Source organism: Pseudomonas sp. R-28-1W-6 (genome assembly GCF_009799925.1).
GTDB lineage: Bacteria > Pseudomonadota > Gammaproteobacteria > Pseudomonadales > Pseudomonadaceae > Aquipseudomonas.
Window position 1 is genome coordinate 1 of sequence record NZ_WELK01000003.1, and the last position, 111,694, is coordinate 111,694.

Below are 111,694 nucleotides of genomic sequence, written 5' to 3' on the forward strand. Positions count from 1 at the left end.
GGCCGCGCATTCTACAGCAGCCTTTCTTTCTGTCAACCAGTTTCGAAGAATTTTTTGTTTCCTCTCAACCGCTTGCGCTTCCGATCTGCTTTACGCTTCACATCAGCGGGAGGCGAATTCTACAGCGTTCAAACCAGCTGTCAACCACCTCTTTCTAGCCTCTTCAGCTCTTTCGAACCGAGACACCGACAGGATCAAACCACCACCCCGCCAGCCCGCCGCATTCTACTCGAATCCGCCACCGTCGCAACCTTTATTTTCCTCTAACTCTTTGTTTAACAAGGAGTTTTCAGATCAGGCTGCGCCGGAAGAGGTGCGGATTATAGGCCTGCAAAACTTGCCGTCAACACTTTATTGCACAGCCTTCGTCAATCCCGCCAAACGGCCCGATAAGCGCCCCGCCAGGGCCGGCAGACGCAACAACAACAGCACAACACCAATGACCGCATAGAGCAGCCATTCACCAATATCCGAGCGCACGACCCACAGCATATGCAGCAAGGCCAGGCCCAGAATGAAATAGACGAGCCTATGCAGCTGTCGCCAGCGCTTTCCCAGCCGCCGAATGCTGTACTGATTGGACGTCAGCGCCAAGGCAAGCAGCCCGGTAAAGGCCATAACACCGACAATGATGTAAGGGCGCTCATGCAGATCATCGAGCAACTGACCGAAATCCAGCCCGAGCAGAAACAACAGGTAGCCACAGACATGCAGCAGCACATAGCTGAAGCACCACAACCCTAGCTGCCGGCGCACCGCAATCCAGCCACCCCAGCCCGTCAGGCGACGCAGCGGCGTCATCGACAGCGTCAGCAACAGGAGAATCAACGCCCCCAGCCCGAGCCGATCAACCAGCACCTTGCCTGGATCGGCCCCCAGCGACTGCGTCACCCCCTGATAGAGCCACAGCAGCAAGGGACATAGCATCGTGACAAACACCACCAACCGCCAGTATCGATAGCGCATCAATAGTACTTCCGCAGGTCGAGACCACTGTAGAGCGCAGCAACCTCGTCATAGCCGTTGAATAGCCGAGTCGAAATCACGTTAGGACTGAACAGGCTGCCCGGCAGGCGGCGTTCATTGGCCTGACTCCAGCGCGGGTGATCGACGCCCGGATTGACGTTGGCATAGAAGCCGTACTCGTCAGGCGCCAGGCTCTCCCAGGTGGTTTTTGGGCGCTCCTCGAGCAAGCTGATACGCACAATCGACTTGATACTCTTGAAGCCATACTTCCACGGCACGACCAGGCGCAGCGGCGCGCCATTCTGATTCGGTAGCACACGCCCATAGAGCCCCACCGCCAGGATAACCAACGGATGCATGGCCTCATCCAGGCGCAAGCCTTCGATATATGGCCAGTCGATCAGAGAAAAACCGGAACGCACCCCCGCCATCTGCTCGGGCGCAACCTTGGTTTCGAAGCGCACGTATTTGGCCGGCCCCGTCGGTTCGGCCAACTTGAGCAGCGCGGACAGAGGGAAGCCCAACCAGGGGATCACCATCGACCAGCCTTCGACACAGCGCAGCCGATAGATGCGCTCCTCCAGTTGATGCGGTTTGACCAGGTCTTCCAGAGACACCAATCCCGGCCTGGCAACTGCCCCGTCGACCATCACCGCCCACGGCTCCACGTCGAACTGGTCGGCATAACGCGCGGGATCACCCTTGCTGGTACCGAACTCATAGAAGTTGTTGTAGTGGGTGACGTCCTTGAACGGGGTCAATGCCTCTTCCCCGGGCGTTACCGCTCCCCAGCGCACGGCGGCAAGCTTGTCGGTGAACCAGGCGGGAGCTGCGGCGGGCTCGACATCGGCATAGCGCTGGCTTTCGGCCCGCAGCGGCAAAGCCCCCATAGCCGCCAGACCACCGGCAGCAGTCATGAACGCACGGCGTGACAGATAGACGGCTTCCGGAGTGATATCGGATTCGCGCGCAGCGGATGCGGGAAGACTTTTGATCAGCATGATGGCTCCGCGGTTAAGGACGGCTGATGCGCCAATAGACCACGGAGCCGGCAGGAAATTACATCACTGTGCCGCTTTACGGCGACGCAGTTGCAGCAAGTATTGCACCGGACCGGAGGCGGCATAGGCCACGAAGATCAGCAGCAGGATGCGCGGTGGATCGCTGAAGACCACGGCAAACACCAGCACCACGACCAGAATGGCCACGAAAGGCACGCGCCCCTTGAGATCAAGGTCCTTGAAGCTGTGATACTTGATATTGCTGACCATCAGGGTACCGGCAGCCGCCACCAGCAAGGCGACCACAAAGGCCATGTTCGAGCCCTTGATGCCGAAGTCACTGAACGCCCATACCGTGCCAGCCACCAAGGCCGCCGCGGCTGGGCTGGCCAGACCGATGAAGAAGCGCTTGTCGGCCTTGCCGACCATGGTATTGAAACGCGCCAGACGCAGCGCCGCGCCGGCGACATAGATGAAGGCCACCATCCAGCCGACCTTGCCCAGGCTGCCCAGCGCCCACTCGAAGGCGACCAGCGCTGGCGCCACGCCGAAGGCGACCATGTCCGACAGCGAATCGTATTCGGCGCCGAACGCGCTCTGGGTATTGGTCAGGCGCGCCACGCGACCATCCAGACCATCGAGCACCATGGCTACGAAGATGGCGATGGCGGCATGATCGAACTGCCCGTTCATGCCATTGACGATGGCGTAGAACCCGGAAAACAGTGCGGCGGTGGTGAACAGGTTGGGCAGCAGATAGATGCCGCGGTGGCGAACCTTGCGGCCTTCGGCGTCCTGCCCTTCTTCCACATGTTCATCGATGGGCAGGAGGCTCTCCTCTTCGGGGGCCTTGCCGGATTCCTCGGGACGTTCGTTCATGAACAATACCTTGCAACGGTTTGATTGGACTTCGACCGGAGCCGGCGAGCTAGGTTCGCCGGCGCCCTGCAAACGAATGGGCTTTATACCAGAAGCCCGCAACGAGCATAAAAAAACGCGGCCGTAGCCGCGTCTTTTAGAACGTCAGAAAGCCTTAGTTCTTGGCCTTGTCGACGATCTTGTTGGCAGCGATCCACGGCATCATGGCACGCAGCTTCTCGCCAACCACTTCGATGCCGTGAGCGGCATTGTTGCGGCGGTAAGCGGTCATCGAAGCGTAGTTCGAAGCGCCTTCCTGGATGAACATCTTCGCGTATTCGCCGTTCTGGATGCGCTTCAGAGCGTTGCGCATGGCCTGGCGGGATTCGGCGTTGATGACTTCCGGTCCGGTGACATATTCACCGTATTCGGCGTTGTTGGAGATCGAGTAGTTCATGTTGGCGATGCCGCCTTCGAACATCAGGTCGACGATCAGCTTCAGCTCGTGCAGGCACTCGAAGTAGGCCATTTCCGGCGCGTAGCCGGCTTCAACCAGGGTATCGAAACCGGCCTTGACCAGCTCGACGCAACCGCCGCAGAGAACGGCTTGCTCGCCGAACAGGTCGGTTTCGGTCTCGTCCTTGAAGGTGGTTTCGATGATGCCGGTACGGCCGCCACCGACGCCAGCGGCGTAGGACAGGGCGACGTTCTTGGCGTTGCCGGAAGCGTCCTGGTAGATGGCGATCAGGTCAGGGATGCCGCCGCCCTTGACGAACTCGGAACGCACGGTGTGGCCCGGAGCCTTCGGCGCGATCATGATCACGTCGAGGTCGGCACGCGGCACAACCTGGTTGTAGTGGATGGCGAAGCCATGGGAGAAGGCCAGGGTCGCGCCTTTCTTGATGTTCGGCTCGACTTCGTTCTTGTACAGCTGGGACTGGAACTCGTCCGGGGTCAGGATCATGACCAGGTCGGCGCCGGCAACGGCAGCAGGCACGTCAGCCACTTTCAGACCGTGAGCCTCGGCCTTGGCACGGGTAGCCGAACCTGGACGCAGGCCGACGGTCACGTCGACGCCGGAGTCTTTCAGGTTGCACGCCTGGGCGTGGCCCTGGGAGCCGTAGCCGATGATGGCGACTTTCTTGCCCTGGATGATCGAGAGGTCACAGTCTTTGTCGTAAAACACTTTCATGGGAATTCCCCTATTTTCTGGCCTCGTGGGCCGTTCGCTAAAGAGTTAGATGCTGAGTACTTTGTCGCCACGGGCAATGCCGGTGACGCCGCTGCGTACGGTTTCCAGGATCGACGCGGTGCCGATGGCCTGGATGAAGCTGTCCAGCTTGTCGCTGGTGCCGGTCAGCTGAATGGTGTAGACGCTGCTGGTCACGTCGACGATCTGCCCGCGGAAGATGTCGGTGGTGCGTTTGACCTCGGCGCGCTGGGCGCCAGTGGCCTTGACCTTGACCAGCATCAGCTCGCGTTCGATGTGCGCGCTTTCCGACAGGTTCACCAGCTTGACCACTTCGATCAGCTTGTTGAGGTTCTTGGTGATCTGCTCGATCACATCGTCGTGACCCACGGTGGTCAGCGTCAGACGCGACAGGGTCGGGTCTTCGGTCGGCGCCACGGTCAGGCTTTCGATGTTGTAGTTGCGCTGGGAGAACAGGCCAACCACGCGCGACAGGGCGCCCGGTTCGTTTTCCAGCAACAGGGAGATGATATGGCGCATGTTCAGGTCCGCTCCGTCTTGCTCAGCCACATGTCACGCATGGCACCGCCGCGAATCTGCATCGGGTACACGTGCTCGCTGGTGTCCACGGCGATGTCGAGGAATACCAGGCGGTTCTTCATGGCGAAGGCTTCTTCCATCTTCGGCTTGAGGTCTTTCAGGTCGGTGATGCGCATGCCCACGTGACCATAGGCCTCGGCCAGCTTGACGAAGTCAGGCAGCGATTCCATGTAAGAGTGCGAGTAACGGCTGCTGTACTGCATGTCCTGCCACTGGCGAACCATGCCGAGGGCACCGTTGTTCAGGTTGATGATCTTCACCGGCAGGTCGTACTGCAGGCAGGTCGACAGCTCCTGGATGTTCATCTGGATGCTGCCCTCGCCGGTGACGCAGGCCACGTCGGCCTCCGGGAAGTTCAGCTTGACGCCCATCGCCGCCGGGAAGCCGAAACCCATGGTGCCCAGGCCGCCGGAGTTGATCCAGCGGTTCGGCTTGTTGAAGCGGTAGTACTGCGCGGCGAACATCTGGTGCTGGCCGACGTCTGAGGTGATGTAGGCGTCGCCGCGGGTCACTTCGCTCAGGGTCTCGATCACGGTCTGCGGCTTGATGATGCTGCCGTCGCCCTCGTTGTAGGGGAACAGGCGGCCGCTGCCGCGCCACTCGTCGATCTGCTTCCACCAGTTGGCGACGGTTTCCTTGTTCGGGGTTTCGCCGATTTCCTTGAGGATGGCGACCATCTCGGTCAGCACGCTGTCCACCGGACCGACGATCGGGATGTCGGCCTTGATGGTCTTGGAGATCGAGGCCGGGTCGATGTCGATGTGGATGATCTTGGCGTTCGGGCAGAACTTGGCGCCGGTCTCGCCGTTGATCACCCGGTCATCGAAACGCGCACCGACCGCCAGGATCACATCGGCGTGGTGCATGGCCAGGTTGGCGGTGTAGCTGCCGTGCATGCCGAGCATGCCGACGAACTGGCGATCGCTGCCAGGGAAGGCACCAAGGCCCATCAGGGTATTGGTCACCGGAATGTTGAGCATCTTGGCCAGCTCGGTGAGCGGCTCGGAAGCGCCACCCATGATCACGCCGCCGCCGGAGTAGAGCACCGGGCGCTTGGCCGCCAGGAGCATCTCGGCCGCCTTGCGGATCTGCCCGGAGTGACCGCGGGTAGCCGGGCTGTAGGAACGCAGCTTGACCTTCTTCGGGTAGTTGTATTCGAACTTCTGCGACGGATCGCCCATGTCCTTGGGAATATCCACCACCACCGGACCGGGACGACCGGACTGGGCGAGATAGAAGGCCTTCTTGATCACTTCGGGGATTTCCGAAGGATGCTTGATGATGAAGCTGTGCTTCACGATCGGGCGGGAAATACCGACCATGTCGGTTTCCTGGAAGGCATCGGTACCGACCACGGTGCTGGGCACCTGACCGGAAATGATGACCATCGGAATCGAGTCCATGTAGGCGGTGGCGATGCCGGTGATGGCATTGGTCGCGCCTGGGCCGGAGGTCACCAGCACCACGCCGGGCTTGCCGGTGGCGCGGGCATAGCCGTCGGCCATGTGGGTAGCGGCCTGCTCGTGACGAACCAGGATATGGGTCACTTCCGGCTCTTTGAACAGGGCATCGTAGATGTGCAGGAGGGCACCGCCCGGGTACCCATAGATGTACTTCACGCCTTCGTCACGCAGCGAGCGGACGACCATTTCAGCGCCGGATAAAAGCTCCACGTTGTTTACCTCTAGAACGCCAGATTACCACCCGTCAACGAGTGGTCCTTGAAGTAGGTCTTACAGGTCAGCAAACGGGCGGCGACTGTGGTCGCGGATACTACGAGGTCTGCTTGACGTGTAACGGAACGGCCCAATCTTGCGGGGCCCCTCCTTCCCAGCGCGAGGTAACGCGTTGCGGGTGTAACGGGGGTCGGCACGGGTAGCGCCTTTTTTCGCTGAGCTGGAGGACACTTGCGGCGGACTCCACTACAGCGAGCTTGGGATTGTTCTGATTCGTGCACGCTAAGTCAAGTTATCGCGCACGGAAACTTCGTCTGATAGCTGTGATGCGGCGCAGGATGACGTTTGCCGGGTTTTGGTTATAGTAGCCACCAGGTTCCGCAGCCAATAAAAGGACACAACATGCGTCGCATGATTCTCACGGGCAGCCTGCTGCTCGCCCTGAGCGCTACTGCCACGGCCGGCCAGATCTACAAATGGGTGGACGCCCAGGGCAATACGCACTTTGGCGCGCAGCCACCCGAGGGCCAGGCGGCTGCCGAGGTGAACCCCAATATCACCCAACCCAAGATTGTTCCACCGGCCGCCACACCCAAACTGGAAGAGCCCCAGGCAGATGCCAAGCAGGAAGCGCTTGATCAGGAAGCCAGGCAGGCTGTGGCCAAGCACCAAAAAGAGCTGGATGCTTACTGCGAGCAGATTCGCAAAGACCTCGCCCAGATGAAGGCGAACCCACGCGTACGGGTCAAGGTCGGCGATGAAGTCCGTCGCATAACCGAAGAAGAGCGCCAGGACCGCATGAGCAAGAGCGAAACGGCCATCAAGGAAAACTGCCAGTAACCCCGGACACTGCTGAGGCGCCCTCAGGCGCCTCCAATCAACTGATCGAACTCCCCGAGTACCACCAGCAAGGCCTGCACTTCAGCCTCCCGCCCGCGATAGACCTCTTCTGCCATGAAGCGGATACCCGACGCCCGCGGCAACGGCCCGGCCGACTCGACCAGCGCCTTCATCCGCAGCAGGAACACCCACTGCAGCCACGCCTCGAACGGCAGGGTATCCACGCAGAAAGGCTGCTGACTGGCCAGCGCCTCGTCTGAAGGCGGCATCGTCATCCACCAGCCGAGCGCGCGCAGTTCGCGCTCGATCAGCAGCAACTGCTGGGCTATCGCCGGCAAACGCGCATCCATCACAGGTTGACCTTGGCCCGCTCGCGCGCCTGGGCGGCACCTGCCGGGTCGCCCTGGCGCTCACGCGCCTGGGCAATCAGGTTCCACAGGCCGGCCTGCAGTGCCGGACGGCCACCGGCCAGGGTCAGGCCGCGGCGGGCGAACTGCTCGGCCTGGGCCGCATCGCCCTGGGCCAAGCGCACCTCGGCCAGGCGATAAAGCACCTGCGGCTCGCGCGGCGCAATGCGCTGGGCGCGCTCCAGGCTGGAGGCGGCACCATTCAGATCGCCACTGCTCTGCTGCTGCTGGGCAGTGGTCAGCAGTGCCAGCACCGGCCCATCGAGCTGCTCGTCCGCAGTCAGACTGCCGCCGGAGGGAATGCCGCTGGGCATGCTCGGCGCAGCGGGCTGGTAGCTGCCCGCCGAGGAGAGCGGCCCCGTGCTGAGCGGTGCCGAACTGATGCTGGAAGGCATGGAACTGCTGCCGTCCGGATAGGTCTGCAGCGGCGCCGAAGAAACCCCACCCGGCACCATGACCACCACACCGGAGTCCTGCGGCAGGCTCTGCGCCTGCGCCGCCGCAGTGGCCGGCTGGTAATCGCCCGCCCCCTGCTCATCCGCCTGCAACGAACCACTGGCATCGACTACCGGGATCGAACCCCGCTGCACCGTGGTACAACCGCTCAACACCGTCGAGGCTACAACCGCGCACAACCACCACTTGCTCATTCGTTTCCTCACTCTGGGCGGACTCAGTCGAGCCAGCCGCGTACCCAATCCATTACCGCCTCATCCGGCGCCATGCCACAGGCTGCGCCCGGGGCCGGCTCGCTGCCGCGAATATACGGCATCTGTACCGCATTCGGACAACCCGGTGCCGAGCCCTGTCCGCTGCCGGCATCCACCCAGGCCAGGGTGACATTGTCCGGCTGCGGCATATCCAGCGGCAGCGGGTCGGCCTTGGCCATCAGCCCGGTCCACACCTGCAGCGCACCTGTGGCACCGGTCAGCGGCGTCTTGCCGTTGTCGTCACGCCCGAGCCACACCACCGCCAGCAAATCCTGGCTGAAACCGGCGAACCAGCTGTCACGCGAGTCGTTGCTGGTACCGGTCTTGCCGGCCAGGGTCAGCGACGACGGCAGCTGGCTGTATACCGAGCGCCCGGTGCCCTCGCGCATCACCCGTTGCATGGCGTTCTGGGTGAGGTAGATGGCACCGGCATCGAAGCGCTGCTGAATCTGGAAGGGATAGCGCTTGAGCGGTTCGCCTTCGGCCGTCAGCACGCTGCGAATGCCGCGCAACGGCGTATTGAAGCCGCCATTGGCCAGGGTCTGGTACATGGTCGCCACTTCCATCGGACTCAGCGCCCCCGCGCCCAGCAGCATCGACGGGTAGGCCGGCCACTCGCGATCCACGCCCAGGCGCTCAAGGGTTTTGAGTACATTCGGCACGCCCAGTTCCAGACCGAGCTTGGCGGTCGACAGGTTGTAGGAGTTGGCCAGCCCCTGGTACAGATAGATGGTGCCATGGGCCTTGTGATCGTAGTTCTGCGGGCGCCAGACCTGGCCGTCCTGGCCCTTCACCGAGAACGGCTCGTCGGCCAGCCAGCTGGTCAGGGTGTACTGGCTGGGCCGCTCCAATGCCGTCAGATAGACCGCCGGCTTGATCAGCGAGCCGATCGGCCGCACGGCATCCAGGGCCCGGTTGAAGCCGGCGAAACGCGGCTGGCGGCTGCCGAGCATGGCCTGGATCTCGCCATTCTCCGGATTGGTCACCACCATCGCCGCCTCGACCTCGTCCACCCCCTTGCGTCCACCCAGGCGCTTGAGGGTCTCGCTCAGTGCCGCCTCGGACTTGAGCTGCAGGATCGGGTCGAAGCTGGTGAAGATGCGCAACCCCTCCTCGGTCAGGTCCTCGTCGCGGTAATCCTCGCGCAGCTGGCGCTTGACCAGGTCGAGGAAGGCCGGGAACGAACTGTCGGCCAGGCTGCCACGCTGGGTCACGCCCAGCGGCTGCTGCTTGGCATGGGCCACCTGCTCGGCACTGACCACGCCCTGCTGCTCGAGCAGGTCAAGCACCAGATTGCGTCGCTCCAGGGCGCGTTCGGGGAAGCGCCGCGGGTTGAAATAGGTCGGCCCCTTGACCATGCCGACCAGCAGCGCCACCTGGTGCAGCTTCAGCTCGCCCAACGGCTGGCTGAAGAAGTACTGGCTGGCCAGGCCGAAGCCGTGCACCGCGCGCTGGCCGTCCTGGCCGAGGAACACCTCGTTGAGGTAGGCCTCAAGGATTTCCTTCTTGTCGTAGTGCAGCTCCAGCAGCACCGCCATCATCGCCTCGGTGGCCTTGCGGGTCAGGCTGCGCTCGCTGGTCAGGTAGAAGTTCTTCACCAGCTGCTGGGTCAGGGTGCTGCCGCCCTGGCGCAATTGCCCGGCGGTGGCGTTGATCCAGACGGCGCGGGCGATGCCCTTGGGCGAGACGCCGAAGTGGCCGAAGAAGTCGCGGTCTTCCACCGCCACCAGGGTTTCCACCAGATAGGGTGGCGCCTGCTCCAGCTTGATCAGGATGCGGTCTTCGTGGTGCGCCGGGTACAGGCCGCCGATCAGCAGGGGCTCCATGCGGGCGACATCGAGCTTGCTGCCGTTGCCCTGGTTGAGCCCGGCCACATAGGCGCCGGAGAAGCGCACGCGCAGGCGCTGCGCCGGCTCGGCGCCTTCATAGAACTGGAAGCCGCGGGTATGCAGGTCGACCACGTTGCCGTTGACCACCGCCGCCCCCGGGCCGTCGGCCGCGCTTTCGCGCCGGTAGCCTAGGGCATCCAGCTCGGTGAGGAAATCCTGCTTGGCCAGTTTCTGCCCGACGAACAGCTCCAGCGGCCGCGCGTAAACCTTGGCCGGCACCGTCCAGCGCTTGCCGGAGAACTTCTCCTGCACCACCGCATCCAGGTACACGGCGAAGCCGGCGAGTACCACCAGGCCGACCAATGCGAGTTTGAGAGCCCAGCCAAGCCAGGGACGGGAGGCGCCGGAGCGGCGCTTGGCGCTTTTGCGCGGAGTACGGGAACGAGTCATGGCGCGGCATTATACGCACTTTGCCAAGGCCCAACAGGCGCGCCCCGGCGGTTTGCAGAGCGCCTCACAGCGGCCATAATGCCGCTTCCGAAACACCCGAAAAGCAAGGAATGACCGTGAGCCAAGCCCTGATTGCCGCCCTGCAGAACCCGGCCCTCTACCCCCACCCGGTGGAAGGGTTCCAGGTCATCGAGACGCACATCTCCTGGGTGCTGCTCACTGGCCCCTTCGCCTACAAGATCAAGAAGCCGGTCAACTTCGGCTTCCTCGACTTCACCAGCCTGGACGCCCGCCAACATTTCTGCGGCGAAGAACTGCGCCTCAACCAGCGCCTGACCCAGGGCCTGTACCTGGACGTGCTGCCGATCACCGGCAGCGAGACCGCCCCGCAGCTCGGCGGCGACGGCGCGGTCATCGAATACGCCCTGAAGATGCGCCAGTTCCCGCAGAGTCAGCTGCTCAGCGCCGTGCAGGCGCGCGGCGAACTGAGCGCCGCGCATATCGACGCCCTGGCCAAGCAGATCGCCGATTTCCACGGCCGCACCCCGGCCGTGCCCGCCAGTCACCCGTTGTGCTCGCCCGCCGCGATCATGGCGCCGATGCGGCAGAACTTCGAGCAGATCCGCCCGATGCTCGGCGAAGCCGCCGACCTGCGCCAGGTCGACGCCCTGGAAGCCTGGACCGAGGCCAGCTTCGCCCGCCTGGAACCGCTACTGGCCCAGCGCGCCGGCAACGGCTCGATCCGCGAATGCCACGGCGACATCCACCTGGGCAACGCCACCCTGCTGGATGGCCAGGTGGTGCTGTTCGACTGCATCGAGTTCAACGAACCCTTCCGCCTGATCGACATCGCCTCGGACGCCGCCTTCCTCGCCATGGACCTGGAAGACCGCGGCCTCAAGGGCCTGGCGCGGCGTTTCGTCAGCGCCTGGCTGGAACACAGCGGCGACTACGCGGCGCTGGAGCTGCTCAACTTCTACAAGGCCTACCGCGCCCTGGTGCGAGCCAAGGTCGCCCTGTTCAGCCTGGCGCACCAGAGCGACGCCGAACAGCGCACCGCCACCCTGCGCCAGTACCGCAACTACGCCGACCTGGCGGAAAGCTACAGCGCCATCCCCACGCCGTTCCTGGCCATCACCCACGGCGTCTCGGCCGTCGGCAAGAGCCATGTGGCCATGCGCCTGGTCGAGGCCCTAGGCGCCATCCGCATCCGCTCCGACGTCGAGCGCAAGCGCCTGTTCGGCGACCAGCCGGCCGCTGCCCGGGGTGAACTGCATGCCGGCATCTACAGCGCCGACGCCAGCAGCGCCACCTACCAGCGCCTGCACCAGCTGGCCGAGCAGGCCCTGCATGCCGGTTTCCCGGTGGTGCTCGATGCCGCCTACCTCAAGCACGCCCAGCGCGCCGCCGCCTGGCAGGTCGCCGAACAGAATGGCGATCCCTTCCTGATCCTCGACTGCCAGGCCCCGCAGGCGGTGATCGCCAGCTGGCTGCAGCAGCGCCAGAGCGAGGGCAACGACCCCTCCGATGCCACCCTGGAAGTGATCGAGGCCCAGCAGGCCAGCCGCGAGCCCCTCGACAAGGACGAGCAGGCGCACAGCAAGCGCGTCGACACCCACGACAGCGTCAGCCTGGACAGCCTGGTCGAGGGCATCCGCCAGCGCCTGCCCGGGCTCTGACCGCGCACTCCGGGCAGGCCGGCGCACAGCTTCTATACTGGCGTCGAACCCTGCCCGGAGCGCTCCATGAGCCAACCACGCCAGCTCGATTGCCCGCTGTACCGCCTGATCCACGCGGAACAGGTACGTGACTTCAACGCGCAAAAGCCCAAGGGCAAACCGGTCGACCTCAAGGGCGGCGATTTTCGCGGTATCGACCTGCGTCTGCTGGATGCCGATGGCATCGACTTCTCCGACGCCTACTTCCGCGGCAGCGACCTGCGCGGCCTGGACCTGCGCCAGGCCTGCCTGGAGGGCGCCAGCATCGCCCATGCGCAGATCTCCGGGGCCTACTTCCCGGCCGAGCTGAGCGCCGACGAGATCCTCATGTCGCTCAACTTCGGCACCCGCCTGCGCTATCGCACCCGCTGAGCCCGGCCATGAGCGACCTCGTCCAGCTGTTCGGCGCCCGCGCCGACGCCTACGCCAGCTTCCGCCCGCACTACCCGGCCGTCCTGTTCGACTGGCTGGCCGCCAACAGCCCCGGCCATGAACGTGCACTCGACATCGCCTGCGGCAGCGGCCAGGCCAGCCGCCCGCTGCGCCGCCACTTCCGCCAGGTGCTGGCCTGCGATGGCAGCATCGAGCAGCTGCGCGCCGCCACCGACCTGCACGGCATCGCCTGCTTCGCCGCCAGCGCCGAGGCCCAGCCCCTGGCCGATGCTAGCCTCGATTTGATCGTGGTCGCCCAGGCCCTGCACTGGTTCGCCACCCCGGCCTTCTTCGCCGAAGTGCGGCGCCTGCTCAAACCCGACGGCCTGTTCTGCGCCTGGTGCTACGGCCTGCTGCGCATCGACAGCCAGCTGGATGCCGTGCTCGACGACTTCTACTACCGCACCCTCGGCCCCTACTGGCCGCCCGGGCGGGCCAGCGTCGACGCCGGCTATCGCGATATCCAGGCGCCGTTCCCGCGCCTGCAGCCGCCGCCCTGCGCCATCGAACTGCAGTGGGATCTGCCGCAACTGCTCGGCTACCTCGGCACCTGGTCGGCCGTGCAGCGCCTGCAGCAGGCCAGTGGCCGCGACCCGCTGCTCGCACTGCGCCCGCAGCTGGGAGAAATCTGGGCTGACCCAGGTCAACGGCGTTTTGTCAGCTGGCCGCTACACTTCCTTGCAGGTTTGCCCAATAACACTCATCAGTAGCTGCGCAGCAACGCATGGAGGCGCAATGAACGATGAACTACAACACCTGAAGAACCTCGGTAAGACCTCGGCGCAATGGCTGCATGCCGTCGGCATCCACAGCGCCAGCGACCTGCGCCGCCTCGGCGCGGTGGACGCCTATCGAGCCGTGCGCGCGCGCGGCTTCCGCGCCTCCAAGGTGCTGCTCTACGCCATCGAGGGGGCGCTGCTGGATGTGCACTGGAGCGAGCTGCCGCCCGCGCACAAGGCCGAGCTCAACGGCAAGGTCGACTCCCTCTCGGCAAGCAACAAGAGCTAGCTCACAACCTCCAAGTGCCGCGATTTACCTGGAGTGCGGCAGCATCTATTGTTGCCGGGGCGTGCGTGCCTTATCGTCAGTCCAGCCAGTTCAAGGAATTTGAGTCATGTACCTACTCGGGGAGCAACCGGCCTACGCCGACCAGCTGATCCAACGCCTGCAGAGCATTCCTGCACAGCTGCTCGAAGGCCTGCAGCCCAGCGGCGCGCCCTTGCGCCTCGAACAGGTCGAAGACCTGGCGCAGATTCTGCCCGGCAACCAGCTGTACATCATCAACAACGGCCTGCTGCATGCCCTGGTCGACGAGCGCCCGCTGTTCTATCTGCAAGAAGGCGATCTGGTCGGCCTGCGCCAGGGCCACGACCTGCCGAGTTGCCGCTACAGCAGCGAAGAGCAACTGACCCTGACGCCCTACGCCCGCGCCGACGTGTTCAGCCACATCAACGCCAGCCAACAGCGCCAGGAGCTGCTGATCCAGTACCTGATCGGCCATACTGCCCTGCTTTCCGACGCCCTGGCGCGCCTCAAGCAGCCGGAACTGCGCCCGTCCACCGGCTTCCAGCATTTCGCCGCCGGCGAAGAGCTGATCCACCAGGGCGACGAGGCCGACCACGTCTTCGTCATCATCGAAGGCCACGCCGAAGCCCATGTCGACGGGCAGAAGGTCGGCGACGTGCAGAAGGACGAGATCTTCGGCGCCATGGCCGTGTTCACCCGCGAGAAGCGCAGCGCCACGGTGATCGCCAGCGAGCCCTGCACCGTCATGGTCATCCCCAAGGACCAGTTCCTCAGCCTGATGCAGAGCAACCCGCGTATCGCCCACAGCCTGATCGAGAGCATGGCCCGGCGCATCGACCTGCTGAACAAGGAAGTCACCCAGCTGCGCCTGCAGCGCGAACCGGCCTGAGGCTCTGGGGCGTCAGCCAGAATCCCAGCAACCCCGGCCCTGCGCCGGGGTTTGTTTTTCCGCCCCAGACGGCCAATCGAAAATAATTCTCATAAAGCCGTTGACGTTAAAATGAGAATCGTTATTATTAGCTCAACTGATCGCGAGATCAGCCGGTAAGCTGGGAAGCCAAGCAGTCGGCTATTCAGATTATCTCCTCATCAGGCTAATCACGGTTATTGACCCGGCACTTTGCCGGGTCTTTTTTTGCCCGCGAGAAAGTCGCCATGGCCCGGCATTCCCAGGCCCGCACCTTCGTGCCAGCATGGTGGCAGGCCACTGCCATGGGAACCACCCGCATGCCCAGCGCCCCAGCCACCCTCACGCAGCTGCAAGCCCTGCACGAGCAGGGCTTCGTGCTGCTGCCCGGTATCCTCGCTGGCCGCCAGCTCGCCGAACTGCGCCAGGCCATCGACGCCCTGCGCCCGCAGCACTGGGACTACTCCGGCCTGCTCGACCACTACAAATGCGTGTTCAACCGCGACCCGCTGTGGCTGCCCTACCTCGACCTGCCCGGAGTGATCGACCTGGCCGAGGCGGCGCTCGGCAGCGACTGCCACATCATCGGACAGACCGCCTGGCGCAGCCATCCGGGCTTCATCGGCAGCGAGCTGCACCTCGACTACCTGGTGATGGAGCTGCCGCCCGCCCTGCTCGCCGACCCGCACTTCCAGCTGCCGATGCAGATCTGCACCGCCCAGCTCTACCTTGACGACATCGATGCCGAGCTCTGCCCCACCCGGGTCATCCCCGGCAGCCACCGTGCCGGGCGCCAGCCGGCCCCCGGGGAAAGCACCTGGCAGGGTCGCCCGCTGGAACCGGTGCTGTGCCGGGCCGGCGACGTGCTGTTCCTGCGCAGTGAGCTGTGGCATGCCGGCAGCCGCAACCTCAGCCCCACACGCAGCCGCTACCTGCTGCAGGTCCACTACGGCCGGCGCATGGTCGCCCAGAAGTTCTCGCCCTACCTGGAGTGGCGCTTCAACCCTGAAGTGCTCGCCGCCTGCACGGCGCGGCAGAGGCGCCTGCTGGGCGATCATGTCGAGGCCGAGTACGACTAACGCCTATATTTGCCCTGAACAGCCCCGTGGCCCGGGTCGAACCCTTCAACCGGGCCATCCGCACCCAACCGGCACCTTGGCCCAACAGCGGCCCCGGCGCCGCAGCCCCTGGAGGAAGCATGCCCGGATCAAAACGCTTGGCCATACCCCGCGTGCCGCAGGCCCTGCTCTGCGCCCTGCTCGGCCTGCTGCTGGGCGGCTGCGCCGCACTGCTGCCGCGCGATCCACTGCACATCGACCTGGTCGGCCTGGAGCCGCTGCCCGGCCAGGGCATGGAAATGCGCCTGGCCGTGGTCCTGCGGGTGCAGAACCCCAACGACCAGGCGCTCGACTTCGACGGGGTGGCCCTCGAACTGGACATCAACGACCAGCCACTGGCCAGTGGCGTGAGCGACCAGCGCGGCCAGGTGCCGCGCTTCGGCGAGGCGCTGGTGCGCATACCGGTGAGCATTTCCGCCTTCTCCGCCATGCGCCAGGCCTGGGCCGCCGCCGGTTACCGGCAGGGCCAGGGACTGCCCTACAGCCTGCACGGCAAGCTGGCCGGCGGCCTGTTCGGCGGCGCCCGCTTCAGCGACAACGGCACCCTGGACTGGCCACAACCGCTGCCCGCGCCCTGAGCCCAGCCCGCTGGCCACGCGGGTTCCAGCACTGAGCTCGGCGCCACCCTGATAAAAACCGGCAATTCCTTATACAATATGCGGCTTTTAGTCCCCCCGAACCGAGGATCCGCCGTGAGCACCCTGCCGCCCTGCCCCAAATGCAACTCCGAATACACCTACGAAGACGGCACCCAGCTGGTCTGCCCGGAATGCGCCCATGAATGGTCGGCCGACGGCGCAGTAGAAAGCGTCGGCGAAGGCGACAAGGTGATCAAGGATGCGGTCGGCAACGTGCTGCAGGACGGCGACACCGTCAGCGTGATCAAGGACCTCAAGGTCAAGGGCTCCTCGCTGGTGGTCAAGGTCGGCACCAAGGTCAAGGGCATCCGCCTGTGCGACGGCGACCACGACATCGACTGCAAGATCGACGGCATCGGCGCGATGAAACTGAAGTCGGAATTCGTCAAGAAAGTCTGACCCGTCACAGCCTGGCGACCCGCCCGGGTCGCCACTGCGCAAGTTTCCGGCAGATTGTCTAGCATGAGCCTTGCACGCCCGCCCGGGGCCGTGCCCGGTGCCCGGAGATGGTCATGCGCAACGCCCTCCTCTGCCTGCTTCTCGCCCTCAGCCCGCTGGCCAGCGGCGAACCCTGGCACGTGGTCGGCGACGAGCAGTTCGCCCCCTACAGCTTCCTGGCGGCCGACAGCGACACGCCGCAAGGCCTGGATGTCGAACTGGTCAACGCCGTGCTGGACGAGGCCAAGGTGGCCCACACCCTGCGCCTGTATCCCTGGGAACGGGTCAAGCGCATGCTCGACCGGCGCGAGGTGGAGATGGCCTTCCAGTTCGCCGGCACCCCCGAGCGCATGGCCCAGTACCAACTGGCCGGGCCGATCCGCACCGGTTCCACCGTGTTCATGACCACCCACAAGACCGCGATCCAGGACTGGCAACGGCTGGACGACCTGGCGCCCTACGTGATCGGCCAGGTGCGCGGCTATGCCTACGAATCGACATTCGATCAGGCCGACCTGGCCCGCGACACCAGCGCGCAGAATCCGCGGCAGCTGGTTTCCATGCTGCTGGCCGGACGCATCGACATCATCGTCGGTGACCGCACCCAACTGCTGTATTTCGTGCGTGAGCAGCGCGCCCAGGACAACGTGCGCATCCTGCCGCACGCCCTGGTGCAGATGCCGCGCTACGTGGCGTTCGCCAAGGGCGACCAGGCCAGGGCCAGGCTATTCGGCGACGCCCTGCGCCGCCTGCAAGACAGCGGCCGGCTGCAGGCCATCTATAAACGCTGGGAGTGAAAGGCCGGCGTGCCGACGCGCCCCTGCATGCATCCGGGGCCGCGTGGCAGCTCGTCAGGGTTGTTAGAACCTGTTTACGATCTTTTGGACTAGAGCCAGACAAGGAAAAAACAGCCGAGGAAGCGGAGTTTACGAGCTGTAAATGAGCATGACTCGTTTCACTCGCCCTTCGGGTCGCGCTAAAGCGCGTTAGCGGCAAGCCGCTTTCCGAGGCTGTTTTTAACGCCGTATGGCCGACGATCGTAAACGGGTTCTTAGCGGGCGCCTTGCGCGGCCCGCTGCCGGCAGGCGTGGCCGAAGGCCTGGAAGATCTTCACCGAATCCGGGTTGCTCGCCGCCCGCCATTCCGGGTGCCACTGCACCGCCAGGGTGAACTGCGGCAGTTGCGGCGCGTGGATCGCCTCGATCAGGCCGTCATCGGCATGGGCCAGCGCCTCCAGGCCTTCACCCAGGGTCTTGATCGCCTGCCCGTGCAGGGAGTTGACGCGGATTTCCTCGCTGCCCATCAGCTTGGCCAGCCAGCTGCCCGGCACCAGATGCACGCCGTGGCTTTCGGCGTACTGCACCTCCACCGGGTCATCGGTGTCTTCGCGGTGATCGTCGAAGCCCGGCTCCTCGTAGACCTTCTGGTGCATGTCGCCACCCAGGGCCACGTTGATTTCCTGCATGCCGCGGCAGATGCCGAAGATCGGCAGGCCGCGGGCGATGGCCGCGCGGATCAGCGGCAGGTCGAACAGGTCGCGGTCGCGGTCCTGGGCCTTGCCGGGGGTCAGGTTGTCCTGGCCGTACAGACTCGGGTCGATGTTGCTGCCGGCACCGGTGAGGTACACGCCATCGACCATGTCCAGGTACTGCTCGAGGTCATCGGTGCCGCAGCAGGTCGGTGCCAGCAGCGGCACGCAACCGGACAGTTCGACCAGCGGCACGATGTATTTGTGGGTCATCACCTGGTAGTCATGACCCTTGCGTTCCTGGTTGCCCATGGACATCAGGACGACGGGTTTGCGGGGAGTTTTGGCGGGGCTTGCAGTGTTGTTGTTAGACATACGTCACCTTGGGACGGGCCGGGGCCCGTCATTGCTGTGCAGGTGCGCGGCATAGGCCAGGCGCTACCTGTTTTTGCAGGTTCGGTAACTGTCACGCACAGGGCGAGCGGCTTGGGCAACACCCCTTCCACGGGCCTGTGGTAGAGCCCTGGAACGCCCCGCCAGGGAAAGCTGGCGAGCGCTGGTCGTCTGCCCGAGCCGGCCTGTTGGCAGTCGGAACCTGCTAGCCAGTCTGCCAAAGCCGTAAAATATGTCAAACATGACACACGGATTTATGACGGGTTTGCTTTGCAAAACCGGCCTGCAAGCGCCTGACGGCAAGGACTTGCGCGCGACAAAGAATATTTTTCCGCCGCCCATAGTCCAATATATTTTACGAAGCTTTTCTCACCGCCAACCCGCACTGGCCCGCCCCTTCGCAGCTGCGGCGGGACGTTCATGAACAGCTGGCTCTGCGCCTGACTCCCCCCAGGCGCCGCTAGCGTTCATCCAGCCGCGGCCGAGCAGGCGCCGGCGCGCCACCCGCTTGCCGCAGGCCACCGCGAAGCCCAGGTGGTTGCCCCGCGGGACGGCAGCAGAAGGCCCTGGCGCCCAGTCGCGGGCCCAGCCAGCGGCAGTGCACGACGGTTTTACACAGGCTTTACATTGCCGGAGGAAACTATCGCAGGCTCCGCAGTCGAACGCTGTAACCGGAAACGACCGGTCTCCAGAGGAGTTTCGAACATGCGTGCGCGTCTTCCCCTTATCACCGGCCTGATTGTCAGCCTGGCCCTGCTCGGCCAGGCACCGGCACACGCGGCAGATAGCGGTGATGTGGCCGCCGGCGTGGTGCTAGGGGCAGTGGTCGGCGGCGTCATCGCCAGCCACACCAGACCGGTGCGGGTCTACGAGGCGGAGCCTGTGTACTACTCGCCACCGCCGGTGGCCTACTACCCGCCGCAGCCGGTGTATTACGAGCCGCGCCCGGTCTACTACTCGCCCGGCCCGGTGTATTACGTGCCGCGCCACCACAGGCACGGTCACGGCCATCGCCACCATCACCGCCACCATGACCGTCGCTGGTAAACCCGAGCCCCGCACCCGCGGGGCTTTTTCTTGGCCATGTCCCAATAGGGTACTGCACCGTCATCGCGCTTTAGTGGGCGCGGATTTATCCGCGATAAGCAGGCAACCCGGTGCCGAACCGGATCGCGAATGAATTCGCTCCCAGCAACAGCTAGAGCCACCCGCTCCAAACAATAGCGCTGCGCAGCAACACGTAACGGGGGCATAGCCTTTTTCTTGCACGGGGTTTGCTGCCGAAGCCGCTGGAACGCGGCAGATGTGCGGCGGCGAATCTTCGCCCGGGACGGTGGTCGATATGTTTAACCGGCGCCACCCGGTCGCAGAGGAGGTTCGGTCATGCTTGCGCGTATTCCCCTCATTGCTGTCCTGATCGCCAGCCTGATGCTGCTGGGCCAGCAGCCGGCGCAGGCGTCGGACCGCGATGCCGTGATCGCCGGGGCGGTCGTCGGCGGGCTGATTGGTGGCGCCATCGGTGCCGGCTACCCGGTGGGCGTGTATGCCCCGCCGCCGCACGTGGTGTACTACCCGCCGCAGCCGATCTACTACCCCATGTACTACTCGCCCTACCGGGTGGTGATCAGCCCGTACTATCGCTACCCCTATCACCGCCATCACCACCGCCACCATCGCCACGGCGGCTACCGGGACTACCGCGGCCACCGCTGGTAGACGCCAACCGCTGCATCGGCAGCGCCTATTTCTTATCCTTGGTGACTTCGTGGCCAATCACGCCACCCACCACGGCGCCGGCACCGGTGCACAGCACCCCGCCACACAGGACATTGCCGGCGACTCCACCGACGGCGGCGCCCAGCACGGTGCCTTTCTCCTGATGGCTCATCCCGGAGCAGCCGGCCAACGCCAACGTGGCGAGGAGAATGGCGGTGGAAAACAGTTTGAAGATGCTCATGATCGTTACTCCAGTGCAAAACCTCGGATCCATCCCCAACGCTCGAACCACAACGCACGGGAGGTAGGTTGATTGTTCGCCGGCCGGGAGCCGGCGTCTGTGCGCCGGCGAGCACAGGGCCGGGATCGCGCAGAACCCGGCGGCTAGCGCGACCGGCCACCCCAGCCGCGCGGCGGCGCCGGGGATGGCCAGAACGGGGCGAATCGCAGTAAGGTCGGTACATACCCGCCACAAGGACGAAGCATGGCCCTCAAGCCCACCACCAGCCGCCAGCAGAAGCACCTGGCGGTGCTGATCGACGCCGACAACGCCTCCGCCGCCATCGTCGAAGGGCTGTTCGAGGAAATCGCCAAGTTCGGCATCGCCAGCGTCAAGCGCATCTACGGCGACTGGACCGGCCCGCAACTGGGCGGCTGGAAGAAGGTGCTGCTGGAATATTCGATCCAGCCCATGCAGCAGTTCGCCTACACCACCGGCAAGAACGCCACCGACAGCACGCTGATCATCGACGCCATGGACCTGCTCTACACCCGGCGTTTCGATGGTTTCTGCCTGGTTTCCAGCGACAGCGACTTCACCCGCCTGGCCGCGCGCCTGCGCGAGGAAGGCCTGGAGGTGATCGGCTTCGGCGAGCAGAAGACGCCCAAGCCGTTCGTTTCCGCCTGCGACAAGTTCATCTACACCGAGCTGCTGCGCGACGATGCCGAGCCCGCCGAGGTGGAAGCCCCCGCCAGCGCGCCGGCGGTTGCGCCAGTAACGGCGGCGCCGGGTGGCAAACCTGCCGCGCAGCCTGCACCGGCCAAGGTGAAGCCGCAGAAGGTGCCGGTGGACTTCATTGCCAAGGTGATCGACGACAACTCGGACGAGGATGGCTGGTGCGCCCTGGGCATCCTCGGCACCAATATCAGCAAGCTGCGCTCGGACTTCGACTCGCGGCTGTATGGGCACAAGAAGCTGAGCGATCTGATCAAGGCGCAGAACGCGCGGTTTGAATTGCAGGAGCGGGGGGCTACGGCCACGGGTGGCAAGTCGCTGTATGCGCGTAATCGCAAGTCGGGGAAGTGAGCCGGGGCATGCTCAGGCCTTCTGGCGTTGGCGTCGTGTTTCTTTCTCGGCGCTTTCCTCGGCTTTTGGCTACAGGTTTCGCCTCGCACGGCGAGTCACTTTCTCTTTGCGCGCGCAAAGAGAAAGTAACCAAAGAGAAAGCGCGCCCGGCATCCGGGTTTCGCTGCGCGAAACTCCCCTCGCTCCGGTGCCGCTCCGGGGGCCGGCTTACAAGGGCCATCCCTGGCCCTTTAAGCCTCTCGCCGCATCCCTGCGGCTCGTCCCCCTACGCAACACCTACGCTCGGCCTTCTGACGGGGAGTTTGCGCGCATGAGGGTTTCAAGTTTCAGGCCGCTCGGCGTTGTCGGTATGCCTCGCCGTAGAGCGGGTGCAATCCGCGCAGCCGGCTTACGCGGGTTGCACCCGCCCTACTCCCTCGATGGCTCTGCGATGCTCCCATGGTGGACAAGCAGAGCGTTGTCCACCCTACAAAAAACAAACGCCACCTCAGCAATACCGAACCTGCACCACAAGGTCGGGCCGGGACCGGGTCCCGTCAGGAGGCTGAGTGGAATCGTTGTGTAAGGGGTTGAGCGGCATGGATGCCGCGAGAGCCGCGATGGGCCAGGGATGGCCCTTCGCGGCGGGCCCCTGGAGCAATGATGGAACGAAGGGAGTCTCGCGTAGCGAGACCCGGATGTCGGGTGTGCTTTCTCTTTGGTTACTTTCTCTTTGCACAAGCAAAGAGAAAGTAACTCGCCGGGAAGGCGAAAAGCATGGCGTCAGGATACATAGAATTTCCGTTGGGTTTCGATAGGGGCAAGCGAAGCGTTGTCCACACTACAGACTTCCGGTAATTTAATCCAAACGCAGAATATGACCTCAGGCAAGAAATCCACCCACTGCTTACAGCATATAAATCAAAACCATACAGCCACGCCTAACACCTAGAGAGCTTACCCATATTCCAACAAGGAAATAAAATGCGAAGAGATTTAGCAGACCCTGAGCTTTTCGGAAATGAAGCAGGGGAAGATGAAGACATAGAAATATTGAATAGCTATTTCTTAGAAAAATCAGAATTTGACAGATTTTACTCGAACACAAGGCGAATTGCGTTTGTACGCTCCAGAAAGGGCATGGGCAAGTCAGCACTTTTAAGAAAAACATACTATGTCAGACAATTAGCCAACAGCAACGATCTCGTAGTCTTCGTAAAAGCCTCAGATCTATTTGCCTTGCAAGATGTACCTTCAGGAAACGCAGCAGAATTAATTTACGGCTGGCAGCAAAGGATTTGCTCCAGAATAAATCTTGAGCTTGGCGCCGCCCTAAACTACGGATTCACAGACGACTCAATACTTCTAATTGAAAAAGCAGAACTAACAGGGTTCCGCAGCAGAAACCTGGTAAGCGCCTTGTTCGATAGGTTAAAAATCAAAAGCCTGGGACTAGAGAGAACTCGATTAGAGACCACAGCCTCACAAGCTATAACGGAAAGAGTTATTGAGAACTCAGTTAATGTCTGGGTCTTCATAGATGACATAGACGCCACATTTGTAAATACAGAATCAGAAAGACTAAAAGTCAGCACATTCTTCAGCGCATGTAGAAATCTTATAGGAGCAGTTCAAGGATTACACATAAGAGCGTCTGTCAGAACTGATGTATGGTCGATACTTGCACAGCATGACGAAGCCTTAGACAAGTGCGAGCAGTACATGCTCGATTTAAAGTGGAGTACGGAAGAAACAGGACGAATACTTGAGAACAAAATAAAAAGCTTCTTTATCCGCTATTATCCAGACGATGAGCGATTCCAAAATCTAACTCCAGGAAAGGATGGTAGAGAAATAAGGAGATTAGTTTTCAAAGAGCCGTTCAACTGGGGCGGACGGAGCTTAGACTCATTTAGGCCAATCCATATTTTATCTGCTGGACGGCCGCGCTGGGCAGCCCAACTATGCAAACTTGCAGGGCATGACGCATTCTTAAAGTCCGGAGATAAAATATCAATCGGGCACATACGATCCGTACTACAAGAGTATGGAGGCTTGCGAATAGCAGACCTTTATAAAGAGCACCGCCATCAATGTGCGCGCCTAGTAGAGATAATAGAAAGCTTTAGCGGCGGTCAAAAAATATACACAACCACACAGCTTCTCAGTCACATCGCAGAAAAAATAATAAAGCATGGTGGACTTCCAACAATCGATGGAATCAGTGCAGAAAACGGAGGGCTAACCATTGCACACTTGCTATATAGAATTGGCTTTATTACAGCAAGAAACGAAAACGACTCTACAGGTCTTGGCTTTGTAAGATTCGAAGATAGACCAAACTTATTAACATCAAAAACAAATTTAGATGATGGGCTTGACTGGGAGATACACCCAAGTTACAGATCAATACTAAGCGTCTAACCCCGCAACGTACTTATAAGCAAGAAGGCCCGTCTCTCGACGGGCCTTCTTGCTTCAATCAACCGTCAGCGCAGCACCTTATTCAAGCAACTTCCACTTCCTGCTTCTTCGCCGCCTTACCTTTCTGATACTCCCTCGCCGCCTCATGAAACGCCCCAATCAGCGCGTTGTAATCCGCCTTCTCCCAATAGCGATACTCCGGATGCCACTGCACCCCCACGGCAAACGCCTTGGCGCCGATCACGCTGACCGCCTCGATCTGCCCGTCCTCACACACCGCCTCGACCTGCAGCCCCTCGCCGAGCCGATCAATCCCCTGCCCATGCAGCGAATTGACGCTGATCTCGCGCTCGCCCAGCAGCTTGTGCAGCACCCCGCCCTCGGTCAGGGCGACCTTGTGCATCGGCCCGTAGGCCACATCGTCCGGCACGTCCTTGACCTCGCGGTGATCCAGGCGGCCTTCCACCTCGTGCACTTCACGGTGCAGGGTGCCGCCATACAGCACGTTGAGTTCCTGCACGCCACGGCAGATGCCGAGGAAGGGAATGCCGCGCTCGATGCAGGCGCGCATCAGGCGCAGCACGGTGGCGTCGCGGGGTTGGTCGGCCAGGCCCAGACCGGGGTGGTCGTCGCCGTAGCAGCTGGGGTGCACGTTGGACAGCGAGCCGCCGAACATAATGCCGGAGACGCTGTCGAGCACGGTTTCCATGTCCAGCTCGTCGGCGAAGGCCGGAATCATCAGCGGGAAGGCGTCGAAGCCGGTGACCGCGTGAATGTACTTCTCGCCCACCAGGTGGAACCAGCCGATGTCACGGCTCGTCAGCTGCCAGCGGCACAGCGGGAGACCAATCAGGGGTTTGTTCATTGCAAGGGTGTCCTCTTCTTGTGATGGAAGTGGGCTGCCCTTGGGAGAGCGGGCTTGCCGGCCACGATAACCGTGAACCCGCTCACCCAAGGGGTGCCGTTCCCCGGTTTTGTGCCGGGTCACTGCACCAATGCCGCGCCCGCGCGGCAGGGTTTTACAACTAACGATGGAACGGTGTTGCGCTGCTTGCTCTGGGTAGAAGGGGCCTTGGCCTCGACCGCAGGCAACGCCAGAAGCGTCGCGGCCAAGGCCCCTCCTACAAGAGCATCGCGGCTGAAGCCGCTCCCACATCGAAACGAAACAAAAAAAGGGCCGGTCTTGCGACCAGCCCGGGGTGTTGCTCAGCCGTTGCTCGGGAAGGCGAACTGCGCCGCCTCGTGGCTGGCGCGCTGCGGCCAGCGCTGGGTGATGGTCTTGCGCTTGGTGTAGAAGCGCACGCCGTCCGGGCCGTAGGCGTGCAGGTCGCCGAACAGCGAGCGCTTCCAGCCGCCGAAGCTGTGGTAGGCCACCGGCACCGGCAGCGGCACGTTGACGCCGACCATGCCGACTTCGATCTCGTCGCAGAACAGCCGCGCCGCTTCACCGTCGCGGGTGAAGATGCAGGTGCCGTTGCCGTATTCGTGGTCGTTGATCAGCTGCATGGCTTCTTCCAGGCTGCCGACGCGGACGATGCACAGCACCGGGCCGAAGATCTCTTCCTGGTAGATGCTCATCTCGCGGGTGACGTGGTCGAACAGGCTGCCGCCGAGGAAGAAGCCGGCCTCGCAGCCCGGCACCACCAGGCCGCGGCCATCGACCACCAGGGTGGCGCCCTGGGCGACACCGGCGTCGACGTAGCCCTTGACCTTGTCGCGCGCCGCGCCGGTGACCAGCGGGCCCATGTCGAGGCCGCAGGAGGTGCCGGCACCGACCTTGAGTTCGCGGATTTTCGGGGTCAGCTTGGCCACCAGGGTATCGGCGACCTGATCGCCCACCGCCACCACCACCGAGATGGCCATGCAGCGCTCGCCGCAGGAGCCGTAGGCGGCGCCCATCAGGGCGTTGACGGTGTTGTCGATGTCGGCGTCGGGCAGGACCACGGCGTGGTTCTTCGCGCCGCCCAGGGCCTGCACGCGCTTACCGCGGCGGTTGGCCTCGGTGTAGATGTATTCGGCGATCGGCGTGGAGCCGACGAAGCTGATGGCCTTGACTTCCGGCGCCTCGATCAGCGCGTCCACGGCTTCCTTGTCGCCGTTGATGACGTTGAGCACGCCATTGGGCAGGCCGGCTTCGCAGAGCAGCTGGGCGATGAACAGGGTGGAGCTGGGGTCGCGCTCGGACGGCTTGAGGATGAAGCAGTTGCCGCAGACGATGGCCAGCGGGTACATCCACAGCGGCACCATGGCCGGGAAGTTGAATGGGGTGATGCCGGCGACCACGCCCAGCGGCTGGTGGTCGGACCAGCTGTCGATGTTCGGCCCGGCGTTGCGGTTGTATTCGCCTTTGAGCAGCTCGGGGGCGCCGCAGGCGTACTCGACGTTCTCGATGCCGCGCTGCAGCTCGCCCACGGCGTCTTCCAGGGTCTTGCCGTGCTCCTCGCTGATCATCGCGGCGATCTTGTCCTTGTTGGCTTCCAGCAGCTGCTTGAAGCGGAACATGACCTGGGCGCGCTTGGCCGGCGGGGTGTTGCGCCAGGCCGGGAAGGCGGCCTTGGCGGCGTCGATGGCCAGCTGGATGGTGGCGCGGTCGGCCAGTTCGACCTGGCGCACGGGCTCGCCGATGGACGGGTTGAAGACCTGGGCGGTACGGCCGCTGCGCAGGGTGATTTCGCCATTGATCAGGTGGGCGACGGTGCTCATGGAGTTTCCTCGTTGGTGTTCTGGGTGGCGGCCGCGCCGGGCGCGACCGCCAGGAATCATTTGATTTCGGTTTCGACGAAGACCACTTCGTGGTCGCTGGCGTTGATCACGTTGTGCTCGACCCCGGCCTTGCGGAAGTACGCCTGGCCGGCCACCAGGGGCGCATGCTTGTCGCCCTCCGGGGTTTCCAGCAGCAGGGTGCCGTTGGTCATCGGCACCACCACGTAGTCGTAGCCGTGGCAGTGGGCGCCGGTTTCCGCACCAGGGGCGAAGCGCCACTCGGTGACGATCACCCGCTCGTTGTCCACCTGCACGGTGGCCACTGCCTGCGCACGCTGGCCCATCAGTCGACCTGGGCGAGCACGTCGCCGACCGCGTTGAACAGGCTGTCGAGCTGCTCGGGCTGGGTGTTGAAGGTCGGCCCGAACTGCAGGGTGTCGCCGCCGAAGCGCACGTAGAAACCGGCGTTCCACAGCTTGATGCCGGCCTCGAACGGGCGGATCACGCCGTCGCCGTCACGCGGGGCCAGCTGGATCGCGCCGGCCAGGCCGCAGTTGCGGATGTCGATGACGTGCTTGCTGCCCTTGAGGCCGTGCAGCTTCTCTTCGAACACCGGCGCCAGGGCGGCCGACTGCTCGATCAGGTGCTCGCGCTGCAGCAGCTCCAGGGTCGCCAGGCCGGCGGCGCAGGCCACCGGGTGGCCGGAGTAGGTGTAGCCGTGGCCGAACTCGACCATGTGCTCGGGAATCGCCTGCTGCATGAAGGTGTTGTAGATCTCGCTGGAGGCGATCACCGCGCCCAGCGGGATGGCGCCGTTGGTGACCTGCTTGGCGGTGTTCATGATGTCCGGCACCACGCCGAAGTACTCGGCGCCGGTCCACTTGCCCATGCGGCCGTAGGCGGTGATCACCTCGTCGAAGATCAGCAGGATATTGTGCTGGGTGCAGATCTCGCGCAGGCGCTGCAGGTAGCCGGTGGGCGGCACGATGACGCCGGCGGAACCGGACATCGGCTCGACGATCACCGCGGCGATGTTGGAGGCGTCGTGCAGTTCGATCAGCTTGAGCAGCTCGTTGGCCAGCTCCACGCCGCCGGTGGCGGCCATGCCCTTGGTGAAGGCCAGGTGCGCCTGCAGGGTGTGCGGCAGGTGGTCGGCGTCCATCATCTGGCCGAACATCTTGCGGTTGCCGCCAATCCCGCCGAGGCTGGTGCCGGCGATGTTGACGCCATGGTAGCCACGGGCGCGGCCGATGAACTTGGTCTTGCTCGGCTGGCCCTTCAGGCGCCAGTAGGCCTTGGCCATCTTCACCGCGGTGTCGGCGCACTCGGAGCCGGAGTCGGTGTAGAACACGTGGTCGAGGCCGGCCGGGGTCAGCTCGGTGATTTTCTCGGCCAGCTGGTAGGACAGCGGGTGGCCGTACTGGAAGCCCGGGGCGTAGTCGAGGGTGCCGAGCTGCTTGGCCACGGCCTCCTGGATTTCCTTGCGGTTGTGCCCGGCGCCGCAGGTCCACAGGCCGGACAGGCTGTCGAACACGCGGCGGCCCTTGTCGTCGATGAAGTAGTTGCCGTCGGCACCGACGATCAGGCGCGGGTCGCGCTTGAAGTTGCGGTTGGCGGAAAACGGCATCCAGTGGGCATCCAGCTTGAGCTGGCTGGCCAGGGACGGGGTGGCGGTCTGCGGCATGTTCATCGTGGCTCTCCCGGAGCGGGACCTGTTTGTTGTTGCAGCGAAAGGTGCCACGGGCATAAAGTCACTAAAACACAACTCTTCTTATCCTTAGTTAAGCCAGAGCTAAACAATGAGCGTGCGTCGCCCCGATCCACTGGCCCAGGTCAGCGATTTTGAAATCCGACTGCTGCGCCTGTTCCGCAGCGTGGTCGAGTGCGGCGGCTTCTCCGCCGCGGAAAGCGTGCTGGGCATCGGCCGTTCGGCGATCAGCCAGCAGATGAGCGACCTGGAGCAGCGCCTCGGTTTGCGCCTGTGCCAGCGCGGCCGCGCGGGGTTTGCCCTGACCGAGGAAGGCCGCGAGGTGTACCAGTCGGCCTTGCAGCTGTTCGGCGCGCTGGAGAGCTTTCGCAACGGGGTCAACGGCCTGCACCGCGAGCTGCGCGGCGAGCTGCATATCGGCCTGACCGACAATCTGGTGACGGTGCCGCACATGCGCATCACCCATGCCCTGGCGCGGCTCAAGGAGCGCGGCCCGGACGTGCGCATCCAGATCCGCATGACCCCGCCTTCGGAAGTGGAACAGGGCGTGCTGGACGGCAGCCTGCACGTCGGCGTGGTGCCGCAGAGCGTGGCGCTGTCCGGCCTGGAGTACCAGCCGCTGTATGGCGAGCGCTCGCAGCTGTACTGCGCGGTGGGCCACCCGCTGTTCTATGTGGACGATGCGCAGCTGTCCGACAGCCGCCTGAATGCCCAGGAGGCGATCGCCCCGACCTTCCGCCTGCCGGCGGACATCCAGGCGCGCTACCAGGTGCTCAACTGCACGGCCAGCGCCTCGGACCGCGAAGGCATGGCCTTCCTCATCCTCACCGGGCGCTACATCGGCTACCTGCCCGACCACTACGCCCAGCAGTGGCTGCAGCAGGGCCGCCTGCGCGTGCTCAAGCCGGCTTCGCGCTTCTACGACCTGACCCTGGCCTCGGTGACCCGCAAGGGCCGCCGCCCGCAACTGGTGCTGGAGAGCTTTCTCGAAGCCCTGGCGGAAAGCGGCAACTGACGCACCGCGCGGCGCGACCTGGAACGCCGGTGCCAGCTGGCTTGCGGCGCCCGACCGGTGGGTTCTGAACCTGTCCTGCAAGACGGTTTTCTGGCGCAAACAGGCTAATTTGCCCGGCAATCAGCCCTCTTCGTCTCAATAGCACACGTTTTTGACGCATAAGGGTTGTTTCGCGCCCCGCGCTGGGGTATCTGTTCGCCATCAACCCGTTGATTTGTAGGGAATCCCTCGATGCCCGCTGTGACCTCAGCCGTTACCAGCTCCGCCAAGCCTGCCGGCCGTATCCGTCAGAAGAACGAAAACGCCATCATCGCCGCCGCCGAAGAGCAGTTCGCCCGTCACGGCTACAAAGGCACCAGCATGAACACCATCGCCCAGGCGGTGGGTCTGCCCAAGGCCAACCTGCACTACTACTTCAACAACAAGCTCGGCCTGTACGTGGCGGTGCTGAGCAATATCCTCGACCTGTGGGACGCCACCTTCAGCAACCTGAGCGTGGACGACGACCCGGCCGAAGCGCTGAGCCGCTACATCCGCGCCAAGATCGAGTTCTCGCGCAGCCAGCCGCTAGCCTCGCGCATCTTCGCCATGGAAGTGATCAGCGGCGGCGAGTGCCTGACCGGCCACTTCACCCAGGACTACCGCGACTGGTTCCGCGGCCGCGCGGCGGTGTTCCAGGCCTGGATCGACGCCGGCAAGATGGACCCGATCGACCCGGTGCACCTGATCTTCCTGCTGTGGGGCAGTACCCAGCACTACGCCGACTTCGCCAGCCAGATCTGCCGCCTGACCGGCAAGAGCAGCCTGAAGAAGAGCGACTTCGAGGAAGCCGCAAGCAACCTGGAACGCATCATCCTCAAGGGCTGCGGGCTGACGCCCAAGGCGCGCTGAGGCTTACCCCGCCACTTGCGCCGCCGGGGTGACGGCGGCGCGGGGCCGTGATGCGCGCGGCGTACCCTGGACGGCTTGCCGCGACGCCGGCCTCAACGCTGGCGCCGCTTGCCGGTGATCATCGACAGCGGCAGGTTCTCGCCCAGGCGCAGGCTCTCCACCACGGCCGCCAGCAGGTGCGCGCCGACCAGGGCCATCAGGCCGTTGGCGAAGGCTTCGTGGAGTTCCTCGATCCAGTCCTCGCCCCAGAAGTAGTCGACCTCCTCCATCAGATAGCCGCTCAGGCCGAGGCCGAGCATCGACGCCATCATCAGGATCATCACCAGGCCGCCCAGCGGCGAATGGCCGAGGCGGTGGTGCGGCTGCCCGCCGAGCAGGGCGCGCAGGTGCGCAGCCAGGCGCGCGCGGGTCGGCCAGAAGTCCGCCCAGCGCGCCGCCGGCGAGCCGATGAAACCCCACACCACGCGAATGGCCAGCCAGGCCACGGCGTAATAGCCGAACCAGCGGTGCCAGGCCTCGCCCTCTTCGGTGAAGAAGTAGTTGGCGATGAAGGCACCGGCCATGGACCAGTGGAACAGACGTACCACGGGGTCCCAGAGGCGCAGGGTGGGGTGGCTCATGTCAGTCGATCTCGCTCTTCACCGCCTTGCCGGTGACCGGGTCGAAGTAGATCTCGACCTTCTGCTTGTCCTTGTTCCAGCCGTAGATCTCGTAGCAGTTGCCGCTGGTGACCTTGAACTTCTTGATCTCGTAGCCTTCGGCCTTGAGGTTTTCCTGGAACTTGGCCTCATCCTGCCACTGCGCCTTGTCGGCGGTGGTGCATTGCGGGCCGGCAAAGGCCAGGGGGCTGGCGATGGCCAGGGAGAGCAGGAGCACGTTACGCATGGGGATTGCCTCGGGTGGGTTGGAATCTGCGCACAATCTGCCCGCCCAGGCTTAAAGCAGTCTTAAGATGGCGCCACCGGCGACCACTGGTTCGCCCGCCGGTTCGGCACATGCGGGAGAAACCCCACAGCCGGACGGTTTTCCTGGCCGGCGAAATAGCCGACCATGCGCCCATTGCCAGCCCGACTAAGCTGGAACCTTGTTCCGTCGTTTTGCCCCGCCGTGGAGCCCGCCCATGAAAGCCATCGCCTACTACCAGTCCCTGCCCATCGACCACCCCGAGGCCCTGCAGGATGTGCAGCTGGCCGAGCCGCAGGCGGGCGCCCACGACCTGCTGGTGGAGGTCAAGGCCATCTCGGTCAACCCGGTGGACACCAAGATCCGCCGCAACGTGACGCCGCCCGCCGGCCAGGCCAAGGTGCTCGGCTGGGACGTGGCCGGGGTGGTCCGGGCGGTCGGTGCCGAGGTCAAGCAGTTCCGCCCGGGGGACCGGGTGTTCTACGCCGGCGCCATCGACCGCGCCGGGGCCAACAGCGAGCTGCACGTGGTCGACGAGCGCATCGTCGGGCGCATGCCCGGCTCGCTGGATTTCGCCCGCGCCGCCGCCCTGCCGCTGACCGCCATCACCGCCTGGGAGCTGCTGTTCGAGCGCCTGCAGATCGCCGAGGGCCGCGGCGAGCAGCAGAGCCTGCTGATCGTCGGCGCGGCCGGCGGCGTCGGTTCGGTGCTGGTGCAACTGGCCCGCCGGCTCACCGGCCTGACGGTGATCGGCACCGCCTCGCGCGCCGAGACCCGCGACTGGGTACAGGCGCTCGGCGCCCACCACGTGATCGACCACAGCCTGCCGCTGAGCGAGGAACTGCAGCGCATCGGCATCGGCCAGGTCAGCCACGTCGCCAGCCTGACCCACACCGACCAGCACTTCGAGCAGATCATCGAGGCCCTGCAACCCCAGGGCCGCCTGGCGCTGATCGACGACCCGGCGCAGCTCGACGTGGTCAAGCTCAAGCGCAAGAGCCTGTCGCTGCACTGGGAGTTCATGTACACCCGCTCGCTGTTCCAGACCGCCGACATGATCGAGCAGCATCGCCTGCTCAACCGGGTCAGCCAGCTGATCGACGATGGCGTGCTGCAGACCACCCTGGCCGAGCATTTCGGCCCCATCAACGCGGCCAACCTGCGCCGCGCCCATGCCCTGCTAGAAAGCGGCACGGCACGCGGCAAGATCGTCCTCGAAGGGTTCTGAGGCAGGCAGGGGGCGCGCGGCGGGCGCGCCCCCTATGACAAAGTGCCAGCAGGCCGGGCAGGAGCGGCTAGACTGAAATTCAGCTTCGCCGTCCCAGGCAGTGGCACGGAGCCTCACACACTTTCAGCACTGGGGGTTCAGGATGCAACCCACGGTTTCTCGGCCTTGGCGACTGGCCGGTAGCTACGTTCTATTCAGCGCCCTATGGATCCTGTTCAGTGACTGGTTGCTGCTGTCCCTGAATCTCGAGCAGGCCACCCTGAGTACTGCACAGACCTACAAGGGCCTGGCCTTCGTGGTGGTCAGCAGCCTGCTGATCCTGCTGCTGGCCAAGCGCGACCAGCACACCCAGCGCCACCTGGAACACAGCCTGCGGCGCCATGCCGAGCAGCTGCAGCAGACCCAGCGCGAGGCCGGCCTGGGCAACTGGCGCTACGACGGCCGCTTCCACTGGTCCGCCGAGGCCCTGCGCCTGCTCGAACGCGAGGCCGCGCCCAGTAGCAGCAGCCTGGAGGAGTTGCTCGGCTGGCTCCACCCCGCCGACCGCAACGCCGTGCAGCGCGCCCTGCTCGGCCTGTTCGACGGCAGCGCGCCGCTGCGGGTCAACGCCCGGCTCAATCATCCGAACAACCAGCCGCCGGTGTGGCTGATGCTGCGCGGCAGGCGCGATGCCGCCGGCAAGAGCCAGGGCAGCGTGCAGAACATCAGCTCGCAGAAGCGCGACGAGCAGGCCCTGCGCGAAAGCGAACAGCGCTTCCGCCAGCTGTTCGAGCAGACCCCGCGCATCGCCGTGCAGGGCTACGACCGCCAGCGCCGGGTGATCTTCTGGAACCAGGCCAGCGCCCAGCTGTATGGCTACGACGTGGCCGACGCCATGGGCCGTTGCCTGGAGGAGCTGATCGTGCCGCCGCCGATGCGCGCCCAGGTGGTCAACGACATCAACGCCTGGATGATCGGCGGACCGGCCATCCCGGCCAGCGAGCTGACCCTGCAGCGCCGCGACGGCAGCCCGGTGCACGTGTACTCCAGCCACCTGCTGCTGCGCAACGCGCGCAACCAGCTGGAGATGTACTGCGTCGATATCGACCTGGGACTGCAGAAGAAGGCCCATGACGAGCTGGAAGCCAGCGAGGCGCGCTACCGCGAACTGGTCGAACAGCTGCACGAGGCGATCTTCCTCACCGACAGCTGCGGCCGCCTGACCTTCCTCAACCCGTCCTGGCAGAGCATCACCGGCTACAGCATCGGCGAGAGCCTGGGCCGCCCGCTGCTCGACTTCATCGCAACCGAGCAGCGCGAAGCGCTCGGCCAGCGGATTGCCGCCATCCTCGCGCGCCAGGACAGCGGCTGGCTGGGGGAAACCCGCCTGCTCGAAGCGGACGGCCACACGCGCTGGATCTCCCTGCGCCTGGCCGCCGGCGAGCAGCACGGCCTGGGCCTGCACGGCAGCCTCAGCGACATCCAGGAACGGCGCCAGACCCAGGCCCTGCAGGAGGCGCGCAATGCCGTGCTGGACCGCATGCTGGCGCAGCGGCCGCTGCGGGAAACCCTCAACGACATGGTGCTGCGGCTGGAATCGATCAACCCGGAAATGCTGGTCTCGATCATGCAGCTGGACAAGGGCCGCCTGCGCGTCCTCGCCGCGCCCAGCCTGCCGGGCAGCTACGCCAGCGCCCTGGACAACCTGCCCGCGCAAAGCGGCCTGGGCAGTTGCAGCCACGCCGCCGCCAGCGGCGAACTGACCGTAGTCGAGGACATCGCCAGCCACCCGAACTGGGCCAGCTTCCGCGACCAGGCGGCCCTGGCCGGCGTGCGCGCCTGCTGGTCGCTGCCGTTCAAGAACGATATCGGCGAGGTGCTCGGGGTGTTCGGCATCTACTATCGCCGCGTGGCCCGCCCGGCCCCCGAGGATATCGCCCTGGTCACCGAGTTCACCCGCCTCGCCGGCCTGGCCCTGCGCCAGCACCAGCGCGATGCCGAGCGCCTGCAGAGCGAGCTGCGCTTTCGCGCCACCTTCGAGCAGGCCGCGGTCGGCATCGCCCACCTGGCGCCCGACGGCCACTGGCTGCGGGTCAACCAGCGCCTGTGCCAGATGCTCGGCTACAGCCGCGACGACCTGCTCGAGCTGACCTTTCAGGACATCACCCACCCTGACGACTTGGACAGCGACCTGCAGCAGGTCGAGCGCCTGCTCGCCGGCGACATCGCCCGCTACAGCCTGGAGAAACGCTACCGGCGCCGCGACGGCAGCCTGCTGTGGGCCAACCTGAGCGCCACCCTGGTGCGCCACACCAACGGCGCGCCGCACTACTTCATCTCGGTGGTCGAGGACATCGGCCTGCGCAAGCAGCAGGAGCTGGCCCTGCAACAGGCGGCTACGGTCTTCGAAAGCACCCAGGAGGCGGTGGTCATCGTCGATGCCAGCCGGCGCATCCTCACCAGCAACCCGGCCTTCACCGGCATCACCGGGCTCAGCCCGCAGCAGGCCATCGGCCGGCGCCTGCCGCTGCTGCTGCCCGGCAACAGCGTCGAGCGCACGCGCTACCGCACCCTGTGGCGCAAGGTGCAGGACAGCGGCCACTGGCAGGGCGAACTGAGCAGCCGCCGCGAGGACGGCTCGCCCTTCCCCTTCTGGCTGACCGTCAGCCGGGTGCGCGGCAGCGACCCGCAGCAGGCGCAGTACGTGCTGACCTTCACCGACCTCAGCCAGTACCGCGACAGCCAGGAACGCCTGGCCCACCTGGTGCACTTCGACCCCCTCACCGACCTGCCCAACCGCCTGTTCGCCAACGAGCGCCTCAACCACGCCCTCGAACACGCCCAGCGGCATGCCGAACGGGTGGCCGTGCTGTTCTTCGACCTCGACCACTTCAAGACCATCAACGAAGGCCTCGGCCACAAGATCGGCGATGAGCTGCTGATCGCCGTGGCGCGCCGCCTGCAGCAGCGCCTGCGCAACGAGGACACCCTGGCGCGCCTGAGCAGCGACGAGTTCCTCATCGTCCTGGAAAACCTGCAGCGCCCGGAAGAGGCCGCCAGCATCGCCCGCACCCTGCTCGCCCTGCTGGAGCGGCCGCTGCAGATGAGCAACGGCCGCGAGGTCTACCTGGGCGCCAGCATCGGCATCAGCCTGTACCCGGACGACGGCCTGGCCAGCGACGAGCTGCTGCGCAATGCCGAAGCCGCCCTGCACCAGGCCAAGCAGGAAGGCCGCAACACCTACCGTTTCTACACCCAGGGCCTGACCCACCAGGCGCACAGTCGCCTGGCCCTGGAAAGCCAGCTGCGCCAGGCGCTCAAGCGCAACGAATTCAGCCTGCACTACCAACCGCTGCTGGACAGCACCAGCGGCCGCGCCATCGGCGTGGAGGCGCTGCTGCGCTGGAACAGCGAGCAGGGCATGGTCTCGCCGGCGCGCTTCATCCCCCTGGCCGAGGACACCGGGCTGATCGTGCCGATCGGCACCTGGGTACTGCGCGAGGCCTGCCGGCAGATGCAGTTCTGGCGCCAGCAGGGCCTGGACCTGCAGACCCTGGCGGTCAACCTGTCGCCGCGCCAGTTCCGCCAGGCCGACCTGCTCCAGCAGGTGCGCGAAGCCCTGCACGACAGCGGCCTGCCGCCCGCCTGCCTGGAACTGGAGATCACCGAGGGAGCGCTGATGGACAACGTCGAACAGGCGCGGGAAACCCTGATCGCCCTCAAGGCCCTCGGCCTCAAGCTGGCGGTCGACGACTTCGGCACCGGCTATTCGTCGCTGGCCTATCTGCGGCGCTTTCCGCTGGACAAGCTGAAGATCGACCAGAGCTTCATGCAGGGGGTGCCGGAGGATCAGGCCAACCTGGAGATAGTCGCCACCATCGTCGGCCTGGCACGCAACCTCAAGCTGCGCGTACTGGCCGAGGGCGTGGAGACCCCCGCGCAGCTGCAGGCCCTGCGCCAGCTGGGTTGCGAACAGTGCCAGGGCTACCTGTTCAGCCGTCCGCTGAGTGCCATTCAGCTGGTCAACTGGCTGCGCGGCGACCATCAGTCGGCTGGTTGATCCAGGTCATAAAACACCCGCGGCAAGGTACTAGACTGCACATTCCCCTTCCTGTGGAGGCGTGCAATGAACGTCTTAATTCGCCAGGTCATGACCCCGAACGGCAATCGCTGGCAGGTTTGCATGGATCAACACGGCGTCACCTTTCGCAGCGAGGCAGAAGCCCGCGCATTCGTCACCACCCTGCAAGCACGGCTGCAGGCGCCACACGCCCTGCCTTGGCGAGCTCCAGTTCCAGCGCCACAGATGCAAACCGCCAGTTGATGGCGCAGTGCCTGTTAAACCTGTGCAGCATCTTTTCACCGCCTCGCTGACGGCAACCCCGCGGATCGGATAAACCAAGCGCCAGCGGCGCCCGAGCAGGGTGCGCCGTGCGCACGCCTGCGAGGCGTTGCCCCGGCTGTCAGAACTCCAGAGACAGGCGCCGCGCATGACGCGCCGTCACCACCGCCAGCAGCACGCTCAGCACCGCGCACAGGCAGATGACCATCGCCATCGGCCGCGCCGTGCCGTCATGCAACGCGCCGACCAGGCCGGCCGCCGCGGCCGCCACGCTGAACTGCAGCGAGCCGATCAGCGCCGAGGCACTGCCGGCATGGCTGCCCTGCCCGGCCATGGCGCAGGCCGAGGCGTTGGGCAGGATGCACGACAGGCTGGCGATGCAGATGAACAACGGAATCAGCAGCGGCCACAGCGCCTGTGGCTGCGCCAGGGCAACGCCCAGCAGCGCGACACTCGCCAGCAGGAAGACCCACACCGTGCGCTGCAGCCAGTGGCCGGGGCCGTGGTGGCGCAGCAGCCAGCCATTGAACTGGGCGGTGACGATGAAGCCGGCGGCATTCAGGCCGAACAGCCAGCCATAGTCTTGCGGCGACAGGCCGTAGAGGTCGATGAAGACGAAGGGCGAGCCGGCGATATAGGCGAACATCCCGGCCATGGACACGCCGCCGGTCAGGCCGTGGCCGAGCAACTGCCAGTCGCCCAGCAGGCGCATGTAGCGCATCAACGCCCCGCTCAGCGGCGCGCGCGGGGCGTCGGCCGCGAGGGTTTCCGGCAGCCAGAGCAGCACGGCCAGCAGGCACAGTGCGCTGAACAGCATCAGGCCGTAGAAGATCGACTGCCAGCCGAACCACTCCAGCAGCACGCCGCCGCCCAGGGGCGCGAGGATCGGCGCCACGCCCATGACCAGCATCAGCTTGGAGAAGATCCGCGCCGAGGCCAGCGGATCGCACAGGTCGCGCACCACCGCCCGGGAGATCACCATCCCGGCGCAGCCGCCGAGGGCCTGGACGAAACGCGCGATGATCAGCCCCTCCAGGCTCTGGGTCAGGGCGCAGCCCAGCGAGGCCAGGGTGAACAGCAAGACGCCCGCCAGCAGCGGGCGCCGCCGGCCATAACGATCCGCCAGGGGCCCGTAGATCAGCTGGCCGATGGCAATGCCGGCAAAGTAGGAGGCCAGCGACAGCTGGATCTGCTCGACATCGGTGGCGAAGGCCTGGGCCAGGGCCGGGAAGCTCGGCAGGTAGAAGTCGATGGCCATCGGCCCGAAGGCACTCAGTGCCCCGAGGATCAGTAGAATCGGCAAGTTCACGTCGTACAACCCCTAAAGACGACAACGCCACCCGAAGGTGGCGCTGCCGGCAAGCCCCATCGGACTTAGTGCGGGCTATCGCCGGCCACAACCGGCTTCTTGCCCAGTTTATCCAGCTTGGCGCTGAAGCTCTCGACCCACAGGTAGAACATCGGAATCAGGAAGATCGCCAGCAGGGTCGCGGCGAGCATGCCGCCGATCACCCCGGTACCGATCGAGTGACGACTGGCGGAGCCGGCGCCACTGCTGATGGCCAGCGGCACGCAACCGAGGATGAAGGCCAGCGAGGTCATCACGATCGGGCGGAAGCGCAGCTTGGCTGCTTCCAGCGCCGACTCGAAGATGCCCTTGCCCTGCTCGCGCAGCATCACGGCAAACTCGATGATCAGAATGGCGTTCTTCGCCGCCAGGCCGATCAGGGTGATCAGGCCGACCTGGAAGTACAGGTCGTTCTGAATCCCGCGCAGCCACACCGCGAGGATCGCGCCGAACACCGCGAATGGCACCGCGGTGACCACCGCCAGCGGCAGGCTCCAGCGTTCGTACTGGGCGGCCAGGATGAGAAACACCATGATCAGGCCAAAGACGAAGGCGATGGAGCCCGTGCCCTGGCTGGCCAGTTCCTGGTAGGCCGAGCCAATCCAGCCCACGGTGTAGTCGCTGCCCAGCACCTCGGCCGCCACCTCTTGGATCGCCGCAATCGCCTGCCCGGAGCTGTAGCCTGGCGCCGGCCCACCGAGAATCTTCGCCGCCGGGTAGACGTTGAAGCGGGTGAAGGTTTCCGGACCGAGGATGCGCTCGACCTTGATCAGCGAAGAGAGCGGAATCAGGTCGCCGCTGTTGGAGCGCACATAGACCTGCGACAGGTCCTGCGGCTTGCGGCGGAACTCGGCCTCGGACTGCAGGCTGACCTTCCAGGTACGGCCGAACAGGTTGAAGTCGTTGACGTAGTAGCTGCCGAACGTCGACTGCATGGCGGTGTACACGTCGTTGACCGCCACGCCCAGGGCGCGGGTCTTGGTGCGGTCGAGGTCGACGAAGTACTGCGGCACGTTGGCGGCGAAGGTGGTCTGCATGCCGGCCAGCTCCGGACGCTTGGCCGCCGCGGCGAGGAACTCCTGGACCTTGGCCGCCATCTGCTGGGCCGTGGCACCGGCGCGGTTCTGGATGAACGCCTCGAAACCGCCGGTGGTACTCATGCCGGTGATCGGCGGCGGGTTGAAGGAGGCCATCATGCCGTCCTTCTCCTGCATGCCCATGGCCATGAAGGTCCGGGTCAGGTTGCGCGCATCCAGCTCGGGCGTGGTGCGCTCCTTCCAGTCCTTGAGCGGCACGAAGGTCACCGCGGCGTTGGTGCGGTTACTGTTGGAGAGGATGTCCATGCCGGCGAAGGTCACCACGTCGCGGGTCGCCGGGTGCGCCATCAGCTTCTTGTCGAAGTCGCTGGTCAGCGCATCGGTGCGCGACAGCGAGGCCGCCGGTGGCAGGAAGTAGGCATTGAGCACATAGCCCTGGTCTTCGTCCGGCACCAGCGAGGTCGGCACGCGGGAGAACAGGCCGATGGTCAGGGCGATCATGCCGCCGAACAGCAGCAGGCCGACCAGCGAGCGCTTGAGGAAGAAGGTCACCCCGGCGCCATAGGCCTCGGTCATCCTGTCGAAGGCGCGGTTGAACACGCGGAACGGCGCAATCGGTTCCTTGTGCTCGTCCTTCAGCAGCAGCGCGCAGAGTGCCGGCGACAGGGTCAGGGCGACGATACCGGAGATCACCACCGACACCGCGATGGTGATCGCGAACTGCTTGTACATCTCGCCGCTGAGGCCGCCGAGGAAGCCCACCGGGACGAACACCGCACAGAGCACCAGGACGATGGCGATGATCGGCCCGGTCACCTCCTCCATGGCCTTGATCGCCGCCTCGCGCGCCGACAGCTTCTCGGTGCGCATCACCCGCTCGACGTTCTCGATCACCACGATGGCGTCGTCCACCACGATGCCGATGGCCAGCACCAGGCCGAACAGGGTCAGCAGGTTGATCGAGAAGCCCAGCAGGTACATGCCGGCGAAGGTGCCGACCAGCGACACCGGAATGGCCAGCACCGGGATCAGCGTGGCGCGCCAGTTCTGCAGGAAGATGAAAACCACCAGCACCACCAGGGCCAGGGCCTCGAAGAAGGTGTGGATCACCTCCTCGATGGAGACCTCGACGAACACCGTGGTGTCGTAGGGGATCTTGTATTCGATGCCATCGGGGAAACGCTCGGCCAGCCGCGCCATGGTGTCGCGCACGGCCTGGGCGGTATCCAGGGCGTTGGCGCCCGGCTGCGGGTAGATGCCGAAGGAGGCGTTGCGCTGGCCGTTGAGCGAGGTCACCAGCGAGTAGTCCTGCGCCCCCAGCTCGACCCGGGCGACATCGCCCAGGGTCAGGCTGGCGCCGCTTTCGTCGCTGCGCAGGATGATCTTCTCGAACTCCTTGGCATCGACCAGGCGCCCCTGGGTGGTCACCGTGTAGGTGAACGCCTGGGCCTCGTTGAGCGGCTCCTGGCCAAAGCTGCCGGCGGCGAACTGCGAGTTCTGCTCGCGGATGGCGTTGACCACGTCGGTCGGCGTCAGGCCGTACTGCGCCAGCTTGTCCGGGCGCAGCCAGACGCGCATGGAGTAGTCCTTGGCGCCGAACTGGGTGACGTCACCCACGCCGGGCAGGCGCTTGATCTCGTCGATGACGTTGATCAGCGCGTAGTTGCTGATTTCCAGCGGCGTCTTCGAGCCGTCCGGGGAGAACATCGTCACCATCTGCAGGATGTCCGACGACTTCTTCATCACCGTCACGCCCTGGCGGCGCACTTCCTCCGGCAGTTTGGACAGCGCGGCCTGCACCCGGTTGTTGACGTCGATGGTGGCCTGGTCCGGGTCGCGACCGACCTGGAAGTACACCGAGAGGCTCATGCTGCCGCTGCCGGCCGAAGTCGACAGCTGGTAGATCATGCCTTCCACACCGTTGATCTGCTGCTCCAGCGGTGCCGCCACGGTTTCGGCGATGACCTGGGCACTGGCGCCTGGGTAGTTGGTGGTGACCTGCACCTGTGGCGGCAGGATCTCCGGGTACTGCGCCACCGGCAGGCTTTGCATGGCGGCCAGGCCGGCCAGGGTGATGACGATGGAAACCACCGCGGCGAAGATCGGCCGATCAATGAAGAAACGTGAGATCACGGCAAGGCTCCCTTATGGCTGCTGAGTCGGCAGCGCATCCACGATCTGCACCGGCTGTTTCGGCCGCACGCGAATCAGGCCGTCGACGATGACCCGCTCACCTTCCTTGAGGCCCGAGCGAATTACCCAGCGCCCCTGGTTGATCACGTCGGTATCCACCGGGCGCAGCTGGGCCAGGCCCTGCTCATCGACCACATACACGAAGTTGCCGGCCGGGCTCTGGGCCAGGGCCTTTTCCGGCACGGTGATGGACTTGGGCCGGATCATCCCGGAGATGCGAATGCGCACGAACTGGCCAGGCAGCAGGGCCTGTTCGGCGTTGGGCACGATGGCACGGGCACTGACGGTACCGGTGCCCTTGTCCACCAGGCTGTCGGTGAAGTCGACCTTGCCCTTCTGCGCATACAGGGTGCCATCGCCGAAGATGATCTCGGCGGTCAGCTGGTTGCCCGCCGGCAGGCGCACTTCGCCACTTTGCACCGCCTCGCGCAGACGTGCTGCCTCGCGGTCGGCATAGGCATAGTTGACGTAGATCGGGTCGAGCTGGGTGATCTGGGTCAGCAGGCTGGAATTGGGATCATTGGCGACGATCAGGCTGCCTTCGGACACCGCTTCCTTGCTGGTGATGCCGGAGATCGGCGCTTCCACCGTGGTGTAGTCGAGATCGATCTGCTTGGACTGCACCTCGGCCTTGGCCGCCTCGATATTGGCCTTGCTCTGCTCGAAGTTGGAGATGGCGTTATCCAGCTCGCTTTCGCTGGCAAAGCCCTTTGCCTGGAGTTCGCGAATACGCCGCAGGTCGCGCTCGGTCTGCCGGTAGCGTGCCTGCTCCTGGGCCAGGGCGCCCTTGGCACGGGCCAGGGCGGCCTGATAGGTGCGCGGATCGATGCTGAACAGCACCTGCCCCTGCTTCACCTGGGAGCCTTCCTGATAACTGCGCTGCTGCAGGATGCCGCTGACCTGGGCACGCACCTGCACCTCGCGATAACCGGCGGTACGCCCCGGGTACTCCAGGTAGAAGGCCAGATCTTCCAGCTTGGCTTGCTCGACCAGCACCTGCGCCGGTGGTGGCGTGGCAGCGGTCTGATTGGCTTGGACAGAAGAACAGGTGAAGGCGGCCAGAACGGCCATGACGAAGGGCAAACCACGATCCAGCGGCATACAAGAGGTCTCCTGCCAGCAATCGGTACCGCCCTGAGAACTCGGCACCGAATATTTCAGTATATTTCTTGCTAGCACTGTAGCCGCAAACACCTCGGCACCGCCACCGCGCCCCTCAACTCGGGCAATCCACCGCATAACCCTCCGCGGCGATCAGCGCGGCAATTTCCTGCACACTCAATACGCTGTCGACCCGTACCTGCGCCTTGGCCAGATCGACCTCTACCACGGCAGAGGCATCCTCCGCGCGCAGCACCTGGGTGATGGCCCGCACGCAATGCGCGCAGCTCATGCCTTGAACCTGAAATACCTGCATGTCGCAACTCCTTTATCAAATCAAGCCCTAGTGGCCTGTTTGGCTAATTCAAATACTCAATTTCGGCGCCAGAATTCGCCATACGGCGTTGCCGCTCCTCACCGTAGCCCTGCTACGACTCGTCGCGGCGCCTTGCATGGCAAACCCTGGCACTCGAACTTGAATGCACGGATTAGCCGCACAGGCCACTAGCCTGCAGCTTGCCACCGTGGCAAGGTCAAGCAATGGCAGTCCAGGCCGATACTGACCGATTGAGTCCCCCAGATTTCGCGGAGCCCCCCATGCGCCTGCCCCCCGCCCTTGTGCTGTGTTGCGCCAGCCTGTTCAGTTCCTGGCTTGGCGCCGCCGAGCTGTCGCCGAGCCCCGCTTACTACGGCGTGCTGATCGTGGCCCGCGACCGCCTGGAAATCGCCACCACCTGCGATGTCAGCGTCTACCTGCAGGACCACCTGGCCGCTCGTTTGTATCAGGGCCAGTCGGCGTCCTTCAACCTGCCGCCCGGCGAAGTCGGCATCCGCCTGGGTTACATGGGCGGGCTGGGCTGCGAGCCGAGCTTCGAGCAGATCCGCAGCACCCGCGTGCAGATCCAGGCCGGCGTGGTGCAGCAATACCGCATCGCCCTGGATGGCGGCAGCCTGACCCTGCTGCCGGTGCCCATGCAGTAATCCACCGCTTGACCTTGCCACGGGGTTAAGGTTGATCCTTCAGGCACTCGCCTTCAGGAGATAGCCATGACCAACACCGCCCCCCTGACCCGCTTCGACCTGCCGATCGCCGGCATGACCTGCGCCAGTTGCGCCGGGCGCATCGAGCGAGCCCTCGGCAAACTGCCGGGCGTACACCAAGCCAGCGTCAACCTGGCCATCGAGCGGGCCCAGGTCGAGGCGCCGGCGGGCAGCCTGCCCGGGCTGATCGAGGCGGTGCAGCAGGCCGGCTACTCGGTGCCGGTGCAGACCCTCGAACTGAGCCTGGGCGGCATGACCTGCGCCAGCTGCGCCGCACGCATCGAGCGGGCCCTGGGCAAGGTCGCCGGGGTGCGTGCGGTCAGCGTCAACCTGGCCAGCGAGCGGGCCCGCATCGAACTGCTGCAGGGCACCGCCGTCGCCAGCCTGATTGCCGCGGTGCAAGCCGCCGGCTACTCGGCGCACCCGCTCGACAGCACGCCGCCGGCCGACCCGCAGGTCGCCCTGCGTCGCGAACGCCTGGCCGTGCTGCTGGCCATGCTGCTGGCCGCCCCGCTGGTGGTGCCGATGCTGGCCGAGTGGTTCGGCCTGCACTGGATGCTGCCGGCCTGGGTGCAGTTCGCCCTGGCCACGCCGGTGCAGTTCATCCTCGGCGCGCGCTTCTATGGCGCCGCCTGGAAGGCCGTGCGCGCCGGCAGCGGCAACATGGACCTGCTGGTGGCCCTGGGCACCAGCGCCGGCTACGGCCTGAGCCTGTACCTGTGGGCCACGGCGCAGCACCACGTGCCGCACCTGTATTTCGAGGCTTCGGCGGTGGTCATCGCCCTGGTCCTGCTCGGCAAGTACCTGGAAAGCCGCGCCAAGCGCCAGACCAGCGCGGCCATCCGCGCCCTCGAGGCCCTGCGCCCGGAGCGCGCGGTGCGCCTGCGCGACGAGCGCGAGGAAGAAGTGGCGATCAGCCAGCTGCGCCTGGCCGACCTGGTGGTGGTCAAGCCCGGCGAGCGTTTCCCGGTCGACGGCGAGGTCATCGACGGCCACAGCCAGGCCGACGAGGCGCTGATCAGCGGCGAGAGCCTGCCGGTGAGCAAGGCCCCCGGCGACCGGGTCACCGGCGGCGCGATCAATGGCGAGGGGCGCCTCGTGGTGCGCACCACCGCGCTGGGCGGGGAAACCGTGCTGGCGCGCATCATCCGCCTGGTCGAGGACGCCCAGGCGGCCAAGGCACCGATCCAGAAACTGGTGGACCGGGTCAGCGCGGTGTTCGTCCCGGCGGTGCTGCTGATCGCCGCGCTGACCCTGGCCGGCTGGCTGCTGGCCGGCGCCGGGGTGGAGCAGGCGCTGATCAACGCCGTAGCGGTGCTGGTGATCGCCTGCCCCTGCGCCCTCGGCCTGGCCACCCCGGCGGCGATCATGGCCGGCACCGGCGTGGCGGCGCGCCACGGCATCCTGATCAAGGATGCCGAAGCCCTGGAACTGGCGCACAGGGTCGGCGTGGTGGCCTTCGACAAGACCGGCACCCTCACCTCCGGGCAGCCGCATATCGTCCACCTGGCCGCCGTGGCCGGTGACGAAGACCAACTGCTGCGCCTGGCCGGCGCCCTGCAGCAGGGCAGCGAACACCCGCTGGCGCATGCCGTGCTGCAGGCCGCCAGCGCCCGCCAGCTGCGCTTGCCGAGCGTGAGCGGCAGCCAGGCCCTGAGCGGTCGTGGCACCCAGGGCCGGGTGGAGGACCGCCTGCTGGCCCTGGGCAACCAGCGCCTGCTCGAGGAACTGGGCCTGCACGGCCCGCTGCAGGCGACCGCCGCCGAGTGGGAAGCCGAGGGCCGCACCCTGTCCTGGCTGCTGGAATGCGCGCCGCAACCGCGCGTGCTCGGCCTGCTGGCCTTCGGCGACAGCCTCAAGCCGGGGGCCGGCGAGGCGATCGCCGCCCTGCGCGCCCGCGGCATCCACAGCCACCTGATCAGCGGCGACAACGCCGGCAGCGCCAATGCCGTGGGCCGCGCCCTGGGCATCGACCAGGTGCACGCCCAGGTGCTGCCGGCGGACAAGGCCGCGCATATCGCCGCACTCAAGCAGGGCGGCGCGGTGGTGGCGATGGTCGGCGACGGCATCAACGACGCCCCGGCACTGGCCGCCGCCGATGTCGGCATCGCCATGGGCGGCGGCACCGACGTGGCCATGCACGCGGCCGGCATCACCCTGATGCGCGGCGACCCGCGCCTGGTGCCGGCGGCCCTGGAAATCAGCCGGCGCACCTGGCGCAAGATCCAGCAGAACCTGTTCTGGGCCTTCATCTACAACCTGGTGGGCATTCCGCTGGCAGCCGCAGGGTTGCTCAACCCGATGGTCGCCGGCGCGGCCATGGCCCTGTCCAGCGTCAGCGTGGTGAGCAACGCCCTGCTGCTGAAACGCTGGCGGCCGAGCGAGGAGCAACAGCCATGAATATCGGCCAGGCCGCCCGGCAATCCGGGCTCAGCGCCAAGATGATCCGCTACTACGAGTCGATCGGCCTGCTCAGGCCGGCCGGGCGCAGCGACAGTGGCTACCGCCTGTACGGCGAGCAGGACCTGCATGTGCTGGCCTTCATCAAGCGCTCGCGCGACCTGGGCTTCTCCCTGGAGGAAGTCGGCAAGCTGCTGACCCTGTGGCAGGACCGTGGGCGCGCCAGCGCCGACGTGAAGGCCCTGGCGCTGGGCCATATCGACACGCTGAACCGCAAGATCGCCGAGCTGAGCGCCCTGCGCGACACCCTTGGCGAGCTGGTGCAGCACTGCCAGGGCGACCATCGGCCGGATTGCCCGATTCTCAGGGACCTGGAATCGGGCTGCTGCCAGAAAGGATAAGCCGGCGAATCAGGCCTGGGATTGCAGATAGTTCTGCAGGCCCACCCGGTCGATCAGGCCGAGCTGCTGCTCCAGCCAGTAGGCGTGGTCTTCCTCGGTGTCCTTGAGCTGCAGGGCGAGGATGTCGCGGCTGACATAGTCCTGGTGCAGCTCGCACAGGGTGATGCCCTTGCTCAGCGCCTCGCGCACCTCGTATTCCAGCCGGAGGTCGGCGCGCAGCATGTCCGGCACGCTGGCGCCGGGCTGGATGGCCTTGGGCGTCATGTCCGGGGTCGCCTCGAGGAACAGGATGCGCTTGAGCAGGGCATCGGCGTGTTCGGTCTCCTCCTGCATCTCGTGGTTGAGCCGTTCGTAGAGCTTGTCGAAGCCCCAGTCCTGGTACATCCGCGAATGCAGGAAATACTGGTCGCGGGCAGCGAGCTCACCGCGCAACAGGTCTTTCAGGTATTCGATGACTTCAGCCTGGCCTTGCATGGGAGGTGTCCTTGAAAACATGACGGATCAGAGGGACAAGCTTCGACCCCCTTGGCCCAATGGTCAAGAACCCGCCGGCAGCGAAAGACGCCCCGCACGCGCCCTGCGGGACGCACCAACGGCATGGCTGGCGCGGCGATTCAGGTCATGGCTTGGCCGGGTCGACGGGCACCCGAGCACCCCGCCCGAACAACCCGGCCGGCAGCACGGTGATGGCCAGCCCGCCGAACACCAGGGCACAGGCCAGCCAGCCGGCGGCGGTCAGGGCCTCGCCCAGCAGCAGCCAGCCGGCCAGCAGCCCGGACACCGGCACCGCCAGGGCGAACGGGGTGACCTGGCTGGCCGGGTAGCGGCGCAGCAGGAAACTCCAGATGGCGAAGCCCACCGTGGTGGCGAGGAAGGCGATGTACAGCAGCGCGCCGATCCCCGCCCAGCTGGCCTGGCTCAGCGCCGTGGCGATCGCCTGCGGGCCTTCGAACAGATAAGACAGCCCCAGCAGCGGCAACGGCGGCACCAGGCTGACCCAGCAGATCAGGCGCAGCATGTCGGTCGCCCCGGAACGCTTGGTGGCGATATTGGCGCAGGCCCAGGCCAGCGCAGCGGCGACCACCAGGGCGAAGGCCAGCAGGCTGTCGCCCAGCGGCCGCTGGGCGCCGATCAGCAGCAGGCCGCCGGCCGCCAGCAGCAGGCCGAGCAAGGCGCGCCGGCTGGGGCGCTCGCCGAGCAGCACGGCGGCGATCAGCACGGTGAAGAACACCTGGCTCTGCAGCACCAGCGACGACAGCCCGGCCGGCATGCCCAGGTGCATGCCGACGAACAGCAGGCCGAACTTGATCACCCCCAGCAGCAGGCCGATCTGCACGATGCGCCACAGCGGCGCCGGCATCGGGCCGCGCAGGAACAGCAGCGGCAGCGCCGCCAGGGCGAACCGCAGGGCGCAGAACAGCAGCGGCGGGAAGTCCGCCAGGCCGAGCTTGATCACCACGAAGTTGATGCCCCAGATCAGGGTGACCAGCAGGGCCAGGCAGATATGCGACGGGGTCATGGCGGGGCTCCGAAGAAACTCTGCGCACACTAGCAGCTGATCGGCCGGTTTTCCCGGTACAGTTGCCGAGCAACAGCACGCAAAACCGTCGTAGGGTGCGCCGTGCGCACCAATGCCCGCCCGGGGGCCTGGCGGTACGCACGGCGCACCCTACACGGACACACCAGCAAGAAAAACGCCCGCTACTCGGCGGGCGTTTGCATGTGCAGCAATCAGCTGGCCCAGGGCGGCGGTGGCGGCTCGTCGCGCGCCGCATCCTCGGCGTTGCGCAGGGCCTCCAGGCGCGCCTGCTCGGCCAGGGCGGCCTTGATCTCGCGCATCACCGCCTCGACGTCGGCCTCTTCCTCCGGCTCGTCGAACTCGCCGGTCAGCACGCTTTGCGGGGTCAGCTTGCCGGCCTCGAACAGCGCCCACATCTCCTTGGCGTACTTGGTGTAGAGCAGCTCGGGGGCGAACTGGCCGAAGTATTCGGCCATGTTGCGCACATCGCGCTCGAGCATGCTGAAGGCATGGTTGTTCGCCGCGGCGTCCACCGCCTGCGGCAGGTCGATGATCACCGGGCCGTCCGGGCCGAGCAGCACGTTAAACTCGGAAAGGTCGCCATGGACCAGGCCGGCGCACAGCATCTTGACGATCTCGCCTATCATGAAGGCGTGGAGTTCGCGGGCATCTTCGGGCAACAGGTCGACATCGTTGAGGCGCGGCGCGACATCGCCGCCGCCATCGCCAACCAGCTCCATGAGCAGCACGCCGTCCATGTAGTCGAAGGGCGTGGGCACCCGCACACCGGCGGCGGCCAGGCGGAACAGGGCGGCCACTTCGGCGTTCTGCCAGGCCTCTTCCTGCTCCTTGCGGCCGTGCTTGCTGCCCTTGGCCATGGCCCGGGCGTCGCGGCTGTTGCGGGTCTTGCGGCCTTCCTGGTATTCGGCGGCCTGGCGGAAGCCGCGCTTGTTGGCCTCCTTGTAGACCTTGGCGCAGCGCAATTCGCTGCCGCAGCGCACGACATAGACGGCGGCTTCCTTGCCGCTCATCAGCGGGCGGATCACCTCGTCGATCAAACCATCTTCAAGCACGGGTTCCAGGCGTTTCGGGGTCTTCATTGCGCGGGCTTAGGGTCCTGTCGAAAAGGCGGCGTGAAAGCCTGTCGTTATACGGCAATCCGGCGTTTTCGCCCAGATTAGCGAGCCAGCAGGCTACGCCGCAGGGCCTCGATGGCATAGCGTACCTTGGCCGGCTGGGCGTCGCGCCGCGGGGTGACCAGATGAATGCCGAGCGGTGCCGCCTGCCAGGCCGGCAGCAGCGCCAGCAGCTCGCCGCGGGCCAGCAGTTCGCGGATCTCCGGCTCCGGCTGCAGGGACACGCCCATGCCGGCCAGGGTGAACTGGCGCACCGAGAGGATGTTGTTGCACGCCACCCGGCTCTCGATGCGCAGGCGCTGCACCGCGCCGCCCGGGCCATGCAGGGTCACCTGTTGCCAGCGGTCGGTGTTCAGGCTGAGCCAGTCCAGGCCGGGCAACTGTTCCGGCCCCTCGATCGGGCCGCAGCGCGCCAGGTAGGCCGGGGCGGCGCACAGCAGCATGCGCCAGTCGGCCACGTGGCGGGCCACCAGGCTGGAATCCTCCTGCTGACCGACGCGGATGGCCAGGTCGATGCGCTGCTCGATCAGGTCGATCAGCTCGTCGTGGAAGAACAGCCGCAGGCTCAGCTTGGGATGGGCGCGCAGCAGCGGCGCCAGCGCCTCGCTGAGCAGGCGCCCGGGCAGGCCCACCGGCGCGGCGATGCGCAACTCGCCCACCGGCGCATCGCGCAGTTCGGCCAGGCGCTGCTCGGCCTGCTGGGCCAGGGCCAGCACCTGGGCGCAACTCTCGTAGAAACTGGCGCCGGCCTCGCTCAGGGTCAGCTTGCGCGTGGTGCGGTGCAGCAGGCTGACCTGGGTGAGTTCCTCCAGCTTGCGGATCTGCTGGCTGACGGCCGAGGGGGTCATGCCCAGGACCTCGGCGGCCGCGACCATGGAGCCCTTGTCGACCACCGTGGCGAACAGCGCCATGCGCTTGAGCTGTTCCATTATTAAGCCCTGCTTAATTGTCTAAGCCGATTAAGGCGCTTTTTCTCGGCTTTATCCAGCGGTGATTATGCATCTACCCCCACTCACCGAGGATGCCCCATGAAACTCGCCCTGATCGGCGCCACCGGCTATGTCGGCGCGGCCCTGCTCGAAGAAGCCCTCAGCCGCGGCCACCAGGTCACCGCCCTGGTCCGCAACCCGCAGAAGCTGCCGCAGCACCCGCTGCTCACCGCCGTGCAGGCCGACGTGCATGACGTGGCCACGCTGAGCAACCAGCTGCGCGGCCATGATGCCGTGCTCAGCGCCTTCAACCCCGGCTGGGGCAGCGCCGATATCCGCGAGCAGTACATCGCCGGCAGCCAGGCCATCGTCGCCGCCACCAAGGCCGCCGGCGTCGCGCGCCTGCTGGTGGTCGGCGGTGCCGGCAGCCTGTATGTGGCGCCGGGCCTGCAGCTGATCGACACACCAAACTTCCCCGCCGAGTACAAGGAAGGCGCCGAGGGCGCGCGCCAGCTGCTCAACCAGTTGCGCGAAGAACAGCAGCTGCAGTGGACCTTCCTCTCCCCCGCCGCCCTGCTGCAACCGGGGCCGCGCACCGGGCACTTCCGCCTCGGCGGCGAGCAGCTGCTGATGAACGGCGACGCGCCCGCGCAGATCTCGGTGGCCGACCTGGCGGTGGCCCTGCTCGATGAGACCGAGCAGCCGCAGTTCATCCGCCAGCGCTTCACCGTGGCGTATTGAAATGAGCAGAGGCGCGGCCGCCGGGTGCGCCGGCCAACCCCCTGCCCCAACACCCGGAAGCCACAGCCTCAGCCGCCACGAACCGACTCAGGAGAAACCATGAACCCCTGTAAACGCTCCGCCTTTGTCCCCACCCGCAACCCGGCGCGCTACATCGGCCGACTGTGCAGGCACTTCGCCCACAAGCTGCCGGTCAGCTTCGACGAGCTGCAGGGGCGCATCGAGTTCGCCTTCGGCCTCAGCACCCTGCAGGCCGACGACGAGGGCCTGACCCTGCACGTCGAAAGCAACAACCCGGCGGACCTGGAAAAACTCCAGCACGTGGTGGCCAGCCACTTCGAACGTTTCGCCTGGCAGGAGGCGCTGAGCCTGGACTGGCACTGAGCCGCATGGGCCTGGCGCAGAACGGCCCGGCGCAACCACCCCGCCTGTTCAGTCGGCTGGCAGGGTCATCTCGATGCTTTCCCCCAGCGACTCCTCCAGGCGCTGCAGCTCGCAGTGGATCGAGGCCTCATCGTCGGCCAGGCGCCCGGCGATGCCGGCGAAGGCGTCGGCCGCCTCGATGAAGGCCAGTACCACCGAGGGATCGAAGCGCGTGCCGCTGGCCGCGCTGATCTGCCTGAGCGCCTCGGCGTGGCTCACCGACTGCCGGTAGGGATGGCGGCTGGTCAGTTCCTCGTAGCAGCCGACCACGGCCATCAGCCGCGCGGCCAGGGGAATCTGCTCGCCACGCAGGCCTTGCGGGTAGCCGCTGCCGTCCCAGTGCTCGTGCTGGCTGTAGACGATGTCGCGGGCATCGCGCAGGAAGTCGGTGCCGCTGTCCAGCTTCGACTCCGCCGCCAGCAGGGCATCGCGCCCGGCCTCGGCGTGGCGGTGCAGCAGCTGCAGGTCGGCGCCCTGCAGCGGTCCCGGGTTGAGCAGGATGCGATCGGGCAGGATCAGCTTGCCGATGCCATGCAGCAGCGCCGCCTTGCCCAGCCGGGCGATGCGTTCGCCGCCCAGTTCGGCGGCCAGGATCGGCTGCTGGCGGGCCAACGCCGCGGCCAGGGTGGCCATGTAGGGCTCGATCCGCGCCAGGTGCTTGCCGCACGGGTTGTCGCGCATCGCCGCCAGGCTGGCCATGGCCTCGATGGTCACGTCCTGCAGGCGCTGCATGTCGCGGGTGCGCCGGCGCACCTCCAGTTCCAGGTACTCGCTCTTGTCGCGCAGGAAGTCGTTGCTGGCCTTGAGCTGCAGCTGCGCCTGCACGCGGGCGAGGACGATGGGCGGGCTGATCGGCTTGGTGATGTAGTCCACCGCGCCCAGGTCGAAGCCCTGCTGCTCGTCGGCCGACTCGCTCCTGGCGGTGAGGAACACCACCGGGATATCCGCCGTGGCCGGGTCGGCCTTGAGCCGCCGGCAGACTTCATAGCCGTCCAGCTCCGGCATCATGATGTCGAGCAGGATCAGGTCCGGCGGCGGGCTGCCGGCGGCGATGCGCAGGGCCTTGGCGCCGCTGCTGGCGACCTTGACCCGGTAGCGGCCGAGCAGCAGCTCGCTCATCAGTTGCAGATTCTCCGGCGTATCGTCCACCACCAGCACCAGAGGCTGGTCCGGCCGATCGAGCATGTCGTCCATTTGCCGCTCCCCATCAAAGCATCAGTTGCCGCTGCCGGGCGCCATCGCGCAGCAGGGCCAGGGCCTGTTCGAAATCGAAACCGCGCACCGCCGTGGCCAGGGCCCCATAGTCTTCATTAAAGGCGCTGCGCAGCAGTTCGGCATGCTCGTCGAAGACTTTCCCGGCGCGCGGGTCGTCCGCGTCGAACAGCCGCTGCAACTGGCGGCACAGCGCCAGCAGCTGCCCCGGATCGACCGCCACCGCGGCCGCCGGCGCGGCCGGCTGCTGAGCGAGGATGGCCGCGACCAGCTCCGCCAGGCTGCCTTCCAGCTCGGCCAGCAGCCCGTCCACCTCGGCCTGCCGGCCCTCCCCGAGCGCGCGCTCCAGCGCCGCGGCCCGGGCCGCCAGGACGGTGGCGCCGAGGCTGCCGGCCAGGCCCTTGAGGCTGTGCGCCAGGCGCTCGGCATCGGCGCTGGCGCCGGCGGCCAGGGCGGCGCGCAGCCGGGCGGGGAAATCGGCCTGGCTGGCGGCGAACCGGCCGAGCAGGCGCAGGTACGCCGCCGGCTGGCCCAGCACCCGGCGCAGGCCGCTGGCCACATCCACCCCGGGCAGTTGCAGGGTGATGGCCGCCGCCGGCTCGGACGCCGACTCGGGCGTCGACTGCGGCGCCGCGGCCCCCTCGGGCAGCCAGCGGCGCAAGGTCGCCCACAGCTGGTCGGGGTCGATCGGCTTGCCCAGGTGGTCGTTCATCCCGGCCGCCAGGCAGCGCGCGCGGTCGGCGGGCATGGCGTTGGCGGTCATCGCCACGATCGGCAGCGCGGCGAAGCGCGCCTCGCCGCGGATCGCCGCGGTGCAGGCCAGACCGTCCAGTACCGGCATCTGCATGTCCATCAGCACCAGCGCGTAGTGGCCGTCGGCGGCGCCGCGCAGCAGCTCGAGGGCGATGCCGCCATGTTCGGCCTGGTCGATCGCCAGCCCGCTCTCCTGCAACAGGCCGCAGGCCACCTCGCGGTTCAGCTCGTTGTCCTCCACCAGCAGCACGCGCTGGCCGGCGAAGTTCGGCACCTGGGCGCCGACCGGCAGGCGCCCGCCGCCGCTGGTGGGCGCCTCGCCGCCCAGGCTGCGAATCACCGCATCGAACAGCAGCGAGGGATTCAGCGGCTTGAGCAGCACATCCTCGATGCCGGCCCGCTGCGCGCCCAGCAGCACTTCCTCGCGCCCGTGAGCGGTGACCATGAGCAGGTGCGGCGCCGGCTGCAGGCCCAGTTCGAGCAGGCGGCGGGCGGTTTCCAGGCCATCCATGGCGGGCATCTGCCAGTCCAGCAGCACCAGTTCGAACGGCTGCCCCTGCTGCGCCGCCAGCGCCACCTGGCGCAACGCGGCGCGGCCGTCGTCCACCGCCTCGACGCGAAAGTTCATGCTCTCCAGCAGCTCGCGCAACACCTGGCGGGCGCTGGCGTTGTCGTCCACCACCAGCACCCGCCGGCCGCGCAGGTCGGCCTTGGCCAGCAGGCGCTGGCCCTGCTGGCGGGCGATGCCCAGCGGCAGCCGGCACCAGAACAGGCTGCCGCGCCCCGCCTGGCTCTGCACCCCGACGCGGCCGCCCATGGCCTCGGCCAGGCTCTTGCAGATGGCCAGCCCCAGCCCGGTGCCGCCGTACTTGCGGGTGGTCGAGCTGTCGGCCTGCTGGAAGGACTCGAACAGCCGGCCCATCTGTTCCTCCGTCAGGCCGATGCCGGTGTCGCGCACCGCCAGGTACAGTTCGAGGTGTTCGCTGCCCAGGCGTTCGGCGCGCAGGATCACCTCGATCTCGCCGCGCTCGGTGAACTTCACCGCGTTGTTGGCGAAGTTGATCAGGATCTGCCCCAGGCGCAGCGGGTCGCCGACCAGCTGCTGCGGCAGCTCCGGGTCGAGGTTGAACACCAGCTCCAGGCCCTTGCTCGCCACCTTGTCGCCGAGCAGGTTGGCCAGGTTCTCCAGCACCTGCTGCAGGTCGAAGTCGATGCTCTCGATGTTCAGCTTGCCGGCCTCGATCTTGGAGAAGTCGAGGATGTCGTTGATGATCCCCAGCAGGTGCTGGCCGGCCTGCTGGATCTTGCCCAGGTAGTCGCGCTGGCGCGGATTCAGCTCGGTCTTCAGAGCCAGGTGCGACATGCCGATGATGGCGTTCATCGGCGTGCGGATCTCGTGGCTCATGTTGGCCAGGAAGTCCGACTTCAGCCGCGCCGCCTCCTCGGCCAGCTCCTTGGCCTTGGCCAGTTCGGCCTCGGTCTGCTTGCGCACGGTGATGTCGCGGCTGACGCCGACCAGCCCCAGCAGCAGGCCGCGCTCATCGGCGAACGGCGTGCGCAGGGTGTTGAATACCGCGCGCCGGCCATCCGGGTAGAGCGCCCAGCCTTCGCTCTCGTAGGGGCCGGTCCAGTTCAGCGCGGTGAGGTCGTGCTCGGTTCGCGTCGCCGCCCACTCGGGTTCGAGCAGCGCCTCGTCGCGCTGGCCGACGACCGCCTCGCGGCTGTGGCCGAACAGCTCGGCGCAGGCCTGGTTGATGCCCAGGTAGCGGCCCTCGGCATCCTTGAACCAGATCGGGTCGGGGATCGCGTTGATCAGCGCCAGCAGCGTGCTGCGCTGGCGCTGCGCCTCGGCCTCGGCGCGCTGACGCTCGGCGATCTGCACGGCCAGGCGGCGGTTCCACAGCAGGACGAAACCGACCAGCGCCAGCAGGCCGAGCAGGTAGGGCCAGCCGACCTGCAGCAGGCGCCGCCAGTTGAATACGGTGAGCGGCGGCAGCCAGCGCTCCTTGATCGCCTCGCGCTCGGCCTGGCTGACCTGCGCCAGGGCCTGGTCCAGCAGGCCGACCAGTTGCGGCCAGTCGGGGCGCACGGCGAAGCGCAACTCGCTGGTGGACAGCCCGGTCTCGCCGCGCAGCTCCAGGTTGGTCAGGTTCAGCTCGCGGATCAGGTAGCTGGCGACGATCATGTCGCCGACATAGGCATCGGCGCGCCCGGACGACACCGCACGCAGGGCCGCCTCGCTGTCCGCCACTTCCAGCAGGCGCACGTCCGCCACGCGCTGGCGCAGCGCCTGCTGCAGCACGTAGCCACGCTCGATGGCCACCCGCCGCCCGGCCAGGTCGTCGATGCGCTGCACCGCCACCTCGGCGCGGGTGAAGATCAGGCTGCTGCTGGTCAGGTAGGGTTCGCTGAAGGCCAGGTAGGCCGAACGCTCGGGCGTCTTGGCCACCGACGGCAGCAGGTCGACCCGGCCGGCGCGCAGGGCCTTGAGCGCGGCATCCCAGTCGTCCAGCAGCACCGGTTCGAAGCGCAGGCCCAGGCGCTGGCCGAGCAGCTCCAGGTAGTCGCCGCTGAGGCCGGTATGCCGGCCTTGCTTGTCCAGCACATCGAAGGGCGCCCAGCCGGCGCGCTCGATGCCGACGCGGATGCGCGGATGCTCGCGGACCCAGGCCTGCTGTTCCGCGCTGAGCGGCGCCGCAGCCGGCGCGCACAGGGGCAGCAGGCAGAACAACAGCAACCACAGACGCGGCATGGGCATCCTCCTTGCGCATAACGGACTCGCTCAGCTTAGCCAGTGCTTTGAAAGTCAGATGTGCATTGGCAGCACCGGCCGGCGGGCCGACAATCAGCCCATGCTTATTGAGGACAGCGCCATGCCCGATCCCGACCGCTGCTGGCAAGCCGTCTGCGAGCGCGATGCCGCGCAGGACGGCCGCTTCGTCTTCGCCGTGCGCAGCACCGGCATCTACTGCCGGCCGAGCTGCCCGGCGCGCCGGCCTAAACGCGAGAACGTCAGCTTCCACGCCGATGCCGGCGCGGCCGAGGCGGCCGGCTTTCGCCCGTGCCGGCGCTGCTCGCCCCGGGGGCAGAGCCCGGCCGAGCAGCTCGATGCCCTGGTGATCACCGCCTGCCGGCTGCTGGAGTGCAGCGAACAGTCCCTGAGCCTGGACCAGCTGGCGGCGCGCATCGGCCTGTCCGCCTCGCACCTGGCCCGCGCGTTCAAGGCGCGCACCGGCCTGACGCCGCGGGCCTGGGCCGCGGCGCGGCGGCGCGAACGCCTGGACGCCGGCCTGGCCCAGGCCGGCTCGGTGTTGCAGGCGGCGCTGGACGCCGGCTACTCCGGCCCCCGCGCGCTGTACCAGCAGGCCGGCGCGCTGAGCCCGGCGCAGCGCCGCCGGCAGGGCGCCGGGGAAGCCCTGCGCTACGCCATCGCCCCCTGCCCGCTGGGTCTGCTGCTGCTCGCTGCCAGCGCGAAAGGCGCCTGCGCCCTGCTGTTCGGCGACGACGAGGCCGGCCTGCTCGGCGAGCTGGGTCAACGCTTCGCCGCCGCCGAGCTGCGCCGCGACCAGGCCGGCCTGCAGCCCTGGCTGGCCGCCGTGGTCGCGCAGATCGAGGAACCGGCGCGCGCCGCCCGGCTGCCGCTGGACCTGCGCGGCACCGCCTTCCAGCAGCAGGTGTGGCAGGCCCTGTGCGACATTCCCGCGGGGCAGACGCGGCGCTACGGCGAACTGGCCGCGCAGCTCGGCAGCCACCCCCGCGCCGTGGCTCGTGCCTGCGCCAGCAACCCGCTGGGCCTGCTGGTGCCCTGCCACCGGGTGGTCGGTGCCGGCGGCAGCCTGACCGGCTACCGCTGGGGCGTGCCGCGCAAGGCCGCGCTGCTGCAGAAGGAGGGCGCCGAGTCGTAGGGTGCGCCGCGCGCACCACAGGCCACGTGCGGAACTCTGCTGCGCACGGCGCACCCTACGGCGAGTCTGTTCGCCAACGCGGGCTTGCGATGCGCACGCTTCGGGTCGAAGCTATGCGCCCTGAACGGAGCCTGCCCGATGAACCTCGTCGAACTCACCCAACGCCTGCACGCGATCCGCGACCGCAACCACTGGCGCCCCTTCCACAGCCCGAAGAACCTGGCCATGGCCGCCAGCGTGGAAATGGCCGAGCTGGTGGAAATCTTCCAGTGGCTCGGCGAAGAGCAGTCGCGCCAGCTGCCCCCCGCGCAGCTGGAGCATGCCGGCCAGGAAGTCGGCGATATCGTCCTCTACCTGTTGCTGCTGTGCAGCGAGCTGGGCATCGACATGGAACAGGCCGTGCAAGCCAAACTGGCCGACAACGAAAGGCGCTTCGCCCAATGACCGACCGTCACTTCGATGAACTCGCCACCCGCTTCGCCGAGAAGATCTACGGTGGCGCCAAGGGCGCGATCCGCCTGGCCGTGCTCCAGGCCGACCTCAAGGAAGCCCTGCCCGAGCGCCCGCTGCGCGTGCTGGATATCGGCGCGGGCCTCGGCCACATGTCGCTGTGGCTGGCCCAGCGCGGCCATGCCGTGACCCTGGCCGAACCGGCCGAGCCCATGCTCGACGGCGCCCGCCAGCGCTTCGCCGAGGCCGGCGTCGCCGCCACCTTCATCCAGGCGCCCTGGCAGGAACTGCTCGGCCAGCTCAACCAGCCCTTTGACCTGGTGCTGTGCCACGCGGTGCTGGAGTGGCTGGCCGAGCCGCACGCCATCCTGCCGGTGCTGCACCAGCTCACCGCAACCGGCGGCTGGCTGTCGCTGGCCTTCTACAACAAGGACGCGCTGATCTACCGCAACCTGCTCAAGGGCCACTTCCGCAAGCTGCGCAAGGCCCGCTTCGCCGGCGAAGGGCAGAGCCTGACCCCGCAGCGCCCGCTCGACCCGCGCGAACTGGCGGCGCAACTCGCCGGGCACTGGACGGTCGAAATCCAGAGCGGGGTGCGGGTGTTCCACGACTACATGCCGAGCGACTTCCAGGCCAAGGCGGAACTCGCCGACCTGCTGGAAATGGAACTGGCCTACAGCCGCCACCCGACCTTCGCCGGCCTCGGCCGCTACCTGCACTGGGTCTGCCGGCCACGTTAGCAGGTGGTGTTCCACGGCCTGTCAGTACCGGAGTCTTGCCATGCCTGTCCTGCGCTACCTGCTTCTGCTGCCGCTGCTGGCCGCCTGCCAGAGTCCCAACCCCTATGTCGCCGCCAGTCGCCCGCTGCCGCCCGCCCCCGCGGCGGCGGCCACGCATTTCGACCGCAGCGCCTACCCGGCCGCCCCGCGCGACTTCGCCCGCTACCGCACCTGGAACTGGCGCGACGGCCAGCTGCCGGCCGGCAGCGCCTGGGCCGACGGCGCGCTGATCGCCGAAGCGCTGGGCAACGGCCTCGACCAGCGCGGTCTGCGCCCGAGCGAGGGCGCCGCCGACCTGCAGGCCAGCATCGCGGTCAGCCTGGAGCGCCGCCTGTACCAGCAGCGCGACGACTACGGCAGCTACTACGGCCACGGCCCCTACGGCGACCGCTACGGCCTGTACGGCAGCGCCCCGCTGCTGCGCAGCTACGAGGTGGAAGTGGCCGTGGTGCGCATCGACCTGTACGACGGCCAGAGCGGCCAACCGCTGTGGAGCGGCAGCGCCGAGGCGACCAGCGCCGGCAGCCAGGCCGAACGGGCCGAGGCCCTGCGCCGCGCGGTGCAGCAGGCCCTGGCTGACTACCCGCCGGACTGAGAAGCGGTTTACGCGCTCGCGAGCGAGAGCCCGTTTCAACGCGGCATGGCCGACGCGCAGCAGATCGCAAACGGGTTCTGAGGCCAACCGCCGCACTTGCCGAACGGCCGCCAATGGGTTTGCATAGAGCCTCTAGCCCGGAGGTTTCGCCATGCTGCCCCGCCTGTTGATCATCCCCGTCCTGCTGTTGCTGGCCGCCTGCCAGAACGTGCAGGTGGAACGCGACTACGATGCCGGCCGCGACTTCGCCGCCTACCGCAGCTGGAGCTGGCAGGAACCGGCGCTGCAATACCGCCCGCAGGACCCGCGCCTGCAGAGCGACCTCACCGAGCAGCGCATCCGCCAGGCGATCGGCGAGCAGCTCGACCAGCGCGGCCTGCGCGCGGCGGCCGGCGGTGCGCAGGCCGATCTCAGGGTGCAGGCCTGGCTGATCGTCGACCAGCGCCAGGAACAGGTCAGCACCAACTATGCCGGCGGCTACTGGGGCGGCTGGGGTTACTGGGGCGCGCCGCTGCACACCGAAACGCGCACCCTGGACTACCGGGTGGCGACCCTGCAGGTCGACCTGTTCGATGGCCGCGACGGCAAGCTGGTCTGGCGCGGCAGTGCCGAGCAGGTCATGCGCCACTCGCCACAGCAGCCGAGCGAGCGCGAGGCGGCGATCCGCGCCACCGTGGGCAAGATCCTCAGTCAGTACCCGCCGCAATGAACGACCGACTGCTCAGCCATCGCCCGGCCCAGGCCGACGACCTCGATACGGTGGTCGGCTTCGTGCACGACGCCGACGAACTGTTCTTCGCCTTCCCCCGCGCCCACTGGCCGCTGACCCGCCAGCAGCTGGCCGAGGCCTGCGCCAGTCGCCAGGGCAGCACGGTGGTGCTGCTCGACCGGCGCCTGGCCGGCTTCGCCAACTTCTACCAGTGCCAGCCCGGCGAGTTCTGCGCCCTGGGCAACCTGATGATCGCGCCCTGGGCCCGCGGCCAGGGCGTGGCGCAATACCTGGTCGGGATCATGGAACGCCTCGCCGCGCGCGACTTCCAGGCCCGCGAACTGCACGTGTCCTGCTTCAACCAGAACGCCGCCGGCCTGCTGTTGTATGCGCGCCTGGGCTACCAGCTGAGCGGCCTGGTCGAACGCCAGCGCGGCAACGGCGAGCGGGTGGCGCTGGTACAGTTTCGCAAGGCACTCGACGCCTGACCAAGCGCACCGAGCCTTGGCACGAGCCAGCCAGTGCGCATCGCGCCCTTGGGAGAGCCTTGCGATCGCCGCCACAAGCTGACCGAGGCGACAGGATGGCGCATAATGCGCGGCCCTTTTCCTGCCCGGAGATCGCCATGCCCAACTGGTGGCTACTCGTCCTGCCCCTGATCGCCGGGGCCTGCCTGCCGCTGCAGGCCGGGATCAATGGTCAGCTGGCCAAGCACCTGTCCAGCTTCATGGCCGCCGCCCTGGTGTCGTTCCTGGTCGGCAGCCTGGCGCTGCTGGTCATCGTCCTGGCCCAGCGCGAGGTCAACGGCCTCGCCGCGTTCCGCGGGCTGAGCTGGTGGCACTGGAGCGGCGGCCTGCTCGGCGCCTTCTTCATCGCCACCGCCGCCTTTGCCGGGCCGCGCATCGGCGCCCTGCTGTTCATGGTGCTGGTACTGGCCGGCCAGCTGGGCATGGCCCTGCTGCTCGACCACAACGGCTGGGCCGGCTTTCGCGAGGCGCCGCTGACCCTGAGCAAGGCCGCCGGCCTGGCCCTGATCGTCGCCGGCATCTGGCTGATCCGCCGCGGCTGACGGCGCCGCACCGACCGGGCACGACCTACACTGTTAGGGTAACCAGCCGGCGGCAAGGGGAAACCACGATGTCCCAGGTCATGGCCTGTATCGATGCCTCCCTCAGCGCGGCGGCGGTGTGCGACTACGCCGCCTGGGCCAGCCTGCGCCTGCAGGCGCCGCTGACCCTGCTGCATGTGCTGGATCACCAGCAGTACCCGCAGCACAACGACCTCACCGGGATCATCGGCCTGGGCAACCGCGAACAGCTGCTCAAGGAGCTGGCCGAACTCGACCAGCAACGCAACCGGCTGGCCCTGGAGCAGGGGCGCCTGGCGCTGCAGGCGGCCAAGGAGCGGGTTGCCCAGCAGGGCGTCGCCGCGCCCTACCTGCGCCAGCGCCACGGCGACCTGGCGCAGACCCTGCATGAGCTGGAAGGCGAGATCGACCTGCTGGTGATCGGCCACCAGGGCGAGACCGGCGACAGCAGCGGCCGGCTGGTCGGCAGCCACCTGGAAAGCGTGATCCGCACCCTGCACCGGCCGATCCTGGTCTGCCCGGGGCGCTTCCAGGCGCCGCGCAACCTGCTGCTGGCCTTCGACGGCAGCCCCACCTGCCGCCAGGGCGTCGAGCAACTCGCCAGCGGCCCGCTGTGCCGGGGCCTGCCGGTCCACGTGCTGATGGTCGGCAGCGACAGCGACGCGGCCCGCAGCCAACTGCAGTGGGCCGAACAGCGCCTGCGCCAGGGCGGCCTGCAGGTGCATCTGGCGCTGCGCGCCGGCGAGGTGGAGGCGGCCCTGCACACCTACCAGCGCGAACAGGGCATCGACCTGCTGGTGATGGGTGCCTACGGCCACTCGCGGATTCGCCAGTTCCTGGTCGGCAGCACCACCACTCAGCTGCTGCGCACCAGCGGCGGTCCATTGCTGATACTGCGCTGAACGACGGCACTGCTGGCAATCTGCTGGCCACGCAGCGCTGCCGAGGGCTATGCTAGCGACGGCCGCATTTGTGATCACAACACATGACCGATACCGATCTGCCGCGTCAGCCCCTGACCTTCGCCCTCTGGCGCGAAGTGCAGGACACCCGCATCCGCACCCGCCTGGGCGGCATCTACTACCTGCTGGCCTGGCTGCTGACCTGGCTGTTCAGCGCCCAGCCGGGCGCCATGCGCCTCAGCGGCCTGGGCGTCGCCGCCTTCTTTGCCCTGACGATGACCCTGCGCTGGCTGCACCGGCCACCGCAGCAAAGCAGCAGCGCCTGCCTGCAGCAGTGGCTCGACCGCCACTGGTACCTGATTCATCTGACCGCCCTGGGCTGGGGCCTGGCCCAGGCCTGGGCGCTGTCAGCCCCGCAGTTCGAAGCCTCGCGGCTGATCGCCACCCTCAGCACCATCGCCTTCAGCACCGCCATGGCCTTCAACTTCTCCATGCGCAAGGCGCGCTGCATGGCCGCCATCCTCCTGCTGTACCTGCCGGGGCTGGCCGTGCTGCTGAGCCAGCGCCACGAGCAGCAGGCCCTGCTGATCACCCTGGCCTTCTACCTCAGTTACCTGCTGCTGGCCCTCAATCGCAGCCACCGCGAGTACCGCACCACCCTCGAACTGGAGCAGCAGCTGCTCGAGCAGCGCGAACGCTATGACCAGCTCAGCCGCACCGACAGCCTGACCCAGCTGGGCAATCGCCTGCAGCTGAACAGCCTGTTCCCGGCCCTGGTGGCCAGCGTGCAACGCCAGGGCGGGCAGCTTTCATTGGTGCTGCTGGATATCGACTTCTTCAAGCGCATCAACGACGAATACGGCCACGGCACCGGCGACGAATGCCTGTCTGCCTTCGCCGAGCGCATGCGCGTGGTGTTCCGCCGCCACAGCGATGCCCTGCTGCGCCTGGGCGGCGAGGAGTTCGCCGTGCTGATGATGGACACCCCGCTGGAGCAGGCCCGCGCCCTGGCCGAAAGCTTCCGCCAGGACCTGGCCGAGCACGGCCTGACCATCCGCGGCCGCACCCTGCCGCTGACCACCAGCCTCGGCGTCGGCAGCTACGACGCCCAGCGCGACGGCAGCGCCGAGGCCTTCTTCAAGCGCGTCGACGACGCGCTGTACCGCGCCAAAAGCGCAGGGCGCGATCGTCTGGTGCTGGCCAGTTCGAGCTGAGAACCAGGCTTGCGGCCACCGCCTGCGCCCTGGACCGCCAGACCCCGTTCGCCGCCCACCGGCAAATGGGTGACGCCGAGCAATGCCACGTCTCTTTGGCGCCAGCTAAACACCACCACCGCGAAACCCTCCACGGCCGGGCCCCGCCATAGGCCCGCCGCTAGGCTATTCGCCCTGCCCGAGGCGATCACTGCGCCACCCTGACAGTCAAAAAAATACGCCGATGGAATCGCCACATATTTGGCGCATTTTTGCCATTCGTCCCTTATTCCTGGTGGGTGCCGGTTTTTCGTACACACCGGCTTTACGCGCCATTAATAGGCCACTAGAACAAAAGTGAAACAGTTCCTCACGCAGGCGTTGCCGCTTGCATCCGGCGCTGTGCATAGGCATCGCAATCAGCTTCGGCGTGCAAGCCGAAGTCGGGCCTAAGGAGCAGGCAGGCCATCCCGATCGGGAGCGGACAGGAGCAGTCCATTGAACAGTTGATGCCCAGACCTCCCTCACAAAGGACATCGGTTATGCGTATCAACGACCTTGGCAATGACTCACCGCCCTTCGCCGCTCGGCCGGTGCGGCCCGGCACAGCGCTAACGCCCCGCTCCCAGCCCGGCCCCGCGACCGGCCTGGTTACCGCCCTGCTCTCGGCAGCGCTGTTTGGCCTGAGCACGCCGGCACTGGCCGATCACAACGTCGACCATACCGTGACCAACCTCAAGGGCGGGCTCGGTTCCCTCGAGCAGCGGGTTTGGGACTGCGAGCACGGCATCAACGGTGCCTGCCCCGGCACCAAGGGCGAGCAGGGTGAGACAGGCGAAACCGGGCCTCAGGGAGAAACCGGACCACAGGGACCGCAGGGCGAGACCGGCGCCACCGGCCCCCAAGGGCCGCAAGGTGAAACCGGTCCTCAGGGCATCCAGGGCGAGACCGGCGCCACCGGGCCGCAAGGGCCGCAGGGTGAAACCGGACCTCAGGGCATCCAGGGCGAGACCGGCGCCACCGGACCGCAAGGGCCGCAGGGTGAAACCGGACCTCAGGGCATCCAGGGCGAGACCGGTGCCACCGGCGCGCAGGGACCACAGGGTGAAACCGGCCCTCGAGGCATCCAGGGCGAGGTCGGCGCCACCGGCGCGCAAGGGCCGCAGGGTGACATCGGCCCTCAGGGCATCCAGGGCGAAACAGGACCGCAAGGGCCACAAGGGGCAACCGGAGCCCAGGGCGAGACGGGGGCAACCGGCCTGACCGCCTGGGAGACGATCCTCGCCAGTTGCACCAGTTCGAGTGGCTCCCTGAACTGCACGGCCTATTGCAGCACCGGCAAAAAAATCCTCGGCGGCGGGGTCAGCAATACCAACGCCAACTGGCAGGTGATCCAGAGCTACCCACCCACCAGCGCCAGCTGGACGGCAACACTGGCCCGGTCGGGGACTTCAAGCTCGACCACGGTCGGCATTTACGCCCTCTGCGCCTTCACCAACTAGCCGACGGGCCCAGGAGACTAACCATGCACACTTACTTGATCGCCGCCGGCACTACCCTGGCACTGCTAACCGGTGCGGCCCTGGCCGACCACTGTGCCTTCGACATGGCCGAGGCGCAAAGCGCCCTCAGCTTCGCCGATCAGGCCCCGGTCAATGCTGCGGATGCGGCAACGGCCCTGATCACCTCGGCCGCCGAGGCCTGCCGGCAGGAAGAGGAACAACTGGCGAGTGCCAGCTTCGACTCACCGATGCTCGCGCCGGACTATGTATCGGTCGGGCAATCCATGCTGATCAATGCCCGGACGCTGCTCAGCGGGCAATGAATCCAGCGTTGTTGGCAAACCGAGCGCCTGAGGCTGCCACAGCCTGAGGCGCCCGCCGCCATCGCGTTCTAGCACTGCGATGGCCTGCCAGCGCGCCGTCGCCAGCAGCTGGTGAGCCATCCCCGCCAGCGTTGCACCCTGCCCCCGCCGCCCTGCCTGTGGCATGCTGCGCAGCCATTGGTGATTCACTGCGGGAGCGGCATCCGCCGGGCTTGGCACATGCTGGTCGAAGATGTCTTTCAATGGCTGGGCCACGCGCTCGGCACCCTGATCCGTTTCATCGTCGAAGCCCTCAGTGGCTTCTTCGGCCTGTTCGCCGACGCCGGGCGCAGCTTCCTGCAGGGCCTGGCCAAGGCCCTGGGCACCGATATCGGCCTGCTCAGCCTGGTGGCCATGATCTGCGGCCTGCTCCTGCTCTACGCGGCGGTGCGCGCCGGGGTGCGCAAGGCCTTCGCCCGCATGGTCATCTACGGCCTGCTCGGCCTGTGGCTGCTGAGCCTGATCGTCAGCTAGCCCCCGCTCCGCCAGCGCACAGCCGTCTCCTCGACGCCACGCCTGGGCGTCGCGAGTGCCTGACGGCGGCCCGCCCCGTTACTGGCAGAGCGAGCAGAGCTGGGCGTTCGGCGCCAGCTTGAAGAACTCCTCGACCGGCAGTTGCACCAGGCTCTCGTGGTCGCCGGCCTCCAGGTAGATGTCCGCCTGCCGGGTCAGCGCCGGGTCCACCAGCATGCTCATGCCGTAGGCCTCGCCCAGGGCCGGCACGGCGCCGCGCTCGCAGTCGCGGAACAGGCCGCCGAGCGACTGTTCGCTGGTCAGCTGCCAGCGCCACGGGCCCTTGTGCACCTTGCCCAGGTCCAGCAGCCGGTTGGCCGGGACCACGGCCATCAGGTAATGCCCGCGGCGATCGTCGAGGATCACCGGCTTGGCCATCTGCGCCGCGGGAATGCCGGCCTTGCGTGCCGACTCCAGGCTGGTGGCCGAGTGCGGGTGCTCGACCAGATCGTAATGACAATCGGCCCGCCGCAAGCTGCGGGCCAGGGTTTCGGCCACGTGCATGATTCACCTCCTCGGCCGCCCGTGCAGGCGGCACCGATAAGCCAAGTCTAGTCGCCGGCCCCCGGCCACGAACCCGGGCGGCAGAAACACTTGCTGCTATCAGGGCCTGTCGATAGTCGCGAATAGGCTATACACGCCTCGCTATAATCGGTTTTTTGCCTGGTACCGCGATGTCCACCCTGCTCGACGCCTGGCGCCACGCCCCGACCCATCGGCGGGTCTGGGCCCTGGCCGCGCCGATGATCCTCTCCAACCTGTCGGTGCCGCTGGTGGCCCTGGTCGACAGCGCCGTGGTCGGCCACCTGCCGCACGCCCACCAGCTCGCCGCGGTGGCGGTCGGCGCCAGCCTGTACACCCTGCTGGTGTGGACCTGCGGGTTCCTGCGCATGGGCACCACCGGCTTCGCCGCCCAGGCCTGCGGCCGCGGCGAGGGCGGCGCCCTGCGCCAGGTGCTGCTGCAGGGCCTGCTGCTGGCCGGCGGCCTGGCCCTGCTGCTCGGCCTGCTGGCCGTGCCGCTGAGCGAGCAGGCGCTGGGCCTGATGCGCCCCTCGGCGCAACTGCAGCAGCTGACCGGCGAATTCTTCCGCACCCGCCTGCTCGGCCTGCCGGCGGCACTGGCCAGCTACGCCCTGATCGGCTGGCTGCTGGGCACGCAGAATGCCCGCGCGCCCCTGGCCATGCTGCTCACCACCAACCTGCTCAATGTGCTGCTGGCGCTGTTCTTCGTCCTCGGCCTGGAATGGGGCGTGATGGGCGCCGCCCGCGCCGCGGTGATCGCCGAATGGAGCGGCTGCCTGCTCGGCCTGGCGCTGACCCGCCAGGCCCTGCGCAACCACCCGGGCCGCGCGCAGTGGGCTGCACTGCGCCGCTGGGCGAGCTGGCGCCCGCTGCTGGCGGTCAACCGCGACATCCTGATCCGCACCCTGGCCCTGCAGTTGGTGTTCTTCCTGATGACCGTGCAGGGCACCCGCCTGGGCGATGCCACGGTGGCGGCCAACGCCCTGCTGCTCAACGGCCTGCTGCTCACCGCGCATGCCCTGGATGGCCTGGCCCACGCCGTGGAAGCGCTGTGCGGGCATGCCATCGGCGCCCGCGACCGCGCCGCGCTGCGCCGCTCGCTGGTGGTCGCCGGCGGCTGGTCGCTGCTGGCCAGCCTGGCCTTCGCCCTGTTCTTCCTCGCCGCCGGCCCGGCGTTCATCGCCCTGCAGAGCGATATCGCCAGCGTGCGGCAACTGGCGACCGGCTATCTGCCCTATCTCGCCGCGCTGCCCCTGCTGGCGGTCTGGAGCTACCTGCTCGACGGCCTGTTCATCGGCGCCACGCGGGCACGGGAAATGCGCAACGCCATGCTCCTCAGCGTGGCCCTGGCCCTGCCGCTGGGCTGGCTGCTGCAGGGCCTGGGCAATCACGGCCTGTGGCTGGCCTTCCTATGCTTTATGCTGCTCAGGAGCCTGAGCCTCGGCACCCTGGCCTGGCGCCTGCGCCAAGCCGATGCCTGGTTCGCCGCCACTCACTAACGGAGTATCCGATGCTGTCCGCCCCCTGCCCGCCCGATGAAGCCATTCGCCAACGGGCACTGGATGACCTGGAACTGCTCGACACACCCGCCGAGCTGTATCTCGACACCCTGGTGCGCCTGACCCGCGAGCTGTTTCGGGTGGATAGCGTGCTGATCAGCCTGATCGACCGCGACCGCCAGTGGTTCAAGGCGCGCATCGGTCTGGAGGTGGCACAGACCCCGCGCGACATTTCCTTCTGCGGCCATGCCGTGGCGGCGCGCAGCCCGCTGGTGGTGGAGGACGCCCGGCTGGACCCGCGCTTCGCCGACAACCCGCTGGTGACGGCAGCGCCCTTCATCCGTTTCTATGCCGGCCAGCCGCTGTACAGCCTGAGCGAACAGCCGATCGGCACCCTCTGCCTGCTGCACTCGCAGCCACGCGCCCTCACGCCCGAGGAAGGCCTGCGCCTGCGCGACCTGGCCACCCTGGTCGAGGGCTACCTGCACCTGCGCACGCTCGGCCAGCAGGCGCAGATGCTGCGCCAGGCGGTCAGCCGCGAACAGCGCAAGGCGCTGATCGACCCGCTGACCCAGCTGTGGAACCGTGCCGGACTCCAGCAGTTCTACGCCCGCGAGCAGGCCGCTGCCGGCGAACAGGGCCTGCAACTGGCGCTGATCTACTGCGACCTCGACCACTTCAAGCGGGTCAACGACCAGTTCGGCCACGCCGGCGGCGACCAGGTGCTGTGGCAGAGCGCGCGGCGCATGAGTGCGGCCCTGCGCCCGAACGATCTGCTGGTGCGCCTGGGCGGCGAGGAGTTCATCGCCCTGGTCAGCGTGCATGATGCCGGCGAGCTGCAGCGCATCGCCGAGCGCATGCGCCAGACCCTTGGCGGCACGCCGATGAGCGTCGGCCAGCACAGCCTCAGCGTGACCGCCAGCCTGGGCACCGCCATCGCCGCCGCGGGGGAGGCGCAGGCCGCGCTACTGGAACGCGCCGACAGCGCGCTGTACCTTGCCAAGCAGCAGGGCCGCGACAGAACGGTCCACGCCAACCATCCGCACTGAGGAATGCCCATGGCCGATGCCATTGCCGCCAGCCTGCACTACCTGTCGATCTTCATCCTGTTCGCCCTGCTCACCAGCGAGCACCTCCTGTTCAAGCCCGAGCTGGATGCCGTCACCGCGCGGCGCCTGCTACGCATCGACATCGCCTACGGCATCAGCGCCGGCCTGGTGCTGCTGACCGGCGCGGTACGCGTGCTGTGGTACGGCAAGGGCCTGGACTACTACCTGCACAACGGCCTGTTCCACGCCAAGGTCGGCCTGTTCCTGCTGATCGGCCTGTTGTCGATCGTGCCGACGCTGACCTTCTTCAACTGGCGCAACGACCTGCTGGCCGGCCGGGCGCCGCAGATCAGCCCGACCAGCGCCCGCCGCACGATCTGGGTGATCCGCCTGGAGCTGTTGCTGCTGCTGGCCATGCCGGTGCTGGCCAGCCTGATGGCGCGCGGGGTCGGCATGCTCGCCGGGTGAGCCGCGCAGCTTGCGTAACCCCCAACAAAAAGCCCGGCCTAGGCCGGGCTTTTGCTTGCCGCGTCGCGCTTACGACGACAGGTAGGACGAGCGGGTCAGGCCCAGGCGCAAGGCATCCAGGTACTGGGTGCGCTCGCGGGCGCTGAGCTTGGCGCTGGCCACCTTGTCGCGGTAGTAGGTCATCAGCTCCTCGGGCGACAGGTGCACGTAGCGCAGCATGTCCTCGATGGTGTCGTGGGTCTCGATGCCGGCGTGGTACACGCTGCCGTCGGCGCCCTGGTAGATGTTCACCGAGTCGGTGTCGCCGAACAGGTTGTGCATGTCGCCCAGGATTTCCTGATAGGCGCCGACCAGGAACACGCCCAGCAGGTAGTCCTCGCCCTCGCGCACCTCGTGCACCGGCAGGCTGGTCTCGATCGACTGTTCGTCGACGTACTGCTTGATCTTGCCGTCCGAGTCGCAGGTCAGGTCCTGCAGCACGGCGCGGCGCAGCGGCTCCTCGTCCAGGCGGTGCAGCGGCAGGATCGGCAGGATCTGGCCGATGGCCCAGGTGTCGGGCAGGCTCTGGAACACCGAGAAGTTGCAGATGTACTTGTCGGCGAGCTTGTCGTTGAGTTCGTCGAGCACCTGGCGGTGCGAGCGCTGGCGCGCCTTCAGCGAGTTGTGCAGGCGCCGGCACACGGCGAAGTAGCACTGTTCGGCCAGGGCCTTCTGGGTCAGGCTCAGCTTGCCCTCGGCGTACTGCGCGGCCACGTCGCTCATGTAGTGGGTGGCGCGCCAGTAGGTCTCGGTGACCATCTCGATATCGGTCGGGCCGAGCAGGTCGACCAGCCACTGCACGGTCTCCGGCAGGCTGGCCTTGTCCTCGATCTTCGGCACTTCGTCGTTGTGCCGCTCGACATCGGTGACCTGCATCACCAGCACCGCGTGGTGGGCGCTCAGCGCGCGGCCGCTCTCGGAGAAGATGTGCGGGTGCGGCAGGCCCTGGGCGTCGCAGAACTCCTTGAGCATGCCGACCACCACGCCGGCGTAGTCGTCCATGTCGTAGTTGATCGAGCTGGCGTTGCGCGAATGGGTGCCGTCGTAGTCCACGCCGAGGCCGCCGCCGACGTCGATGTGGTCGACCGGCAGGCCCAGGTCGCGCAGCTCGCCGTAGTAGCGGATGGCTTCCTTGAAGCCGTGCTGGTAGTCGGCCAGGTTGGCGATCTGCGAGCCCATGTGGAAGTGCAGCAGGCGGATGCCCTGGTCCAGCTTGGCCGCGCGGAAGCGCTCGATCACCGACAGCAGCTGCGCCGCGGACAGGCCGAACTTGGACTTCTCGCCGCCGGTGTCGGCCCACTTCGAGGAGGCCAGAGAGGACAGGCGCACGCGCAGGCCGATCTGCGGGGCGACCTTGAGATCGGCCGCCTCCTCGATGACGAACTGCACCTCGGATTCCTTCTCGATGACGATGAACACGTTGTGGCCGAGCTTCTGCCCCATCAGCGCCAGGCGGATGAACTCGCGGTCCTTGTAGCCGTTGCAGACGATGGTGCCGCCCTTCGGCGCCAGGGCCAGCACGGCCATCAGCTCGGGCTTGGAGCCGGCTTCCAGGCCGATGGAGACGTCCTGGGTGGCGATGATGTTTTCCACCACCGCCTCCTGCTGGTTGACCTTGATCGGGTACAGCGCGGTGTAGCGGTTGGTGTACTCCAGGCGCGCGATATTGGCGTCGAAGGCGCCGGTCAGCTGGCGCACGCGGTGCTGCAGGATGTCCGGGAAGCGCACCAGCAGCGGCAGCGACAGGCCGCTCTGGCGCAGGCCGTCGAGCTGGGCGTAGAGGTCGATCGGCGCGCTGTCCGGGCCGTTGGGACGGACCTCGACCCGACCGGCGTCGTTGATCGCGAAAAAGCCGGCGCCCCAGTGGCGAATGCCATACACGCTGCGGCTGTCCGCAACGGTCCACTGGCTGCCGTCGTCTTTGCGTGTGCGTCTTGCGGCCATCGAGGTCTCCCTATAGCGAGTCAAAGCTGCAGCCCCATGGGAGCGCAGGTGTAAGGCATGGATATGACGATTGCACGGGAGTGGACTGCTCCCCTGCCATGAAGTTTAGGAAGAACCGGCTCAGCCGCCGGACTTCTTGGCCTTGAAACCGCGTTTGGCGAGTTCTTCGAGGAGCAGCTCGACCATGTCGCCCTGGATCTCGATGACCCCGTCCTTCAGCCCGCCGCCGCAGCCGCAGCGTTTCTTCAGGGCGCTGGCCAGCTCCTTGAGCTCGGCTTCGGCCAGCGGCACGCCGCTGATGGTGGTGACGGTCTTGCCGCCACGCCCCTTGGTTTCCCGGCGCACGCGGGCGATGCCGTCGCCGGCGGGGATCTGGCTCTGCTTGCAGATACAGGCATCCACCGGCTGGCCGCAGTCAGGGCAATGCCGACCGCCATCGGTGGAATAGACGAGACCGCTCAAGGCGGCAAACGACGAAGCTTTCTTGACCACCGGCTTTTCCTCTTGGGTTGGTCAGGATAGCGACTGGCTGACTGGCGTCAGCCGCGAGGCCCCACTCAGGCAGGGGCAGCGCAGCCGGGCTGGGGACCCGGCTTCAAAGGTCGCGCAGTGTAGCGGCAAAGATTGTCCTTGCTAAGTGCGAAATTGCGCCATTGGCCGATGGATTGGCGACCTTTGCCCGGCGTCGTTCGGCATCCCGCACAAAGCCGCGCAGGAAACCGCACAAAGCCAGGCGCGGCGTGTGTTGCAGCGGGCTCAGGCGAGGCTGGCCAGGTAGCTGTGCAGCGCCTGCAGCGAGTCGGGGCAGAAGGGTTGCGCCGCGGTGGCGCGCAGCACCTGCGGCAACGGCAGGAAGCGCGCCTCCAGCACTTCCTCCGGCTGCAGCCGCAGCGGCGCATCGGAGACCGCCGAGAACACCGCACACCACAGGCGGTTGTCCGGCTGGTCGAAGAAGAAGCGCTGATGCTCGCGCAGCTCGGCGCCGGCGATGCCCAGCTCCTCGTGCAGTTCGCGGGCGGCCGATTCGGCGTAGCTCTCGCCCGCGCCGACCATGCCGCCGGCCGCCACGTCCCAGTAGCCGGGGTAGAGGGCCTTGCTCAGGGTGCGCCGGTGCACGCACAGCTCGCCGGCGGAGTTGAACAGCAGGATGAAGGTGCCGCGACCGATCAGCCCGCGCTCGCGCAGTTCGGCGCGCGGCAGGCTGCCGAGCAGCTGGTCGCGCTCGTCGACCCAGGCGATGCGTTCGGCATCGGAGGCGGCACGGTGCGCCGCCTCGCGGGCGGAAATGACCATCAGCCCTGGGTCCGGTTGCAGGATGGGCTGCGCACGGCGCGCTCAGGCATCGCGTCGGCAAACATGCCTTAGCCCTGGGTCAGCAGGGTGCGCAGGTCGATGATCGCCGCGTTGGCCCGCGAGATGTAGTTGGCCATCACCAGCGAGTGGTTGGCCAGCACCCCGTAGCCGCTGCCGTTGAGCACCATCGGGCTCCACAGCGGCTCCTGGGCCGCCTCCAGCTCGCGGATGATCTGCCGCACGCTGACGGTGGCGTTCTTCTTCGCCAGCACGTCGGCGAAGTCCACCTCGATGGCACGCAGCAGGTGCGACAGGGCCCAGGCCTGGCCGCGGGCCTCGTAGAACACGTTGTCGATCTGCATCCAGGGGGTCTTCACCTCCTCCTCGCTGACCGGCACCGCCTCGCCTTCGGCCGGCGCCTTGTCCGACAGGTCGGTGTTCAGACGCACCCGGCCGACGCTGGCGGACAGGCGCTGGGACAGCGAACCGAGGCGGGTGGCGACGTCGCCCAGCCAGTTGTTGAGGTTGTCGGCACGGGTATAGAACTGCGCCTTGGGCTGGGCCGGGTCGGCCAGGGCCGCCAGGTAGCGGTCCAGCGACTTGATGCCCTCGACGTACTCGGACTCCGACGCCGGCAGTGCCCAGCTCTTGTTGTCGAAGTTGAAGCGCGGCTCGGCCTTGGCCAGGTTGGGGTCTTCGGTGGACTGCGACTGGGAGCGGGCGAAGTCCTTGCGCAGGGCACGCGACAGGTCGCGCACCTGCACCAGCACGCCGTATTCCCAGGCCGGCATGTTGTCCAGCCACAGGCCGGGCGGGGCGATGTCGTTGGACAGGTAGCCGCCGGGCTTGTTGAGCAGCGTGCTGGAGACCTGCTTGAGGGTCTCGACCGTGGTGTAGCCGCTGACCAGCTTGCGCTGCGCCTGCTCGGCCGCCGCCTGGGCCTGCTGCTGCACCGGGAACAGCGCCGGCTCCTGGCTCCAGTACCAGCCGACCAGCAGCGCGCCCAGCAGGTAGAGCGCCAGCAGGCTGCCCAGGGTGCGGCTCAGCCACAGGCCGCCGAAATAGCTGCGGACATCGTCCACCGAGTCATCGACGCTGCCGCGCAGGTCTTCTGTGCGTTTCTTCCAATCCAGCATGGTCATAATCCTTAAATCGTCTTTCTCTATTTACCGACCACGGCCCAGGCCTGGGAGGTGCCGGCCGTGCACTATAAGTGAAGCCTAGGAGCAAACGCAGTGCTGCGGGAAGCCCGAAGAAACTAAAAGCGGGCGAATCCGCCAAATGATGAAAGGTTGACGCCATATGATCGACGGCAGTGGCACTGCAATCGCCCAGTGGTAGCATGAGGCCATCATCCAGCCCGGAACGCGGGCCACGACAGACTCCGGACCCATGACCGAGCAAGAAGATCCCAGCCGCGACCGCCTCAAGCAGCACTTCGCCAAACGGGTGATTCACCAGGCCCGCCAGGTCCTGGAAGTCTGGCAGCGCCTGCAGCAGGGCGAATGGAATGCCGCCGACATGGCCGAGCTGAGCGAGGCCAATCTCGGCCTGCTGCGCTATGCCGAACGCTTCGAGCAGGCGGTGCACACCCAGCTGGCCGCCAGCATCGGCAACTGCCTGACGGCCGTGGAGGCCAACCGTGGCCGCCTCAACAGCCAGCTGATCAGCGAGCTCAACCAGCTCATGCAACGCCTGTCGCGCACCGGCCTGCGGCATGCCGACCAGTACGAGCAGACCTTCCTGCCGCCGCTGCGCAAGCCGGTGTACCTGGCCCTGCAGGACGTTGAGCGCGCCGAGCGCCTGGCCCAGCAACTGGAATTCTTCGGCCTCAGCGCCCAGGCCCTGCCCAGCGCCAACGCCTTCCGCTCGGCCATGGCCGAGCGCCATCCGGCGGCAATCCTCATGGAGATCGACTTCGCCGGCCCGGGCCTCGGCCTGCAGCTGGCCGAGGAGGTCCAGCAGGGCCTGGAGCAGAAGCTGCCGCTGCTGTTCTTCAGCCACGGCGAAACCGACACCCCGACCCGCCTGGCCGCGGTGCGCGCCGGCGGCCAGGAGTTCTTCACCGGCAGCCTGGATGCCTCCAGCCTGATCGAACGCATCGAGGTGCTCACCCACGTCAGCCAGTACGACCCATACAAGGTGCTGATCATCGACGACTCGCGAGCCCAGGCCACCCATACCGAGCGCGTGCTGAACAGCGCCGGCATTGTCACCCGCACCCTCACCGAGCCGATCCTGGCGATGGCCGAGCTGGCCGAATTCCAGCCCGACCTGATCATCCTCGACATGTACATGCCCGAGTGCAACGGCCCGGAACTGGCCAAGGTGATCCGCCACAACGACCGCTACGTCAGCGTGCCGATCATCTACCTGTCCGCCGAGGACGACCTGGACAAGCAGCTCGACGCCATGAGCGAAGGCGGCGACGACTTCCTGACCAAGCCGATCAAGCCACGCCACCTGATCGCCACCGTGCGCAACCGCGCCAGCCGCGCGCGCAACCTCAAGTCGCGCATGGTGCGCGACAGCCTCACCGGGCTGTACAACCACACCCATACCCTGCAGCTGCTCGAGGATGCGCGTTTCCGCGCCCGCCGCGACGGCCAGCCGCTGTCCTTCGCGATGATCGACATCGACCACTTCAAGAAGGTCAACGACACCTTCGGCCACCCCATGGGCGACCGGGTGATCAAGAGCCTGGCGCTGTTCCTCAAGCAGCGCCTGCGCAAGACCGACCATATCGGCCGCTACGGCGGCGAGGAGTTCGCCGTGGTCCTGCCCGACACCGACGCCGCCACCGCGGCCAAGGTGCTCGACGAGATCCGCAAGCGCTTCGCCGAGATCCACTACCCGGCACAGCCCCATGACCTGTCCTGCACCTTCAGCTGCGGCATCGCCGAACTGCGCGACGACCTGGACGGTAACCAGCTGTCCAAGCAGGCCGACGAGGCGCTGTACGTGGCCAAGCACGGCGGCCGCAACCGGGTGGAAATCCATCTCGGCTAAGCGCGGCAGAGCGTGACCGGCGTCACGCTGTCATAAAGGCGCAATCAAACCGCAATAACCTCGACGGCACCGACTCAGTCCTCCGGTTGCCGTCATGCGCCTCAAACTGCTCACCAACCTGTGCACCGCCCTCCTGGTCATCGCCTGCCTGGCCCTCGGCGCCACCCTGTGGTGGTCGGAGCAGGCCCTCGAGCGCCCCTACCTGCTGATGCAGCGCTACCTGAACCTGTCGCAGCAGTTCCAGCACCAGGTCGCCGACAATATCCAGGACTATCTCAGCAGCGGCGACGCCCTGCGCCACAGCGCCGCCAGTCAGGCCATCGCCAGCCTGGAACAGAGCCTCGCCGAGCTGCCCACGCAACTGGCCGACGACCTGCGCCCGAGCCTGTCCGAACTCAGCCAGTTCGCTGCCGCCGACCTGCTCGCCGCCGGCAAGCTGGCCGGCGACCCGCAGGGCCTGCTGCTGCAGGCCGAACGCGAGATGAGCGGCAGCCTCGAGCAACTGGACAAGTACAGCCGCGACAGCCAGAGCAGCGAGGCCGCCCGCTACCAGGCGCCGCTGTTCAAGGCCGCCCAGCACCTGACGCGCCTGGCCCATGCCCGCGCCAAACTGGCCAGCAGCGGACGCAGCGAACTGCTCGCCGATGTCGAGCGCGAACTGGCCGCCCTCGGCCTGCAGGCCGCCACCCTCGACAGCCTGCCGCTGCTCGGCGTGGCCGCCAGCGCCGAGGCCAGCAGCAACAGCTTCAGCGCCCTGCTCGGCCTGGCCGACAGCGGCGAGCCGGAGCAGGCCGAAGACCGCGGCATCGCCCTCAAGCGCGATTTCGCCAGCCTGCTCAAGCGCTACCCGGGCGAACTGGCGCGCACCCGCGAACTGATCGAGAAACGCGCCGAGCTGGCGCGCAGCAGCAACGCCAAGATCGAGCAGCTGCAAACCGCCCTGGCCGCCCTCGAGCCGGCGGTGCGCGCCGAACACGGGCGGATCCAGGGCGAGGTGCGCCTGATCCAGGCCCTGATGATCGGCCTGATCCTGCTGATCGCCCTGACCATCGACCGCATCCAGCGGCGCCTGAGCAATGTCCTCAGCCGCCTGGCCCCGGCGCTGGGCACCTGGGCCGCCGGCGACTTCGCCGCCGACATCGCGCTGAATTCGCAGACCCGCGAAATGCGCGATATCGAGGACTCGCTGAACCGCCTGCGCCGCTATCTGGTCGAGCTGGTCGGCACCATCCATCACAACGCCGCCCAGGTCGCCGGCAGCAGCCGCACCCTGGCCGACCTCAGCCAGGGCCTGCACGGCGGCGCCGAGCGCCAGCTGGCCGACACCGCGCAGATCCGCGATGCCCTCGGCGAGCTGGAAGGCACCATCGCCCAGGTCGCCGACGACGCCAGCCAGGCCGCCGACGCCAGCCGCGCCGCCAGCCGCGCGGTGGAGCAGGGCCAGCGGGTGATCGAACAGAGCCTCACCGGCCTGCACGCGCTGGTCGGCAAGGTGCAGGGCAACGCCCAGTCGATCGAACAGCTGGCCAGCGAAACCGCCACCATCGGCCAGGTGCTCACGGTGATCCGCGGGGTGGCCGAGCAGACCAACCTGCTGGCGCTGAACGCCGCCATCGAGGCGGCACGGGCCGGCGAGATGGGCCGCGGTTTCGCCGTGGTCGCCGAGGAAGTGCGCTCCCTGGCCCAGCGCACCAGCGGCGCCACCGAAGAGATCCAGCAACTGATCGCCCGCCTGCAGCAGGCCGCGCAGCAGTCGGTGGCAGCCATGCGCGCCCAGGTCGAGCATGCCGAAGCCACCGCCGGCCAGGCCGCCGAGGCCGACGGCGCGCTCGACGAAGTGGTCGAGGCGATCCGCACCATCGCCAGCATGGCCGAGCGCATCGCCGAGGCCACCGCCCAGCAGGGCGGCGCCGCCAGCGAGATCCGCGGCCACAGCCAGCGCATCCACAGCCTCGGCAGCGACAACCTGGCGCACATCGGCGAAGCCCGCCAGCAGGGCGAACAACTGCTGCAACTGGGCGGCCAGCTGAACACCGCCGCCCAGGCCTTTCGCGTCTGAGAGCCTGTTCAAGAGCTGCTGCGCGTCGGCCATGCAGCGTTGAAATCGGGCTCAGAATGCTCATTTACAACAGGTAAACTGCGCTTCTTCGCCCGATTTCGCCTTGCCTGGCTCTAGCTCGCGAGCCTTTGAACAGGCTCTGAGCGGCCGCCAGCCGATGCGCCGCTCATCCGCCGGCAACATCCACTAACCCTCTGCGCCATCCCGTCGCCTGGGGTCGGCGCGCCGAGTTGGGTATGATGGCCGGCATGTCCGTCGTGCGAGCCCGCCATGCGCCGTCTGCTGCCTCTCGTTCTGTTCCTGCTGTTCAGCCTGCCGGCCAGTGCCGGCCTGTTCGACCCGCGCCCGAGCGGTGAAAGCAGTGCCCCCCTGGGCGCCCCGCTGAACAACAGCAGCGATTTCCTGCCGGTACGCGAGGCCTTCCGCCTGAGCCTGGTGGAAAGCTCGCCGAGCGCCGTCAAGCTACGCTTCGTCAACACCGAGGGTTACTACCTCTATCGCCACGCCTTCAAGTTCCGCATCGAACCGAGCGACCTGGCCAAGGGCGAGGCCCTGATCCCGGCCGGCCAGCCCAAGCACGACGAGTACTTCGGCGATGTCGAGGTGTACTACGGCATCACCGACATAGAACTGCCGCTGGACAACCCCATCGGCCTGCCGTTCACCGTCCACGTCACCTACCAGGGCTGCGCCGACAAAGGCCTGTGCTATCCGCCGGAGAACGAGCGCCTGGAAGTCGGCGAAGCCGCCAGCACGGCACCGACCAGCGAAGCCGCCAGCACCACCGCCACGCCCCCCGCCAATGCCGCCGACTGGAGCTGGCAGGAGCTGGGCCTGTTCTTCCTCGCCGGTCTCGGCCTGGCCTTCACCCCCTGCGTGCTGCCGATGCTGCCGATCCTCACCGGCGTGGTCCTGCGCGGCCAGCCCGGTGGCCTGCGCGGCCTGGTGCTGTCGCTGGCCTACGTGCTGCCGATGGCCGCCAGCTTCGCCGTGCTCGGCGCACTGATGGGCCTGTTCGGCGCCGAACTCAACCTGCAGGCCCGCCTGCAGTCGCCCTGGGTGCTGGTGCCCTTCGCGCTGTTCTTCGCCCTGTTCGCCGCCGCCAGCCTGGGCTTCCTCGAACTGCACCTGCCGCAGGCCATCGGCGGCCCGCTGCAGCGTCTGAGCCAGCGCATCCACGGCGGCACGGTGCTCAGCGCCGCGCTGCTCGGCGCCCTCAGCAGCCTGCTGGTCTCGCCCTGCGTGTCGGCACCGCTGGCCGGCGCCCTGCTGTATATCAGCGCCAGTGGCGATGGCCTCGGTGGCGGCCTCAAGCTGCTGGCCCTGGGCCTGGGCATGGGCGCCCCGCTGGTGCTGTTCGCCGTCGGCGGCGGCGCCCTGCTGCCGCGCTCCGGGTCCTGGATGATCAGCGTGCGCAACGCCTTCGGCGCCCTGCTGCTGGCGGTATCGATCTGGCTGCTCGAACGCGTGGTACCGGGCCCGGTCAGCCTGGCCCTGTGGGGCCTGCTGGCGGCCGGCGTGGCCCTGTGGCTGGGCGTGCTGGAGCTGACGCCGAAGACCCACCACCAGAAGGTCGCGCAGGTGCTCGGCCTGCCGCTGCTGGTGTATGCGATCGTCGCCTGGGTCGGCGCCCTGCAGGGGCAGAGCGATCCGCTGCGCCCGCTCGGCCTGCCCAGCGCCGCCGCCGCGCCCGTCAGCGCAGCCGCCAGCAGCTGGCAGACCATCAGCAGCCCGGCCGAACTGGATGCCGCCCTGGCCGCGGCGAAAAGCGCCGGCCTGCCGCTGCTGCTGGACTGGTACGCGGACTGGTGCATCAGCTGCAAGGTGATCGAGCGCGAAGTGCTGAACGCCCCGGCGGTGACCAGCCAGCTCGGCGCCTACCGGCTGGTCCGCTTCGACATCACCGCGAGCAACCCCGAGCAGCGCGCCCTGCTCGACCGCTACCAGCTGTTCGGCCCGCCGGCGATCCTGTTCTTCTCCGCCAAGGGTGACGAATGGACGGATTTGCGTGTCGTAGGAGAGATCAGCGCCGCCGACTTTGCCGAGCGATTGACCCGTGCGAGCAGCCGCCAGCAGTAACGGCGTCACATCTTTGCCGTAAAGTTCGGCCATCGTGATGGCTACTGCCGGCAACTGGACAGCCTGCAGCGCTTTCGGCATAGTCCCGGCCATTCCCGGGACAGAACAAGGACAACTGCATGGCCACCCTCCTGGTGCTGCACGGCCCCAATCTCAACCTGCTGGGCAGCCGCGAGCCCGGCGTCTATGGCGCCACCACCCTGGCGCAGATCAATCAGGATCTCGAGCAGCGCGCCCGCGCCGCCGGGCATCACCTGCAGTACCTGCAGAGCAATGCCGAGTACGAACTGATCGACCGTATTCACGCCGCAAAAGGCGAAGGTGTCGACTTTATCCTGATAAATCCGGCGGCATTCACCCATACCAGCGTCGCATTACGTGACGCATTGCTGGCGGTGAGCATCCCATTCATCGAAGTGCACCTGTCCAACGTGCACAAACGTGAAGCCTTCCGCCATCACTCCTACTTTTCCGACGTAGCCGTGGGAGTGATCTGCGGCCTTGGCGCCAGCGGTTATCGGCTGGCCCTGGAGGCTGCCCTGGAACAATTAGAACGCCCCTGACGACCTCACCTTGGGAGTTGCAAAGCTATGGATATCCGTAAAGTCAAAAAACTGATCGAACTGCTGGAAGAGTCCGGTATCGACGAGCTGGAGATCCGCGAGGGCGAAGAGTCCGTGCGCATCAGCCGTCACAGCAAGCAGCCGGCCTATGCCCCGCAGCCGATGTACGCCCCGGCTCCGGCCCCGGTTGCCGCACCGGTCGCCGCCGCTCCGGCCTCCACCGAAGCCGCTGCCCCGGCCGCCGCCAAGCTGAACGGCACCGTGGCCCGTTCGCCGATGGTCGGCACCTTCTACCGCGCCGCCTCGCCGACCTCCGGCAACTTCGTTGAAGTCGGCCAGCACGTGAAGAAGGGCGACATCCTGTGCATCGTCGAAGCGATGAAGATGATGAACCACATCGAGGCCGAAGCCAGCGGCGTGATCGAATCCATCCTGGTGGAAAACGGTCAGCCGGTTGAATACGACCAGCCCCTGTTCACCATCGTTTGATGCGCGGGGAACCTGCGATGCAGAAGCTGGAAAAAGTCCTGATCGCCAACCGTGGCGAAATCGCTCTGCGCATCCTGCGCGCCTGCAAGGAACTGGGCATCAAGACCGTGGCCGTGCACTCCACCGCCGACCGCGAACTGATGCACCTGGGCCTGGCCGACGAGTCCGTGTGCATCGGCCCGGCACCGGGCGCACTGTCCTACCTGAACATCCCGGCGATCATCAGCGCCGCCGAAGTCACCGGCGCCACGGCGATCCACCCGGGCTACGGCTTCCTGGCGGAAAACGCCGACTTCGCCGAGCAGGTGGAAAACTCCGGCTTCGCCTTCATCGGCCCGAAAGCCGACACCATCCGCCTGATGGGCGACAAGGTCTCGGCCAAGAACGCCATGATCAAGTCCGGCGTACCGGTGGTGCCCGGCTCCGACGGCCCGCTGCCGGAAGACGAAGCGACCGCCCTGGCGATTGCCCGTGAAGTCGGCTACCCGGTGATCATCAAGGCCGCCGGCGGCGGCGGTGGTCGCGGCATGCGCGTGGTGCACAACGAGGAAGACCTGATCAAGTCGGCCAAGCTGACCCGCACCGAAGCCGGTGCCGCGTTCGGCAACCCGATGGTCTACCTGGAGAAGTTCCTCGGCAATCCGCGTCACGTGGAAGTCCAGGTACTCTCCGACGGCCAGGGCAACGCCATCCACCTGGGCGACCGCGACTGCTCGCTGCAGCGCCGCCACCAGAAGGTCCTGGAAGAAGCGCCAGCCCCGGGCATCGACGAGAAGGCCCGCGCCGAAGTGCTCAAGCGCTGCGTCGATGCCTGCATCGAGATCGGCTACCGCGGCGCCGGCACCTTCGAGTTCCTCTACGAAGACGGCCGCTTCTACTTCATCGAGATGAACACCCGCGTGCAGGTCGAGCATCCGGTTACCGAGATGGTCACCGGCATCGACATCGTCAAGGAGATGCTCAGCATCGCCGCCGGCAACAAGCTGTCGATCAAGCAGAGCGACGTGGTCATCCGCGGTCATGCCCTGGAGTGCCGGATCAACGCCGAAGACCCGGACAACTTCATGCCCTGCCCCGGCAAGGTCAAGCATTACCACGCCCCGGGCGGCAACGGCATCCGTGTCGATTCACACCTGTACAGTGGCTATGCGGTACCGCCGAACTACGACTCGCTGATCGGCAAGCTGATCGCCTACGGCAAGGATCGCGACGAGGCCATGGCGCGCATGCGCAATGCCCTGGACGAGATCGTGGTCGACGGGATCAAGACCAACATCCCGCTGCACCGCGACCTGGTGGTCGACAAGGGCTTCAACAAGGGCGGCGTGAACATCCACTACCTGGAAAAGAAACTGGGTATGGACAAGCACTAAGCTCCATTGCTGCACTCGACAAGGGCTGCCCACGGGCGGCCCTTGTCGTTTCCGCCCGGCGCCTGCGCTGGCAGGCGCCCCACCCGTTCAAGTAAGCTGCGCGGCCAATCGCGCCAACCCGCCGTATCGCTCTCGAGGTTTCCCATGCCCTGGTTACAAGTCCGTCTCGCCATCACCCCGGATCAGGCGGAAACCTATGAAGACGCCCTGCTCGGCGTCGGCGCCGTCTCGGTGACCTTCATGGACGCCGAAGACCAGCCGATCTTCGAGCCGGACCTGGGTACCACCCCGCTGTGGTCGCACACCCACCTGCTGGCCCTGTTCGAGGCCGACACCGACCCGGCCAACCTGGTCGCCCACCTGGAACTGCTGACCGGCGCCGCCCTGCCCGAACACCAGATCGAGCACATCGCCGACCAGGACTGGGAACGCAGCTGGATGGACAACTTCCAGCCGATGAGTTTCGGCCAGCGCCTGTGGATCGTGCCGAGCTGGCATGCCGCGCCGGAGCCGGAGGCGGTCAACCTGCTGCTCGACCCGGGCCTGGCCTTCGGCACCGGCACCCACCCGACCACCGCCCTGTGCCTGGAATGGCTGGACGGCCAGGACCTGCAGGGCTGCACCGTGCTGGACTTCGGTTGCGGCTCGGGCATCCTGGCCATTGCCGCCCTGCTCCTCGGCGCGCCCCAGGCGGTCGGCACCGATATCGACCCGCAGGCCCTGGAGGCCTCGCGTGACAATGCCTCGCGCAACGGCATCGAACCGACCCGCTTCCCCGTCTACCTGCCGGCCGACCTGCCGCAGCAGCAGGCCGACGTGGTGGTGGCCAACATCCTCGCCGGGCCGCTGGTCGCCCTGGCGCCGCAGATCACCAGCCTGGTCAAGAGCGGCGGGCGCCTGGCGCTGTCCGGCATCCTCGCCGAACAGGCTGAGGAAGTGCGCGCCGCCTACGCAGACGCCTTCAGCCTCGACCCGACCGCGGTCAAGGACGGCTGGGTCCGCATCAGCGGGGTCAGGCACTGAGCCGTGCCTGTGCTTTCAGGCATTGGCTTGGGTAAACTAGCGCCACGTTTTGCACGGACCGCCGCATGACCGACAGTTTCGTCACCCAGTGCCCCCACTGCCGTACCAGTTTCCGCATCAGCCGCGCCCAGTTGGGGGCGGCCCATGGGGCGGTGCGCTGTGGCGCCTGCATGCATGTGTTCAATGCCGCCCAGCAGCTGCTGGTCGACCAGACACGCGCCAAACCAGTGGCCGAGCCCACCCCGCCGGCAGCGGCCCGTCCCGCCGCACCAGCCCCGGCAACCGCTCCCGCAGCGCCGCCCAAGACCACTCCGGCTCCGGCTCCGGCTCCGGCTCCGGCTCCGGCTGCCAGCCTGGACAAACCCGCCGCGCCACCCAAGCAGTCCGTCGACACCCTATGGATCCATGACGATCTCGACCTCGACAACCTCGACCTGGACGAGGAGCTGGCCAAGCTGGAAGAGCAGGAAATGCAGCTGTCCCAGGCCTTCGTCGCGCTCAAGCCGGCCAGCGATGACGGCGCCGACCTGCTCAAGGCCCGCGAAGAACCGCGCGACCCGCTGAATGAAGACTGGGCCGAGTCCCTGCTGCACGAAGACAAGCCCGCCACCCCGGGCATGACGCCGCCGCGCGCCAGCGCCCCGGCCGCCGAGACGCCCGACTCGGTCGCGCCTAGCGCGCCGCTCGAGCGCCAGGAGCCCAGCCTGCTCGCCGAACGCGACGAAACTGAGCTCGCCGAACCCACCGCCAAACTGCTGAACGATAGCGACCATGCCCCCGCCGCCGGGCGCAGCAAGCCCGAGCGCAACGAGCCGGCGCTGCGCGACGACAGCCTGCTGAGCCTGGAAGAAGAGCCGCTGCAGCTGGACTGGCAGGAAGCCAAGAAGCCCTGGGGCCGCTGGATCGGCTGGGGCCTGCTGAACCTGCTGGCCGCCGGCGCCCTGACCAGTCAGTACGTGGCCTACCACTTCGAGGAACTGGCCCGCCAGGACCAGTACCGCCCCTGGTTCGAGCAGCTGTGCCCGGAAATCGGCTGCGTGCTGCCGTCCAAGGTCGATATCGAGCAGATCAAGAGCAGCAACCTAGTGGTGCGCAGCCACCCGGAGTTCCGCGATTCGCTGGTGGTCGACGCGATCATCTATAACCGCGCGCCCTTCGCCCAGCCGTTCCCGCTGCTGGAACTGCGCTTCGCCGACCTTAATGGCCAATTGCTGGCCAGCCGTCGCTTCAAGCCGGGCGAATACCTCGGCGGCGAACTGGCCGGCCAGGCGGAAATGCCGCCGCAGACACCGATCCACGTGTCCCTGGAAATCCTCGATCCGGGCGCCAAGGCAGTCAACTACAGCCTCAGCTTCCACTCCCCGGAATAAGCCTGCAAGTGCCGGATTTCCGGCACTTGCACGGGTAGACATAGCCTTCGGCGATAACCCGACAGCTGCTCATAATTTGTTCAAAACAGCCTTTATCCGGTCACCGAGAGCGGGTATCATGCCCTCCCTTTTTCGCACTCCCATGAAGCCGTTTTTTGAGATCAGGCGGGCCTCGCCATTCCCGGAACAGCCTCAAAACAACAGGGATGATCCCATGTCGGTGGTACGCATCGGCCCATACACACTGCCCAATCAGCTGATCCTCGCCCCCATGGCGGGCGTCACCGATCAGCCGTTCCGGCAGCTGTGCCGGCGCCTCGGTGCCGGGCTGGTGGTGTCGGAGATGGTCACCAGCGACGTGCGCCTGTGGAACAGCCGCAAGTCCAGCCTGCGCATGATCCACAACGGTGATCCCGAGCCGCGCTCGGTACAGATCGCCGGTGGCGACCCCGAGATGCTGGCCGAAGCCGCCCGCCGCAATGTCGAGCTGGGCGCGCAGATCATCGACATCAACATGGGCTGCCCGGCCAAGAAGGTCTGCAACAAGGCCGCCGGCTCGGCCCTGCTGAAGGACGAGGAACTGGTCGCCGCCATTCTCGACGCAGTGGTCAAGGCAGTCGACGTGCCGGTCACCCTGAAGATCCGCACCGGCTGGGACCGAGCAAACAAGAACGGCATCAGCGTGGCGAAAATCGCCGAACAGGCCGGCATCAGCGCGCTGGCCGTGCACGGCCGGACCCGCGCCGACCTGTACACCGGCCAGGCCGAATACGACACCATCGCCGCGATCAAGCAGGCAGTCCGCATTCCGGTGTTCGCCAATGGCGACATCGACTCGCCACACAAGGCCCGCAGCGTGCTCGCCGCCACCGGCGCCGATGGCCTGCTGATCGGCCGCGCCGCCCAGGGCCGGCCGTGGATCTTCCGCGAAATCGCCCACTACCTGGCAACCGGCCAGGAACTGGCCGCCCCGCCCCTGCACGAGATCGAACGGATCCTGCTGGAGCACCTGAGCGCCCTGCACGCCTTCTACGGCGAGGTGATGGGCGTGCGCATCGCCCGCAAGCACGTCGGCTGGTACCTGGCCACCCTGCCCGGGGCCCGGGAATTTCGCACCGATTTCAATCGTCTGGACAGTACGGACGCGCAGTACACCCACGTTCGGCAGTTCTTTGCCGCACGTCATAACAAGGACAATGAGGTGGCCGCATGACGAGGATGACCGAGCCTTTTTTTGATCAATCAGTTTTTGATGGGGCAGTACCCGTGAGCGACAACGCCAACCTGAAGCAGCACCTGAGCACACCCAGCGAGCAGGGCCACACCCTGCGCGGCAGTGTGGAAAAGGCGCTGCACAACTACTTTGCTCACCTCGAAGGCGCCGACGTCACCGACGTGTACAACCTGGTCCTCACCGAGGTCGAGGCGCCGCTGCTGGAAACCGTGATGAACTACGTCAAGGGCAACCAGACCAAGGCCTCCGAACTGCTCGGTCTGAACCGCGGCACCCTGCGCAAGAAGCTCAAGCAGTACGACCTGCTCTGACCCAATCCCGCATAAAGGGCGATCTCGACTGAGGTCGCCCTTTATGTTTTTGATCTTTACCGCCTGATGGACAGTGACATGACCGACCAGACCACCCGCCTCCCCGTTCGCCGCGCCCTGATCAGCGTTTCCGACAAGACCGGCATCCTCGAGTTCGCCCGTGAGCTCGTTGCCCTCGGCGTGGAAATCCTCTCCACCGGCGGCACCTACAAGCTGCTCAAGGACAACGGCGTGGCGGCCGTGGAAGTCGCCGACTACACCGGCTTCCCGGAGATGATGGACGGTCGCGTGAAGACCCTGCACCCGAAGATCCACGGCGGCATCCTCGGCCGTCGCGCCCTCGACGGCGCAGTGATGGAGCAGCACGGCATCAAGCCGATCGACCTGGTCGCGGTCAACCTCTACCCCTTCGCGGCCACCGTGGCCAAGCCGGGCTGTGACCTGGCCGACGCCATCGAGAACATCGACATCGGCGGCCCGACCATGGTCCGCAGCGCCGCGAAGAACCACAAGGACGTGGCCATCGTGGTCAATGCCGGCGACTACGCCGGCATCGTCGAGTCGCTGAAGGCCGGCGGCCTGAGCTACGCCCAGCGCTTCGACCTGGCGCTGAAGGCCTTCGAGCACACCGCCGCCTACGACGGCATGATCGCCAACTACCTGGGCACCATCGACCAGAGCCGCGACACCCTGTCCACCGAAGAGCGCGGCGCCTTCCCGCGCACCTTCAACAGCCAGTTCATCAAGGCCCAGGAAATGCGCTACGGCGAGAACCCGCACCAGAGCGCGGCGTTCTATGTCGAGGCCCAGCGCGGCGAAGCCAGCGTCTCCACCGCCGTGCAGCTGCAGGGCAAGGAGCTGTCGTTCAACAACGTGGCCGACACCGACGCCGCGCTGGAGTGCGTGAAGAGCTTCGTCAAGCCGGCCTGCGTCATCGTCAAGCACGCCAACCCGTGCGGCGTGGCCGTGGCCACCGACGAGGAAGGCGGCATCCGCAAGGCCTACGACCTGGCCTACGCCACCGACACCGAGTCGGCCTTCGGCGGCATCATCGCCTTCAACCGCGAGCTGGACGGCGAGACCGCCCAGGCCATCGTCGAGCGCCAGTTCGTCGAAGTGATCATCGCCCCGAAAGTCTCCCAAGCCGCCCGCGACGTGGTTGCCGCCAAGGCCAACGTGCGCCTGCTGGAATGCGGCGAGTGGCCGGCCGAACGTGCCGCCGGCTGGGACTTCAAGCGGGTCAACGGTGGCCTGCTGGTGCAGAGCCGCGACATCGGCATGATCAAGGCGGAAGACCTGAAAGTCGTGACCAAGCGCGCGCCGACCGAGCAGGAAATCCACGACCTGGTGTTCGCCTGGAAAGTGGCCAAGTTCGTCAAGTCCAATGCCATCGTCTACGCCAAGGGCCGCCAGACCATCGGTGTCGGCGCCGGCCAGATGAGCCGCGTCAACTCCGCGCGCATCGCCGCGATCAAGGCCGAACATGCCGGCCTGCAGGTCGCCGGTTCGGTGATGGCCTCCGACGCCTTCTTCCCGTTCCGCGACGGCCTGGACAACGCGGCGGCCAACGGCATCACCGCGGTGATCCAGCCGGGCGGTTCGATGCGCGATGCGGAAGTCATCGCCGCCGCCGACGAGGCCAATATCGCCATGGTGTTCACCGGTATGCGCCACTTCCGCCACTAACCGTGGCACGGCCGCGCTGAAGCGCCCGTCTGCGTTGTTGGAGGCCGATTCGCCGATGCTCATTGCCAGGCGGCAACTGCGCTCGTCGAACCGACCTCCGCCTAGCAGCCAGACGCTCCATCACGGCCCGATGGTTTGCTAGAAGCGTCGTAGCCCGGATGAAATCCGGGAACACCCCACTCAAAAGCCCCGGATTGCATCCGGGCTACGGTCAGGAGATACCCCATGAACGTATTGATCATCGGCAGCGGCGGTCGTGAACACGCCCTGGCCTGGAAAGTGGCGCAGGATCCGCGCGTCGAGAAGGTCTTCGTCGCCCCCGGCAACGCCGGCACCGCCACCGAGGCCAAGTGCGAGAACGTGGCCATCGACGTGCTGGCCATCGAGCAGCTGGCCGACTTCGCCGAGAAGAACGTGCAGCTGACCATCGTCGGCCCGGAAGCGCCGCTGGTGAAGGGTGTGGTCGACCTGTTCCGCACCCGCAAGCTGGACATCTTCGGCCCTACCGCCGCCGCCGCCCAGCTGGAAGGCTCCAAGGCCTTCACCAAGGACTTCCTGGCCCGTCACCAGATTCCGACCGCCGACTACCAGAACTTCACCGAAGTCGAGCCGGCGCTGGCCTACCTCCGTGAGAAAGGCGCACCGATCGTGGTCAAGGCCGATGGCCTGGCTGCCGGCAAGGGCGTGATCGTCGCCATGACTCTGACCGAGGCCGAAGACGCCGTGCGCGACATGCTGTCGGGCAACGCCTTCGGCGACGCCGGCGCGCGCGTGGTGATCGAGGAATTCCTCGATGGCGAAGAAGCCAGCTTCATCGTCATGGTCGACGGCGAGAACGTGCTGCCGATGGCCACCAGCCAGGACCACAAGCGCGTCGGCGATGCCGATACCGGCCCGAACACCGGCGGCATGGGCGCCTACTCGCCGGCCCCGGTGGTCACCGACGCCGTGCACCAGCGGGTGATGGACGAAGTGATCTACCCGACCGTGCGCGGCATGGCCAGCGAAGGCAACGTCTACACCGGCTTCCTCTACGCCGGGCTGATGATCGACAAGGCCGGTGCGCCCAAGGTCATCGAGTTCAACTGCCGCTTCGGCGACCCGGAAACCCAGCCGATCATGTGCCGCCTGGAGTCGTCCCTGGTGCTGCTGGTCGAAGCCGCGCTGGCCAAGGCGCTGGACAAGGTCGAGGCGACCTGGGACCCGCGTCCGACCGTGGGCGTGGTGCTGGCTGCCGGCGGCTACCCGGCCGACTATGCCAAGGGCGACGTGATCGAAGGCCTAGGCGAGGCCGCGCAACTGGACGGCAAGGTGTTCCACGCCGGCACCGCGCTGAACGCAGAAGGCCAGGTGGTCACCGCCGGCGGCCGCGTACTGTGCGCCACCGCCATCGGCCGCACGGTTGCCGAAGCCCAGCAGCAGGCCTATCGCCTGGCCGAGAAAATCCGCTGGAACGGCTGCTTCTACCGCCACGACATCGGCTACCGCGCCATCGCCCGCGAGCAAGGCAAGGGCTGAGGGTAAAGTTGCGGTAAAAGCCCATAAAAGGCAGCCCTGGTGGCTGCCTTTTGCCTATAAGCCACGGCTATAATCCGGTGATTGACCATTGAAGGGACCTCGCCCGTGCGACGGCTCAGGATCGCCACCGGACTCATCGTCAGCCTGTTGCTGACCCTGTTCTGCCTGCCCCCGGCACTGGCGGAAGGTGAAGCCGCCACGCGCCCGGCCGCACAGGAAAGCTGGTCCATCCTGCTCGATAAAACGGCCGAACTCGGCTTCGAGCAGATCCGGGATCAGTCCGCCCGCTTCCAGCCGCTGGACCGCCGCGCCATCACCTTCCCGGCCTCCCGCCATGCCATCTGGCTGCACATCAAGACCCCGGCCTACCAGACTCCGCACTGGCTGTGGCTGTTCGCCCCGCGCGTGCAGCACCTGGACTACTACCTGCTGCGCGATGGCCAGCTGGAACAGCAGCTGCAGACCGGTGAAGCCCTGTCGCAGAACAGCCGCCCGCTGCCGTCGCGCGCCTACCTGTTCAGCCAGCCCAACGACGGCCAGCCGCGCGAAGCCTATATCCGCATGACCTCCAACCACGCCCTGATGATGTGGTTCAAGGCGATCAACGAGGCCGAGCTGGTCACCCAGGAAAAACCCGCCTACCTGTTCGGCGCCCTGCTCGGCGGCCTGCTCCTGCTGGCCCTGTTCAACCTGCTGCGCATGGCCTATTCGCCGACCGCCAGCAACCTGTGGCTGGCCGGCATGCACATCGCCCTGGCCCTGTGCGCCACCTGCAACATCGGCCTGCTGGCGGTGTGGCTGCCGGAGCAGAGCTACAACCAGTCGCTGATCGCCGACCTCTCGGCCCTGGCCGCCGGGCTCTGTGCCCTGGGCTTCACCCTGCGCTTCTTCCACGCCACCCCGGCCGAACACAGCCCGCTGCGCCACGTGCTGCACGCCGAGTTTCTGGTGATCGGCCTGGCCGCGGCGATGATCGCCTTCACCGGCCTGTTCTGGCACAGCTGGCTGGTCTATGGCCTGGTGATCATGGTCGCCCTGAGCGTGCCGGTGGTCGCCTTCATCCACTGGCGCGCGGGCTACCAGCCGGCCCGCCTGATCGTCGCCGGCCTGCTGATCTTCAACCTCGGTTTCGCCGTGCTGATTCCGGTGCTGTTCGGTTTCGACCAGCTCAATCCGGGCTGGCTGGTGCTCAGCCTGTTCAGTGTGGCCATGCTCTGCGGGCTGATCCTCAGCATCGCCCTGACCGAGCGACAGCGACAGATCCAGAGCGACACCCTGTTCCAACGCACCAGCGAAGCGGCCAGCAGCGCCGAGCTGAAAGCCAAAGCCGAATTCCTCGCCAAGATCAGCCACGAAATCCGCACCCCGATGAACGGCGTGCTGGGCATGACCGAACTGCTGCTCGGCACGCCGCTGTCGGCCAAGCAGCGCGACTACGTGCAGACCATCCACAGCTCCGGCAACGAGCTGCTGACCCTGATCAACGAGATTCTCGACATCTCCAAGCTGGAGTCCGGGCAGATCGAGCTGGACGACGTGCAGTTCGACCTCAACGCGCTGATCGACGACTGCCTGGACATCTTCCGCGCCAAGGCCGAGCAGCAGAAGGTCGAGCTGATCAGCTTCGTCCAGCCGCAGGCGCCGCGGGTCATCAGCGGCGACCCGACCCGCCTGCGCCAGGCCCTGCTCAGCCTGCTGGACAACGCTTTCCGCCAGACCACCGAAGGCGAGATCCTGCTGGTGGTGGCCCTGGACAGCGAAAGCAAGCTGCCGCGCCTGCGCATCGCCGTGCAGGACAGCGGCCGCGCCCTGGAAGCCGACGAGCGCGACGCCCTGCTCAACACCCAGCTGCACAGCACCGACTTCCTCAGCGCCACCAAGCTCGGCGGCCGCCTCGGCCTGATCATCGCCCGCCAGCTGGTGCGCCTGATGGGCGGCGAGTTCGGCATCCAGAGTGGCGACAACCAGGGCAGCACCCTGTGGCTGACCCTGCCGCTGGACGCCGAACGCCTGGAACAACCCACCGCCGACCTCGACGGCCCGCTGCAGGGCGCGCGTCTGCTGGTGGTCGACGACAACGAGACCTGCCGCAAGGTGCTGGTGCAGCAATGCGCCGCCTGGGGCCTGCAGGTCAGTAGCGTGGCCTCCGGCAAGGAGGCCCTGGCCCTGCTGCGGACCAAGGCGCATATGCGCGAGTTCTTCGATGCGGTGCTGCTCGACCAGGAAATGCCCGGCATGACCGGCATGCAGCTGGCTGCCAAGATCAAGGAAGACCCCAACCTCAACCACGACATCCTGCTGATCATGCTCACCGGCATCAGCCATGCGCCGAGCAAGATCATCGCGCGCAACGCCGGGATCAAGCGCATTCTGGCCAAGCCGGTGGCCGGCTACACCCTCAAGACCACCCTCGCCGACGAGCTGGCCCAGCGCCAGAGCGGCTTCAGCGTGCCCCTGCCGCATGCCGGCGAAGGCCCGGCGCTGAAGGTTCCGGAAGATTTCCGCATCCTCGTCGCCGAGGACAACAGCATCTCCACCAAGGTCATCCGCGGCATGTTGAGCAAGCTCAACCTGCAGCCGGACACCGCCAGCAACGGCGAGGAAGCCCTGCGCGCCATGCAGGCGCGGCAGTATGACCTGGTGCTGATGGACTGCGAAATGCCGGTGCTCGACGGCTTCTCCGCCACCGAGCAGCTGCGCGCCTGGGAGACCCGCGAAAAGCGCGAGCGCACCCCGGTGGTGGCGCTGACCGCGCACATCCTCACCGAGCACAAGGAGCGCGCACGCCTGGTCGGCATGGACGGGCACATGGCCAAGCCGGTGGAGATGTCGCAACTGCGCGAGCTGATCGCCCACTGGGTGGCCGAGCGCGAACGCCGCCAGCATGCCGCCCTGCCCGGCTGAACCCGCCCCGTCCATGCCGCGCCGCGGCGCGGCCGCTATGCTTGCCCCAACCGCTTTCTGACGAGTCCGACCCATGCTGCCCGAGCTGTTCAGCCTGTACCTGAAGATGCTGGTCCTCTACAGCCCGTTCTTCGTGTTGTCCTGTTTCATCGGCCTGACCCCGGGCTACACCAACCGCGAGCGCAAGAAGCTGGCCTGGAAGGTGGCACTCGGTACCCTGATCGCCAGCGTGCTGCTGTACCTGTTCGGCCAGAGCATCTTCGACGTGTTCGGCATCACCGCCGACGCCTTCCGCATCGGCGCCGGCTCCGTGCTGTTCATCTCCGCCCTGGGCATGGCCCAGGGCAAGTCGGCGGTGCAGACCGACAACATCCACCAGGACGTCACCATCGTGCCGCTGACCATCCCGCTCACGGTCGGCCCCGGCACCATCGGCGCCCTGCTGGTGATGGGCGTCAGCCAGCCACACTGGGACGACAAGCTGCTGGCCGTGGCCAGCATCGCCCTGGCCAGCCTCACCGTCGGCTTCGTGCTGTTCCTCTCCCACGGCTTCGAGCGGGTCCTCGGCGAGAAGGGCCTGCAGATCCTCAGCCGCCTGATGGGCCTGTTCGTCTGCGCCCTGGCGGCGCAGATCATCTTCACCGGCGTACGCGGTTACCTGCTGCCCTGAATCGCGTGTCCAGCGGTAAAGCGCCGAGTCGCCCCTCACCGCCAGCGTGCCTCGGCGCTGGGCAGATAGGCGCCCCGGCCGGCCCATTCGCCAGCCGTCGCGCCGGCTCCCTGCCTCAAAGCGGTGCAAGCAACGCAGCGACCGGCCAGGCCCGCGCATCCGCGCACCAAGATCGCCCACCCACTCCCGCACGCGACACCCCTGGATCAGCAGAAAGCCCGCTGGCACAAGGCTTTGCGCAGCTTGGCACGGATGCTGCCAAAGAACTGGCGACCCTTCGGTCCCCACAGTTGCGCATGGAGCCCTAACAAGATGAAACGCCGTCCTCTGTTGAAATCCACCCTCGCCGCCAGTGCCCTGCTGCTCAGCGGCCTGTTCCCCTACAGCCTGCAGGCCGCCGAGACCATCAAGGTCGGCATCCTCCACTCGCTGTCCGGCACCATGGCGATTTCCGAAACCTCGCTGAAAGACATGGCGCTGATGACCATCGACGAGATCAACGCCAAGGGCGGGGTCAATGGCAAGCAACTGGAAGCCGTGGTGGTCGACCCGGCCTCCAACTGGCCGCTGTTCGCCGAGAAGGGCCGCCAGCTGCTGACCCAGGACAAGGTCGACGTGGTCTTCGGCTGCTGGACCTCGGTGTCGCGCAAATCCGTGCTGCCGGTGTTCGAGGAGCTCAACGGTCTGCTGTTCTATCCGGTGCAGTACGAAGGCGAAGAGCTGTCGCCGAACGTCTTCTACACCGGCGCCGCGCCGAACCAGCAGGCCATCCCGGCCGTCGAGTACCTGATGAGCGAAGACGGCGGCGCCGCCAAGCGCTACTTCCTGCTCGGCACCGACTACGTCTACCCGCGCACCACCAACAAGATCCTGCGCAGCTTCCTGCACAGCAAGGGCGTGGCCGACAAGGACATCGAAGAGGTCTACACGCCCTTCGGTCATAGCGACTATCAAACCATCGTCGCCAACATCAAGAAATTCTCCGCCGGCGGCAAGACCGCGGTGATCTCCACCGTCAACGGCGACTCCAACGTGCCGTTCTACAAGGAACTGGCCAACCAGGGCATCGAAGCCACCGACATCCCGGTGGTGGCCTTCTCGGTCGGCGAGGAAGAACTGCGCGGCATCGATACCAAGCCATTGGTTGGCCAGCTGGCCGCCTGGAACTACTTCCAGTCGGTGGAAAACCCGGTCAACACCGCGTTCGTCAACAAGTGGAAGGCCTACGCCAAGGCCAAGAACCTGCCGGGCGCCGACAAGGCGGTGACCAACGACCCGATGGAAGCCACCTACGTCGGCATCAACATGTGGGCCCAGGCCGTCGAGAAAGCCGGCACCACCGACGTCGACAAGGTGCGCGAAGCCCTGGCCGGACAGACCTTCGCCGCGCCGAGCGGCTACACCCTGACCATGGACAAGACCAACCACCACCTGCACAAGCCGGTGATGATCGGCGAAGTCCAGGAAGACGGGCAGTTCTCCATCGTCTGGCAGACCGAAGGCCCGCTGCGCGCCCAGCCGTGGAGCCCGTACATCCCCGGCAACGACAAGAAGCCGGACTATGCGGTGAAGTCCAACTGAGCAAAGCCCCTCTCCCTAGCCCTCTTCCATCACTGCGAGAGGGGACTGTTTAGCGCGGGCTGAAACCCTTCAGCCGCGCGGAGCCGCTTGCCTCTCCTCTCCCATTCACGGGAGAGGAGCCGGGGGAGAGGGTGTTCGTAGCCCGGATGCAATCCGGGGAAGGCCGTCCCGGATCGCATCCGGGCTACGGTTCCATTCGAAGGACCGTTTCAACATGCCCACTGCCCTTGTCCGAATACTCCTGTCACTGGCCCTGTTCTTGCCATTGACCGCCCAGGCTGGCGACGCCGCCGACTTCGTCGCGGCCAATCCCGCCCAGCAGGCCAAGCTGCTGGAAAGCTGGTCCGCCCAGCCCGATCCAGCCCGCCTGCCGCTACTCGACGCCCTGCACAATGGCCGCCTGGCCAGCGACAGCGGCAAAGCGCCCTTCATCGAAGAAGCCGGCCGCTTCGTCGCCGCCGAAGGCCAGGCCGAACCGGCCAGCCCGCTGAAGAAGCTGCGCCTGAACAACCGCCTGCGCGGCCTGCTGGCCACCGCCCAGGCCAGCCACCAGTTGCTCGCCAGCGCGCCAGCCGTGCGCCTGGCCGCCGCCCAGCAACTGCAGAAGAGCGCCAAGCCGGCGCAGCTGGAACTGCTCAATGCCCGCGTCGCCAGCGAGGAAGACGCCAGCGTGCGCGCCGCCCTGGCCCTGGCCCTGGCCAACCTGCAACTGGTCGACCCGGACCCGGCGATCCGCCTGAGCGCCGTGCGCCTGCTTGGTGAGACCGGCGAACCGCTGGCCCGCACCCGCCTGGAAGCGCTGCTCGGCGAAGGTGTGGAGAGTGACGCTGGCGTGCGCACCGCCGCCGAAACCAGCCTGGCCCAGGTCAAGCGCCGCCTGCTCGGTGGCGAGCTGCTCGGCCAGGCCTTCAGCGGCCTGAGCCTCGGCAGCATCCTGTTGCTGGCGGCCCTCGGCCTGGCCATCACCTTCGGCCTGCTCGGGGTGATCAACATGGCCCACGGCGAGATGCTGATGCTCGGCGCCTACACCACCTACATGGTGCAGATCGCCTTCCAGAAGCTCGCCCCCGGCTACCTGGCCCTCTACCCGCTGGCTGCCCTGCCGATCGCCTTCTTCGTCACCGCCGCCATCGGCATGGCCCTGGAGCGCACGGTGATCCGCCACCTCTACGGCCGCCCGCTGGAAACCCTGCTGGCCACCTGGGGCATCAGCCTGATCCTGATCCAGCTGGTGCGGGTGATCTTCGGCGCGCAGAACGTCGAGGTGGCCAACCCCGAGTGGCTGTCCGGTGGCATCCAGGTGCTGCCCAACCTGGTACTGCCGTACAGCCGCATCGTCATCATCGGCTTCGCCCTGTTCGTCGTGCTGCTGACCTGGCTGCTGCTGAACAAGACCCGCCTGGGCCTCAACGTGCGTGCCGTGACGCAGAACCGCAACATGGCTGCCTGCTGCGGGGTGCCCACCGGGCGCGTGGACATGCTCGCCTTCGGCCTCGGCTCGGGCATCGCCGGCCTCGGCGGCGTGGCCCTCAGCCAGATCGGCAACGTCGGCCCGGACCTCGGCCAGAGCTACATCATCGACTCCTTCCTGGTGGTGGTGCTCGGCGGCGTCGGCCAGCTGGCCGGTAGCGTGCTGGCGGCCTTCGGCCTGGGGGTGGCGAACAAGATCCTCGAACCGCAGATCGGCGCCGTGCTGGGCAAGATTCTGATCCTCGCGCTGATCATCCTGTTTATTCAGAAACGCCCGCAGGGACTCTTCGCATTGAAAGGACGGGTGATCGACTAAGCGGGACCTGCTCACGCCAATTGACGACCGCGCCGCTGCCTCCCTGGTGACGGCGCAGAGAAGGAACAGAAGATGCTTCCAAACCAGAATGCTCCCACATGCCTCGCCACCAGCAAGGCAACGGCCCTGCGGGTTGCGACTGCCAACGCGCCATGCTGCGTTGCGAGTCTTGCCGAGGGAATTACCATCGCCTGCGACTCGCGCCTTGCCTGGCACGCCGGCAGCCTGCACCGCGGTGCGTCCCTTGACGCGAGCATGTCCCGATGACTATGCCCATTAACCAAACCCTGCTGGCCCGCGCCGGCAATGCACTCGGGCCGAAGACCTCGCTGGCCCTCGGCGGCCTGACCCTCGCCCTGCTGCTGGCCATGCCGTTGCTGCACCTGCTGCCGGCGGAGCATGCCCTGCATGTCTCGGCCTACAGCCTGACCCTGGTCGGCAAGATCCTCTGTTACTGCGTGGTCGCCCTGGCCCTGGACCTGGTCTGGGGCTATGCCGGCCTGCTCTCGCTCGGCCACGGCCTGTTCTTCGCCCTCGGCGGCTACGCCATGGGCATGTACCTGATGCGCGAAAGCGCCGGTGACGGCCTGCCCGCGTTCATGGTGTTCCTCTCCTGGAGCGAACTGCCGTGGTACTGGTACGGCACCTCCAGCTTCCTCTGGGCGCTGTGCCTGGTGGTTCTGGCGCCCGGCCTGCTGGCCCTGGTGTTCGGCTTCTTCGCCTTCCGCTCGCGGATCAAGGGCGTGTATTTCTCGATCATGACCCAGGCGCTGACCTTCGCCGGCATGCTGCTGTTCTTCCGCAACGAGACCGGTTTCGGCGGCAACAACGGCTTCACCAACTTCCGCACGATGCTCGGCTTCGACATCACCGCGCCGAGCACCCGCGCCGTGCTGTTCCTGTGCAGCGTGGCGCTGCTGGTCGGCAGCCTGCTGCTGGGCTTTCGCCTGGCGCGCAGCAAGTTCGGCCGGGTACTCACCGCCCTGCGTGACGCGGAAAACCGCCTGATGTTCTGCGGCTACGACCCGCGCGGCTACAAGCTATTCATCTGGGTGCTCTCCGCCGTGCTGTGCGGCCTGGCTGGCGCGCTGTACGTGCCACAGGTAGGCATCATCAACCCCAGCGAGATGTCGCCGACCAACTCCATCGAGGCCGCCGTGTGGGTCGCCCTCGGCGGGCGCGGCACCCTGATCGGCCCGCTGCTCGGCGCCGGCCTGGTCAACGGCATGAAGAGCTGGTTCACCGTGGCCTTCCCCGAGTACTGGCTGTTCGCCCTGGGCTTCCTGTTCATCGTCGTCACGCTGTTCCTGCCCAAAGGCGTGATCGGCTTGCTCCGTAAGAAGGGAGAGCAATGATGCGCGCCACTCCGGTACCCGAATTCATGCTCGAGCCCGCGTTCAACCCCAACAGCGATGCCGGCACCAGCCGCGACGCGGTCGGTCTCGGCAGCGCCGCGGCCAAGGGCCTGGATGTACGCCACGGCACCATCCTCACCCTGGAAGGCATCAACGTCAGCTTCGATGGCTTCAAGGCGCTGACCGACCTCAACCTGTACATCGGCGTCGGCGAACTGCGCTGCATCATCGGCCCCAACGGCGCCGGCAAGACCACCATGATGGACGTGATCACCGGCAAGACCCGCCCGGAAAACGGCCACGCCTATTTTGGCGAGACCCTCGACCTGACCCAGATGAGCGAAGTCGAGATCGCCCAGCACGGCATCGGCCGCAAGTTCCAGAAACCCACGGTATTCGAGGCGCTGTCCGTGTTCGAGAACTTGGAACTGGCACTCAAGACCAACAAGTCGGTGTGGGCCAGCCTGCGCGCGAAACTCTCCGCCGCGCAGAAAGAACGTATCGACGAAGTGCTCGCCACCATCAAGTTGGAAAGCGCACGCCAGCGCCCGGCGGGGCTGCTGTCGCACGGCCAGAAGCAGTTCCTCGAGATCGGCATGCTACTGGTGCAGGACCCGCAACTGCTGCTGCTCGACGAGCCGGTGGCGGGCATGACCGATGCCGAGACCGAGTTCACCGCCGAGCTGTTCAAGTCGCTGGCGCGCAAGCACTCGCTGATGGTGGTCGAGCACGACATGGGCTTCGTCGGCAGCATCGCCGACCACGTCACCGTGCTGCACCAGGGCAGCGTGCTGGCCGAAGGTTCGCTGGCCCAGGTGCAGGCGGATGAGCGGGTGATCGAGGTTTATCTCGGTCGGTAAGGCATTCGTAGGGTGGATGACGCTTTTCTCATCCACCACAGGCATCGCACGGTGGATCGATACAACGTGATCCACCCTACAAGGACACAAGCATGCTGCAAGTCCAACAACTTCATCAGTATTACGGCGGTAGCCACATCCTGCGCGGCCTGAGCTTCGAGGCCAAGGTCGGCGAAGTCACCTGCCTGCTCGGCCGCAACGGCGTGGGCAAGACCACCCTGCTGAAATGCCTGATGGGCCTGATTCCAGCCAAGCAAGGCGCCGTGCAATGGGAAGGCCAGCCGATCACCGCCTTCAAGCCGCACCAGCGCGTACACGCCGGCATCGCCTATGTGCCGCAGGGCCGCGAGATCTTCCCGCGCCTGACCGTGGAGGAAAACCTGCTGATGGGCCTGTCACGTTTCCCCGGCAGCCAGGCCAAGGAAGTCCCGGCCTTCATCTACGAGCTGTTCCCGGTGCTGCTGCAGATGAAGCAGCGCCGCGGCGGCGACCTCTCCGGCGGCCAGCAGCAACAGCTGGCCATCGGTCGCGCGCTGGCCAGCCAGCCGCGCCTGCTGATCCTCGACGAGCCCACCGAAGGCATCCAGCCCTCGGTGATCAAGGAGATCGGCGCGGTGATCAAGAAGCTCGCCGAGCGCGGCGACATGGCCATCCTGCTGGTCGAGCAGTTCTACGACTTCGCCGCCGAACTGGCCGACCAGTACCTGGTGATGAGCCGTGGCGAGATCGTCCAGCAGGGCCGTGGCGCGACCATGGAAGCCGATGGCGTGCGCGGACTGGTGGCGATCTGATAAAACACCGGCCATGAACGCAGCGCTCCCCCCTACCCTGTTCACCCCCAGCTGGCATGCCGAGCTGGAACTCGGCTATGCGCGCCAGGGCGATGCCACGCGGCCCGTGCAGCGCCGCCACCTCGGCCCGCTGCGGGTGCAGAAGCACCTGTACGCTGAAGGCCCCGAGGTGTGCCAGCACATCATCGTCCACCCACCGGGCGGGATTGCCGGTGGTGATCGCCTGCACATCGGCGCTAGCCTCGGCGAGAACGCCTGGGCCCAGCTGACCAGCCCCGGCGCCGCCAAGTGGTACCGCGCTGCCGGGCCGGCCTGCCAGCAGGTCGAACTCAAGGTCGGCGCCGGCGCCACCCTGGAATGGCTGCCGCAGGAAACCATCGTCTACGCCGGCGCCCAGGCCGAACTGAGCACCCGCATCGACCTCGAGGGCGATGCGCGGCTGTGTTACTGGGACATGGTTGCCCTCGGCCGCCCGGCGGCCGGCGAGCGCTTCGACGCCGGGCATTTCCAGGCCCAGCTGGATATCCGCCGTGACGGCCAGCTGCTCTGGCACGAACGCCAGCGCATCAGCGGCAACGACGGCCTGCTCGACTCGCCCATCGGCCTGGCCGGGCAGCCAGTGTTCGCCACCCTGCTGATCACCGGCGAGATCGACGCCGAGCTGCTGCAACGCTGCCGCGAACTGCCCTCGGCGGTGCGCGGCGACCTCAGCCAGCTGCCCGGCCTGCTGGTCGCTCGCTGCCTGGCCGGCGAGGCGCTGCATGCGCGCGCCTGGCTGATCGAACTCTGGCGCCTGTTGCGCCCCGCCTTGCTCGGGCGCGCCGCCGTGCCCCCACGTATCTGGAGTACCTGATGGACCTTTCGCCCCGCGAGAAAGACAAGCTGCTGATCTTCACCGCCGGCCTGGTGGCCGAACGCCGCTTGGCCCGTGGGGTCAAGCTCAACTACCCGGAAGCCATGGCCTACATCAGCGCCGCCCTGCTCGAAGGCGCCCGCGACGGCCAGACCGTGGCCGAGCTGATGCACTACGGCACCACCCTGCTGACCCGTGAACAGGTGATGGAGGGCATCCCGGAGATGATTGCGGAAATCCAGGTCGAGGCCACCTTTCCGGATGGCACCAAGCTGGTCACCGTTCACCAACCCATTGCATAAATACCCTAGGGCGGGTGAAACCCGCGCTACGCCAGGAATACAGATGATCATTCGCGACGCGACCGAAGCCGACCTGCCCGCCCTGCGCGACATCTTCAATGACGCCGTGCTCAACACCACGGCGATCTGGATGGATAACGTGGTCGACCTGGCCAACCGCCAGGCCTGGTTCGCCGCCCGCACCCAGCAGGGCTACCCGATCCTGGTGGCGCAGAACCCCGCCGGCGAAGTGGTCGGCTACGCCTCGTTCGGCGACTGGCGGCCCTTCGACGGCTTCTGCAACACGGTCGAGCACTCGGTCTATGTACGCGCCGACCAGCGCGGCAATGGCCTCGGTCCGCTGCTGATGGCCGCGCTGATCGAGCGCGCCAAGGCCTGCGGCAAGCATGTGATGGTCGCCGCCATCGAGAGCGGCAACCAGGCCTCCATTGCCCTGCACCAGCGCCTCGGCTTCATCACCAGCGGGCAGATGCCGCAAGTGGGCCGCAAGTTCGGCCGCTGGCTGGACCTGACCTTCATGCAACTGATTCTGACCCCGGAGCGCAGCGCACCATGATTCCCGGCGAATACCAGATCCAACCCGGCGAGATCGAACTCAATGCCGGGCGCCGCACCCTGCGCGTTAGCGTGGCCAACAGCGGCGACCGGCCGATCCAGGTCGGCTCGCACTTCCACTTCTTCGAAACCAACGACGCCCTGACCTTTGACCGTGAACCCACGCGTGGTATGCGCCTGAATATCGCCGCCGGTACCGCCGTGCGTTTCGAGCCAGGACAGTCGCGTGAGGTCGAGCTGGTCGAGCTGGCGGGTGACCGCCGCGTCTACGGTTTTGCCGGCCGCATAATGGGAGCGCTGTGATGAAGATTTCCCGCCAAGCCTACGCCGACATGTTCGGCCCCACCGTCGGCGACAAGGTGCGCCTGGCCGACACCAACCTGTGGATCGAGGTGGAAAAGGATTTCACCACCTACGGCGATGAAGTGAAGTTCGGCGGCGGCAAGGTCATCCGCGACGGCATGGGCCAGAGCCAGCTGTGCGCCGCCGACGTGGTCGACACGGTGATCACCAACGCGCTGATCATCGACCACTGGGGCATCGTCAAGGCCGACGTCGGCCTCAAGGGCGGGCGCATCGCCGCCATCGGCAAGGCCGGCAACCCGGATATCCAGCCGAACGTGACCATCGCCGTGGGTGGCGCCACCGAAGTCATCGCCGGTGAAGGCATGATCCTCACTGCCGGCGGCGTCGACACCCATATCCACTTCATCTGCCCGCAACAGATCGAAGAAGCCCTGATGAGCGGCACCACCACCATGATCGGTGGCGGCACCGGCCCGGCCACCGGCACCTACGCCACTACTGTGACCCCGGGGCCGTGGCATATGGCGATGATGCTCAAGGCAGCCGACGCCTTCCCGATGAACATCGGCTTCACCGGCAAGGGCAACGTGTCGCTGCCCGAGCCACTGATTGAGCAGGTCAGGGCCGGCGCCATCGGTCTGAAGCTGCACGAGGACTGGGGCACCACCCCGGCGGCGATCGACAACTGCCTCTCCGTGGCCGACCAGTACGATGTGCAGGTGGCGATCCACACCGACACCCTGAACGAGTCCGGTTTCGTCGAGACGACGCTCGGCGCGTTCAAGGGCCGCACCATCCACACCTACCACACCGAGGGCGCCGGCGGCGGCCATGCTCCGGACATCATCAAGGCCTGTGGCTTCCCCAACGTGCTGCCGTCCTCGACCAACCCGACCCGGCCCTTTACCAAGAACACCATCGATGAACACCTGGACATGCTGATGGTCTGCCACCACCTCGACCCGAGCATCGCTGAGGACGTGGCCTTCGCCGAAAGCCGCATCCGCCGCGAAACCATCGCCGCCGAAGACATCCTGCATGACCTCGGTGCGTTCAGCATGATCAGCTCCGACAGCCAGGCCATGGGCCGGGTCGGCGAGGTGATCACCCGTACCTGGCAAACCGCCGACAAGATGAAGCAGCAACGCGGCCCGCTGCCCGAAGATGCACCGGGCAACGACAACTTCCGGGTCAAACGCTACATCGCCAAATACACCATCAACCCGGCCATCACCCACGGCATCAGCCACGAAGTGGGCTCCATCGAAGTGGGCAAGTTCGCCGACCTAGTGCTGTGGCGCCCGGCGTTCTTCGGCGTGAAGCCGACGCTGATCCTCAAGGGCGGGGCGATTGCCGCCAGCCTGATGGGCGACGCCAACGCCTCGATCCCGACGCCGCAGCCGGTGCACTACCGGCCGATGTTCGGCAGCTACGCCGGCATGCTGCACGCCACCAGCCTGACCTTTATCAGCCAGGCCGCCTTCGAGGCCGGGGTACCGCAGCAACTCGGCCTGCAGAAGCAGATCGGCGTGGTCAAGGGCTGCCGCGCCTTGCAGAAGAGCGACCTGATCCACAACGACTACCTGCCGAGCATCGAGGTCGACCCGCAGAACTACCAAGTCAGGGCCGACGGTCAGCTGCTCTGGTGCGAACCGGCCGAGGTGCTGCCGCTGGCGCAGCGCTATTTTCTGTTCTGAGCGGCCCGCACTGAGGCGGCGTCGGTCTCGGACTGCGCCGCGCTCGCCTAGCGGGCGCGCTGGCTCCACGCCAGGGCTGCGCCGCTGAGGATGATCACCGTCATGCCGAGGATCGACCAGGCATCCGGGGCGTGGTCGAAGAACACCAGCCCGAGCAGCGTGGCGGTGACGATCTGGCCGTAGGTGAAGGGCGCCAGGCTGGCGGCACTGGCGAAGCGGTAGGCGTGGGTCAGCAGCATGTGCCCGGACATCGCGGTGGCCCCCAGCAGCGCCATCAGCAGCGCATCCACCAGGCTCGGTGTCTGCCATGCCCAGGGCAGCAGCACGCTCATGCTCAGGGTGCCGACCAGGGCAGAGAGAAAATTGCTGGTGGCCGGATGGTCGGTCGCGCTCAGCCGCCGGGTCAGCAGCTGGTAAATACCGAAACAGAATGCCGCGCCCAGCGGCAGCAGGATCGCCGGAGTGAACAGCGCGCCACCGGGACGCACGATCAGCAGCACGCCGAGCAGGCCACAACCCACCGACAACCACAGGCTGCGACTGATGTGCTCCTTGAGTACGGTGGCCGACAGCACGATGACCACCAGCGGCGCGAGGAAGATCACCGCCGTGGCTTCGCCCAGGGGGATAAAGCGCAGGGCGCTGTAGAACAGCAAGGTGATCGCCACCAGGCTCAGGCCGCGCACCAGCTGCAGCCAGGGGCGCTGGGTGCGCAGCAGACCCCAGCCCATGCGCGGCGCAAACAGCGCCAGCATCAGCACGCTCTGCGACAGGTAGCGCAGCCAGACCACCAGCAGCACCGGATAGACCGCCGTCAGGGTTTTGGACAGCGCGTCCTGGCTGGACAGCAGCAGGCCGGAACAGAGGATCAGCAGTATCCCCAACCCCGGACGAGAGGTGTTATGCACAGAAAGCAACCCAACACATAATTAGCAGGCTATCTATGTTACTGAACGGCCGCCCAGCCTGACCAGCGGGTCGCGGGTTTTATTGACCGGCGGCAATGCACCCGCGCAGCTGGGGACTAGAGTCAAGAATCTTCCCACCGCGCGAGATACCAGCATGCCTATCCCCTCGCCTCTCTCGGCCAGCACCGCCCTCCTGCTGCTGTTCAGCCTAGGCCCGGTGCACGCCGAAACCCTGGTGCCGTTGAACGGCCAGTCGCAGCAACAGATCCAGAATGATATCGCCGCCTGCCAGAGCCAGAGCGCCGGCAGCTCCAGCACCAGCAGCAGCGGCGGCGGCGAACGCTTGCGCGGCGCGGCCAAGGGCGCCGTGGCGGGTGCGGCAGCGGCCGAGGTGCGCGGGCAACGCTACGACGGCGCCTATGACAAAGTGGATGACGATATCAAGCAGGAATACCGCCAGGAGCAGGCTCGCGATACCGCCAAGGTCGGCGTGGCGGTCGGTGGCGTGCAGAAACGCCAGAGCCGCCGCGATGATCGGCGCACGGCCGAACAGGCGAGCAGCGCTTCAAGCTCGGCCTACTCCAGCTGCATGCAGAGCCGCGGCTACTCGATCACGCCCTGATCAGCGCAGCTGGCTGTCCTTGCTGCCGCGCCGGTTGTAACCGGCAAACTGCGCCTGCTCCTTGTCGTGCTCGCCCTGGCACGCCACGCACAGGCGCACCCCGGGTACGGCCTGGCGCCGGGCCTCGGGGATGACGGCAGCGCATTCCTCGCAATGACTCAGGCTCGTGCCGCGCGGCAGCTGACTGCGGGCACGCTGGATGGCATCCTCGATGCTGCTGTCGATCTGTTCCTGCACCGCGCCATCGCTGCTCCAGCCTCCGGCCATGACAACCTCCCGCCTCGCTGCCGCCCTGCCCCCAGTTATGCGCAGGTGCGCGGCGATTTACCAGTGCAGTTCGTCTACTCCTGTACGTCCATGTACTCGCGCGCCCAGACGATATAGTCCTCGGGCTGGGTGTACTTGTGGGTCAGCTCGGTGGCGCTGTGCGCGCTGGCGGCGATGCCGCGCTGCTCGCGCAGGCAGTCGTAGGTGGCCTTGATCGCGGCGAAATAGGCGGCATGCCCGTCGACCACGATGCGCACACCGAGGCTGGCCAGGCGCGTGTCGTCGCGCAGCGAGGGGTTGCCGTAGCTGACCAGCATCAGCGGCACGCTGAGGTTCTGCGCGATCAGCTCCAGATGGGCGAAGTCGCGCACCCCGACCATGCAGATGGCATCGGCGCCGGCGGCCTGGTAGGCCAGGGTGCGGCGGATCACCTCGTCGACATCCAGCACGCCGGCGTGGGTGCGGGCGATGATCGCCAGATCCGGATCGACCCGCGCCTCCAGCGCCGCACGAATCTTGCCGACGCCCTCGTCGATGCCGATCAGGTCGGTGGACTTGCACCCGAACTGGGCCGGCAGCAGGGTGTCTTCCAGGGTCAGCGCGGCGATGCCGGCGCGCTCCAGCTCGACCACCGTGCGCATCACGTTGAGCGCGTTGCCGTAACCGTGGTCGGCATCGGCGATCACCGGCAGCCGGGCGACCCGGCCGATGCGGGTGGCCTGCTCGACGAATTCACTGAGGCTGATCAAGGCAAAGTCCGGCGCCGCCAGCACTTGTAGTGAAGCTACAGAACCGCCCAGGATACCCACCTCGAAACCGAGGTCGGCGGCAATCCGCGCGGACATGGGGTCGAACACGGATGCCGTGTGATAGCAGGCGTTAGCCGCAAGAAGCGCGCGAAACTGCGCGCGTAGATCGTGATGCGAAGCTCTTTGCATGGTCTGCACTACAGGTCGTTGTCTGCTCTGGAGGATCAATTATGTAGCAAAACTACAAAACCATCCATGGCGTAGGGCGCCATATAGACCCATCAACCTTGCGCCCAGCTTTCAGCGGCGAAGCATGCCCCGCCCCGGCGCCCATTCGCACAGGGGTAGCCGCCTCAACCCAGCTCAGCCGGCAGCCTTGGGGCAAAGCCACCGCCCGTCAGCAAACCGTACGCCATCCACAAGGAAACGGCGACATACACCAGGCGCGGCAGCCAGGTCGCCAGCTGCGCCTGGAAATCGGCCAGCGCCTGCGACTCGCGGGCGGCATAGGCCAGCAAGGTCGCCGGCAGAGTGCCGCTGGCCTCGCCGGTGCGCACCAGGCTGGCCAGCTGCGGCTTGCCGGGAAAAGCCAGCGACAACATGGCCTGGGCCAGCGGCGCGCCGGCTTGTACGCGCTGCTGCATAGCGAGGAAGTCGCGGCGCAACTGGCTGTTGCCGAGGGTGGCGCAGGCCTTGGGCAAGGCCTCGAACATCGGCAGGCCGGCCTCCAGCATCAGCCCCAGGCTTTCGAAACAGTCCCGTGCATTGGCCCGCGCATGGGCCTGGCCGAACAGCGGTACACGCAGCAGCCAGGCATCCAGGGCACGCACCCGAGCACTCGCCGCCGGCTGCGCCAGGCGCCGCAGCATCTGCCGCCCGAGGAAGAACAGCGCGGCCAGCACCAGCAGCGGCTGGAGCACGCCCCACAGGTAACCGCCCGGGCTCAGGCTGCCGCCGATCAGGCTAGGCAGCGGCTGAATCAGCAGCGCCAGCACCAGCACCGCCGCCGGCATCAGCAGACGCGCCTGCAGCGCCTTGGCCTGCGCGGCCTTGTGCGCATGGCTCTGCGCCAGCCGCTCGTACAGGCGCGCCGGGCTGCCCGCACTGAGGGCGGCCTGCAGCAGGGTGAACTCCAGCGCCGAGAACAACCCGGTCCGGAGCCCGGCAGCGGCCAGGTCGCAACCCTGGGCCAGCAGCCGCAGCATGGTCTCGACCCGCTTCTGCGCGGGTGCCGGCAACTGCAGGGTGGCCAGTGCGCGGTCCAGCGGCAGCCCGGCCTTTTCCATGGCGGCCAGCTGGGTGAACAGGCTTGCACGTTCGCCGGGGCTCAACGATACAGACGGGAAGGCAGGCATGCAGGGTCATTCCGCGGGATCGGGGCTGCCGGCTTCAGGCAGCCAGCGCTGCTGGATCTGCGCGAGACTACCGTCCCGGCGCATGGCGTCAAGCTGCCGCTGCCACTCGGCGATCACCTCAGGGTCGGTCCGCCTGGAAAACGCGATGTAGTAATCGGACTTCATGAAGCTCAGGTGGGCCTGCACGTCATCCGTGCCCAGGCCGCCGGCGGCCAGCTCCTCGCGCAGGGTCACGTCCTCGGTGGCGATCAGCTTGACCCGGCCGTGCTTGAGCATGGTCACCATCTGCCTGGAGCTGGGCACCCCATAGAGGTTGGTGAAGCCCATGCGCTGCAGGGTCTCGTAGGTGTACCACTGCTTGGGCAGGGCCAGGGTGCCGCTGTTGGCGGCATCCTCCAGGCTATCGATGCGCAGGTTGCTGGATTTCAGCGAATAGAAGCGCGTGGAGCCCTGCAGGATCGGCCCCACCCACTGGAACAGCGGCTCGCGCGCCTCGGTACGCACCATGGAGAACAGCGCCGTGTCGGGCTGGGTCTTGACCAGATGGTAGGCCCGCGTCCAGGGCAGCAGCTCCATGTGCACGGCATGCCCGGTGCGCTGCACCAGCATGCGCACCACTTCCACCGAGTAGCCATCCAGCTTGCCGTCGCGGCGAAAGCTGGTCGGTGGCGCCTCCTCGGTCAGCAGCAGCAATTCGGCCGACCCCAGGCTCGGCAGCACCAGGCCCAGCAGCAAGCAGGCCAGCAGCCATGCACGCATCGTCGCCTCCCTCCCCGTTCAGCTCAGCCTAGCCCATGTCGGCGCACTTGCCGCTCGCCCCGCCCCGGCTGCCGGGCTGCGCGGCGCGCAACGCCAACCTGCCTCCGGGCTTGCGCTTGCCCGCTGGCACTCGGTCCGCACACGCCGACACGCGGTACAGATTGTGCGAGCAAGGCGCGCCGCTCTCGCATAAACTGCGCGGCCGTTTTTTCCCGGAACCGCTGCAGCATGAGTCTCGATCTTCCCGCCAATGCCCTGGGCATCGACTTCGGTACCTCCAACTCCACCGTCGGCTGGTGGCGCAACGGCGTCGAGCCGCTGCTGGAACTGGAAGACGGCAAGATCACCCTGCCCTCGGTGGTGTTCTTCAACACCGAGGAGCGCCGCCCGGTGTATGGCCGCCTGGCCCTGCACGAATATCTGGATGGCTACGAAGGGCGGCTGATGCGTTCGCTGAAGAGCCTGCTGGGCTCCAAGCTGCTGAAAAGCGAAACAACGGTGCTGGGCAGTGCCCTGCCGTTTCGCGACCTGCTCGGCTTCTTCATCGGCGAACTGAAGAAACGCGCCGAAGCCTTCGCCGGGCGCGAGTTCGAGCAGGTGGTGCTGGGCCGTCCGGTGTTCTTCGTCGACGACGATCCGCTCGCCGATGCCGAAGCCGCCAATACTCTGGTGGCGGTGGCCAACAAGCTCGGCTTCAAGGACGTGTCGTTCCAGTTCGAACCGATCGCCGCGGCCTTCGACTACGAGCGCACGGTGACCCACGAGGAGCGCGTGCTGATCGTCGACATCGGCGGCGGCACCTCGGACTTCTCGCTGATCCGCCTGTCCCCCGAGCGCCGCGACCAGGCCGACCGGCAGAGCGACATCCTCGCCACCGGCGGCGTGCACATCGGCGGCACCGACTTCGACAAGCAGCTCAGCCTGGAAGGCGTGATGCCGCTGTTCGGCTACGGCAGCCGGATGAAGAGCGACGCCTTCATGCCGACCAGCTACCACCTCAACCTGGCTACCTGGCACACGATCAACGCGGTGTACGCACAGAAGTCGCAGCTGGCGCTGCAGAACATGCGCTACGACATCGTCGACCCGACCGGCATCGACCGCCTGTTCAAGCTGATCGAGCAGCGCGCCGGGCACTGGCTGGCCATGCAGGTGGAGGAAAGCAAGATCGCCCTGACCGAGCACGACCAGCACCGCATCGACCTGCAGCGGGTCGAAAGCGGCTTGCAGGCCCTGCTCGACCGGCCGCTGTTCGACCAGGCCATCGGCGGCCTGCTGGAACGCGTCACCGCCAGCGTCGCCGAACTGCTCGCGCAGGCTGGGGTGAAGGCCGAGGAAATCGACACGGTGTTCTTCACCGGCGGCTCGAGCGGCATCCCAGCCCTGCGCCAGAGCATCTGCGCCCTGCTGCCGAATGCCCGCGCCACCGAGGGCAACACCTTCGGCAGCATCGGCAGCGGCCTAGCCATCGAGGCGAAGAAGCGTTACGGCTGATTCAGCCGGACAACCCGGCCAGTTCGGCGCGACGACTGGCCGCGATGTCCGAGGCGGGCTATGGTGACGCCCTACCCTTGCCGGAGCCTGCCATGCGTACAGCCCTCGTGTCTTCCCTGCTGATCCTCACCCTGAGTGGCTGCGACGCTGGCGCCACCGCGACCACCGCCGCCCTGCAGGCCGAACAGGCCAAGCAGGCGCAGCAGCAGATGGACCAGCTCAAACAGCAGATCGACCAGGCCAACGTCCAGAGTCAACAGCGCCTGCAGCAGCTGGAACAAGAGTCGCAATAACGGCAAGCATCGCGGCTGAAGCCGCTCCCACATAAAGCAAAGCAGCATGAAAAACGGCGCCATTCGGCGCCGTTGTCTATTTCAGAGGATCTGCCCCAGGGCATCCAACAGCGCCTGGTTCTGCTCCGGCGCGCCGATGGTGATGCGCAGGAACTGGGCGATGCGCTGCTGCTTGAAGTGGCGCACGATGACCCCGTGCTCGCGCAGGGCCGCGGCCAGCTCGGCGGCATCGCGCTGCGGGTGGCGGGCGAAGATGAAGTTGGCGGCCGACGGCAGCACCTCGAAGCCCAGGCCGGTCATGGCGGCGACCAGCGCCTCGCGGCTGGCGATCACCGCCTGGCAGGTCTGCTGGAAGTAGGCCTTGTCCTCGAACGCCGCAGCCGCGCCGGCAATCGCCATGCGGTCCAGCGGGTAGGAGTTGAAGCTGTTCTTGATCCGCTCCAGCGCCTCGATCAGGTCCGGATGGCCGACCGCCAGGCCGACCCGCAGGCCGGCCAGGGAGCGCGACTTGGACAGGGTCTGGGTCACCAGCAGGTTGGGGTACTGGTTCACCAGGCCGATCGCCGTCTCGCCGCCGAAGTCGATATAGGCCTCGTCGACCAGCACCACGGTATCCGGGTTGGCCTGCAGCAGGCGCTCGATGGCCGCCAGGCCCAGGGCGCAGCCGGTAGGTGCGTTGGGGTTGGGGAAGATGATGCCGCCATTGGGGCGCACATAGTCTTCCACACGGATCTGGAACTGCTCGTCCAGCGCCAAGGCCTCGTAGGGAATGCCATACAGGCCGCAGTACACCGGGTAGAAGCTGTAGGTGACGTCCGGGAACAGCAGCGGCTGGCCGTGCTGGAACAGGCCGTGGAAGGCGTGTGCCAGCACCTCGTCGGAACCGTTGCCGACGAAGACCTGGGCGGTGCTCACCCCGTAGTAGTCGGCCACCGCCTGCTTCAGGCGATCGCTGTTGGGGTCCGGATACAGGCGCAGGCTGTCGTTCAGCTCGGCCTGCATGGCGGCGATCGCCTTGGGCGACGGGCCGTAGGGGTTCTCGTTGGTATTGAGCTTGACCAGCTTGGCCAGTTTCGGCTGCTCACCCGGCACATAGGGCACCAGGTCCTTGACGAAGGGGCTCCAGAATTTGCTCATCTGCCCTTCTCTCCTCGAATTCGTTCGGTTTGCGTAGGGTGGAAAACCGCGCAGCGTTTTCCACCGGACGAATTGGTGGACAAGCAAAGCCTTGTCCACCCTACAAAAAAGCCCTCAGGGCTTGATCCGGTACTCGGCGCTGCGGGCGTGAGCGGTCAGCGACTCGCCGCGGGCCAGCACGCTGGCGACCTTGCCCAGCTCCGACGCCCCCTCTGCCGAGCAGTGGATGATCGACGAGCGCTTCTGGAAGTCGTACACCCCCAGCGGCGAGGAGTAGCGCGCGGTGCCGGAGGTCGGCAGCACGTGGTTGGGCCCTGCGCAGTAGTCGCCCAACGCCTCTGCCGTATAGCGGCCCATGAAGATCGCGCCGGCATGGCGGATCAGCGGCAGGTACTGTTCGGGGTGCTCCACCGACAGCTCCAGGTGCTCCGGTGCGATGCGGTTGGCCACTTCGATGGCCTGGGCCATGTCGGCGACCTGGATCAGCGCACCGCGGCCTTCGAGGGAGGTGCGGGCAATGGTTTCGCGCTCCAGGGTCGGCAGCAGCTTGGCGATGCTCGCCGCCACGCGGTCGAGGAAGGCGGCATCCGGGCTGATCAGGATCGACTGGGCGTCCTCGTCGTGCTCGGCCTGGGAGAACAGGTCCATGGCGATCCAGTCCGGATCGGTCTGGCCGTCGCAGACCACCAGGATCTCCGAAGGGCCGGCGATCATGTCGATGCCGACCTTGCCGAACACGTGGCGCTTGGCGGTGGCCACATAGATGTTGCCCGGCCCGACTATCTTGTCCACCGGCGGCACGCTCTCGGTGCCATAGGCCAGCGCGGCCACGGCCTGGGCGCCGCCGATGGTGAACACCCGGTCGACGCCGGCGATGCAGGCGGCAGCCAGGACGATCTCGTTGATCTCGCCACGCGGGGTCGGCACCACCATCACCACTTCCGGCACGCCGGCGACCTTGGCCGGGATGGCGTTCATCAGTACCGACGAGGGGTACGAGGCCTTGCCGCCCGGCACGTACAGGCCGGCGCGGTCCAGCGGGGTGACCTTCTGCCCGAGCACGGTGCCGTCGGCCTCGGTGTAGGTCCAGGAGTCCTGCTTCTGCCGCTCGTGGTACAGGCGCACGCGCTCGGCGGCCTGCTCCAGAGCGCTGCGCTGCTCCGGCGTGATGCGGGTCAGGGCCAGCTCCAGGCGCTCACGCGGCAGGATCAGGTCGGCCATGGTGGCGACGTCCAGCCCGTCGAACTGCTTGGTGTACTCGACCAGGGCGGCATCGCCCCTGCTGCGCACGGCCTGGATGATCTCCAGCACGCGCTGGTTGACCGCGTCGTCCGACACGCTTTCCCAGCTCAGCAGATGATCCAGATGACGGGCGAAGTCCTGGTCAGCGGCGTTGAGTCGGCGAATAGCAATGGGACTGGTCATAGCGGGCCTCTTGATTGGCAAATGCTCGGGCGTCGCTAGGCTACCAAGCCCACCGCATGGACGCCCGAGAAAAATGGCTATGACACGGATAGGCAGACGCGGCGGATTGCCGCGTTGAAGGTATTAGCTGGGGTGTCGGGACTCGACGGCGCTGCGCAGGGTATCGATCAGCGCCTGAATGCGGCTGTGCTGCATCTTCATCGAGGCCTTGTTGACGATCAGCCGCGAGCTGATGGTGGCGATCAGTTCCTGGGCTTCCAGGCCGTTGGCGCGCAGGGTGTTGCCGGTGTCGACCACGTCGATGATCTTGTCGGCCAGGCCGACCAGCGGCGCCAGCTCCATGGAGCCGTACAGCTTGATCACCTCGACCTGGCGACCCTGCTCGGCGTAGTAGCGTTTGGCCACGTT

Annotated in this window: 106 protein-coding genes (1 of these 106 cut by a window edge); 66 read left to right on the forward strand and 40 right to left on the reverse strand. The window is 66.7% G+C overall.

From position 1 onward, the window contains the following. Window positions 1-351: 351 nt before the first annotated feature. From msrQ to F3I62_RS07685, 6 genes are all read right to left on the reverse strand, one after another. The gene (gene msrQ / locus F3I62_RS07660; protein WP_160489055.1) at window positions 352-966 is read right to left on the reverse strand and encodes a protein-methionine-sulfoxide reductase heme-binding subunit MsrQ; all 615 of its coding nucleotides are present in this window, start codon (window positions 964-966) and stop codon (window positions 352-354) included. Continuing rightward, window positions 966-1,967 carry a protein-methionine-sulfoxide reductase catalytic subunit MsrP gene (gene msrP, locus F3I62_RS07665; RefSeq protein ID WP_160489056.1) on the reverse strand — a complete coding sequence of 334 codons (1,002 nt, stop codon included), beginning with the start codon at window positions 1,965-1,967 and terminating at the stop codon, window positions 966-968. Before msrP ends, msrQ begins: the two co-directional genes overlap by 1 nt. Window positions 1,968-2,030: 63 nt before the next feature. Next, the gene (pssA, locus tag F3I62_RS07670) at window positions 2,031-2,846 is read right to left on the reverse strand and encodes a CDP-diacylglycerol--serine O-phosphatidyltransferase (protein ID WP_160489057.1); all 816 of its coding nucleotides are present in this window, start codon (window positions 2,844-2,846) and stop codon (window positions 2,031-2,033) included. Window positions 2,847-3,000: 154 nt separating this feature from the next. Beyond that, window positions 3,001-4,017, reverse strand: a complete 1,017-nt coding sequence (ilvC, locus tag F3I62_RS07675) for a ketol-acid reductoisomerase (protein ID WP_160489058.1) — start codon at window positions 4,015-4,017, stop codon at window positions 3,001-3,003. Between the two features lie 45 nt (window positions 4,018-4,062). Continuing rightward, complete coding sequence (ilvN, locus tag F3I62_RS07680) at window positions 4,063-4,554, reverse strand: acetolactate synthase small subunit (RefSeq protein WP_137974870.1); 492 nt, start codon at window positions 4,552-4,554, stop codon at window positions 4,063-4,065. Between the two features lie 2 nt (window positions 4,555-4,556). Next, window positions 4,557-6,287: an acetolactate synthase 3 large subunit gene (locus tag F3I62_RS07685; RefSeq protein ID WP_160489059.1), complete on the reverse strand. Its 1,731-nt coding sequence runs from the start codon at window positions 6,285-6,287 to the stop codon at window positions 4,557-4,559. Between the two features lie 405 nt (window positions 6,288-6,692). Here F3I62_RS07685 and F3I62_RS07690 point away from each other — a divergent pair, with 405 nt between their 5' ends. Then, complete coding sequence (locus F3I62_RS07690; protein ID WP_160489060.1) at window positions 6,693-7,130, forward strand: DUF4124 domain-containing protein; 438 nt, start codon at window positions 6,693-6,695, stop codon at window positions 7,128-7,130. A 23-nt stretch (window positions 7,131-7,153) separates the two neighbouring features. On the opposite strand, the gene F3I62_RS07695 is transcribed toward F3I62_RS07690, so the two are convergent. Genes F3I62_RS07695 through mrcB form a run of 3 tightly spaced genes read right to left on the reverse strand, consistent with a single transcriptional unit; the run spans window position 7,154 to window position 10,526 of the window. After that, window positions 7,154-7,480 carry a YqcC family protein gene (locus tag F3I62_RS07695; protein ID WP_160489061.1) on the reverse strand — a complete coding sequence of 109 codons (327 nt, stop codon included), beginning with the start codon at window positions 7,478-7,480 and terminating at the stop codon, window positions 7,154-7,156. Next, window positions 7,480-8,187: a M48 family metallopeptidase gene (locus tag F3I62_RS07700; RefSeq protein ID WP_160489062.1), complete on the reverse strand. Its 708-nt coding sequence runs from the start codon at window positions 8,185-8,187 to the stop codon at window positions 7,480-7,482. Before F3I62_RS07700 ends, F3I62_RS07695 begins: the two co-directional genes overlap by 1 nt. A gap of 23 nt (window positions 8,188-8,210) precedes the next feature. Further along, window positions 8,211-10,526, reverse strand: coding sequence for a penicillin-binding protein 1B (gene mrcB, locus F3I62_RS07705; protein ID WP_160489063.1), 2,316 nt, complete (start codon window positions 10,524-10,526; stop codon window positions 8,211-8,213). A gap of 116 nt (window positions 10,527-10,642) precedes the next feature. Here mrcB and F3I62_RS07710 point away from each other — a divergent pair, with 116 nt between their 5' ends. The 9 genes from F3I62_RS07710 (at window position 10,643) to F3I62_RS07750 (ending at window position 17,600) form a co-directional block, all read left to right on the forward strand. Further along, window positions 10,643-12,205 carry a bifunctional aminoglycoside phosphotransferase/ATP-binding protein gene (locus F3I62_RS07710; RefSeq protein ID WP_160489064.1) on the forward strand — a complete coding sequence of 521 codons (1,563 nt, stop codon included), beginning with the start codon at window positions 10,643-10,645 and terminating at the stop codon, window positions 12,203-12,205. A gap of 66 nt (window positions 12,206-12,271) precedes the next feature. Further along, the gene (locus tag F3I62_RS07715) at window positions 12,272-12,616 is read left to right on the forward strand and encodes a pentapeptide repeat-containing protein (protein WP_160489065.1); all 345 of its coding nucleotides are present in this window, start codon (window positions 12,272-12,274) and stop codon (window positions 12,614-12,616) included. Window positions 12,617-12,624: 8 nt separating this feature from the next. Next, window positions 12,625-13,386: a class I SAM-dependent methyltransferase gene (locus F3I62_RS07720; protein ID WP_160489066.1), complete on the forward strand. Its 762-nt coding sequence runs from the start codon at window positions 12,625-12,627 to the stop codon at window positions 13,384-13,386. Window positions 13,387-13,411: 25 nt separating this feature from the next. Beyond that, window positions 13,412-13,684 carry a TfoX/Sxy family protein gene (locus tag F3I62_RS07725; protein WP_160489067.1) on the forward strand — a complete coding sequence of 91 codons (273 nt, stop codon included), beginning with the start codon at window positions 13,412-13,414 and terminating at the stop codon, window positions 13,682-13,684. A 106-nt stretch (window positions 13,685-13,790) separates the two neighbouring features. Continuing rightward, entirely contained in the window at window positions 13,791-14,591 is an 801-nt protein-coding gene (locus tag F3I62_RS07730; protein ID WP_160489068.1) for a cyclic nucleotide-binding domain-containing protein, read from the forward strand. Window positions 14,592-14,929: 338 nt separating this feature from the next. Beyond that, window positions 14,930-15,688: a phytanoyl-CoA dioxygenase family protein gene (locus F3I62_RS07735; RefSeq protein ID WP_160489069.1), complete on the forward strand. Its 759-nt coding sequence runs from the start codon at window positions 14,930-14,932 to the stop codon at window positions 15,686-15,688. A 137-nt stretch (window positions 15,689-15,825) separates the two neighbouring features. Continuing rightward, window positions 15,826-16,305, forward strand: a complete 480-nt coding sequence (locus tag F3I62_RS07740) for an LEA type 2 family protein (RefSeq protein WP_372240092.1) — start codon at window positions 15,826-15,828, stop codon at window positions 16,303-16,305. 114 nt (window positions 16,306-16,419) lie between these two features. Then, the gene (locus F3I62_RS07745) at window positions 16,420-16,764 is read left to right on the forward strand and encodes a zinc ribbon domain-containing protein YjdM (protein ID WP_160489071.1); all 345 of its coding nucleotides are present in this window, start codon (window positions 16,420-16,422) and stop codon (window positions 16,762-16,764) included. Window positions 16,765-16,877: 113 nt separating this feature from the next. Next, window positions 16,878-17,600, forward strand: coding sequence for an ABC transporter substrate-binding protein (locus tag F3I62_RS07750; RefSeq protein WP_160489072.1), 723 nt, complete (start codon window positions 16,878-16,880; stop codon window positions 17,598-17,600). Window positions 17,601-17,854: 254 nt separating this feature from the next. Here F3I62_RS07750 and F3I62_RS07755 read toward each other — a convergent pair whose 3' ends face one another. Next, window positions 17,855-18,646, reverse strand: a complete 792-nt coding sequence (locus F3I62_RS07755; protein ID WP_160489073.1) for a gamma-glutamyl-gamma-aminobutyrate hydrolase family protein — start codon at window positions 18,644-18,646, stop codon at window positions 17,855-17,857. A 723-nt stretch (window positions 18,647-19,369) separates the two neighbouring features. Here F3I62_RS07755 and F3I62_RS07760 point away from each other — a divergent pair. Then, on the forward strand, window positions 19,370-19,711 hold the full coding sequence (locus F3I62_RS07760; RefSeq protein ID WP_160489074.1) for a hypothetical protein: 342 nt from the start codon (window positions 19,370-19,372) through the stop codon (window positions 19,709-19,711). 336 nt (window positions 19,712-20,047) lie between these two features. Further along, window positions 20,048-20,380 carry a hypothetical protein gene (locus F3I62_RS07765; protein ID WP_160489075.1) on the forward strand — a complete coding sequence of 111 codons (333 nt, stop codon included), beginning with the start codon at window positions 20,048-20,050 and terminating at the stop codon, window positions 20,378-20,380. Window positions 20,381-20,405: 25 nt separating this feature from the next. On the opposite strand, the gene F3I62_RS07770 is transcribed toward F3I62_RS07765, so the two are convergent. Beyond that, window positions 20,406-20,621, reverse strand: a complete 216-nt coding sequence (locus F3I62_RS07770) for a glycine zipper 2TM domain-containing protein (RefSeq protein ID WP_178122499.1) — start codon at window positions 20,619-20,621, stop codon at window positions 20,406-20,408. Between the two features lie 243 nt (window positions 20,622-20,864). On the opposite strand from F3I62_RS07770, the gene F3I62_RS07775 reads away from it, so the two are divergent. Together F3I62_RS07775 and F3I62_RS07780 are read left to right on the forward strand one after the other, a co-directional pair. Further along, complete coding sequence (locus F3I62_RS07775; RefSeq protein WP_160489076.1) at window positions 20,865-21,686, forward strand: NYN domain-containing protein; 822 nt, start codon at window positions 20,865-20,867, stop codon at window positions 21,684-21,686. A 963-nt stretch (window positions 21,687-22,649) separates the two neighbouring features. Next, a complete protein-coding gene (locus tag F3I62_RS07780; RefSeq protein WP_160489077.1) occupies window positions 22,650-24,089 on the forward strand; it encodes a P-loop ATPase, Sll1717 family in 1,440 nt (479 codons plus the stop codon). 82 nt (window positions 24,090-24,171) lie between these two features. Here F3I62_RS07780 and F3I62_RS07785 read toward each other — a convergent pair whose 3' ends face one another. From F3I62_RS07785 to F3I62_RS07800, 4 genes are all read right to left on the reverse strand, one after another. Then, entirely contained in the window at window positions 24,172-24,954 is a 783-nt protein-coding gene (locus F3I62_RS07785) for a gamma-glutamyl-gamma-aminobutyrate hydrolase family protein (protein ID WP_160489078.1), read from the reverse strand. A 341-nt stretch (window positions 24,955-25,295) separates the two neighbouring features. Then, window positions 25,296-26,792 (reverse strand): CoA-acylating methylmalonate-semialdehyde dehydrogenase, encoded by a 1,497-nt coding sequence (locus F3I62_RS07790; protein WP_160489079.1) that lies wholly within the window; start codon window positions 26,790-26,792, stop codon window positions 25,296-25,298. Between the two features lie 56 nt (window positions 26,793-26,848). Continuing rightward, window positions 26,849-27,136 (reverse strand): cupin domain-containing protein, encoded by a 288-nt coding sequence (locus tag F3I62_RS07795; RefSeq protein WP_160489080.1) that lies wholly within the window; start codon window positions 27,134-27,136, stop codon window positions 26,849-26,851. Next, a complete protein-coding gene (locus F3I62_RS07800; RefSeq protein ID WP_160489081.1) occupies window positions 27,136-28,482 on the reverse strand; it encodes an aspartate aminotransferase family protein in 1,347 nt (448 codons plus the stop codon). Before F3I62_RS07800 ends, F3I62_RS07795 begins: the two co-directional genes overlap by 1 nt. 109 nt (window positions 28,483-28,591) lie before the next feature. On the opposite strand from F3I62_RS07800, the gene F3I62_RS07805 reads away from it, so the two are divergent. Further along, window positions 28,592-29,515 carry a LysR family transcriptional regulator gene (locus tag F3I62_RS07805; protein ID WP_160489082.1) on the forward strand — a complete coding sequence of 308 codons (924 nt, stop codon included), beginning with the start codon at window positions 28,592-28,594 and terminating at the stop codon, window positions 29,513-29,515. Between the two features lie 231 nt (window positions 29,516-29,746). Beyond that, the gene (locus F3I62_RS07810) at window positions 29,747-30,406 is read left to right on the forward strand and encodes a TetR/AcrR family transcriptional regulator (protein WP_160081885.1); all 660 of its coding nucleotides are present in this window, start codon (window positions 29,747-29,749) and stop codon (window positions 30,404-30,406) included. A gap of 92 nt (window positions 30,407-30,498) precedes the next feature. Here F3I62_RS07810 and F3I62_RS07815 read toward each other — a convergent pair whose 3' ends face one another. Both F3I62_RS07815 and F3I62_RS07820 read right to left on the reverse strand, forming a co-directional pair. Further along, window positions 30,499-31,026: a cytochrome b/b6 domain-containing protein gene (locus F3I62_RS07815; protein WP_160489083.1), complete on the reverse strand. Its 528-nt coding sequence runs from the start codon at window positions 31,024-31,026 to the stop codon at window positions 30,499-30,501. 1 nt (window position 31,027) lies between these two features. Continuing rightward, window positions 31,028-31,291: a PepSY domain-containing protein gene (locus F3I62_RS07820; RefSeq protein ID WP_160489084.1), complete on the reverse strand. Its 264-nt coding sequence runs from the start codon at window positions 31,289-31,291 to the stop codon at window positions 31,028-31,030. Window positions 31,292-31,526: 235 nt separating this feature from the next. Here F3I62_RS07820 and F3I62_RS07825 point away from each other — a divergent pair, with 235 nt between their 5' ends. The 3 genes from F3I62_RS07825 to F3I62_RS07835 all read left to right on the forward strand — a co-directional run bounded on the left by F3I62_RS07825 (window position 31,527) and on the right by F3I62_RS07835 (window position 36,840). After that, window positions 31,527-32,537, forward strand: coding sequence for a zinc-binding alcohol dehydrogenase family protein (locus tag F3I62_RS07825; protein WP_160489085.1), 1,011 nt, complete (start codon window positions 31,527-31,529; stop codon window positions 32,535-32,537). A gap of 226 nt (window positions 32,538-32,763) precedes the next feature. Then, a complete protein-coding gene (locus tag F3I62_RS07830) occupies window positions 32,764-36,576 on the forward strand; it encodes a PAS domain S-box protein (RefSeq protein ID WP_160489086.1) in 3,813 nt (1,270 codons plus the stop codon). 66 nt (window positions 36,577-36,642) lie between these two features. Next, the gene (locus F3I62_RS07835) at window positions 36,643-36,840 is read left to right on the forward strand and encodes a hypothetical protein (RefSeq protein ID WP_160489087.1); all 198 of its coding nucleotides are present in this window, start codon (window positions 36,643-36,645) and stop codon (window positions 36,838-36,840) included. A 139-nt stretch (window positions 36,841-36,979) separates the two neighbouring features. Here the strand turns inward: F3I62_RS07835 and F3I62_RS07840 are convergent, their stop codons facing one another. The 4 genes from F3I62_RS07840 to F3I62_RS07855 form a co-directional block, all read right to left on the reverse strand. Beyond that, window positions 36,980-38,167, reverse strand: a complete 1,188-nt coding sequence (locus F3I62_RS07840) for a Bcr/CflA family multidrug efflux MFS transporter (protein ID WP_160489088.1) — start codon at window positions 38,165-38,167, stop codon at window positions 36,980-36,982. Between the two features lie 65 nt (window positions 38,168-38,232). Further along, window positions 38,233-41,376, reverse strand: a complete 3,144-nt coding sequence (locus tag F3I62_RS07845) for a multidrug efflux RND transporter permease subunit (RefSeq protein ID WP_160489089.1) — start codon at window positions 41,374-41,376, stop codon at window positions 38,233-38,235. Window positions 41,377-41,388: 12 nt separating this feature from the next. Further along, on the reverse strand, window positions 41,389-42,537 hold the full coding sequence (locus F3I62_RS07850) for an efflux RND transporter periplasmic adaptor subunit (RefSeq protein ID WP_160489090.1): 1,149 nt from the start codon (window positions 42,535-42,537) through the stop codon (window positions 41,389-41,391). A gap of 115 nt (window positions 42,538-42,652) precedes the next feature. Continuing rightward, window positions 42,653-42,853: a heavy-metal-associated domain-containing protein gene (locus tag F3I62_RS07855; RefSeq protein ID WP_160489091.1), complete on the reverse strand. Its 201-nt coding sequence runs from the start codon at window positions 42,851-42,853 to the stop codon at window positions 42,653-42,655. Window positions 42,854-43,134: 281 nt separating this feature from the next. Here F3I62_RS07855 and F3I62_RS07860 point away from each other — a divergent pair, with 281 nt between their 5' ends. The 3 genes from F3I62_RS07860 (at window position 43,135) to cueR (ending at window position 46,379) form a co-directional block, all read left to right on the forward strand. Then, a complete protein-coding gene (locus F3I62_RS07860) occupies window positions 43,135-43,518 on the forward strand; it encodes a hypothetical protein (RefSeq protein WP_256667697.1) in 384 nt (127 codons plus the stop codon). A gap of 66 nt (window positions 43,519-43,584) precedes the next feature. Further along, window positions 43,585-45,978 carry a heavy metal translocating P-type ATPase gene (locus F3I62_RS07865; protein ID WP_160489092.1) on the forward strand — a complete coding sequence of 798 codons (2,394 nt, stop codon included), beginning with the start codon at window positions 43,585-43,587 and terminating at the stop codon, window positions 45,976-45,978. Beyond that, on the forward strand, window positions 45,975-46,379 hold the full coding sequence (gene cueR, locus F3I62_RS07870) for a Cu(I)-responsive transcriptional regulator (protein ID WP_160489093.1): 405 nt from the start codon (window positions 45,975-45,977) through the stop codon (window positions 46,377-46,379). Before F3I62_RS07865 ends, cueR begins: the two co-directional genes overlap by 4 nt. Window positions 46,380-46,388: 9 nt before the next feature. Here the strand turns inward: cueR and bfr are convergent, their stop codons facing one another. The 4 genes from bfr to F3I62_RS07890 form a co-directional block, all read right to left on the reverse strand. After that, window positions 46,389-46,853: a bacterioferritin gene (gene bfr, locus F3I62_RS07875; RefSeq protein WP_160081917.1), complete on the reverse strand. Its 465-nt coding sequence runs from the start codon at window positions 46,851-46,853 to the stop codon at window positions 46,389-46,391. 145 nt (window positions 46,854-46,998) lie between these two features. After that, window positions 46,999-47,898 carry an EamA family transporter gene (locus tag F3I62_RS07880; RefSeq protein ID WP_160489094.1) on the reverse strand — a complete coding sequence of 300 codons (900 nt, stop codon included), beginning with the start codon at window positions 47,896-47,898 and terminating at the stop codon, window positions 46,999-47,001. A 212-nt stretch (window positions 47,899-48,110) separates the two neighbouring features. Further along, on the reverse strand, window positions 48,111-48,998 hold the full coding sequence (locus F3I62_RS07885) for a PA4780 family RIO1-like protein kinase (RefSeq protein WP_160489095.1): 888 nt from the start codon (window positions 48,996-48,998) through the stop codon (window positions 48,111-48,113). Window positions 48,999-49,075: 77 nt separating this feature from the next. Then, window positions 49,076-49,963 carry a LysR family transcriptional regulator gene (locus tag F3I62_RS07890; protein WP_160489096.1) on the reverse strand — a complete coding sequence of 296 codons (888 nt, stop codon included), beginning with the start codon at window positions 49,961-49,963 and terminating at the stop codon, window positions 49,076-49,078. 99 nt (window positions 49,964-50,062) lie between these two features. On the opposite strand from F3I62_RS07890, the gene F3I62_RS07895 reads away from it, so the two are divergent. Further along, a complete protein-coding gene (locus F3I62_RS07895; RefSeq protein WP_160489097.1) occupies window positions 50,063-50,704 on the forward strand; it encodes an NAD(P)-dependent oxidoreductase in 642 nt (213 codons plus the stop codon). 99 nt (window positions 50,705-50,803) lie between these two features. Further along, a complete protein-coding gene (locus F3I62_RS07900) occupies window positions 50,804-51,088 on the forward strand; it encodes a DUF2218 domain-containing protein (RefSeq protein WP_160489098.1) in 285 nt (94 codons plus the stop codon). A 48-nt stretch (window positions 51,089-51,136) separates the two neighbouring features. On the opposite strand, the gene F3I62_RS07905 is transcribed toward F3I62_RS07900, so the two are convergent. Then, a complete protein-coding gene (locus tag F3I62_RS07905; RefSeq protein WP_160489099.1) occupies window positions 51,137-52,321 on the reverse strand; it encodes a two-component system response regulator in 1,185 nt (394 codons plus the stop codon). A gap of 13 nt (window positions 52,322-52,334) precedes the next feature. After that, complete coding sequence (locus tag F3I62_RS07910) at window positions 52,335-55,844, reverse strand: response regulator (RefSeq protein ID WP_160489100.1); 3,510 nt, start codon at window positions 55,842-55,844, stop codon at window positions 52,335-52,337. Window positions 55,845-55,965: 121 nt separating this feature from the next. Between F3I62_RS07910 and ada the strand changes: the two genes are divergently transcribed. The 12 genes from ada to F3I62_RS07970 all read left to right on the forward strand — a co-directional run bounded on the left by ada (window position 55,966) and on the right by F3I62_RS07970 (window position 65,050). Continuing rightward, window positions 55,966-56,997, forward strand: coding sequence for a bifunctional DNA-binding transcriptional regulator/O6-methylguanine-DNA methyltransferase Ada (gene ada, locus F3I62_RS07915; protein WP_160489101.1), 1,032 nt, complete (start codon window positions 55,966-55,968; stop codon window positions 56,995-56,997). Window positions 56,998-57,135: 138 nt separating this feature from the next. Beyond that, window positions 57,136-57,441 carry a nucleotide pyrophosphohydrolase gene (locus tag F3I62_RS07920; protein ID WP_160489102.1) on the forward strand — a complete coding sequence of 102 codons (306 nt, stop codon included), beginning with the start codon at window positions 57,136-57,138 and terminating at the stop codon, window positions 57,439-57,441. Continuing rightward, window positions 57,438-58,187, forward strand: a complete 750-nt coding sequence (locus F3I62_RS07925; RefSeq protein ID WP_160489103.1) for a methyltransferase domain-containing protein — start codon at window positions 57,438-57,440, stop codon at window positions 58,185-58,187. The genes F3I62_RS07920 and F3I62_RS07925 overlap by 4 nt, the downstream gene beginning before the upstream one ends. A 40-nt stretch (window positions 58,188-58,227) precedes the next feature. Further along, window positions 58,228-58,821, forward strand: coding sequence for a DUF4136 domain-containing protein (locus F3I62_RS07930; RefSeq protein ID WP_160489104.1), 594 nt, complete (start codon window positions 58,228-58,230; stop codon window positions 58,819-58,821). A 151-nt stretch (window positions 58,822-58,972) separates the two neighbouring features. Beyond that, window positions 58,973-59,530 carry a DUF4136 domain-containing protein gene (locus F3I62_RS07935; protein ID WP_160489105.1) on the forward strand — a complete coding sequence of 186 codons (558 nt, stop codon included), beginning with the start codon at window positions 58,973-58,975 and terminating at the stop codon, window positions 59,528-59,530. Continuing rightward, a complete protein-coding gene (locus F3I62_RS07940; protein ID WP_160489106.1) occupies window positions 59,527-60,018 on the forward strand; it encodes a GNAT family N-acetyltransferase in 492 nt (163 codons plus the stop codon). Before F3I62_RS07935 ends, F3I62_RS07940 begins: the two co-directional genes overlap by 4 nt. Window positions 60,019-60,149: 131 nt before the next feature. Further along, window positions 60,150-60,599 (forward strand): DMT family transporter, encoded by a 450-nt coding sequence (locus F3I62_RS07945; protein ID WP_160489463.1) that lies wholly within the window; start codon window positions 60,150-60,152, stop codon window positions 60,597-60,599. 68 nt (window positions 60,600-60,667) lie between these two features. Then, the gene (locus F3I62_RS07950; RefSeq protein ID WP_160489107.1) at window positions 60,668-61,519 is read left to right on the forward strand and encodes a universal stress protein; all 852 of its coding nucleotides are present in this window, start codon (window positions 60,668-60,670) and stop codon (window positions 61,517-61,519) included. A gap of 83 nt (window positions 61,520-61,602) precedes the next feature. After that, window positions 61,603-62,733: a diguanylate cyclase gene (locus F3I62_RS07955; RefSeq protein WP_160489108.1), complete on the forward strand. Its 1,131-nt coding sequence runs from the start codon at window positions 61,603-61,605 to the stop codon at window positions 62,731-62,733. Window positions 62,734-63,254: 521 nt separating this feature from the next. Continuing rightward, on the forward strand, window positions 63,255-64,214 hold the full coding sequence (locus tag F3I62_RS20415; protein ID WP_160489109.1) for a hypothetical protein: 960 nt from the start codon (window positions 63,255-63,257) through the stop codon (window positions 64,212-64,214). A gap of 23 nt (window positions 64,215-64,237) precedes the next feature. Beyond that, complete coding sequence (locus tag F3I62_RS07965; protein WP_160489110.1) at window positions 64,238-64,537, forward strand: hypothetical protein; 300 nt, start codon at window positions 64,238-64,240, stop codon at window positions 64,535-64,537. A 219-nt stretch (window positions 64,538-64,756) separates the two neighbouring features. Continuing rightward, window positions 64,757-65,050 (forward strand): hypothetical protein, encoded by a 294-nt coding sequence (locus F3I62_RS07970; protein WP_160489111.1) that lies wholly within the window; start codon window positions 64,757-64,759, stop codon window positions 65,048-65,050. A gap of 78 nt (window positions 65,051-65,128) precedes the next feature. Here the strand turns inward: F3I62_RS07970 and F3I62_RS07975 are convergent, their stop codons facing one another. Next, entirely contained in the window at window positions 65,129-65,593 is a 465-nt protein-coding gene (locus F3I62_RS07975; RefSeq protein ID WP_160489112.1) for an aminoacyl-tRNA deacylase, read from the reverse strand. A 170-nt stretch (window positions 65,594-65,763) separates the two neighbouring features. Here F3I62_RS07975 and F3I62_RS07980 point away from each other — a divergent pair, with 170 nt between their 5' ends. From F3I62_RS07980 to F3I62_RS07990, 3 genes are read left to right on the forward strand one after another with little or no spacing between them, the layout of a single operon-like run. Continuing rightward, a complete protein-coding gene (locus F3I62_RS07980; protein ID WP_160489113.1) occupies window positions 65,764-67,110 on the forward strand; it encodes an MATE family efflux transporter in 1,347 nt (448 codons plus the stop codon). An 11-nt stretch (window positions 67,111-67,121) separates the two neighbouring features. Continuing rightward, window positions 67,122-68,159 (forward strand): diguanylate cyclase, encoded by a 1,038-nt coding sequence (locus F3I62_RS07985; protein ID WP_160489114.1) that lies wholly within the window; start codon window positions 67,122-67,124, stop codon window positions 68,157-68,159. Window positions 68,160-68,168: 9 nt separating this feature from the next. After that, window positions 68,169-68,627 (forward strand): DUF2214 family protein, encoded by a 459-nt coding sequence (locus tag F3I62_RS07990; protein WP_160489115.1) that lies wholly within the window; start codon window positions 68,169-68,171, stop codon window positions 68,625-68,627. A gap of 69 nt (window positions 68,628-68,696) precedes the next feature. On the opposite strand, the gene speA is transcribed toward F3I62_RS07990, so the two are convergent. The 4 genes from speA to F3I62_RS08010 all read right to left on the reverse strand — a co-directional run bounded on the left by speA (window position 68,697) and on the right by F3I62_RS08010 (window position 73,039). Further along, window positions 68,697-70,610 carry an arginine decarboxylase gene (speA, locus tag F3I62_RS07995; RefSeq protein ID WP_160489116.1) on the reverse strand — a complete coding sequence of 638 codons (1,914 nt, stop codon included), beginning with the start codon at window positions 70,608-70,610 and terminating at the stop codon, window positions 68,697-68,699. A 120-nt stretch (window positions 70,611-70,730) separates the two neighbouring features. Further along, the gene (locus tag F3I62_RS08000; RefSeq protein ID WP_160489117.1) at window positions 70,731-71,102 is read right to left on the reverse strand and encodes a translation initiation factor Sui1; all 372 of its coding nucleotides are present in this window, start codon (window positions 71,100-71,102) and stop codon (window positions 70,731-70,733) included. 264 nt (window positions 71,103-71,366) lie between these two features. Beyond that, window positions 71,367-71,903 (reverse strand): NUDIX hydrolase, encoded by a 537-nt coding sequence (locus tag F3I62_RS08005; protein ID WP_160489118.1) that lies wholly within the window; start codon window positions 71,901-71,903, stop codon window positions 71,367-71,369. 68 nt (window positions 71,904-71,971) lie between these two features. Continuing rightward, on the reverse strand, window positions 71,972-73,039 hold the full coding sequence (locus F3I62_RS08010; protein WP_160489119.1) for a DUF2333 family protein: 1,068 nt from the start codon (window positions 73,037-73,039) through the stop codon (window positions 71,972-71,974). A gap of 256 nt (window positions 73,040-73,295) precedes the next feature. On the opposite strand from F3I62_RS08010, the gene F3I62_RS08015 reads away from it, so the two are divergent. The 24 genes from F3I62_RS08015 to ureC all read left to right on the forward strand — a co-directional run bounded on the left by F3I62_RS08015 (window position 73,296) and on the right by ureC (window position 102,277). Beyond that, complete coding sequence (locus F3I62_RS08015; protein WP_160489120.1) at window positions 73,296-74,912, forward strand: PleD family two-component system response regulator; 1,617 nt, start codon at window positions 73,296-73,298, stop codon at window positions 74,910-74,912. 1,165 nt (window positions 74,913-76,077) lie between these two features. After that, complete coding sequence (locus F3I62_RS20495) at window positions 76,078-76,971, forward strand: methyl-accepting chemotaxis protein (protein WP_372240104.1); 894 nt, start codon at window positions 76,078-76,080, stop codon at window positions 76,969-76,971. Window positions 76,972-77,241: 270 nt separating this feature from the next. Beyond that, the gene (gene dsbD / locus F3I62_RS08025) at window positions 77,242-79,050 is read left to right on the forward strand and encodes a protein-disulfide reductase DsbD (RefSeq protein WP_160489122.1); all 1,809 of its coding nucleotides are present in this window, start codon (window positions 77,242-77,244) and stop codon (window positions 79,048-79,050) included. Between the two features lie 119 nt (window positions 79,051-79,169). Beyond that, window positions 79,170-79,613, forward strand: coding sequence for a type II 3-dehydroquinate dehydratase (gene aroQ / locus F3I62_RS08030; RefSeq protein WP_160489123.1), 444 nt, complete (start codon window positions 79,170-79,172; stop codon window positions 79,611-79,613). Window positions 79,614-79,640: 27 nt separating this feature from the next. After that, entirely contained in the window at window positions 79,641-80,102 is a 462-nt protein-coding gene (gene accB / locus F3I62_RS08035) for an acetyl-CoA carboxylase biotin carboxyl carrier protein (RefSeq protein ID WP_160489124.1), read from the forward strand. Between the two features lie 17 nt (window positions 80,103-80,119). After that, window positions 80,120-81,475 (forward strand): acetyl-CoA carboxylase biotin carboxylase subunit, encoded by a 1,356-nt coding sequence (gene accC, locus F3I62_RS08040; protein ID WP_160489125.1) that lies wholly within the window; start codon window positions 80,120-80,122, stop codon window positions 81,473-81,475. A 144-nt stretch (window positions 81,476-81,619) separates the two neighbouring features. Next, window positions 81,620-82,498 carry a 50S ribosomal protein L11 methyltransferase gene (gene prmA, locus F3I62_RS08045; protein WP_160489126.1) on the forward strand — a complete coding sequence of 293 codons (879 nt, stop codon included), beginning with the start codon at window positions 81,620-81,622 and terminating at the stop codon, window positions 82,496-82,498. A 65-nt stretch (window positions 82,499-82,563) separates the two neighbouring features. Further along, a complete protein-coding gene (locus F3I62_RS08050) occupies window positions 82,564-83,868 on the forward strand; it encodes a DUF3426 domain-containing protein (protein ID WP_160489127.1) in 1,305 nt (434 codons plus the stop codon). Between the two features lie 214 nt (window positions 83,869-84,082). After that, window positions 84,083-85,081, forward strand: coding sequence for a tRNA dihydrouridine synthase DusB (dusB, locus tag F3I62_RS08055; protein ID WP_160489128.1), 999 nt, complete (start codon window positions 84,083-84,085; stop codon window positions 85,079-85,081). Beyond that, window positions 85,078-85,413 carry a DNA-binding transcriptional regulator Fis gene (gene fis / locus F3I62_RS08060; RefSeq protein WP_160081974.1) on the forward strand — a complete coding sequence of 112 codons (336 nt, stop codon included), beginning with the start codon at window positions 85,078-85,080 and terminating at the stop codon, window positions 85,411-85,413. Before dusB ends, fis begins: the two co-directional genes overlap by 4 nt. A 78-nt stretch (window positions 85,414-85,491) precedes the next feature. Beyond that, window positions 85,492-87,099, forward strand: coding sequence for a bifunctional phosphoribosylaminoimidazolecarboxamide formyltransferase/IMP cyclohydrolase (gene purH / locus F3I62_RS08065; RefSeq protein WP_160489129.1), 1,608 nt, complete (start codon window positions 85,492-85,494; stop codon window positions 87,097-87,099). Window positions 87,100-87,324: 225 nt separating this feature from the next. Beyond that, complete coding sequence (purD, locus tag F3I62_RS08070; protein WP_160489130.1) at window positions 87,325-88,617, forward strand: phosphoribosylamine--glycine ligase; 1,293 nt, start codon at window positions 87,325-87,327, stop codon at window positions 88,615-88,617. A 105-nt stretch (window positions 88,618-88,722) separates the two neighbouring features. Beyond that, window positions 88,723-91,521 (forward strand): hybrid sensor histidine kinase/response regulator, encoded by a 2,799-nt coding sequence (locus F3I62_RS08075; protein WP_160489131.1) that lies wholly within the window; start codon window positions 88,723-88,725, stop codon window positions 91,519-91,521. A 73-nt stretch (window positions 91,522-91,594) separates the two neighbouring features. After that, window positions 91,595-92,191, forward strand: a complete 597-nt coding sequence (locus tag F3I62_RS08080; RefSeq protein WP_160489132.1) for a MarC family protein — start codon at window positions 91,595-91,597, stop codon at window positions 92,189-92,191. Between the two features lie 312 nt (window positions 92,192-92,503). Beyond that, a complete protein-coding gene (gene urtA / locus F3I62_RS08085) occupies window positions 92,504-93,772 on the forward strand; it encodes an urea ABC transporter substrate-binding protein (protein WP_160489133.1) in 1,269 nt (422 codons plus the stop codon). Window positions 93,773-93,986: 214 nt separating this feature from the next. Next, a complete protein-coding gene (gene urtB, locus F3I62_RS08090) occupies window positions 93,987-95,558 on the forward strand; it encodes an urea ABC transporter permease subunit UrtB (protein WP_160489134.1) in 1,572 nt (523 codons plus the stop codon). A 263-nt stretch (window positions 95,559-95,821) separates the two neighbouring features. Further along, window positions 95,822-96,913: an urea ABC transporter permease subunit UrtC gene (urtC, locus tag F3I62_RS08095; RefSeq protein ID WP_160489135.1), complete on the forward strand. Its 1,092-nt coding sequence runs from the start codon at window positions 95,822-95,824 to the stop codon at window positions 96,911-96,913. Next, window positions 96,913-97,773, forward strand: coding sequence for an urea ABC transporter ATP-binding protein UrtD (urtD, locus tag F3I62_RS08100; protein WP_160489464.1), 861 nt, complete (start codon window positions 96,913-96,915; stop codon window positions 97,771-97,773). The genes urtC and urtD overlap by 1 nt, the downstream gene beginning before the upstream one ends. 92 nt (window positions 97,774-97,865) lie before the next feature. Next, a complete protein-coding gene (gene urtE / locus F3I62_RS08105) occupies window positions 97,866-98,564 on the forward strand; it encodes an urea ABC transporter ATP-binding subunit UrtE (RefSeq protein WP_160489136.1) in 699 nt (232 codons plus the stop codon). 13 nt (window positions 98,565-98,577) lie between these two features. Beyond that, window positions 98,578-99,417: an urease accessory protein UreD gene (locus tag F3I62_RS08110; protein ID WP_160489137.1), complete on the forward strand. Its 840-nt coding sequence runs from the start codon at window positions 98,578-98,580 to the stop codon at window positions 99,415-99,417. Further along, window positions 99,417-99,719 (forward strand): urease subunit gamma, encoded by a 303-nt coding sequence (ureA, locus tag F3I62_RS08115; RefSeq protein WP_160489138.1) that lies wholly within the window; start codon window positions 99,417-99,419, stop codon window positions 99,717-99,719. The genes F3I62_RS08110 and ureA overlap by 1 nt, the downstream gene beginning before the upstream one ends. 43 nt (window positions 99,720-99,762) lie before the next feature. Next, window positions 99,763-100,275, forward strand: a complete 513-nt coding sequence (locus F3I62_RS08120; RefSeq protein WP_218572791.1) for a GNAT family N-acetyltransferase — start codon at window positions 99,763-99,765, stop codon at window positions 100,273-100,275. Further along, complete coding sequence (locus F3I62_RS08125) at window positions 100,272-100,577, forward strand: urease subunit beta (protein WP_160489139.1); 306 nt, start codon at window positions 100,272-100,274, stop codon at window positions 100,575-100,577. Before F3I62_RS08120 ends, F3I62_RS08125 begins: the two co-directional genes overlap by 4 nt. Further along, window positions 100,577-102,277, forward strand: coding sequence for an urease subunit alpha (gene ureC / locus F3I62_RS08130; RefSeq protein ID WP_160489140.1), 1,701 nt, complete (start codon window positions 100,577-100,579; stop codon window positions 102,275-102,277). Before F3I62_RS08125 ends, ureC begins: the two co-directional genes overlap by 1 nt. A 47-nt stretch (window positions 102,278-102,324) precedes the next feature. Here the strand turns inward: ureC and F3I62_RS08135 are convergent, their stop codons facing one another. After that, complete coding sequence (locus tag F3I62_RS08135; RefSeq protein WP_372240094.1) at window positions 102,325-103,185, reverse strand: DMT family transporter; 861 nt, start codon at window positions 103,183-103,185, stop codon at window positions 102,325-102,327. Between the two features lie 154 nt (window positions 103,186-103,339). Between F3I62_RS08135 and F3I62_RS08140 the strand changes: the two genes are divergently transcribed. Beyond that, a complete protein-coding gene (locus F3I62_RS08140) occupies window positions 103,340-103,807 on the forward strand; it encodes a hypothetical protein (RefSeq protein WP_256667700.1) in 468 nt (155 codons plus the stop codon). Here the strand turns inward: F3I62_RS08140 and F3I62_RS08145 are convergent, their stop codons facing one another. The 4 genes from F3I62_RS08145 to F3I62_RS08160 form a co-directional block, all read right to left on the reverse strand. Next, on the reverse strand, window positions 103,808-104,074 hold the full coding sequence (locus tag F3I62_RS08145; RefSeq protein WP_160489141.1) for a DksA/TraR family C4-type zinc finger protein: 267 nt from the start codon (window positions 104,072-104,074) through the stop codon (window positions 103,808-103,810). It lies immediately after the preceding gene. 74 nt (window positions 104,075-104,148) lie between these two features. Further along, window positions 104,149-105,012 (reverse strand): oxaloacetate decarboxylase, encoded by an 864-nt coding sequence (locus F3I62_RS08150; protein WP_160489142.1) that lies wholly within the window; start codon window positions 105,010-105,012, stop codon window positions 104,149-104,151. A gap of 164 nt (window positions 105,013-105,176) precedes the next feature. Beyond that, on the reverse strand, window positions 105,177-106,178 hold the full coding sequence (locus F3I62_RS08155; RefSeq protein WP_160489143.1) for a type II secretion system F family protein: 1,002 nt from the start codon (window positions 106,176-106,178) through the stop codon (window positions 105,177-105,179). Between the two features lie 6 nt (window positions 106,179-106,184). Further along, the gene (locus tag F3I62_RS08160; RefSeq protein WP_160489144.1) at window positions 106,185-106,937 is read right to left on the reverse strand and encodes an ABC transporter substrate-binding protein; all 753 of its coding nucleotides are present in this window, start codon (window positions 106,935-106,937) and stop codon (window positions 106,185-106,187) included. Window positions 106,938-107,165: 228 nt separating this feature from the next. Between F3I62_RS08160 and F3I62_RS08165 the strand changes: the two genes are divergently transcribed. Further along, window positions 107,166-108,431 carry an Hsp70 family protein gene (locus tag F3I62_RS08165; protein WP_160489145.1) on the forward strand — a complete coding sequence of 422 codons (1,266 nt, stop codon included), beginning with the start codon at window positions 107,166-107,168 and terminating at the stop codon, window positions 108,429-108,431. Between the two features lie 92 nt (window positions 108,432-108,523). Then, window positions 108,524-108,724 carry a hypothetical protein gene (locus F3I62_RS08170; RefSeq protein WP_160489146.1) on the forward strand — a complete coding sequence of 67 codons (201 nt, stop codon included), beginning with the start codon at window positions 108,524-108,526 and terminating at the stop codon, window positions 108,722-108,724. 81 nt (window positions 108,725-108,805) lie between these two features. On the opposite strand, the gene hisC is transcribed toward F3I62_RS08170, so the two are convergent. From hisC to hisG, 3 genes are all read right to left on the reverse strand, one after another. Further along, the gene (gene hisC / locus F3I62_RS08175; RefSeq protein WP_160489147.1) at window positions 108,806-109,861 is read right to left on the reverse strand and encodes a histidinol-phosphate transaminase; all 1,056 of its coding nucleotides are present in this window, start codon (window positions 109,859-109,861) and stop codon (window positions 108,806-108,808) included. A 114-nt stretch (window positions 109,862-109,975) separates the two neighbouring features. Continuing rightward, the gene (gene hisD / locus F3I62_RS08180) at window positions 109,976-111,286 is read right to left on the reverse strand and encodes a histidinol dehydrogenase (protein ID WP_160489148.1); all 1,311 of its coding nucleotides are present in this window, start codon (window positions 111,284-111,286) and stop codon (window positions 109,976-109,978) included. 123 nt (window positions 111,287-111,409) lie between these two features. After that, window positions 111,410-111,694 carry the final stretch of an ATP phosphoribosyltransferase gene (hisG, locus tag F3I62_RS08185; protein WP_160489149.1) on the reverse strand. 348 nt of this gene lie beyond the right edge of the window, so the window shows 285 of its 633 coding nt (coding positions 349-633); its start codon lies beyond the right edge, outside the window; the stop codon is at window positions 111,410-111,412.

What these genes read in the sequence shown, in the direction of transcription:
- msrQ (WP_160489055.1), bottom strand. Translation starts at nt 966, where the DNA reads ATGCGCTATCGATACTGGCGGTTGGTGGTGTTTGTCACGATGCTATGT.
- msrP (WP_160489056.1), bottom strand. Translation starts at nt 1,967, where the DNA reads ATGCTGATCAAAAGTCTTCCCGCATCCGCTGCGCGCGAATCCGATATC.
- pssA (WP_160489057.1), bottom strand. Translation starts at nt 2,846, where the DNA reads ATGAACGAACGTCCCGAGGAATCCGGCAAGGCCCCCGAAGAGGAGAGC.
- ilvC (WP_160489058.1), bottom strand. Translation starts at nt 4,017, where the DNA reads ATGAAAGTGTTTTACGACAAAGACTGTGACCTCTCGATCATCCAGGGC.
- ilvN (WP_137974870.1), bottom strand. Translation starts at nt 4,554, where the DNA reads ATGCGCCATATCATCTCCCTGTTGCTGGAAAACGAACCGGGCGCCCTG.
- F3I62_RS07690 (WP_160489060.1), top strand. Translation starts at nt 6,693, where the DNA reads ATGCGTCGCATGATTCTCACGGGCAGCCTGCTGCTCGCCCTGAGCGCT.
- F3I62_RS07695 (WP_160489061.1), bottom strand. Translation starts at nt 7,480, where the DNA reads ATGGATGCGCGTTTGCCGGCGATAGCCCAGCAGTTGCTGCTGATCGAG.
- F3I62_RS07700 (WP_160489062.1), bottom strand. Translation starts at nt 8,187, where the DNA reads ATGAGCAAGTGGTGGTTGTGCGCGGTTGTAGCCTCGACGGTGTTGAGC.
- mrcB (WP_160489063.1), bottom strand. Translation starts at nt 10,526, where the DNA reads ATGACTCGTTCCCGTACTCCGCGCAAAAGCGCCAAGCGCCGCTCCGGC.
- F3I62_RS07715 (WP_160489065.1), top strand. Translation starts at nt 12,272, where the DNA reads ATGAGCCAACCACGCCAGCTCGATTGCCCGCTGTACCGCCTGATCCAC.
- F3I62_RS07720 (WP_160489066.1), top strand. Translation starts at nt 12,625, where the DNA reads ATGAGCGACCTCGTCCAGCTGTTCGGCGCCCGCGCCGACGCCTACGCC.
- F3I62_RS07725 (WP_160489067.1), top strand. Translation starts at nt 13,412, where the DNA reads ATGAACGATGAACTACAACACCTGAAGAACCTCGGTAAGACCTCGGCG.
- F3I62_RS07730 (WP_160489068.1), top strand. Translation starts at nt 13,791, where the DNA reads ATGTACCTACTCGGGGAGCAACCGGCCTACGCCGACCAGCTGATCCAA.
- F3I62_RS07735 (WP_160489069.1), top strand. Translation starts at nt 14,930, where the DNA reads ATGCCCAGCGCCCCAGCCACCCTCACGCAGCTGCAAGCCCTGCACGAG.
- F3I62_RS07750 (WP_160489072.1), top strand. Translation starts at nt 16,878, where the DNA reads ATGCGCAACGCCCTCCTCTGCCTGCTTCTCGCCCTCAGCCCGCTGGCC.
- F3I62_RS07755 (WP_160489073.1), bottom strand. Translation starts at nt 18,646, where the DNA reads ATGTCTAACAACAACACTGCAAGCCCCGCCAAAACTCCCCGCAAACCC.
- F3I62_RS07760 (WP_160489074.1), top strand. Translation starts at nt 19,370, where the DNA reads ATGCGTGCGCGTCTTCCCCTTATCACCGGCCTGATTGTCAGCCTGGCC.
- F3I62_RS07765 (WP_160489075.1), top strand. Translation starts at nt 20,048, where the DNA reads ATGCTTGCGCGTATTCCCCTCATTGCTGTCCTGATCGCCAGCCTGATG.
- F3I62_RS07770 (WP_178122499.1), bottom strand. Translation starts at nt 20,621, where the DNA reads ATGAGCATCTTCAAACTGTTTTCCACCGCCATTCTCCTCGCCACGTTG.
- F3I62_RS07775 (WP_160489076.1), top strand. Translation starts at nt 20,865, where the DNA reads ATGGCCCTCAAGCCCACCACCAGCCGCCAGCAGAAGCACCTGGCGGTG.
- F3I62_RS07780 (WP_160489077.1), top strand. Translation starts at nt 22,650, where the DNA reads ATGCGAAGAGATTTAGCAGACCCTGAGCTTTTCGGAAATGAAGCAGGG.
- F3I62_RS07785 (WP_160489078.1), bottom strand. Translation starts at nt 24,954, where the DNA reads ATGAACAAACCCCTGATTGGTCTCCCGCTGTGCCGCTGGCAGCTGACG.
- F3I62_RS07790 (WP_160489079.1), bottom strand. Translation starts at nt 26,792, where the DNA reads ATGAGCACCGTCGCCCACCTGATCAATGGCGAAATCACCCTGCGCAGC.
- F3I62_RS07795 (WP_160489080.1), bottom strand. Translation starts at nt 27,136, where the DNA reads ATGGGCCAGCGTGCGCAGGCAGTGGCCACCGTGCAGGTGGACAACGAG.
- F3I62_RS07800 (WP_160489081.1), bottom strand. Translation starts at nt 28,482, where the DNA reads ATGAACATGCCGCAGACCGCCACCCCGTCCCTGGCCAGCCAGCTCAAG.
- F3I62_RS07805 (WP_160489082.1), top strand. Translation starts at nt 28,592, where the DNA reads ATGAGCGTGCGTCGCCCCGATCCACTGGCCCAGGTCAGCGATTTTGAA.
- F3I62_RS07810 (WP_160081885.1), top strand. Translation starts at nt 29,747, where the DNA reads ATGCCCGCTGTGACCTCAGCCGTTACCAGCTCCGCCAAGCCTGCCGGC.
- F3I62_RS07815 (WP_160489083.1), bottom strand. Translation starts at nt 31,026, where the DNA reads ATGAGCCACCCCACCCTGCGCCTCTGGGACCCCGTGGTACGTCTGTTC.
- F3I62_RS07820 (WP_160489084.1), bottom strand. Translation starts at nt 31,291, where the DNA reads ATGCGTAACGTGCTCCTGCTCTCCCTGGCCATCGCCAGCCCCCTGGCC.
- F3I62_RS07825 (WP_160489085.1), top strand. Translation starts at nt 31,527, where the DNA reads ATGAAAGCCATCGCCTACTACCAGTCCCTGCCCATCGACCACCCCGAG.
- F3I62_RS07835 (WP_160489087.1), top strand. Translation starts at nt 36,643, where the DNA reads ATGAACGTCTTAATTCGCCAGGTCATGACCCCGAACGGCAATCGCTGG.
- F3I62_RS07850 (WP_160489090.1), bottom strand. Translation starts at nt 42,537, where the DNA reads ATGCCGCTGGATCGTGGTTTGCCCTTCGTCATGGCCGTTCTGGCCGCC.
- F3I62_RS07855 (WP_160489091.1), bottom strand. Translation starts at nt 42,853, where the DNA reads ATGCAGGTATTTCAGGTTCAAGGCATGAGCTGCGCGCATTGCGTGCGG.
- F3I62_RS07860 (WP_256667697.1), top strand. Translation starts at nt 43,135, where the DNA reads ATGCGCCTGCCCCCCGCCCTTGTGCTGTGTTGCGCCAGCCTGTTCAGT.
- F3I62_RS07865 (WP_160489092.1), top strand. Translation starts at nt 43,585, where the DNA reads ATGACCAACACCGCCCCCCTGACCCGCTTCGACCTGCCGATCGCCGGC.
- cueR (WP_160489093.1), top strand. Translation starts at nt 45,975, where the DNA reads ATGAATATCGGCCAGGCCGCCCGGCAATCCGGGCTCAGCGCCAAGATG.
- bfr (WP_160081917.1), bottom strand. Translation starts at nt 46,853, where the DNA reads ATGCAAGGCCAGGCTGAAGTCATCGAATACCTGAAAGACCTGTTGCGC.
- F3I62_RS07880 (WP_160489094.1), bottom strand. Translation starts at nt 47,898, where the DNA reads ATGACCCCGTCGCATATCTGCCTGGCCCTGCTGGTCACCCTGATCTGG.
- F3I62_RS07885 (WP_160489095.1), bottom strand. Translation starts at nt 48,998, where the DNA reads ATGAAGACCCCGAAACGCCTGGAACCCGTGCTTGAAGATGGTTTGATC.
- F3I62_RS07890 (WP_160489096.1), bottom strand. Translation starts at nt 49,963, where the DNA reads ATGGAACAGCTCAAGCGCATGGCGCTGTTCGCCACGGTGGTCGACAAG.
- F3I62_RS07895 (WP_160489097.1), top strand. Translation starts at nt 50,063, where the DNA reads ATGAAACTCGCCCTGATCGGCGCCACCGGCTATGTCGGCGCGGCCCTG.
- F3I62_RS07900 (WP_160489098.1), top strand. Translation starts at nt 50,804, where the DNA reads ATGAACCCCTGTAAACGCTCCGCCTTTGTCCCCACCCGCAACCCGGCG.
- F3I62_RS07905 (WP_160489099.1), bottom strand. Translation starts at nt 52,321, where the DNA reads ATGGACGACATGCTCGATCGGCCGGACCAGCCTCTGGTGCTGGTGGTG.
- F3I62_RS07910 (WP_160489100.1), bottom strand. Translation starts at nt 55,844, where the DNA reads ATGCCGCGTCTGTGGTTGCTGTTGTTCTGCCTGCTGCCCCTGTGCGCG.
- ada (WP_160489101.1), top strand. Translation starts at nt 55,966, where the DNA reads ATGCCCGATCCCGACCGCTGCTGGCAAGCCGTCTGCGAGCGCGATGCC.
- F3I62_RS07920 (WP_160489102.1), top strand. Translation starts at nt 57,136, where the DNA reads ATGAACCTCGTCGAACTCACCCAACGCCTGCACGCGATCCGCGACCGC.
- F3I62_RS07925 (WP_160489103.1), top strand. Translation starts at nt 57,438, where the DNA reads ATGACCGACCGTCACTTCGATGAACTCGCCACCCGCTTCGCCGAGAAG.
- F3I62_RS07930 (WP_160489104.1), top strand. Translation starts at nt 58,228, where the DNA reads ATGCCTGTCCTGCGCTACCTGCTTCTGCTGCCGCTGCTGGCCGCCTGC.
- F3I62_RS07935 (WP_160489105.1), top strand. Translation starts at nt 58,973, where the DNA reads ATGCTGCCCCGCCTGTTGATCATCCCCGTCCTGCTGTTGCTGGCCGCC.
- F3I62_RS07940 (WP_160489106.1), top strand. Translation starts at nt 59,527, where the DNA reads ATGAACGACCGACTGCTCAGCCATCGCCCGGCCCAGGCCGACGACCTC.
- F3I62_RS07950 (WP_160489107.1), top strand. Translation starts at nt 60,668, where the DNA reads ATGTCCCAGGTCATGGCCTGTATCGATGCCTCCCTCAGCGCGGCGGCG.
- F3I62_RS07955 (WP_160489108.1), top strand. Translation starts at nt 61,603, where the DNA reads ATGACCGATACCGATCTGCCGCGTCAGCCCCTGACCTTCGCCCTCTGG.
- F3I62_RS20415 (WP_160489109.1), top strand. Translation starts at nt 63,255, where the DNA reads ATGCGTATCAACGACCTTGGCAATGACTCACCGCCCTTCGCCGCTCGG.
- F3I62_RS07965 (WP_160489110.1), top strand. Translation starts at nt 64,238, where the DNA reads ATGCACACTTACTTGATCGCCGCCGGCACTACCCTGGCACTGCTAACC.
- F3I62_RS07970 (WP_160489111.1), top strand. Translation starts at nt 64,757, where the DNA reads ATGCTGGTCGAAGATGTCTTTCAATGGCTGGGCCACGCGCTCGGCACC.
- F3I62_RS07975 (WP_160489112.1), bottom strand. Translation starts at nt 65,593, where the DNA reads ATGCACGTGGCCGAAACCCTGGCCCGCAGCTTGCGGCGGGCCGATTGT.
- F3I62_RS07980 (WP_160489113.1), top strand. Translation starts at nt 65,764, where the DNA reads ATGTCCACCCTGCTCGACGCCTGGCGCCACGCCCCGACCCATCGGCGG.
- F3I62_RS07985 (WP_160489114.1), top strand. Translation starts at nt 67,122, where the DNA reads ATGCTGTCCGCCCCCTGCCCGCCCGATGAAGCCATTCGCCAACGGGCA.
- F3I62_RS07990 (WP_160489115.1), top strand. Translation starts at nt 68,169, where the DNA reads ATGGCCGATGCCATTGCCGCCAGCCTGCACTACCTGTCGATCTTCATC.
- speA (WP_160489116.1), bottom strand. Translation starts at nt 70,610, where the DNA reads ATGGCCGCAAGACGCACACGCAAAGACGACGGCAGCCAGTGGACCGTT.
- F3I62_RS08005 (WP_160489118.1), bottom strand. Translation starts at nt 71,903, where the DNA reads ATGGTCATTTCCGCCCGCGAGGCGGCGCACCGTGCCGCCTCCGATGCC.
- F3I62_RS08010 (WP_160489119.1), bottom strand. Translation starts at nt 73,039, where the DNA reads ATGCTGGATTGGAAGAAACGCACAGAAGACCTGCGCGGCAGCGTCGAT.
- F3I62_RS08015 (WP_160489120.1), top strand. Translation starts at nt 73,296, where the DNA reads ATGACCGAGCAAGAAGATCCCAGCCGCGACCGCCTCAAGCAGCACTTC.
- F3I62_RS20495 (WP_372240104.1), top strand. Translation starts at nt 76,078, where the DNA reads ATGCGCGATATCGAGGACTCGCTGAACCGCCTGCGCCGCTATCTGGTC.
- dsbD (WP_160489122.1), top strand. Translation starts at nt 77,242, where the DNA reads ATGCGCCGTCTGCTGCCTCTCGTTCTGTTCCTGCTGTTCAGCCTGCCG.
- aroQ (WP_160489123.1), top strand. Translation starts at nt 79,170, where the DNA reads ATGGCCACCCTCCTGGTGCTGCACGGCCCCAATCTCAACCTGCTGGGC.
- accB (WP_160489124.1), top strand. Translation starts at nt 79,641, where the DNA reads ATGGATATCCGTAAAGTCAAAAAACTGATCGAACTGCTGGAAGAGTCC.
- accC (WP_160489125.1), top strand. Translation starts at nt 80,120, where the DNA reads ATGCAGAAGCTGGAAAAAGTCCTGATCGCCAACCGTGGCGAAATCGCT.
- prmA (WP_160489126.1), top strand. Translation starts at nt 81,620, where the DNA reads ATGCCCTGGTTACAAGTCCGTCTCGCCATCACCCCGGATCAGGCGGAA.
- F3I62_RS08050 (WP_160489127.1), top strand. Translation starts at nt 82,564, where the DNA reads ATGACCGACAGTTTCGTCACCCAGTGCCCCCACTGCCGTACCAGTTTC.
- dusB (WP_160489128.1), top strand. Translation starts at nt 84,083, where the DNA reads ATGTCGGTGGTACGCATCGGCCCATACACACTGCCCAATCAGCTGATC.
- fis (WP_160081974.1), top strand. Translation starts at nt 85,078, where the DNA reads ATGACGAGGATGACCGAGCCTTTTTTTGATCAATCAGTTTTTGATGGG.
- purH (WP_160489129.1), top strand. Translation starts at nt 85,492, where the DNA reads ATGACCGACCAGACCACCCGCCTCCCCGTTCGCCGCGCCCTGATCAGC.
- purD (WP_160489130.1), top strand. Translation starts at nt 87,325, where the DNA reads ATGAACGTATTGATCATCGGCAGCGGCGGTCGTGAACACGCCCTGGCC.
- F3I62_RS08080 (WP_160489132.1), top strand. Translation starts at nt 91,595, where the DNA reads ATGCTGCCCGAGCTGTTCAGCCTGTACCTGAAGATGCTGGTCCTCTAC.
- urtA (WP_160489133.1), top strand. Translation starts at nt 92,504, where the DNA reads ATGAAACGCCGTCCTCTGTTGAAATCCACCCTCGCCGCCAGTGCCCTG.
- urtB (WP_160489134.1), top strand. Translation starts at nt 93,987, where the DNA reads ATGCCCACTGCCCTTGTCCGAATACTCCTGTCACTGGCCCTGTTCTTG.
- urtC (WP_160489135.1), top strand. Translation starts at nt 95,822, where the DNA reads ATGACTATGCCCATTAACCAAACCCTGCTGGCCCGCGCCGGCAATGCA.
- urtD (WP_160489464.1), top strand. Translation starts at nt 96,913, where the DNA reads ATGCGCGCCACTCCGGTACCCGAATTCATGCTCGAGCCCGCGTTCAAC.
- urtE (WP_160489136.1), top strand. Translation starts at nt 97,866, where the DNA reads ATGCTGCAAGTCCAACAACTTCATCAGTATTACGGCGGTAGCCACATC.
- F3I62_RS08110 (WP_160489137.1), top strand. Translation starts at nt 98,578, where the DNA reads ATGAACGCAGCGCTCCCCCCTACCCTGTTCACCCCCAGCTGGCATGCC.
- ureA (WP_160489138.1), top strand. Translation starts at nt 99,417, where the DNA reads ATGGACCTTTCGCCCCGCGAGAAAGACAAGCTGCTGATCTTCACCGCC.
- F3I62_RS08120 (WP_218572791.1), top strand. Translation starts at nt 99,763, where the DNA reads ATGATCATTCGCGACGCGACCGAAGCCGACCTGCCCGCCCTGCGCGAC.
- F3I62_RS08125 (WP_160489139.1), top strand. Translation starts at nt 100,272, where the DNA reads ATGATTCCCGGCGAATACCAGATCCAACCCGGCGAGATCGAACTCAAT.
- ureC (WP_160489140.1), top strand. Translation starts at nt 100,577, where the DNA reads ATGAAGATTTCCCGCCAAGCCTACGCCGACATGTTCGGCCCCACCGTC.
- F3I62_RS08140 (WP_256667700.1), top strand. Translation starts at nt 103,340, where the DNA reads ATGCCTATCCCCTCGCCTCTCTCGGCCAGCACCGCCCTCCTGCTGCTG.
- F3I62_RS08145 (WP_160489141.1), bottom strand. Translation starts at nt 104,074, where the DNA reads ATGGCCGGAGGCTGGAGCAGCGATGGCGCGGTGCAGGAACAGATCGAC.
- F3I62_RS08150 (WP_160489142.1), bottom strand. Translation starts at nt 105,012, where the DNA reads ATGCAAAGAGCTTCGCATCACGATCTACGCGCGCAGTTTCGCGCGCTT.
- F3I62_RS08155 (WP_160489143.1), bottom strand. Translation starts at nt 106,178, where the DNA reads ATGCCTGCCTTCCCGTCTGTATCGTTGAGCCCCGGCGAACGTGCAAGC.
- F3I62_RS08160 (WP_160489144.1), bottom strand. Translation starts at nt 106,937, where the DNA reads ATGCGTGCATGGCTGCTGGCCTGCTTGCTGCTGGGCCTGGTGCTGCCG.
- F3I62_RS08165 (WP_160489145.1), top strand. Translation starts at nt 107,166, where the DNA reads ATGAGTCTCGATCTTCCCGCCAATGCCCTGGGCATCGACTTCGGTACC.
- F3I62_RS08170 (WP_160489146.1), top strand. Translation starts at nt 108,524, where the DNA reads ATGCGTACAGCCCTCGTGTCTTCCCTGCTGATCCTCACCCTGAGTGGC.
- hisC (WP_160489147.1), bottom strand. Translation starts at nt 109,861, where the DNA reads ATGAGCAAATTCTGGAGCCCCTTCGTCAAGGACCTGGTGCCCTATGTG.
- hisD (WP_160489148.1), bottom strand. Translation starts at nt 111,286, where the DNA reads ATGACCAGTCCCATTGCTATTCGCCGACTCAACGCCGCTGACCAGGAC.